Origin of the sequence: Streptomyces sp. NPDC001848 (assembly GCF_042891915.1) — a bacterium.
Taxonomy (GTDB): Bacteria; Actinomycetota; Actinomycetes; order Streptomycetales; family Streptomycetaceae; genus Streptomyces.
The window spans coordinates 1-113,739 of record NZ_JBIATP010000023.1; the positions used below are offsets into that span (position 1 = coordinate 1).

Below are 113,739 nucleotides of genomic sequence, written 5' to 3' on the forward strand. Positions count from 1 at the left end.
CGCCTCCAACTCACCTCTCGAACCCCTAAAAATCGGCAACCCCGCGCAGGTTCCGCACTCGTCCGCATCCAGGAATCTGCGAACCCGCGCGCTTCGCTGGGCGGCGGACTCGACGTACTCCTCGGCGGAGAGACCACGGAAGGACTGCGCTGGCCGGCGTTCGCCGCCTCCCGGGGACGGGTGGGAAGCGGCGCCCTGGAGGAGTCCCTGCCCCAGGTGCACGCGCTGCGGGTGCTGAGCTGGGACCGTGGCGACACCGTCGCCGTCCCGCCCCAGGCGGTCCGCGCGGTCCTCGCCGCGGCACGGCGGCGCGGCGGCGCGGTCGTCGTCGATCTCCCGCGCCGTGTCGACGAGGGGGTCGCCGAGGTCCTCGCGCAGCTGGACCTCGGCATCCTGGTGGTCCCCGGAGAACTGCGGGGGGTCGCGGCCGCGCGGCGGGTGGCGTCCGCGGTCGGCATGGTCCTCGGTGACCTGCGGATCGTGGTGCGGGGGCCGTACCCGCCCGGCATGGACGACCGCGAGGTGGCGCGCCTGCTGGAGCTGCCGCTGGTCGGCGAGGTGCCGTACGAGACACCACCGGAAGACGGTTCGGTACCGCCCGGGGGAGCGGCGCGGGGGCCGCTCGCCCGGTTCTGCTCGGTCTTCTGGGAGCGGGCGCTGGCCGAGGCGGGTGACCCCGTATGAGCACGGGCTGGGGCGCGACGGCAGGTACGGCGGGGCCCGGTGCCCGGGCGGACGCGGGTTCCGGCGGCGCGGAGGGGCCCGGCGAGCGGTCGCGGCTGCTGGACGGAGTGCGGCAGTGGCTGGCCGAGAGCGGGGCCGAGCCAACCCCCGCGCGCGTGGCGCAGGCGCTGCGGGAGCAGGGGCGGGTGCTCGGGGATGCGGAAGTGCTCGGCGCTGCCCGGCAGCTGCGGTCCGAACTGGTCGGCAGCGGCCCTCTGGAACCGTTGCTCGCGGACCCGTCCGTGACTGACGTCCTGGTGTCCGCGCCGGACCGGGTGTGGGTGGACCGGGGGACCGGACTGGAGTTGACGCAGGTGTCCTTCCCGGACGCGGCGGCCGTACGCCGTCTCGCGCAGAGGCTGGCGGCCGTGGCCGGGCGGCGGCTTGACGACGCCCGACCGTGGGTGGACGCCCGCATGCCGGACGGCACCCGTCTGCACGCGGTGCTGCCGCCGGTCGCGGTCGGCTCGACATGCCTGTCCCTGCGGGTCGTGCGGCCCCGGGCCTTCACCCTGGACGAACTCGTGGCGGCGGGCACGGTGCCGCCGGACGGGGACCGGCTGCTGCGGGCGCTGATCGCCTCCCGGCTCTCCTACGTGATCAGCGGCGGAACCGGTTCGGGCAAGACCACGCTGCTGAGCGCGCTCCTGGGCGTGGTGGGGCCGACCGAGCGGATCGTGCTCGCCGAGGACTCGGCCGAGCTGCGCCCGGACCACCCGCATGTGGTGCGCCTGGAGGGCCGGCCAGCGAACCAGGAGGGGGTGGGGCTCGTCGAGCTCCAGGACCTGGTGCGGCAGGCACTGCGGATGAGACCCGACCGGCTCGTCGTCGGCGAGGTGCGCGGCCCCGAGGTGGTGTCCCTGCTGGCCGCGCTGAACACGGGCCATGAGGGCGGCTGCGGCACGCTCCACGCGAACGCGGCGGCCCAGGTGCCCGCCCGGCTGGAAGCGCTCGGTACGGCTGCGGGTCTGGACCGGGCCGCGCTGCACAGCCAGCTGGCGGCCGCGCTGTCGGTGGTCCTGCACCTCGTGCGCGACCGGACCGGGCGGCGCCGGATCGCGGAGGTGCATGTGCTGGAGCGGGCCGCGTCGGGGCTCGTGGTGACGGTGCCCGCCCTGCGGTGGGGACCGGAGGCCTTCGTGCGCGAGCGGGGGTGGGAGCGGCTGCGGGAGCTGCTCCGCGGCGGAAGCGAGGGGAGTGAGGTGGAGGTGCTGTGAGCGCAGTCGGTCGGGTGGCGGTCGATGGGACGGGGCTCGGGCAGATGACGGCTGGGGGTGTGCCGGGGTCCGGTCATCTGGCGGTCGGCGTGGCCCTGGTGTGTGCCGGGACGGCGGCCTGGATGGTGAGCGGCTCGAACACGGCGGCCCGCCGTGCCCGGTTGCTGTTCGCGGGCGGTGGCGCCGCGGCGCGGGGCGGGCCGCCGCCCTGGGAGCGGTTCGTGCTGCGGGTGCGGCGGTTGCCGGTGGAGTGGTGGTCGGTGGCCGTGGGCGCGGTGATCGCGCTGCTCGGGACGTCTCTCCTGCCCCTGGCGGCCGGAGCCGTCGGTGTACCGGTGGTTCGGCGGGTGCGTCGGGCGCGCGAGGCGGCGCGGGCACGGGAAGCGCGTGGCGAGGCGGTGATCGCGCTGTGCGGGGCGCTCGCCGGGGAGGTGCGGGCCGGGCGCCAGCCGGGCGAGGCCCTGCTGCGGGCGGCTCGTGACTCCGGCGGGCTCGGCGAGGCCCAGGCGGCGGTGCTGGCGGCTGCGCGGTTCGGCGGGGACGTCCCGGGTTCGCTCGCGGACGCGGCACGGCAGCCGGGGGCCGACGGGTTGTCCGGGCTGGCCGCGTGCTGGCGGGTGGCCGTGGACCGGGGTGCGGGACTGGCGGCCGGGCTGGACCGGCTGGAAGCGGCGCTGCGCGCCGAGCGCGACCAACGCGCCGATCTGCGGGCGCAGTTGGCGGGCGCTCGATCGACGGCGGTCCTGCTCGCCGGGCTGCCGGTCCTCGGACTGCTGCTGGGCACCGCGCTCGGCGCCCACCCGCTGCACGTGCTGCTGCACACCGGGGCGGGGCTGGCGTGTCTGGTGGTCGGTGGCGTGCTGGAGGGGGCCGGGCTGTGGTGGGCGCTGCGGATCGTGCGAGGGGCGGAGGCGGCGTGAGTGCGAGCGTTGTCCACAGGCTGGGGATGCTGTGCGCGGTGCTGGCGCTGTGGTGGCCGACGCGCACGCTCATCGTCGCGCGGCGGACGCGGAGGGTGCGGCGGCGGGTGGCCGCCGTTCTGGCGGGGGCGGGTGCGGCAAGACAGCGGTCACGCGAACGTGTGCCCGGTGGGGTGCGACGGACCGAGGTGCGGGACGCCGTGCGGCGCTGGCTGCCGGTCACCGGGGCGCTGTGTGCCGGCTGGGTCGTGATCGGAGGGTTCGCCGGGCTGGGGGTCGGACTGGTCACCGGGATCGGCGTGGCGCGGTGGCGGGCGCGGCAGCAGCGTGACCGTCGCACGGAGGAGTACGACCCGGCCGTGGCCGCCCGTCAGCTGCCGCTGGCCGCCGACCTGCTCGCGGCGTGCATCGCGGCGGGCGCGAGCCCGGTGTCGGCCGCTCAGGCGGTGGGCGAGGCCTTGGCGGGACCGGTCGGTGAGCGGCTGGCGCGGGGCGCGGCCGAGGTGCGGCTCGGGGGCGAACCGGCCGATGCGTGGCGACGGCTCGCCGCGCTCCCGGGCGCCGCAGCTCTGGTGCGGCTCCTTGAACGGGCGGGCGATTCCGGGGCCCCGGCGGCCGCACCGGTCGGGCGCCTCGCGGCTCAGGCGCGGGCCGAGTGGGCCCGAGGAGCGACGGCACGGGCGCGCCGCGCGGGCGTCCTGGTCACCGCCCCGGTGGGGCTGTGCTTCCTGCCCGCGTTCATCGCGGTCGGGGTGCTGCCCGTCGTGATCGGGCTGGCGGGAGGGCTGCTGGGAGGGGGTGGGAGATGACGGGGCACGGCATGTGGTGACGGGTGACGAACCGGACAGAGGGTCCGGAAGACGGCCACGGCCGGACAGCAAACAACCGGACAAACAGCTGTTCAAATAACAAAGCACAACGAGAACCTCACGGGGGTTGATATGAGCAAGGTGGTACGAGTACGAGCCCGGGTGCGTGCGCTGGTGCGCCGGCTGAGGGCGGCGGGGCGCGGGGACGCGGGGATGGTCACCTCCGAGTACGCGGTGGGGATCATCGCCGCGGTGGCCTTCGCGGCGCTCCTCTACAAGGTGCTGACGAGCGGACAGGTCAGTGCGGAACTGCAGGCGATCGTGAAACGGGCGCTCAGTGTCCGGATGTGACGGCGTGCGAGCGCACCGGGGACCGGGCCGTGCCCGGGACCATGGCTTCGTGACGGCGGAGACCGCGGTCGTGCTGCCCGCCCTGGTGCTCTTCGCGATGGCCCTCGTGTGGGCCCTGTTGGCCGCGTCCGCGCAGATCCGGTGCGTGGACGCGGCCCGCGCGGGGGCCCGGGCGGCGGCCCGGCAGGAGCCGCCGGGTGTGGTGCGGGACATGGCCCGGCAGGCGGCTCCGGACGGCGCGAGGATCACGGTGAGCCGACAGGGCGATCTGGTACGCGTGCTGGTCGTGGCCCATCCCCCCGGCCCGGATGTGTTCCCTCTCGAACTGCGACACGAGGCGGTGGCGTTGGCGGAGGAGACGGTGGGGGTGAAGCAGTGAGGGGATGTGAACGCGGCGCATTCCGAAGGCGCTTGGACGCCCTCAAGGCCCGTGTGATGGTGGCGCGTTCGGATCGCGGCTCCGCCACCGTCTGGGTCGTGTGCCTGCTCGGTGCGATGTGTGCCGTGTTCGGCGTCCTGCTGGCCCAGGGCGAGGTCGTGCTGGCCCGGCACCGTGCGGCCGGTGCGGCCGACCTCGCCGCACTGGCGGCCGCGGATCACTGGACGGACGGAGGCGGCAAGGCGTGCGCCACGGCGGGGCGGGTCGCCCGGGCCCAGGGAAGCAGGCTCGTGCGGTGCGCCCTCGTGGGGGCGGTCTCCGACGTCACGGCGGCGTCGGCCGCGGGGCCGTTCACCACCGAGGTCAGGGCGAGGGCGGGGCCGCCGGAGCCGAGGGCGCCGGAGCCGCCGGACCGCTCGCCGCCTCCTCGGGCGCCCCGCGCAGCAGCACCGTGAGGAGGCGTACGGCTCCCCTCTTGTGCAGCGGGTCGTTGCCGTTGCCGCACTTGGGGGACTGGATGCAGGACGGACAGCCCGCCTCGCACTCGCAGGACGCGATGGCCTGGTGGGTGGCGGAGAGCCAGGCGCGGGCCGTGTGGAAGGCGCGCTCGGCGAAGCCCGCGCCGCCCGGGTGGCCGTCGTACACGAAGACCGTGGGCAGGAGCGTGTCCGGGTGCAGTGGCACGGAGACGCCTCCGATGTCCCAGCGGTCGCAGGTGGCGAAGAGCGGAAGCATGCCGATCGAGGCGTGTTCGGCCGCGTGCAGCGCGCCACCGAGGATCTCCGGGCCGATGCGGGCCTCGTCCAGCTGGTCCTCGGTGACGGTCCACCACACGGCGCGGGTGCGCAACGTCCGAGGAGGGAGGTCGAGTTTCGTCTCGCCCAGCACCTCACCGGTGATCAGACGCCGACGCAGAAAGGAGACGACCTGGTTGGTGACCTCGACGGAGCCGTAGCACAACCGGCCCTCACCCCAGGGGATTTCGACGTCCGTCTCCAGGACGGAGATGGAGGTGGTGTCGCGGGCGACCGTCGTGTACGGCGGGTTGGCCTCCTCGACCAGGGCGACGGAGTCCTCCAGGTCGAGGGAGCGCACCAGGTACGTACGGCCCTGGTGCAGGTGGACCGCGCCCTCGTGGACCGTCGTGTGGGCGGCGCCCGCGTCGACCGTGCCGAGCAGTCGCCCGGTGCCGGCCTCGACGACCTGGACCGGGCGCCCGCCCGCCCCGCGGATGTCCGTGAGGTCGGCGGCCCGCTCCCGGCGCGTCCAGTGCCACGCCTTCGTGCGGCGGCGCAGCAGCTTCGCGGCCTCCAGCTGCGGCAGCACGTCGTCGCACGCGGGACCGAACAGCTCCAGGTCCTCCTCCGTCAGCGGCAGTTCGGCCGCCGCCGCGCACAGGTGCGGGGCGAGGACGTAGGGGTTGTCCGGGTCGAGGACCGTGGACTCGACCGGCTGGTCGAACAGGGCCTCGGGGTGGTGGACGAGGAACGTGTCCAGCGGGTCGTCACGGGCGACCAGCACTGCGAGGGCGCCCTGCCCGGCGCGGCCCGCGCGGCCCGCCTGCTGCCACAGCGAGGCACGGGTCCCCGGGTACCCGGCGATCAGCACGGCGTCGAGCCCGGACACGTCCACGCCGAGCTCCAGGGCCGTCGTCGCGGCGAGGCCGATGAGTTCGCCGGAGTGCAGGGCCCGCTCCAGGGCGCGGCGCTCCTCGGGAAGGTAGCCGCCGCGGTAGGCGGCCACGCGGCGGGCCAGGGAGCGGTCGACCTCGGCCAGACGTTCCTGGGCGATCACCGAGATCAGCTCGGCGCCGCGGCGGGAGCGGATGAAGGCGACCGAGCGCACGCCCTGCACGGTCAGATCGGTCAGCAGGTCGGCGGTCTCGGCGGTGGCCGTGCGGCGGACGGGCGCGCCCCGCTCGCCGTGCAGCTCGGTGAGCGGCGGCTCCCACAGGGCGAAGACCAGCTCGCCGCGCGGGGAGGCGTCGTCCGCGACCTCGACGACCGGCAGGCCGGTGAGGCGGCGGGCGGCCACCGAGGGCTCGGCGGCGGTCGCGGAGGCCAGCAGGAAGACGGGGGCGGAGCCGTAGCGGGCGCACAGGCGGCGCAGCCGGCGCAGGACCTGGGCGACGTGGGAGCCGAAGACACCTCGGTAAGTGTGGCACTCGTCGATGACGACGTACTTCAGGGCGCGCAGGAAGGAGGACCAGCGCGGATGGGAGGGCAATATGCCGCGATGCAGCATGTCCGGGTTGGTGAGGACGTAGTTGGCGTACTGGCGTACCCATTCACGTTCCTCGGGCGGTGTGTCGCCGTCGTAGACGGCGGCCCGGATCGCCGTGCCGAGAGGCTGTGAAAGTTCCTTCACCGATCGGCACTGATCCGCCGCGAGGGCCTTGGTGGGGGCCAGGTAGAGGGCGGTGGCGCCCCGGCCGTTCGGGGCCTCGGCGCCGTCCAGCAGCCGGGACAGCACCGGCACCAGATAGGCGAGCGACTTGCCCGAGGCCGTGCCCGTGGCGACGACCACCGAGTCGCCGTCCAGGGCGTGCTCGGCGGCGAGCGCCTGGTGGGCCCAGGGGTGCTCGATGCCCGCGCGGCGCACGGCGGCGACGACCTCGGCACGGATCCGGTCCGGCCAGACGGCATGGCGGCCCTCTCGCGGGGGCAAGTGCTCCGTATGAGTGATGCGCGCAGCCCGGCTCGGGCCCGAGGCGAGCCGGTCCAGGACCGTGCCAGGCGCAAGGCGGGACACGGGGCCCGTCGTGGGTCGATCGGATCGGTGATTCTTGGCCATCGGCACCGAGTGTGTCACTGGCGTGACGGACAATGGGTCCAAGGCGTCGTGCACGCCTGCCGGTAAGTGATTGAATGCCATCGCGGCTGGCGAACCGTCCCGGGGGCTGAAGCCGAGGTGCCCGAGGGGCGACCGCTCGATAGCAAGGTGCTGGAGGATCCGTGGACCTGTCCCTGTCGACCCGTACCGTCGGCGATCGTACGGTCGTCGAGGTCGGTGGCGAAATCGACGTATATACCGCGCCCAAGCTGCGCGAGCAGCTGGTCGAGCTGGTGAACGACGGGAATTTCCACCTCGTCGTCGACATGGAGGGCGTGGACTTCCTCGACTCCACCGGGCTCGGCGTGCTGGTGGGCGGCTTGAAGCGCGTTCGGGCCCATGAGGGCTCCCTGCGCCTGGTGTGCAACCAGGAGCGCATTCTCAAGATCTTCCGCATCACCGGCCTCACCAAGGTGTTCCCGATTCACACCTCGGTCGAGGAAGCGGTGGCGGCCACCGACTGACCCCGCTTCCGGGCCGTGGGGCCCGGACGGAAGAAGCAAGAGCGGGGGGTTCGGGCCAGTACGGCCCGGCCCCCCGACCGCACGCCCGAAGTTTCTGAGGGGGATGCATGGCCACCGTTGAACTCCGCTTCAGCGCGCTGCCCGAACACGTCAGGACCGCCCGGCTCGTGGCGGCGGCGGTGGCGCGTCGGGCCGGAGTGGAGGAGGCCGCACTCGACGAGGTCAGGCTCGCCGTCGGGGAGGCCTGCACCCGCGCCGTCGGACTGCACCAGAGCAACGGGATCTCGGCGCCGGTGCGGGTGGTGCTGACCGAGGAGGAGAAACAGTTCTCCATCGAGGTCGGCGACGAGGCACCGCACATCGTGCCCGGTGACGAGCCGGCGGGCGTCGGTGTCGTCGAGACGGAGGCGGAGGCCGAGGAGGACGAGATGGGCCTCGCGGTGATCAGCGGCCTCGTCGACGACGTGGAGGTCACCACCGGGGAGAACGGCGGACTGATCAGGATGAGCTGGCCGACCACACCGCCCGGCGCCGCTCCCACCAGCCCGCCCGGCGCCGCTCAGTTCCCGGCCTGACGACACATCTCTCCCTCAAGCCCCAACGGTTTTCGTAAGAAGGGTCCTGCCTGTGCAGGGCCCTTCTCTTTGTAAAGTCGTATGGTAATTCGTGAACGCCTTCACGTGAATATCTTCACGATCAATCAGGCGATAATTCGATCAAGAGAATTTGATCAAGAGTCTTCTGCGTCAATGGTTTTGAAGCGTTACCACTTTCGGGTTCTGTGGCTGATGTGCGATCTTTTGCTGAAGAGCAAGTGACGTCTCATTCGGTTTACCGCGCACTGTTTTGATCAGGTTCCGGTACCTACAATCCGTCCACATCTTGAGCTCAGCCCAAGCGTCAAGGAGGACGAATGGCGGGGCTTTCTACCCCTCAACAGTTTGACCACCCCACAGCCCTCGCGGCCGCGGTCCTGACCCATGACAACCGCATGATCGTGGTGGTCATCGCGGCCGTCGCGCTCGCGGCCCTCGTGGTGGCCGGGATTCTGGTGCGCGAGGTCCTCGCGGCCGGCGAGGGCACCGACAGCATGAAGAAGATCGCAGCCGCGGTCCAGGAAGGCGCGAACGCCTATCTGGCCCGGCAGTTGCGCACGCTCGGCGTATTCGCCGTCGTCGTCTTCTTCCTGCTCATGCTGCTGCCCGCGGACGACTGGAATCAGCGCGCCGGACGGTCGGTGTTCTTCCTGATCGGTGCGGCGTTCTCGGCGGCCACCGGCTATATCGGTATGTGGCTCGCCGTGCGCAGCAATGTCCGCGTCGCCGCTGCGGCGCGCGAGGCGACCCCGGCGGAGGGTGAACCACAAAAGGATCTCACCGCCGTCTCGCACCGGGCGATGAAGATCGCTTTCCGCACCGGCGGTGTCGTCGGCATGTTCACGGTGGGGCTCGGTCTGCTGGGCGCCTCCTGTGTGGTGCTGGTCTACGCGGCGAACGCGCCGAAGGTCCTCGAGGGCTTCGGTCTGGGCGCGGCGCTGATCGCCATGTTCATGCGTGTCGGCGGCGGCATCTTCACCAAGGCCGCCGACGTCGGCGCCGACCTGGTCGGCAAGGTCGAGCAGGGCATTCCGGAGGACGATCCGCGCAATGCCGCGACCATCGCCGACAACGTGGGCGACAACGTCGGCGACTGCGCGGGGATGGCTGCCGACCTCTTCGAGTCGTACGCCGTCACGCTCGTCGCCGCGCTGATCCTGGGCAAGGCCGCGTTCGGCGACTCGGGGCTGGCGTTCCCGCTGATCGTGCCCGCGATCGGGGTCGTGACCGCGATGATCGGCATCTTCGCGGTGGCGCCGCGCCGGGCCGACCGCAGCGGCATGTCCGCGATCAACCGGGGATTCTTCATCTCCGCGGTGATCTCCCTGGCGCTGGTCACGGCGGCCGTCTTCGCCTATCTGCCGTCGTCGTACGCCGGCCTCAAGGGCGTCACCGACGCGGCGATCCGCGCCAAGAGCGGCGATCCGCGGATCCTCGCGCTCGTCGCGGTCGCCATCGGCATCCTGCTCGCCGCCCTGATCCAGCAGCTGACCGGCTACTTCACCGAGACCAGCCGCCGTCCCGTGCGGGACATCGGCAAGACCTCGCTGACCGGCCCGGCCACCGTCGTCCTCGCCGGTATCTCCGTCGGTCTGGAATCGGCCGTGTACACGGCGCTGCTGATCGGCCTCGGTGTCTACGGGGCGTTCCTGCTCGGCGGTACGTCGATCATGCTCGCGCTGTTCGCGGTGGCGCTGGCCGGCACGGGCCTGCTCACCACGGTCGGCGTGATCGTCGCCATGGACACCTTCGGCCCGGTCTCCGACAACGCACAGGGCATCGCCGAGATGTCCGGCGACGTCCAGGGCTCGGGCGCGCAGGTGCTCACCGACCTGGACGCCGTCGGCAACACCACCAAGGCGATCACCAAGGGCATCGCCATCGCCACCGCGGTCCTGGCGGCCTCGGCGCTGTTCGGCTCGTACCGCGACGCGATCACCACGGCCGCGCAGGACGTGGGTGAGAAGGTCGGCGACGGCGGGCCGATGAGCCTGGTGATGGACATCTCCCAGCCCAACAACCTGGTCGGCCTCATCGCCGGCGCGGCAGTCGTCTTCCTCTTCTCGGGGCTGGCGATCAACGCGGTGTCGCGGGCGGCCGGTGCGGTGGTCTTCGAGGTGCGGCGGCAGTTCCGCGAACGGCCCGGGATCATGAACTACACGGAGAAACCCGAGTACGGCAAGGTCGTCGACATCTGCACCAAGGACGCCCTCCGGGAGCTGGCCACGCCCGGCCTGCTCGCCGTCATGGCGCCCATCGCTCTCGGGTTCACGTTCGGCGTCGGAGCGCTCGGCGCGTACCTCGCCGGCGCGATCGGCACCGGCACGCTGATGGCGGTCTTCCTGGCCAACTCCGGCGGAGCCTGGGACAACGCCAAGAAGCTCGTCGAGGACGGCCACCACGGCGGCAAGGGAAGCGAGGCGCACGCCGCGACGGTGATCGGCGACACGGTCGGCGACCCGTTCAAGGACACCGCGGGCCCGGCGATCAACCCGCTGCTCAAGGTCATGAACCTGGTGTCGCTGCTGATCGCGCCCGCGGTCATCAAGTTCTCCTATGGCAGCGACAAGAACATCGGCGTGCGGATCGCCATCGCGGTGCTCTCGCTCGTCGTGATCGTGCTCGCGGTGTACGTGTCCAAGCGGCGCGGGATCGCCGTGGGTGACGAAGACAACGCGGAGAAGGTGTCCAAGCCCGCCGATCCGGCGGTGGTGTCGTAGCCCGGCTCCACGGCACCCGCTCTTACGCCTGGTCACATACGGGCACATGGGCGGGCGTACGGCGCTCATCGAGAGGCCGTACGCCCGCCCTTGTCCGTGTCTGGGGCCCTCCCGTGAGCCTTCTCTCGCGTGGTGCAAAAGGCTGCAAAAGCGCCTGGAGGGGATATTCAGCCCGCGGGCGTCGCCCGGTCGGCGTGTATGTTCCGGGCCGAGAGAGCCATGGAAGGGACCAATCCGGTGAACAAGAAGCTCGCGGCCACAGTGTCCGGCGGTGCGGTACTGGTACTGGCGCTGTCGGCCTGCACCAGCGCAGGCAAGAGCCAGACCGACGACAAGCTGGCCTCCTGGGCCAAGCAGGTCTGCGACGCCGTGCCGGCCCAGAACGCGAAGATCAAGGCCGCCAACGACGCGATCACAAAGGCGGCCTCGGACACCACGAACCCGCCGCAGACCATCCAGAAGACCGACTCCCAGGCCTTCCAGGACATGTCCGACGGCTACAAGGCGCTTGCGACCGCCCTGAACAACGCCGGAGCGCCCCCTGGCGTCGACGGCGGTGCACAGCGGCAGCAGGACGCCGTCAAGACCCTCAACAGCCTCTCCGCGTCCTACGCCGACCTGAAGAAGAAGGTGGACGCGCTCAACACCAAGGACCAGGGCAAGTTCGCGTCCGGGCTGCACGACATCGCGGCCCAGATGACGGAGCTGGAGAAGCAGAACCAGAGCGGGACCGCGGCGCTGAAGAACCTTGAGCAGGGTGACGTGAAGAAGGCGATCGCCGACCAGGCGAGCTGCAAGAAGGCGGCGGCCACGGCCTCGGCGACCGCGGGCTGAGTCCGCCGGCACGTCACAATGGGGGCGTGAGTACCCGCAGTCGCACCCTGCCCTCCCTGGACCGCACCGATGTCACCGCACGGTTGCGGGACGCCCTGCTCGGCGCCTCCTTCACCGCCGATGGGCTGCTCGACCTGCTCGGAGCGCCCGCGTACGCGGCGCTCGCGCGGAGCGAGACCGTGCCCGCACTCCGGGCGACGCGCGGGGACACGCCGCTGGAGACGCTCGTACGGCTGTTCCTGCTGCAACAGCCCGTGCCGCACGCGCGCGTGGCCGGCGTCCTGCCCCTGGAGGCGTGCCTGGAGGCCGGCTGGCTGGTGCGCACCGGCGGGGACGAGGTCGCCGCGACCGTGGACGTGCGGCCGTACGGCGGACCGGACGGCGAGGACTGGTTCATCGTCTCCGACCTCGGGTGCGCCGTCGGCGGGGCGGGAGGCATCGGCAGCCGGGACGAGAGCGTCGTCCTCGGGGTCGGCGGCGCCTCCACCACCCTCGCCGGCATCACCGTACGGACCCCCGTCGGCTCCGCCCTCGACCTCGGCACCGGCTCCGGGATCCAGGCGCTGCACGCGGCCCGGCACGCCACGCGCGTGACCGCGACCGACGTCAATCCGCGCGCCCTGCACATCGCCGCGCTCACCCTCGCGCTGTCCGGCGCCCCGGCCGCCGACCTGCGTCGGGGATCGCTCTTCGAGCCGGTCCGGGACGACGAGACGTTCGACCTGATCGTCTCGAACCCGCCCTTCGTGATCTCCCCCGGCGCCCGGCTCACCTACCGCGACGGCGGAATGGGCGGGGACGATCTGTGCCGCACGCTGGTTCAGCGCTCGGGGGAGCGGCTGAACGCGGGCGGGTTCGCGCAGTTCCTCGCCAACTGGCAGCACGTGGAGGGGGAGGACTGGCAGGACAGGCTCAGGTCGTGGGTGCCGCGCGGCTGCGACGCGTGGATCGTGCAGCGTGAGGTGCAGGACGTCACGCAGTACGCCGAGCTGTGGCTCAGGGACGCCGGGGACCACCGCGGCGATACGGCCGAGTACCAGGCGCGGTACGACGCGTGGCTGGACGAGTTCGAGGCGCGCAAGGTGCAGGCGGTCGGATTCGGCTGGATCGCGCTGCGCAGGAGCGACGCGGCCGAGCCCTCGATCACGGTCGAGGAGTGGCCGCATCCGGTCGAACAGCCGCTCGGAGACACGGTGCGCGCGCACTTCGACCGCGTCGACTACCTGCGGGCGCACGACGACGCGGCCCTGCTCGCCGGGCACTTCAGGCTCGCCGCCGAGGTGGTCCAGGAGCAGGTCGGGCTGCCCGGCGCCGAGGACCCGGAGCACGTGGTGCTGCGCCAGAACCGAGGGATGCGCCGCGCCACCAAGGTGGACACGGTCGGCGCGGGCTTCGCGGGCGTCTGCGACGGCACGCTGAGCGCGGGGCGGATCCTGGACGCCATCGCGCAGCTGGTCGGCGAGGACCCCGTGCTGCTGCGCGACCGCACGCCCGCGCAGATCCGGCTGCTGGTCGAACAGGGGTTCCTGGAGCCCGCGCGCTGACGGCTCACGGCTGATGGCTGACGGGGGCGTAGGGGCGGCAGGGCGGCGAGGGCGGCGCCGAGACCGCACCATCAAGTTCGCGTCGAGTTCGTTCCGGCCACCGGCCCCCGCCCGCACGCTGTCGAGCCGGGGGCGCACACGGCGTGCGGGGGCGGATCGTCCGCCGCACGTTCACCTCAGGTTCGCGTGTCGGCTTCCCCGGCGTGTCAGCCTCCCGTCGCCTGGGCGGGGCGGCGGCAGGATGCCGGTCCCGCCGTGCGGGAGGGAAACGACATGGAGAGCGCACCGGCGATCATCACGGGGGCGGTGTTCGTCCTGTTCGGCGGCGGTCTGCTGACCTGGACCGCGACTCGGTTGTACCGTGGTGAGCCGGTAACGGACGGTGTGAGCCGTATCGCATCCGCCGCGCTCGCCGGCCTCGCCGCAGTGGCCGCGCTCACGGCCGGCACATGGTGCTTCTTCCGCCTCTGACATCACTGTTCCCGGTCACCGGGCGACCTGAGCCGAAGTAACTGGGAGATCACCCTCCGGACAGGCCCGAAAAGGCCGCTGAGTACTCCGGGCGGCAGGAATGCCGGTAGTCGGGTTACCGTTCGAGTGGCCGTTGTGGGCTTTTCCCGTTTGACACGGGGGCGGGATGTACCGTCACACTCCGCAGCGTCACCAGAGAGTCAGAAAGCGACCTCACCCCGGGATCAAGGCCTGGGGAGGCCCCAGCGTCGACCGGAGAGAAGAGCGAAGTTGTCCCCGACCAGCGAGACCGCACAGGGCGGCCGCCGACTCGTCATCGTCGAGTCGCCTGCCAAGGCGAAGACGATCAAGGGCTATCTCGGCCCGGGCTACACCGTCGAGGCGAGCGTCGGGCACATCCGCGACCTTCCGAACGGCGCCGCGGAGGTGCCCGAGAAGTACACCGGCGAGGTGCGCCGCCTCGGCGTCGACGTCGAACACGACTTCCAGCCGATCTACGTCGTCAACGCCGACAAGAAGGCGCAGGTCAAAAAGCTCAAGGACCTGCTGCGTGAATCCGACGAACTCTTCCTCGCCACCGATGAGGACCGTGAGGGCGAGGCCATCGCGTGGCACCTCCAGGAGGTGCTGAAGCCCAAGGTTCCGGTCAAGCGGATGGTGTTCCACGAGATCACCAAGGACGCCATCCAGCAGGCCGTGCGCAATCCTCGCGAGCTGAACCAGAAGCTCGTCGACGCCCAGGAGACGCGCCGCATCCTCGACCGCCTCTACGGCTACGAGGTCTCGCCGGTGCTGTGGAAGAAGGTCATGCCGCGCCTGTCGGCCGGCCGTGTCCAGTCCGTCGCCACCCGGCTCGTGGTCGAGCGGGAGCGCGAGCGCATCGCGTTCCGTTCCGCCGAGTACTGGGACCTGACGGGCACCTTCGCGACCGGCCGCGCGGGAGACCTCTCGGACCCCTCGTCGCTGGTCGCCCGCCTGCAGAGCGTCGACGGCAGGAGGGTCGCACAGGGGCGCGACTTCGACTCCCTGGGACAACTCAAGAGCGACCAGGTCCTGCACCTCGACGAGGCGAACGCCCGCGCCCTCGCCGCCGCCCTGGAGAACACCCGCTTCTCGGTCAGGTCCGTCGAGTCCAAGCCGTACCGCCGCTCGCCGTACGCTCCGTTCCGTACGACGACGCTGCAGCAGGAGGCGAGCCGCAAGCTCGGCTTCGGCGCGAAGGCCACCATGCAGATCGCGCAGAAGCTGTACGAGAACGGCTACATCACGTACATGCGTACGGACTCCACGACGCTGAGCGACACGGCGATCGCCGCCGCTCGTGCCCAGGTCACGCATCTGTACGGCGCCGAGTACCTGCCCGACGCGCCGCGTACCTACGCCGCCAAGGTCAAGAACGCGCAGGAGGCGCACGAGGCGATCCGGCCCTCGGGTGATCGTTTCCGCACCCCGGCGGAGACCGGACTGACCGGCGACCAGTTCAAGCTCTACGAACTGATCTGGAAGCGGACCGTCGCCTCCCAGATGAAGGACGCGACCGGCAACTCGGTCACGGTCCGGATCGGTGGCACCGCCGCCGACGGCCGGGACGCCGAGTTCACCGCCTCCGGCAAGACGATCACCTTCCACGGCTTCCTCAAGGCCTACGTGGAGGGCGCCGACGACCCGAACGCCGAGCTCGACGACCGCGAGCGCCGGCTGCCGCAGGTCGCCGAGGGCGACGCGCTGAGCGCCGAGGAGATCACCGCCGACGGCCACGCGACCAAGGCCCCGGCCCGCTACACCGAGGCGTCGCTGGTCAAGGAGCTCGAAGAGCGCGAGATCGGCCGCCCGTCGACGTACGCGTCGATCATCGGCACGATCCTGGACCGCGGCTACGTGTTCAAGAAGGGCACGGCCCTCGTGCCGTCCTTCCTGTCCTTCGCCGTGGTAAACCTCCTGGAGAAGCACTTCGGTCGGCTCGTCGACTACGACTTCACCGCCAAGATGGAGGACGACCTCGACCGCATCGCGCGCGGTGAGGCGCAGGCCGTGCCGTGGTTGAAGCGGTTCTACTTCGGCGAGACGGCAGCCGACGGCGGCTTCGCCGCGGGCGCCAACGGCACCGCGGCCGACGCGGGCAACGGCGACGGGGACCACCTCGGCGGCCTCAAGGAGCTGGTGACCGACCTGGGCGCGATCGACGCGCGCGAGGTGTCGTCGTTCCCCGTCGGCAACGACATCGTGCTGCGGGTCGGCCGCTACGGCCCGTACATCGAGCGCGGCGAGAAGGACACCGAGCAGCACCAGCGCGCCGACATCCCGGCCGATCTCGCCCCCGACGAGCTGACCGCCGAGCTGGCGGAGGAACTGCTGGCCAAGCCGAGCGGCGAGCGCCCGCTGGGCACGGACCCGGAGACGGGCCGCCCGATCGTCGCCAAGGACGGCCGCTACGGCCCGTACGTCACGGAGATCCTCCCCGAGGGCACCCCGAAGACCGGCAAGAACGCGATCAAGCCGCGCACCGCCTCGCTGTTCAAGTCGATGTCCCTGGACACAGTGACCCTCGACGACGCGCTGAGGCTGATGTCCCTGCCGCGTGTGGTGGGCACCGACGCCGACGGGCAGGAGATCACCGCGCAGAACGGCCGCTACGGCCCGTACCTGAAGAAGGGCACGGACTCGCGCTCGCTGCAGTCCGAGGACCAGATCTTCACGATCACGCTGGAGGAGGCCCAGGCGATCTACGCCCAGCCCAAGCAGCGTGGCCGGGCGGCCGCCAAGCCGCCGCTGAAGGAGCTGGGCGAGGACCCGGTCAGCGGGAAGCCGGTCGTCGTCAAGGACGGCCGCTTCGGCCCGTACGTCACCGACGGCGAGACCAACGCGACCCTGCGCTCCGGCGACAGCGTGGAGACGATCACCCCGGAGCGCGGCTTCGAGCTGCTCGCGGAGAAGCGTGCCAAGGCGCCCGCGAAGAAGACGGCGAAGAAGGCCGCCGCCAAGAAGGCACCGGCCAAGAAGGCGACGTCGACCGCGGCGAAGAAGACGGCGGCCAAGACCGCTGCGAAGACGACGGCGAAGAAGACGACGGCGAAGAAGACGGCGGCGAAGAAGACGGCGGCCAAGAAGACCGCTGCCGCCAAGACGGCGGCGTCGAGGAGCACCGCGGAGGACTGACGCGGCCAAGGACCGGGCCCGAAGGGGCACCGGTTCCTCACACCGCCTTCGCGAAACGCACGGTCCGGCATCAGTTCGGTGTCGGGCCGTGCGTACGTCATCAGTGGCCGCGCCGGGCTGTCGGTGGCTGCCGATAGTCTGAATGCATGACGCGAGCCGAGCAGCCAACGGCCCCCCAAGCAGCCCCAGACGACGCCCTGGTCGCAGATTCCCGCGAGCGCGCCGTCCGCGCCCTGCTGCGCGAGCCGCAGCTCAAGCGGCTGTGGAGTGCCCAGCTCGTGGGCGGCATCGGGGACTCCCTCGCCGTGCTCGTCCTGGTCCTGCTCGTCCTCCAGGCAGCCATCGCCCAGGGCTCGTTCGGCCCCGGCTACCGGGGTGTGGCGTTCGCGATCGCGACCGTCTTCGGCGCGCGGGTTCTCTCCACCGTGCTCTTCGGGGCCGTCCTCCTCGGCCCGCTCAGCGCGCTGACGTCCAAGGAGGGCCCGCTCGACCGCCGCTGGACCATGGTCGGCGCGGACGGGCTGAGGGCCGCGCTGCTGATCGTCGCCCCCCTCTGGATCGACTGGACCCCGGGCAGCGCGCTCGCGCTCCTGCTCGTCACCGCCTTCGTCACCGGCGTCGCCGAGCGCTTCTGGACGGTGTGCCGGCAGAGCGCGGCACCCGCCCTGCTGCCCGCGCCGCCCCTGGAGGGCGCGACGGTGCGTCCGCTGCCCGACCACATGGACGCCCTGCGCCGTCTGTCGCTGCGGACGGGATTCGTGGCGGTGCCGCTGGCCGCCGCCGGGCTCGTCGTGGTGGCGCTGGTGAACAACCTGCTGGGCGCGGGCATCGCCTGGTTCGCCCAGCACCAGGCGGCCCTCGCGTCGTACGTGGCGGCCGGGCTGTTCGCCGCCTCCCTGTCGGTGGCCACCTCGCTCGAGCTGCCCGACACCCGCACCCCCCGCGCGCGGTCCCCGCTGGAGGGCCTGCGCCGCCCCCGGACGGACGCGGGCGTCGAGAAGGGCCGCACAGGCGCGCTCCCGCTCCTGGTGCCGGCCTGCGCCGCCGTCGCCGGGACGGTCGCGGCCGCCGTCGCCGTCGCCGTGCTGCAGGCCAAGGACCTGGGCGGCGGCCCGGTGCTGTACGGCCTGCTGGTCCTGGCGCTGACCGGCGGCACGGTCGTCGGCATCCGCACGGCGCCCCATGTGCTGCCGTCGCTGTCGCGGCGCCGGCTGTTCGCGCTGGCGATCGCCTTCACCGGGGTGGCGCTGCTCGCCGCCGGTCTCGACCCGGACGTGACCAGCGTGCTGCTGATCGCGCTGCTCGCGGGTATCGGCGCGGGTGTGGCCGCGAACACCGGGCACGCGCTGCTCGACCAGGAGGTCGAGGAGTACCGCCGGGCGCGGACGACCGAGCATCTGCACGCGGTCGTCCGGGTGTGCGTCGCGCTGTGCGCGCTCGTGGCGCCGCTGGTGGCGGGGGCCATCGGGCCGCACCGGATGGAGAACGGCAGGTTCGTGTTCGCGCACGGCGGCGCCGCCTTCACGCTGATGCTGGTCGGCGCGCTGTTGCTGCCCGTGGCGGCGCTGGTGCTCGCCAAGGTCGACGACCGCTCCGGAGTACCGCTGCGGCAGGACCTGCTCGATGCGCTGCGCGGCGGCGACGATCCGGAGCACGTCCCCGCGGCGAACGGGTTCTTCATCGCCCTGGAGGGCGGCGACGGCGCCGGGAAGTCCACCCAGGCCGAGGCGCTCGCCGAGTGGATCCGCGCCAAGGGCCACGAGGTGGTGCTGACCCGTGAGCCGGGCGCCACCCCGGTCGGCAAGCGGTTGCGGTCGATCCTGCTGGACGTCTCCAGCGCCGGTCTGTCGCACCGCGCGGAGGCGCTGCTGTACGCGGCGGACCGCGCGGAACACGTGGACACGGTCGTGCGTCCGGCCCTGGAGCGGGGCGCCGTCGTGATCTCGGACCGGTACATCGACTCGTCCGTGGCCTACCAGGGCGCGGGCCGTGACCTGTCCCCGACCGAGATCGCCCGTATCAACCGCTGGGCGACCGACGGCCTCGTACCGCACCTCACGGTCCTGCTGGACGTCGCTCCGGAGACCGCGCGGGAGCGGTTCACCGAGGCACCGGACCGGCTGGAGTCGGAGCCGGCCGAGTTCCACGCCCGCGTGCGGTCCGGTTTCCTCACCCTGGCCGCCGCCGACCCCGCGCGGTATCTGGTCGTCGACGCCGGACAGGAGTCCGAGGCGGTCACGACCGTGATCCGGGCCCGGCTCGACCAGATGCTGCCGCTGTCCGAGGCCGAGCTGAAGGCGCAGGAGGAGGCGCGCCGCAAGGCCGAGGAGGAGGCCCGGCGCAAGGCCGAGGAAGAGGCGGCACGCAAGGCCGAGGAGGAGCGGCTCGAGCGGGAGCGCCAGGAGCAGCTGGCCAAGCTGCGCGCCGAGGAGGAGGAGCGCAAGCGGCGCGAGTTGGAGGAGGCGCAGCGCCGCGAGGCCGAGCGGCAGGCGGAGGAGGCCCGGCGGCGGGCCGAGGAAGCCCGTCGGCGCGCCGAGGAGGAGAAGGCACGGCTGCTGGCCGAGGAGAAGGCCCGGGCCGAGGAGGAGGCGCGGCGCAGGGCCGAGGAGGAACGGCGGCGCCGGCAGGCCGAGGAGGAGGCCCGGCTGCGGGCGGAGGCCGAGGAGCGCCGACTGGAGAAGCAGCGGAAGGCCGAGGAGGCGCTGCTGCGGGCCGAGGAGGCGCGCAGGGCCGCTGCGGAGGCGGCGGCCTCCGCAGCGGCGGCGGCATCGGCCGCCTCGGCCGCATCGTCCCCGCCGGCCACGGAGGTCGCCGGATCCGGTGCGCCCGCGCGGGGTACGTCGCCGGACAACGAGACGACGGTCCCCACACCGCTGGTGACGCCGACGAACGCGTCGGGCGGGCCGGTGGACGAGACCGCCGTCCTGCCGCCGGTGCGGTCGCGCGACGCGGACGCCGAGACCACGGCGGAGCTGCCGGCGCCGCACGAGCCGCAGGGAGCGGCCGACGAGACGGCGGTGCTGCCCCCGGTGGTGCCGGGAGCGGCCGACGAGACGGCCGTCCTGCCGCCCGTACGGGACGAGGGTGCCGGTGATCCGGTGGACAGGGTGCCGCCCGGCTTCTTCCGGGACGAGCGCCCGGCACCGCGACCGGACGGCGCCGAGGAGCGTACGCGCGAGCTGCCGCAGCTGGACGCCGACGGCCGCCCCCGCCGCCCGCGCCCGGACTGGGCGGAGGAGACGCCGCTGGACGACCTCCCGACCCTGGCGGACGAACTGCTCGGCCCCCGGGAGGACGAGGACTGGGACGACGACCGGGACGGACGGGGCGGGCGGGGACGCGGCAGGCGCCGCTGAGCGGACCTGCGCCGGCTGTCCGGCCCGCCGCCGTTGTCAGTGGTGACCCGCACAATGGAGCGCGGTAGGGCGCGGTACGACGGAAGGGCGGTGTCCCCGTGAGCGTGTGGGACGACCTGGTGGGCCAGGAGAAGGTGTGCGAGCAGCTCGCTGCGGCTGCCCGGGACGCCGACGCCCTGGTCACCGCGGCCGCCGCGGACACCCCGCCGCCCGAGGCGTCCAAGATGACGCACGCCTGGCTGTTCACGGGGCCGCCGGGGGCCGGACGTACGCAGGCGGCGCGGGCCTTCGCCGCGGCCCTGCAGTGCGTGAGCCCCGACCGCGCACTCGGCGGAGCCCCCGGTTGCGGCTTCTGCGACGGCTGCCACACCGCCCTGATCGGCACCCATGCGGACGTCACCACGGTCGCCGCCGTGGGCACGCAGATCCTCGCCGACGACATGCGCGACACCGTCCGCAAGTCGTTCACCTCGCCGGCGAACGGCCGCTGGCAGGTGATCCTCGTCGAGGACGCCGAGCGGCTGAACGAGAAGTCGGCCAACGCGGTACTGAAGGCGGTGGAGGAGCCCGCCCCCCGCACGGTGTGGCTGCTGTGCGCGCCGTCCCTGGAGGACGTCCTGCCGACGATCCGCTCCCGCTGCCGTCACCTGAACCTGCGCACACCCTCCGTGGAGGCGGTCGCGGACATGCTCATGCGGCGCGACGGCATCGAGCCGGAGATCGCCGCCGCCGCCGCCCGCGCCACCCAGGGCCACGTCGACCGTGCCCGCAGGCTGGCCACGGACGAGCAGGCCCGCGCCCGCCGCGCCGCCGTCCTGAAGCTCCCGCTGCGGCTCGACGACATCGGCGGCTGCCTCCGAGCCGCCCAGGAGCTGGTCGACGCGGCCACGGAGGACTCCAAGCAGCTCGCCGAGGAGATCGACGCCAAGGAGACCGAGGAGCTGAAGGCCGCGCTCGGCGCGGCGCAGGGCGGCCGGATGCCGCGCGGCACCGCGGGCGTCATCAAGGAGCTGGAGGACAAGCAGAAGCGCCGTAGAACGCGCACCCAGCGGGACAGCCTGGACCAGGCCCTCACCGACCTCACGGGCTTCTACCGTGACGTCCTCGCCCTCCAGCTCGGCTCCCGCGTCGCCCTCGCCAACACGGACGCGGAGGACGCCCTGGAGCGGCTGGCCCGCGGCAGCACGCCCGAGGCCACCCTCCGCCGCATCGAGGCGATCGCCGCGTGCCGGGACGCCCTGGACCGCAATGTGGCCCCGCTGCTGGCGGTGGAGGCGATGACGATGGCGCTCAGAGCGGGATGAGCAACGAAGCGGGGTGAGGAGCGAAGCGGGGTGAGGAGCGAAGCGGGATGAGCAACGAAGCGGGATGAGTAACTAAGCAAGGTGAGGAGCGAAGCGGCGCACACCTGGGGCGCGCCCTTTCCCCCTTCGGTGGCTGGGCTCGACGGTCGATTGACGATGTCACTCGTAAGAGGCGCCCGAGTCGCTGACAGGCATCAATTCGTTGCGCACGGTTACGCTCACGAAATGCACACCAGGCGCATTCCCGGACCGTCCCGCCTTCTGCACCCCCTCCGCCGTCCCCGAGCCTCCCGTCGTTCTCTCCCCACGACTCGCATGACCCGCATGACACGGACGGGCGGCACACTGCTCGCCGCCGCCGCGCTGCTCGTCTCGGCCTGCTCCACCGGCGGCTCGACGACGGCGACCGCGCAGGCGGCCCTGGCCGCGCTGCCCGGGTCGACCCCGTCGGCGCTGGCCCCGTACTACACCCAGCGGCTGAGCTGGCACGGCTGCGGCGTCGCCGGCTTCCAGTGCGCCACCATGAAGGCGCCGCGCGACTACGCCGACCCGGGCGCGGGCGACGTACGGCTCGCCGTGGCCCGTAAGAGGGCCACCGGCCAGGGCAAGCCCCTCGGCTCGCTGCTCGTCAACCCGGGCGGGCCGGGCGGCTCGGCGATCGGCTATCTGGAACAGTACGCGGGCGTCGGCTACCCGGCGGAGATCCGCGCCCGCTACGACCTGGTGGCCGTCGACCCGCGCGGCGTGGCCCACAGCGAACCGGTGGAATGCCTCGACGGCCCCCAGATGGACGCGTTCACGCAGACCGACATCACTCCCGACGACCAGAAGGAGACGCGCCGCCTGGTCGACGCGTACAAGCGTTTCGCGGAGGGCTGCGGGCGGCGCTCGGCGGCCCTGCTGCGCCATGTCTCGACGGTCGAGGCCGCCCGTGACATGGACATCCTGCGCGGAGCGCTGGGCGACCGGAGGCTGGCCTACGTGGGGGCGTCGTACGGGACGTTCCTCGGGGCGACGTACGCGGGACTGTTCCCCGAGCGGGTGGGCCGGATGGTGCTGGACGGCGCCATGGACCCGTCCCTGTCCGCGCGCCGGCTGAACGAGGAGCAGACGGCGGGGTTCGAGACGGCGTTCCGGTCCTTCGCCAAGGACTGCGTCCGGCGGCCGGACTGCCCGCTGGGCGGCCCGGGCACGCCTCCGGCGAAGGTCGGCGACAAGCTGAAGGCGTTCTTCAAGAAGCTCGACACGTCGCCCATCCCGACGGGCGACGCGGACGGCCGCAGGCTCGGCGAGGCGCTGGCCACGACCGGGGTGATCGCGGCGATGTACGACGAGGCGGCCTGGCCGCGGCTGCGCCAGGCGCTGACCTCGGCGATGAGACGCCGTGACGGCGCCGGGCTGCTCATGCTGTCGGACAGCTACTACGAGCGGGACGCGGACGGCCGGTACTCGAACCTGATGTTCGCGAACGCGGCCGTGAACTGCCTGGACCTGCCGCCCGCGTTCTCGGGCCCGGAGGACGTGGAGAAGGCGCTCCCGGCGTTCGAGAAGGCGTCCCCGGTGTTCGGGCGGGGCCTGGCCTGGACCTCGCTGAGCTGCGCGTACTGGCCGGTGCGCGCGACCGGACGACCGCACCGGATCCAGGCGAAGGGGGCGGCGCCGATCGTGGTGGTCGGCACGATCCGCGACCCGGCGACCCCCTACGGCTGGGCGCGCTCCCTCGCCTCCCAGCTCTCCTCCGCCCGGCTCCTGACCTACGACGGCGACGGCCACACGGCATACGGCCGCGGCAGCAGGTGCGTGGACTCGACGATCGACGCCTACCTGCTGCGCGGCACTCCGCCGGCGAAGGGGAAGCGCTGCCGGTAGGCGTGGGGGCGCCCCGTGGAGTCGGGTGGAGCCCTGTAAAGACGCCGCCACCAGGGCGTGGTCAAAGCACCCCGGGAAACTGTGTAGACTTACCGTCGTTGCTGATCGCACCATAGTGCGGACAGCAGGCCGCTTTAGCTCAGATGGCCAGAGCAACGCACTCGTAATGCGTAGGTCTCGGGTTCGAATCCCGAAAGCGGCTCCATCCGAACCCCAGCCCAGACAGTGTCTGAGCTGGGGTTTTTGCGTTGAGCGGATGCGGCGACGGCGGCGGGCGCGTGCCGCGCGGCTGTCCGCGGTCCCAGCTGTGGTCCCAGCTCTGGTCTCAGCTGCGGGTTCCGGGCGGGCATGAAGGCCCGGGACCCCTTCGTGATCAGCGCCGCCCCGACGCCATTCGCTGGCGTACCGCCTCATACGTGAACAGCGCCGCCGACACACCGACGTTGAGCGAGTCCACCTGGCCGAACATCGGGATCTTGGCCTTGGTGTGGCTGCCCTTCAGCCACCGGTCCGAGAGGCCGTACTTCTCGCTGCCGACGAGGATCGCCGTGGGTCCCGTCATGTCGACGTCCGCCATCAGGACATCGGTGTCGGGGGTGGTGGCGACGACGTTCACCTCGTGGTCGGCCAACCAGCGCATGACCTGTTCGGAGTCGGCGGAGGCGATCGGGACGGCGAACACCGTGCCCTTGCTGGCCCGGATCACGTTCGGGTTGCCCCAGTCGGTCACCGGGTTCGCGGAGATGACCGCGGTCACCCCGGCCGCGTCGGCCGTGCGGAGCATGGAGCCCAGGTTGCCGGGCTTCTCGACGCTCTCGCAGACCAGGAAGAGGGCGTGGTCGTCGACCTCGATGCGGGAGAGATCGGTCTCGATGTCCGGGACGACGGCGAGCCAGCCGTCCGGGCCCTCGCGGTACGCGGCCTTGTCGAACGCCTGTCGGCTGAGGCTGAACAGGGCGGCACCGCGCTCGGCCGCACGGGCCACCACGTCGCGCGGGTCCGAGCCGCCGGTGAGCGCGGGGCAGAAGCACAGCTCACGGGGGCGTACGCCGGCCCGCAGCGCGAGGTCCAGTTCCTCGTACCCCTCCACGAGGGTCACTCCGGCGGCCTGCCTGCTGCGCCGGCGGCGGAGGGCGGCGAGTTCCTTGACGTGGGGGTTGCTCGGGCTGGAGATCTCCTTGGGCGACCCGGCCCGGGGGTTGGACGGCATGGGCGGTGGGAGTCACGGTCCGCGGCGGGCTCCGATCCTCCGTCCCCTTTCTCGTGGTCTCGCTCGTACTGCTGGGCGCGCTGCGCGCGGTCCCGGCCAGCGTACATGCGGGCCCGGGGAGGGGCGCCGCGTGCCCGCCCGCCCCGGCCACCGCTCTGGCCGCCGAGTTGCCGGTCCGCCCCGGCGTGGCGTGCCTGCTCGTCCCGTCCCGTCCCGCCCCCAGGGCCGCCCCGCCGCGTGCGCCCCCGGCGTGGCGTGCCTGCTCGTCCCGCCGGTCCCGCCCGCCGCGCCGCGCGCGCCCCGGCGTGGCGTGCCTGCTCGTTCCGTCCCGTCCCGCCCCCACGGCCGCCCCGCCGCGTGCGCCCCGGCGTGGCGTGCCCGCTCGTTCCGCCCGCCCCGCCGCCCGCCCCGTCGCGTGCGCCCCGGCGCCGAGTGCCCGCCGGCCCCGCCGCCCGCCCCGCCGCGCGGGCCATCGCGTGCGCCCCGGCGCCGAGTGCCCGCTCGCCTGTCCCTCCCCCTACGCCGAGAAAATCATCGGCACGGGGCAGAACCAGCGGACAGGGGCCGTCATCTTGGTGAACGGCTAGCATCGCGTGGTCAGTCGTCGGCCGGGATGGGGTGGGTGTCGTGTCGCAGGCGCAGCCGCAGCAGCGGGAGCCGGGGCCCCGGATCGCCGTCGCGGTCGTGACCATGGGCAACCGGCCCGCCGAGGTCGACGCCCTCCTCAGGTCCGTCGCCAAGCAGGACCTCGCCCCGTCCCGCATCGTGATCGTCGGCAACGGCTGCCCCCTGCCCGAGTTCGCCGAGCGCCTGGACCTTCCCGGCGAGGTCACCTGCGTCGAGACCGACGAGAACCTCGGCTGCCCCGGCGGCCGCAACGTGGCCCTCGCCCGGCTGCGGGAGTTCGGGGACGTCGACGTCGTGGTGGACCTCGACGACGACGGGCTGCTCGTGGACCCCGATGTGCTGCGCCGCGTACGGGACTTGTACGCCGCGGATCCCCGGCTCGGCATCGTCGGGTTCCGGATCGCCGACGAGCATGGCGAGACCCAGCGACGGCACGTGCCGCGGGTCGGGGCCGCCGACCCGATGCGCGGAGGGGAGGTGACCGGCTTCCTCGGCGGCGGGCACGCGCTGTCCATGGCCATGCTCGCCGAGACCGGCGACTGGCCCGCGGAGTTCTTCTTCGCGCACGAGGAGACCGATCTGGCCTGGCGGGCCGCCGATGCCGGGTGGACCATCCTGTACGTGCCGGAGCTGCTGCTCCAGCACCCCCGGACGTCGCCCGCCCGGCACGCCATCTACCACCGCGTCACGGCCCGCAACCGCGTCTGGCTCGTACGGCGGCGGCTGCCGCTTCCCCTCATCCCGGTCCACCTCGGGGTGTGGATCGCCGTCACCCTTCTGCGCACCCGCTCGGTCGGCGGGCTGAAGGCCTGGTTCGGCGGTTTCGTCGAGGGGCTGCGGACCTCCGGTGGCGCACGGCGTCCCATGCGCTGGCGCACGGTGTGGCGGCTCACGAAGCTCGGTAGGCCGCCGGTCATCTGAGGTCATGTGCCCCAGGAGCCCCACGAGGTTAGGTGCCCCAGGAGCCCCGCGAGCCCAGGTACGCCCCAGGTGCCCCAAGAGCCCCAAGATGAGCCGCACGAGCCCAGGTACGCCCCAGGAGCCCCACGAGGCCAGGTGCCCCAGGAGCCCCAAGACCCATGCCCCAGGAGTCCAGGTATGCCCCAGGAGCCCCACGAGCTCAGATAAGCCCCATGCCCCAGGAGCCCAGGTATGCCCCAGGAGCCCCACGAGCTCAGATAAGCCCCCTGCCCCACGAGCCCAGATACGCCCAGGAGCCCCACGAGCTCAGATAAGCCCCATGCCCCAGGAGTCCAGGTATGCCCCAGGTGCCCCACGAGCTCAGATAAGCCCCATGCCCCAGGAGCCCAGGTACGCCCCAGGTGCCCCATGAGCCCAGGAGCCCCAGTCAGCCGCCCCAGTCAGCCGCCCCAGCCAGCCCCAGGAGCCCCATTGAGCCCTGGAGTGACGGAACGTCAGGGGAGTAGCCGGCCGTGGTGTCGGGCAGGCGCACTCCATGAAGGCGGCCCTCACGTCGGCGGAGACGACGAGGGACCCGGTCGTTCACCTCCACCGACCGGGTCCTCGTGCTATCCCGGATCCGGCCACGGCGGCGACACTCCCCCGAGCTACGCGTGAACGCGCGCGCCGTCGGGCCAGATCCGATGAAGGGATCACATCAGGCCACGCCAACAGATCGCTAACATGGGGCCAACGGTCGGCGAGGAGGCCGTGATCAGGCCCGTTTCACGAGGAGTCGTGGGCCGGGCCGACGGAAACGGGCCGTCCGTCGACGCGATCCGACGGCGTGGCGCGGCGGCAGGACAGCGTGATCAGGCGTTATGCGGCGGTCGTGCCGCACGATAAGGCGAGGCGCGGCGAACGTGCCGTGTGAGTCCCTGCTCCGGCGAAGCCGAGAGCTCGGGGGAGAAAGGGCAACGGGGCGGCGATGCCGGACGGGCTGCGGTTCGGACTGCTGGGGCCGCTCGTCGTCTACGGCGCCGACGGCGAGGTGCGCACGATCGGCAGCGGCAAGGTGCGCGCCCTGTTGGTCGCGCTGCTGCTGGAGCCCGGCCGGGTCGTCTCGGTCGAGGCCCTCAAGGACGCGCTGTGGGCCGGCGCGCCGCCGGCCTCCGCGCAGGCGTCGCTGCAGAACCACGTCACCCGGCTGCGCCGCCTGCTCGGCGACGACGGCCCCGAGCGGCTGCGCGCCGTGCCGCCCGGGTATCTGCTGCGCGTCGACGAGGGCGAGCTGGACGTCCGCGTCTTCGAGGAGCACCTGATCGCGGCCCGCGCCGCGCACGCCGCCCGGGACTGGGAGCGCGCCCGGCGCGAGGCCTCCGCCGCGCTCGCGCTGTGGCGCGGCACCCCGCTGGGCGGGCTGCCTCCCGAGACCGGAGCGCACGCGCTGGTGCAGCGACTTCAGGAGGCGCGGCTGCTCGTCCTGGAGTGGCGGTACGACGCGGAACTGCAGCTCGGCGGGGCGCGGCTCGGGGGCCTCGTGCCCGAGCTGGCGGCGCTGGTCGCCGAGCATCCGCTGCGGGAGGGGTTCCACCGGCTGCTGATGCTGGCCCTGCACCGCACCGGCCGCCCGGCGGAAGCGCTGGCCGTCCACCGCGACCTGAGGGTCCGTCTCATCGAGGAACTCGGCGTCGAGCCCGGCGCGGCGGTGCGCGAGGCGCATCTGGAGATCCTCCGGGAGGGGCGGTCCGAAAGCGGCGAGGGGACGGCAGCGGACGGTACGCGGGCCGACGACCAGCACTCCGGCCACCCGGATCCGGGCCGGGCGAACACGCCCAGGCCCGCCCAGCTCCCGCCCGCTCCGGCGCACTTCACCGGCCGCGAAGCCGTCCGTGAGGATCTGCTGCGGTTCCTGGCCGCCGAACGCGAGGCGCCCGGCGTCGCCGTGGTCACCGGTATGGCCGGGGTCGGCAAGAGCGCGCTCGCGCTGCACGTGGCACATGGACTGCGGGAACGTTTCCCCGACGGTCAGCTCTACATCAATCTGCACGGCGCCACCCCCGGCATGACCCCGCTCACCCCCGAACAGGCACTCGCCGCACTGCTTCGCGACCTCGGCGCCGAGTCTCCTCGTCTCCCCGAGCACCCCGACGCCGCGGCCTCGTTGCTCCGCTCGCTGCTCGCCCCCACCCGCACCCTGATGGTGCTGGACGACGCCGCGCACGCCGCCCAGGTGCGTCCGCTGCTGCCCGGCGGCCCGGGCTGCGCGGTGATCGTGACCAGCCGCTCCCCGCTCACCGCGCTCGACGGCGCGCACCGGGTCGCGCTCGCGCCGCTCACCGACGAGGACAGTGCGGCCCTGCTGCGCGCGGTCTCCGGCCGGGACGGGCTGCACGCCGGGCACCCGCTCGTCGAACTCGCCGGCCGGCTCCCGCTCGCCCTGCGCATCGTCGCGGCGCGCCTCGCCGCCCGGCGTGCGCTCACCCCGGACGTCCTGGCCCGGCAACTCGCCGCGACCGAGGGCCGGCTGCACCATCTGGAGTACGACGACCTGAGCGTCCGCCGGTCGCTCGCCGTCGCGCACGACGCGCTGCGTGCCTCCGACCGCGAGGCGGACCGGGATGCGGCACGCGCCCTCGCCCGGATCGGCGCGCTCGACCTGCCCGGCTACGGCGCGCCCCTCCTCGCCCGCCTCCTGGGCACCGACGAGCGCCGCGCCGAGGCCGCCCTCGACCGCCTGGTCGACGTCGCCCTGCTGGAGGAGACCGCCTACGGCCGGTACGCTCCGCACGACCTCGTCCGGGACTTCGCCCACGAGACCGCGGCCGGTGAACAGACCGCGGAGCAGGAGCACTCCGGCGCCGAGATCGCCCTGCGCTGGTACGCCGCGATGGCCGCGCGCGCCCTGGAGGCGCTGGTCGAGCCGGGCGCCGAGCGCACGGGCCGGCTGCGGGCGACGCCCTCACAGCCCCGGACGCACACCGCGGACGTGGCGTCCGTGCCCGCCTTCTGCTCCGCCGGGGACGCCGCCGACTGGGTCGTCCTCGAACTGGAGAACATCGTCGCGCTCGTGGAGCGGCACGCGGAGACCTCCGCCCATGTGCCGTTGCTCGTCCGGTTGATCGCCTCCCCACTGCAGCGCCGTGGTCGCGTCGCCGAGACAGAGGTGCTCGTCCGTGCCGCCCTGCGCGGTGCGCGGAGGCTCGCGGACGCACCGGCGGAGGCCTATGCGCTGCTGGACCTGGCCGGGGTGCAGTTCCTCAAGGGCCGGGGCAACGACGCGCTCGCGCTGTTGGACGGCGCGCTGGAGATCTGGCGGCGGCTCGGCGATCTTTCCTGTCTCTGCCGTGGCCTGAACAACCGGGGGTTGCTGCTGGGGCTCCTCGGGCGGTACGAGGAGTCCGGTGCGGCGCTCAGGCAGTGCCTCGAGTACACACGCGTGCTCGACGACCCGATGCAGGAGGCCATCACCTACAGCAACCTCGGCAACCTCTACGAGCACACGGACCCGCGGGCCGCCATCGGCCACCACCGCCGCAGCCTGGAGATCGGCGAGCGGCTCGGCCATGTGATCGTCCGTCACTCCGCGCACTGCAACATCGGCTTCGCCCATCTCACGCTCGGCGAACCGGACGCCGCGTTACCGCACTTCGAGGAGAGCCTGCGCATCCTCGGTGGGCACGGCCACTGGCAGGGTGAGTCCCAGACCCGGCTCGGACTGGTGCGGGCGCTGCGGGAACGGGGGGACGCCGAGCGGGCCGCGCAGGAGTGCGACGTGCTGCTGGGCCTGGCCGCCCGGCGCGGCGACCGCTACACCGAAGGGCTCGCCCGCCACCAGCGGAGCCTGCTGCACCGCGCCGAGGGCGACGCCGAGGAGGCCCGCCGGCAGTGGGAGGCGGCTCTTTCGGCCCTGGACGGGACGGACAGTCCGGTGGCGGAGAGGCTGGGGGAGCTGCTGGCGGAGGGGTGAGCCGGACGGGCGGCGCGGTCACCAGGGGTGTCTCACTTGGCGTCCGCGTAGCACTCCACCACGGCCGTCGTGAACGGGATCCGTACCGGTGTCTCGCCGAACGTCAGCCGCATCGCCAGGTCCGACGCCTCCTGGATGGCCGCGGCGACCGTCTCCGCCTCCTCGGCCGGGCAGTGCACGATCACCTCGTCGTGCTGGAAGAAGACCAGCTCGGCGGCGAGGTCGGCGCAGGCGCGGCGGAGCGCGGCGAGCATCAGCAGCGCCCAGTCGGCGGCGCTGCCCTGCACCACGAAGTTGCGTGCGAAGCGGCCCCGGGCGCGGGCGTCCGTGGAGGCGTACCCCGGCATCCACGGGTGGGGTGGCCCGGCCGGGGCAGAGGCCGTGTCCTCCTGCGGAATGCCCGCCTCCTCCGCCGCGTCGTCGGACGCCACGGCCGCCGGCGGCGACGTACGCCCGAGCCAGGTGCGCACCAGCCGGCCCTCCTCACCGGCGCGGGCCGCGTCGTCGACGTAGGCGACGGCCTTCGGGAAGCGGCGGCGCAGCGCGGCGAGGTTCTTCAGGCCGTCGCCGGACGTCTGGCCGTAGATCGCGCCGAGCACGGCGAGCTTGGCCTGGGCGCGGTCGCCGGAGAACGCCCGGTCCGACACGGACTGGTAGAGGTCGGTGTCGCGGCCGGCGACCTCCATGAACGCCGGGTCGCGGGAGATCGCGGCCAGGACGCGCGGCTCCATCTGGGCGGCGTCTGCGACGACCAGCCGCCGGCCGGGGTCGGCGACCACCGCGCGCCGGATGACCTTGGGGATCTGCAGGGCACCGCCGCCGTTCGTGACCCAGCGTCCGGTGACCGTGCCGCCCGGCAGGTACTCGGGGCGGAACCGGCCGTCGCGGACCCAGTCCTGGAGCCAGGACCAGCCGTGGGCGACCCAGATGCGGTACAGCTTCTTGTATTCCAGGAGCGGCTTCACCGCGGGGTGGTCGACGGACTCGATCTCCCAGCGGCGGGTGGAGCCCACCTTGATCCCGGCCTGGGCGAACGCCTTGACGACGTCCGCGGGCAGGTCGGGGCGGACACGGCGGCCGAAGGCGGCCGACACCTCGTCGGCCAGCTCGGCCAGGCGCCGGGGCTCGCCCCCGCCCGCGTACCGCTCGCCGAGCAGGTCGTGCAGCAGCCGGCGGTGGACGTCCGCGCGCCACGGCAGGCCGGCGTGGTGCATCTCGGCGGCCACCAGCATGCCGGCCGACTCGGCGGCGGTGAGCAGCCGCATGCGGTCCGGATGCGTGGTGGCCCCGTGTCGCCGCTGCTGGTCCGCGTAGACCTCGACGAGGTCCTTCAGGGGGACGTGGACGGGACTCGGCTCGAACAGGGAGGACTGAGCGCCGGGCTCCGCGGAGCGCGGCGGCGGATCGGGCGGTACGGGGCCGCCGCGCAGCCGGGCCAGCGCGGCGGCGGCCGACCGGGGCTCGCCGAGGCGTCCCTCGTGGCCGAGGAGGAGGGCCTCGGCGGCCTCGACGTCGTAGCACCGGTCGGTTCGCACCCCCGTGGCGAGCAGACGCGGCTGGACGTCGGCGGTGGACCGCCACACCCACCGGGTGACCTCGGGCCGCTTCCGTACGGCCTGAGCGAGGTCCTCCTCCCTGACCACCGGCCCGGCGAGCAGCCCGTCCGGACCGAGGGCGGCGACCTCGAAGCCACCGTCCCCGGCCGGAGCGAGAGCCCAGCGTCCGGTCATGCTGCGAGTGTGGCAGGGGGGTCTGACAATCGGCGCTGACCTGCCGGAACGTCCGCTCAGTCGTTCTGGTCGAAGGTCACGCGGACCTTGTCGAGCATCTCCGCGAGCTGCTCCTCGGTCGTCGTCTTGGCGATGCCGAGACCGCTGAGCACGCCCTCGCCGTTCTCCAGTTCGAGGAGCGCGAGCAGGATGTGCTCGGTCCCGATGTAGTTGTGGCCCAGGCGAAGTGCCTCCCGGAAGGTGAGTTCGAGGGCCTTCTTCGCGCTGGGGGCGTACGGGATGAGGTCCGGGACTTCCTCGGCGCGGGGCGGAAGGGCCGTGGTGGCCGCCTCGCGCACCGCGTCCAGGGAGATGCCCTGCGCGACGATCGCCTTGGCCGCGAGCCCCTCCGGCTCGGCGAGCAGCCCCAGGACGAGGTGCTCCGGGATGGTCTCGGAGTTGCCGGCGTCCTTCGCCGCGTTGTGCGCGGCCACGACCACGTTCCGCGCGCGCGGGGTGTAGCGGCTGAAGCCCTGGCTGGGGTCGAGGTCCGCGGACTCCTTGGGCACGAAGCGTTTCTGGGCTGCCTGCCGGGTGACGCCCATGCTCTTGCCGATCTCGCTCCAGGAGGCGCCCGAGCGCCGGGCCTGGTCCACGAAGTGGCCGATCAGATGGTCGGCCACGTCTCCGAGGTGCTCCCCGGCGATCACGGCGTCCTGGAGCTGCTCCAGGGCGTCGCTGTGGACCTTCTTGATGGCGTCGATGAGGTCGTCGAGACGCAGGTTCGCTGAGATGTAGGGATTCACCGTCATGTGTCAACCGTAAGTTGACAAATGCGGGGTGTCAACCATCGGTTGACGATTGACGAGGTTCCCGCCCGCGCTCCTGATCGACGAGGTTTCCGCCCGCGCTCCTACTTCGGCGTCGCCGCCAGGCGCACCGCGAGCCCCGCGAACACGGTCCCGCTGAAGACGTTCAGCGCCCGCCCGACGCGTTCGCTGCGCCGCAGCAGCGCGGAGAGCCGACCGGAGAGCAGCCCGACCGTGCCGTCGACGGTGAGGCCCATGACCGTGAGGGTGACGCCCAGCACCAGGAACTGTCCGGCCACGTGCCCCAGGTGGGGGTTCACGAACTGCGGGAGGAAGGCGATGTCGAAGAGGATCACCTTGGGGTTGAGCAGATTGGTGACCGCGCCCTGCCAGAAGGCCCGTCGCAGTCCGGGCCCCGCCGGACGGCCGTCCACCGCGAGCGGCGAGCGGTCCCGGAACGCCTTGACCGCGAGGTACAGCAGATACCCGGCGCCGGCCCAGCGCAGCAGGTGGTAGAGCAGCGGCAGGGTGGCGAACAGCGCGGACAGTCCCAGCGCCGCCGCGACCGTGTGCACGAGCATGGCGCAGGCCACCCCGCACGCCGCCCGCACCCCGGCCGCCGACCCTCCCCTCCCTCCCATCGCCACGATGAACATCATGTCCGGACCAGGAGTGACGCAGAGCACGAAGGCGGCGACGAGGAACGCCGCGTAGAGCGATGTGTCGACCATGGCGGCCATGCTCGGCGCCGCCCCCAGCGGCGTCGACCGAGTTTCGGCGGCTGAGACGCCCACCGGCCCCGCCGCAGCCCGTGTCACGATCGACCGTGTGAGTACGACGACCACCGTGGACCGCGCCCTGCGGGCAGCCCTGTACGACGACACCGACGCCGCCCTCGACACCGGTGCCTCGCTGCTCGCCGCCGACCCCGCCGCCGACGGGGAACTCGCGCGGCGCGGGCGGGAGTTCGTCGCGGCGGCCTGGCGGCGCGGCTGGCAGCCCGCCGATGTCGTCCGCTTCGTGCGCCGGGAGCTGGGCGAGGCGCACGTACGGCTCGTGTCGCAGCTGATCCTCGCCGAGGCGGGGGAGCGGCCCGCCCCCTCGCCGCGCTGGGCCGTGCAGTTGAAGGAACTGGAGGCACTCGACGGCGCACCCCCGCGCACCCCCGACCGTTTCTCCCACGCCACCGCCGCCCTGGAGCTGTACCGCCTGCTGCTCCGCCTGCCCGCCCTCGAACCCCTCGACGAGCCCCGGCCCTCCGCCGCCCCGCGGCAGCCGGAGTCCCGCATGCTCACCCGTATCCGCGCGCTGCTCGCCAAGGCGGAGGCGACCGGTTACCCGGAGGAGGCCGAGGCGCTCAGCGCCAAGGCGCAGGAGCTGATGGCGCGGCACAGCATCGACGAGGCGCTGCTCGCGGCCCGTACGCACACCGGCGACGCGCCGGGCGCCTGCCGCATAGGCGTCGATCCGCCGTACGAGACGGCCAAGGCGGTGCTCCTGGACGCCGTGGCCGCCGCGAACCGCTGCCGGGCCGTGTGGCACGACGCCCTCGGCTTCTCCACGGTCATCGGATTCGAAGCCGACCTCGAAGCCGTCGAACTCCTCTACACCTCGCTGCTGGTGCAGGCCGGCACCGCGATGACGAAGGCGGAGGCGGCGCAGCGCAAGGGCGGCCGGAAGCGCACGAAGACGTTCCGGCAGTCGTTCCTGGCCGCGTACGCGCACCGCATCGGCGACCGCCTCCGCGCCGCCGCCGAGGGAGCCGAGGGAGAGGTGACCGGCGGCGAGGGCGGGTTGCTGCCGGTCCTCGCCGCCCGGGACGTCGCCGTCGCGGACCGCGTGGAGCAGATGTTCCCCGACACGGTCACCACCCGGCTGCGCGGCGTCAGCGACGCGGCCGGATGGGAGCAGGGGGCCGCGGCCGCCGACCGTGCCCAGGTCACGGGGCGGCCCCGGCTCCCCTGAACGGTCGCGTCAGTCGCCCGCGACCTGGATCGGACTCACCGTGGCGTCCGGGGTCTTGCCGCCCTTCAGCGCGACCTCCCCGTACGACCACGGGTAGCTGCGTGCGGCACCGGCGCCGGGGACGGTGATCTTGACGTTCTTCGCCGCGGCGCTGTCCGTGCCGCCGGCCTTCCCGCGTACGTACGTGATCGTGAAGGTCGCCGTGTCGCCCTTCTGCAGCGTCACCTTCTCCGGGTTCGCGCCCTCCTGGTCGGGCACCTTCCAGCCGGTGTCGCCGTCGGCCAGCTCGATGCCCGGGAAGCCGTCGAAGGCGCAGGGACGGCTGCCGTCGTTGGTGAGGGTGACGGGGACGTTGCCGGTGTCGCCGGCGGTGGTGGCGGCGTTGGCGGGGCCGACCTTGATGCCGAGGGTGCACTCGGCGGTGTTCTTGCTCTTGCCGTTGTCGCCGCTGCTGCCGGCGCTGCCGCTCTTGCTGTTGCTGTCACAGGCGGTCAGTGCCAGGGCCGCCACGAGAGCGGTGACGGCGAGACGGACGGGAAGGGCGCGCATCGGGCTCCTCTGGTTCGTGATGGTGCTCATGGATCATCACGCAGGCGTGCGGTCACCCGTTGCGCGCCCTCCGCTTACCGCGGGCGCGGTTGGCCACGGTTGTCGCGATTCACCCGGTATGCCCCCGCGCCTCCGGCGCGAGGGCTCATGCTCGTCGGCCCGGTCGGTGAGGCAGTGGACGGCGGGTCGTCAGGACCCCAGGCTCGCCGTCGGGAACCCGGTCGGCAGCTTGCCGCCTTCCGCCTTGGTGTAGGTCTCCGTGCCGACGCCGCCCTGCCACGTCACCTTCATGGTCCTGGAGTTGACCGAGTCGACCATGCCGGTGCCGCGGTCCTTGCTGCCGCCGGTGCACTTGAGGTGGATCATCTGCATGCCCGCCTCCTCGCCGGCCGTCCCGCTGCACACGGTCCCGCCCGTCGCGAAGAGCCCGGCCTGCCTGCCGTTGATCACCAGGGCCACGGCCTTCCCGCCGGTCGTGGCCAGCCAGCTCCCCTCCAGCTTCCCGGCCTTCCCGCCCGGGGAGGCGGAGCTGCCGCCGTTGTCCGCCGAAGCCGCCGACGAGGACGGGCCGGGCGCGGCGGACGCGCCGCCGCCCGAGCCGCCGGAGTCGCTGCTGCAGCCGGTCAGCACGAGCGCGGCCGCACAGCCCGCGGCCGCGAGTGCGATGCGGGCCTGCCGGCGGGTGACATGGGTCGCCGTGGTCACTGAAGCCTCCCAGGGGCCGATGACGTCATGGGGACGGCCGCAGGCAAGCTACCAGGACGCCCTGCGCCCTCCCGGCGGATGTCCGGCGTGCGCTTGCTCACGCGGCCCGACAGGTAGGGGATCTCCTACGTTTGACTAGTAGGAGATCTCCTACCTATTGTTCGTCCATGACCATCACGCACGCTTCCTTCGTCACCCTCCCCGTCGCCGACCAGGACCGCGCCCTGCGCTTCTACACCGACGTCCTCGGCTTCGAGGTCACCGCGGACCTGGACCTGCCGCAGGGGCGCTGGCTCCAGGTCGCTCCCGGGGGCGCCCAGACCGTCTTCACGCTCTCCGGGCCGGGAATGGGTGGTTTCGAGCCCGGCACCGCCCGGGGGATCATGTTGGTCACGACCGATGTCGACGCCGACTGCGCACGCCTGGCCGAGGCGGGGGTCTCCGTGCAGGGCCCGGACGACCTCCCCTGGGGCCGGATGGCGTCCTTCCGGGACCCCGACGGCAACGGTCTGATGCTGCTGACGGAGGCTCACGGATAGGAAGACCGGTATGACCACGACCGGGGTCGGGACGGACACCGCCGCCGCGGACCGCGTCTTCGCCGCGCTCGCGAACGCCACGCGCCGCGAGGTGCTGCGCCTGCTGCGGGAGAAGGGGCCGCAGCCCGTCCAGGCCCTGGCCGAGCACTTCGCCATGCGCCGCCCGAGTCTTTCGGAGCATCTGAAGGTGCTGCGCGAGGCGGGTCTCGTCGCCGAGCAGCGCTCCGGCCGGCAGCGCATCTACCGCCTGCGGGCCGCTCCGCTCGCCGAGGTGCAGGACTGGCTCCATCCGTACGAGCGGTTCTGGCGCGAGGCGCTGAAGGACCTCGGCGAACTCCTCGACCGGATGCCCGACGATGATCGGCCATGAGCACCGCAGACGACGATCTCACCACCGTCCGTGTCGAGCAGTTCCTGCCGCACCCGCCCGCAAAGGTCTGGCGGGCGCTCACCGAGCCCGCCCTGCTCGCCCAGTGGCAGATGCCCGGCAGTGAGAACTTCCGCCTGGAAGTCGGCCACCGCTACACGATGACCTCGGTGCCGCGGCCCAACGCGCGCTTCTCCGGCACCGTTGAGGTGCGGGTTCTCGCCTACGAACCCGAACGGATGCTGCGCGTCCGCTGGGCCGACGCCGACCCGGCCAATCCCTCGGACTGGACCATCACCTGGACACTGGAACAGGAAGGCCGCGGAACGCGTCTCTTCCTAGTGCACGAAGGGTTCGACCCGGACGACCCGGCACAGATGATGGCGCGGAAGATCATGCACGGGGGCTGGAGTTCGCATGTGATGCGGGCTCTGGGGCAGACGCTTGACCGACTGTAACCACACCGCAGTCGCGGCGTAGTCAAGGAACTGTAAAAGCTGTAACCGCAGGACCACCCCGCGTGCACGTGCATCTGCTCCTGCATCTGCACGTGAACGGGGCTATGATCCGGGGCAGTTGACCACTGCATCAATGGCCATACCAGCCACTGCACCACCCGGGGAGCGACCTGTGGACCACGACGTGTGCGACGTGGACGACGTGTACAACGGCATGGCTGCGACGGAACTGCAGGGAGTGGCCTGGCAGAAGAGCCGGCACAGCAACTCCCAGGGGTCGTGCGTGGAGTTCGCCCGGCTGCCCGGGGGAGAGGTGGCGGTGCGCAACTCGCGCTTCCCCGACGGGCCCGCGCTGGTCTACACCCGCGCGGAGATCGAGGCGATGCTGCTCGGCATCAAGGACGGCGAGTTCGACCATCTGATCGCGTGACGCGCCGCACCGGCGTGCGCCACCGGTGGATCACGGGAGTGATGGACGTCTTCCGGCGCGACGGGGCTCGATCGGTGGCGCGCTGAAACAGGGCCGGATCGGTGGCGCGTTGAAACGCGCTGGATCAGTGGCGCGTTGAAACCCGCGCGCACGCAACGAGCGCGCACGCAACGAGCGCAGGCCTGCGGCGCGCTGGGGCGCCACAGGCTGTAACACGCGTAGAACTCGGGCACCCGAAAGTGCCGCGGGACATCACTCAGGACACGCCTGTGCCGGTGGCAGCCGGAACAGCGCCCAGACCACCTTGCCGCTCAGCGTGCCCGCCAGCGGGTGCCAGCCCCAGCTGTCGGCGAACGACTCGACGAGGAACAGCCCGCGGCCCGACTCGGCCGAGAAGTCCTCGGAGTCGCCGGCGACCGGACTGTCGTGACTGGGGTCGCGCACGGCGCACACCAGACGCGTGGTCCAGCGCATCAGGTGCAGCCGCACCGGCGGGTCCTGCTCACAAGGGCGCTGGTGGGCGACGGGCAGGCCGTGGCGCAGTGCGTTGGTCACGAGTTCGGAGACCACGAGGCAGATGTCGTCGAAGCGCTCGCCCACATCCCACTGCCCGAGCGTGCTCCGGGCGAACCGCCGTGCCTCGCGCACCGCTTCGAGGCGGGCGGGCAGGGCACAGGAGGCGGCGCTGGACACGGCCGCGGGATCGAGCGGCGGAAGTCCCTGCCGTAAGGGCTCGAGCATGGTCGATCCATTCGTCCCCATGCGAGGCACTCCCGGGTGTTCGCGGTCGTGGCGATGCAGCGGTGGCGCGGAACCATGGTTTCGGATGAGCCAAGCAGATGCAAGGGCAGATGCACGTGCACGCGCCGGAATTGGACGCTCCCGTACCCTTTCCCCTTATTTCTTCAGCCACTTTCTTCCCTCTTGCTTGCCCTCCCTCATCTCTCCCTGCGCCTCATCTTTGACTCCTTTCCATTTCTGTAACCGCACGAGTACAGCTCGGAGTGTTTTAGTGGCAGACTGCGCGATCTGAAGGACGTTGGGGAGGCTGACGAAGTGAGCGCTGGGGACTCGAGCGGTTCGGTGGTGCGGCGCATTCTGCTGGGATCCCACCTCCGGCGCCTGCGGGAGGCGCGCGGCATCACCAGGGAGCAGGCCGGCTACTCGATCCGCGCCTCCGAGTCGAAGATCAGCCGCATGGAGTTGGGACGGGTGAGCTTCAAGACGCGGGATGTCGAGGACCTGTTGACGTTGTACGGGATCACCGACGAGGCCGAGCGCACGTCCCTGCTCTCCCTGGCGAAGGAGGCCAACGTCGCGGGCTGGTGGCACAGTTACTCGGACGTGCTGCCGAACTGGTTCCCGACCTACGTCGGTCTGGAGGGCGCGGCCCATCTGATCCGCTCCTACGAGGTCCAGTTCGTGCACGGCCTGCTGCAGACCGAGGCGTACGCGCACGCGGTGGTCTCCCGGGGCATGAAAGGCGCGAGCGCCGAGGACATCGACCGCCGGGTGGCGCTGCGTCTGGAGCGGCAGAAGTACCTCGTGTCCGAGAACGCCCCGCAGTTCCACGTCGTCCTCGACGAGGCCGCCCTGCGCCGCCCCTACGGCGACCGGCAGGTCATGCGCGGCCAGTTGCAGCATCTGATCGACATCTCCGAGCGCCCCAACGTACGGCTGCAGGTCATGCCGTTCAGCTTCGGCGGTCACTCCGGCGAGAGCGGCTCCTTCACGATCCTCAGTTTCTCCGAGTCCGACCTGTCCGACGTGGTGTACCTGGAGCAGCTCACCAGCGCGCTCTACCTGGACAAACGCGAGGACGTCGCCCAGTACGAGGCTGCGATGAAGGAGCTGCAGCAGGACAGCCCCGGCCCGGACGAGAGCCGTGATCTGCTGCGGGGGCTGCTCCAGCTTTCCTGAGAGTCTCACCGGGAGTATCCCCAGGAGCCCTCCAACTCCCAGCTGTCGCAAGTACGATGACGCGCATTCAGCCGTGACGTGAGCGCGGGTGCGGAAACGGGTGTCTGCTTCGGCTGCAAAGGGATTGAGGGATCACATGTCGTCGTCCTACTTCACCGATCTGGCTCGGCAGTACATCGGCGGTGAGTGGCGCCCGGGCACCGGCTCCTGGGACATCATCGACTTCAACCCGTACGACGGCGAGAAGCTGGCGTCGATCACGATAGCCACGGTCGAGGAGGTCGACGAGGCCTACCGGGCCGCCGCGGCCGCGCAGAAGGAGTGGGCCGCCACCAGCCCCTACGCGCGCCGCGCGGTGTTCGAGAAGGCGCTCGGGCTGCTGGGGGAACGCGAGGCGGAGATCACCGAGGCGATCATCGCCGAGCTGGGCGGGACACGGCTGAAGGCCGCTTTCGAGCTGCACCTCGCCAAGGAGTTCCTGCGGGAGTCGATGCAGCTGGCGCTGCGCCCCGAGGGCAAGATCCTTCCCTCGCCCGCCGACACCAAGGAGAACCGCCTCTACCGCGTGCCCGTCGGCGTCGTCGGCGTGATCAGTCCCTTCAACTTCCCGTTCCTGCTGGCGATCAAGTCCGTCGCCCCGGCGCTCGCGCTCGGCAACGGCGTCGTCCTCAAGCCGCACCAGGACACGCCGGTCGTCGGCGGCTCCCTGGTCGCCAGGATCTTCGAGGACGCGGGGCTCCCGGGCGGACTGCTCAACGTGGTGATCACCGACATAGCGGAGATAGGCGACGCGTTCCTCGAGCACCCGATCCCGAAGGTCATCTCCTTCACCGGCTCCGACAAGGTCGGCCGCCATGTCGCCACCGTCTGCGCCGCCCACTTCAAGCGCTCGGTCCTGGAACTCGGCGGCAACAGCGCGCTGGTGGTCCTGGACGACGCGGACGTCGACTACGCGGTGGACGCGGCCGTCTTCAGCCGGTACGTGCACCAGGGCCAGGTCTGCATGGCCGCCAACCGCGTCCTGGTGGACCGCTCGCTGCTGACGGAGTTCACCGAGAAGTTCGTCGCCAAGGTGAAGTCCCTGAAGGCGGGCGACCCGCGCGACGCGGAGACCGTCATCGGCCCGGTCATCAACTCCTCGCAGGCGGAGGCGATCACGGGCGTGGTGCGGCAGGCGATCACCGAGGGCGCCACGGCGCTGGTGCACGGCGCGACCACCGACAACCTGGTCGAGCCGACCGTCCTCACGGACCTCCCCGCCGGCTCGCCCATCCTGCGACAGGAGATCTTCGGCCCGGTCGCGCTCCTCATCCCCTTCGACGGCGAGGAGGAGGCCGTCCGCCTCGTCAACGACACCCCGTACGGCCTCAGCGGCGCCGTCCACACCGCCGACGTCGAGCGCGGTGTGGCCTTCGCCCAGCAGATCGACACGGGCATGTTCCACGTGAACGACGGCACGGTCCACGACGAGCCGCTGGTCCCGTTCGGCGGCGAGAAGAACTCGGGCATCGGCCGACTGAACGGTGAGACGACCCTGGACGCCTTCACCACGCTGAAGTGGATCTCCATCCAGCACGGGCGCAGCGCGTTCCCCTTCTGAATCCTGGCCGAACCCGCCGGGCCCTTGCGGACAGAACCTGACCGCAAGGGCTCGTAGCGTCTTCGGTGTCAGGGAGAACCGGACCGACGAGAGGCGGCGGCCATGGTCACGCACGTACGAGCCGAGGCGCAGGGGGACGAGCGAGGGGCGCTGCTGTCCTTCCTGGAAGAGCAGCGCGGTGGGATCCGCCGGGCGGTGCTGGGGCTGACGGAGGAGCAGGCCAGGACCCGCCCCAGCGCCAGTGAGCTGTCCCTGGGCGGCCTGCTGAAGCACGTCGCCGAGACCGAACAGACCTGGGTCGCCCGGGCCAAGGGAGAGCCGCCCGCGGTCAAGCGGGACCAGTCGAACTGGCACGAGTGCTTCCAGCTCCTCGACGGCGAGAGTGTCGCCTCGCAGCTCGCGTACTGGGAGAAGGTCGCGGCCGAGACGGAGGCGTTCGTCCGCGCGGTGCCGAGCCTAGACGACACCTTCCCGCTGCCGAACGACCCCTGGTTCCCGCCGGACGAGCGGGTCTCGATGCGCTGGCTGATGCTCCACCTGATCCGCGAGACGGCCCGGCACGCGGGGCACGCCGACATCATCCGGGAGTCCCTCGACGGGAAGACGGCGTTCGAACTGGTGGCCATGGCACAGGCGGGGTGAGCCCGGCCCGGCAGTGCTCGTGGGTGCCCCGGCCGGGATCCGGCGGGGCACCACGGCGAGCGACGGGCTCAGTGGTGGAAGCTCGTGGCCGCCTCCTTGTCGCGGGTCAGCGGGTGGGGCTGGCGCCTGAGTTCGGGCAGCAGGCGGGTCAGGTCCTCGAGGAACAGGTCGGCCAGGTCCGTCGAGAAGCCGTTGCGGCACACGACGCGCAGCACGGACAGGTCCTGCCGGTTGGCGGGGAAGGTGTACGCGGGCACCAGCCAGCCGTACTCGCGCAGCCGCCGCGAGACGTCGAAGACGTCGTACGCCGCCACGTCCGGCGCCGTCGTGAAGGCGAACACCGGCAGCTCGTCGCCGCGGGTGAGCAGCCGGAAGTCGCCGAGCGACGCCACCCGCTCGGCCAGCCCTCTGGCAACGTCCCGCGTTGTCTGCTGCACCGCCCGGTATCCCTCCCGGCCCAGCCGCAGGAACGTGTAGTACTGCGCGGCCACCTGTGCCCCGGGCCGGGAGAAGTTGAGCGCGAAGGTCGGCATGTCGCCGCCCAGGTAGTTGACGCGGAAGACGAGTTCCTCGGGCAGGGCCTCCTCGTCCCGCCACAGCGCCCAGCCCACGCCCGGGTAGACCAGCCCGTACTTGTGCCCGGAGGTGTTGATCGACGCGACCCTCGGCAGCCGGAAGTCCCATACCAGGTCCTCGTCGAGGAACGGCGCGACCATGGCCCCGGAGGCGCCGTCCACGTGCACGGGGATGTCCAGACCGGTGCGCTCCTGGAGGGCGTCCAGCGCCGCGCACAGCTCCGCGATCGGCTCGTAGGACCCGTCGAAGGTGGAGCCGAGGATGCCGACGACCCCGATCGTGTTCTCGTCGCACAGGTCCGCCGCGGCCTGCGGATCGATGTGGAACCGGTCGCCCTCCATGGGTACCTGGCGCGCCTCGACCTCCCAGAAGTTGCAGAACTTCTCCCAGCAGACCTGCACGTTCACGCCCATCACCAGGTTCGGACGGGCGTCCCTGGACGGGTAGCGGTCCGCGTTGCGCTGCGCCCAGCGCCGCTTCAGCGCCATCCCGGCGAGCATGCAGGCCTCACTCGACCCGGTCGTCGAACAGCCCACGGCCGCCTCCGGGTCCGGTGCGTTCCACAGATGGGCGAGCATCGCCACGCAGCGGCGTTCCAACTCGGCGGTGCGCGGGTACTCGTCCTTGTCGATCATGTTCTTGTCGCGGCACTCGTTCATCAGCACGCCGGCCTGGGGCTCCATCCAGGTGGTGACGAAGGTGGCCAGGTTCAGCCGGGAGTTGCCGTCCAGCATCAGCTCGTCGTGGACCAGCTGGTAGGCGGTCGTGGGCAGCATCGGCCCCTCGGGCAGCCGGTGCCTGGGCGGCGCCTCGGTCATCTCGACGACCGGATTGGCCTCCCCGTAGAAGGGGTTCATCGACCTCGGGCGCTCGTCGGGCCTTCCCGGACCTTTGTGGAGCGGCATGGCGTTGCGTCTCCCATCGCGTAGACGGAGCCGGTGACGCGTCGGTTTCCCTGTCCCCGGTCTCGCTGGTTCAACGAATCATGGTTCCGTCCGCGCTGAGGCGCATTCGCTTGCACCTCACGCGACGTGAGGGCCGAGGCTGGGGCGCGTACCCAGAAGGGAGCGGAAGTGAGCTACTCGGTGGGCCAGGTGGCCGGTTTCGCCGGCGTCACCGTGCGCACGCTGCACCACTACGACGAGATCGGCCTGCTCACCCCCGGTGAGCGCACCTACGCCGGTCATCGGCGCTACAGCGACGCCGACCTCGACCGGCTGCAACAGATCCTGTTCTACCGAGAGCTCGGCTTCCCGCTCGACGAGGTCGCCGCTCTGCTCGACGACCCGGACGCGGACCCGCGGGACCACCTGCGGCGCCAGCACGAACTGCTGACCGCCCGGATCGAGAAGCTGCAGAAGATGGCGGCGGCCGTGGAACACGCCATGGAGGCACGCAAGATGGGCATCAATCTCACGCCCGAGGAGAGGTTCGAGGTCTTCGGGGACAAGGACCCCTTCGACGAAAGATACGCCGAGGAGGTGCACCAGCGCTGGGGCACCACGGAGGCGTGGGCCGAGTCCCAGCGCCGCGCCGTCCGCTACACCAAGGAGGACTGGAAGCGCATCAAGGCCGAGGTCGATGACTGGCAGGAGCGGTACACCTCCCTGGTGGCCGCCGGTGTGCCGGCGTCCGGCGAGGCGGCCATGGACCTGGCCGAGGAGCACCGGCAGCACATGAGCAGGTGGTTCTTCGAGGTCCCGTACGAGATGCACCGGTGTCTCGCGGAGATGTACATCTCCGACGAGCGCTTCAAGGCCTACTACGACGCCATGCGCCCAGGCCTCGCGGAACACCTCAGGGACGCGATCGTGGCGAACGCGGCCCGCCACGAGGGGTAGGCGGCCAAGGGGGAGGGGACGCACAGCCGTGACCGAGTTCCCGCACAGTGCACCGCGGGGACACCGGGGGAACCTGCCGGGGACACTGTGCGTTGATAACTTTGTCCGGCCAGTGCCTGCGTGTCGGCCGCCCCAGGACGCCGTACGTCCCCTCACCCCTCAGGAGCCCGGAACCGTGACGACGCTTGCCCTCGGACCGAGCTGGCTGGATCCGAACAACCTGCTCAACTCGTTCGGGATCTGGGGTCTGCTCCTGGTGGTCTTCGCCGAGTCCGGCCTGCTCATCGGCTTCTTCCTGCCGGGTGACTCGCTGCTGTTCACCTGCGGTCTGCTGATCACCGCGGGCACGATGAAGTTCCCGCTGTGGGGGGCGATCGCCCTGATCTGCCTCGCCGCGATCCTGGGCGACCAGGCGGGCTACATGTTCGGCAGGAAGGTCGGCCCCTCGCTCTTCAGGCGCCCGGACTCCCGCCTCTTCAAGCAGGAGAACGTCACCAAGGCGCACGAGTTCTTCGAGAAGCACGGCCCGAAGTCCCTGGTGCTGGCCCGCTTCGTGCCCATCGTGCGCACGTTCACGCCGATCATCGCCGGCGTCAGCGGCATGAAGTACCGCTCGTTCCTGGTGTTCAACGTCATCGGCGGCGTCCTGTGGGGCGCGGGCGTCACGCTGCTGGGCTCCTGGCTGGGCAACGTGGAGTTCGTCCACAAGAACATCGAGCTGATCCTGATCCTGATCGTCCTCGTCTCGGTGATCCCGATCGTCATCGAGTTCCTGCGGGCGCGTTCCCAGTCGAAGAGGAACCCGCCGGAGCCCCAGCCCGAGCCCCAGCCCCAGGACCGGAACCAGCCCCAGCCCCCGGTCATGGACGACGCGACGACCCAGCTGCGCCGCATCCCCGCGGACCACCAGTACCCGCAGCAGTACGGCAACCAGAACCAGGGCTACGACTACCAGCAGTACCCGCAGCAGCAGTACGCCCAGGACCAGTACCCGCAGCAGCAGTACACCCAGGGCCAGTACCCCCAGGACCAGTACCCCCAGCAGTACGGACAGCAGGCCCCGCAGGAGTACCAGCAGCCCCAGCAGCAGTACCCGTACAACCAGGGCTACTAGGGCCGCTCGCGGTCTCCGACGCTCACCACCCGGCGGTGCTCCTCAGAACCCTCGAGTCCGCTTCGCCGCCCTGCGCCCCCCGGCGGACCCGAACCGCAGGAACAGCCGGGAGATCTCCGAACCCAGGTTCACCCCGATCGCGATGGCCATCGCCAGGGACACCGCGTTGGCCAGCGACACGAGGCCCTTGTCGACGTTGTTCTGGGCGATCGACAACAGCCCGAAGTAGGTGGCGGAGCCCGGCAGCAGCGGCCCGATCGCCGCGGTCGTGTACGGCAGCGCGGACGCGAACCGGTAGCGCGACAGCAGCTGCCCGAACAGGCCCACCAGCCCGGCCGCGACGGCCGTGGAGGCGACCGGCGACAGCCCGCCCGGGTAGTGCAGCGCGCCGTACACGCTCCATGCGACGCCGCCGTTGAGGGTCACCCACAGCACGGTGGACCGTTCCTGCTGGAGCAGTACCGCGAAGGTCAGCGACAGCAGCATCGACGCCATGATCTGCACGACCGGCCGCTCGGCCAGGTGCAGAGCCGCGTTCGGGTCGAGTTCGGCGCCCAGCTTCACTCCGAAGTAGAGGACCACCAGGACCCCGGCGACGATCCCGACGAAGAAGTACATGACCTCGAGCAGGCGCGCCGCGGCGGTGATGTAGAAGCCGGTCAGCCCGTCCTGCACGCCCGCCACCAGGGCCCGTCCGGGCAGCAGCGCGAACAGCCCACCGGTGATCACCGCGGAGGCGGCCACGGGGACATGCGCCAGCGTGAGCGCGACCCCGATCGCGGCCGGCGGCATCGCCGCCACCGTGAACTGGTAGAACTCCGGCAGCCCGCGCCCCGCGCACAGCCACGCCAGCCGGTCGCCGAGCATCGCGCCCAGCGCGGCCGCGACGAACACGATCAGATCACCGCCGACCAGCACGGACGCCGCACCGGCGAGCAGCCCGCTCGCCCCGGTCAGCGCCCAGCCGGGGTAGGGATGCCGGTTGCGGCGGATCTCGGCGAGCCGCCGGTAGGCGTCCTCCAGGGAGATCGACGTCTCCGGGTCGGTCAGGTCGTCCACGAGCCGGAACACGGCCTGCAGGCGGGTGTAGTCGGTGCCGCGGCGGCGTACCGTCCGCGAGGCCGACACGGGGTCGTCCACCAGGGACGGCTGGTAGGAGATCGACAGCAGCGTGAAGGTGACGTTCGGCTCGCAGCGGTCGAGGCCGTAGGACCGGCAGACCGCGAACATCGCCGCCTCCACGTCCTCGGCGCCCTCGCCGCCCGCCAGCAGCAGTTCGCCGATGCGCAGGGTCAGGTCGAGCACGCGCGGCACGGCGGGGCCCGACTCGCCGACCTTCTGCACGGGCTCCGGCGCCGGCCGCTCGGTCACCGGCATGCGCAGCATCGCGCGCATCCGGTCCTGCCAGGGCGCCTCCTTGGTGAGCCGCACCGCGGGTATCCCGGAGGGCGGTGTGAAGGCGGGCGGGGCGCTGCGGGCGCTGTACGTGCTCGGCGGGCTGAACGCCGACCCCTCCGGTTCGGCGACGGGCGGCTGCGGGACCTGGAGGCCCTGCGGCAGGGCGAATTCCGACGTCGTCTCGGAGTCGGCACCGGCCGCCGGCACCTCCAGGCCCTCGGGCACGGCGAACTCGGACGTCGTGGACGACTCCCCGCCGACCGCCGCCGGCGCGCCCACGCCCGCGGGCACGCTCGCGGGGACGGCGAAGTCCCGGGCCGTGGCGGACCCGCTGCCGCCTCGCCCGTCGGGCGCGAACACGCCCCTCGCCTCGTCCGACCGCGGCTTGCGGTCCTCCGCGTCCGGCTCCGCCACCTGCTTCTGCCTGCCCTTTCCTGCGCGCGTGTCCCGTAGGTACCTCCTGTGCGCCTCAGTATGCGCACGTACGCGAGCGGGCCGCGTCACCCGGAAGGGTCACGCGGCCCGCTGGAGGTCGGGAGCTGTCAGTGACCGCCGTGGTCCTTGAAGCGCTTGAGCGAACGCTCGATCTCGGCCTCGGCGTCCGCGCGGCCCACCCAGTCGGCGCCCTCGACGGACTTGCCGGGCTCCAGGTCCTTGTAGACCTCGAAGAAGTGCTGGATCTCCAGGCGGTCGAACTCCGAGACGTGGTGGATGTCCCGCAGGTGCTCCACGCGCGGGTCGGACGCCGGCACGCACAGCACCTTGTCGTCACCGCCCGCCTCGTCGGTCATCCGGAACATGCCGATGGCGCGGCACTTGATGAGGCAGCCGGGGAAGGTCGGCTCCTCCAGGATGACCAGTGCGTCCAGCGGGTCGCCGTCCTCACCCAGGGTGTTCTCCACGAAGCCGTAGTCGGCCGGGTAGCTGGTCGAGGTGAAGAGTCGACGGTCGAGGCGGATACGACCGGTCTCGTGGTCCACCTCGTACTTGTTCCGCGAACCCTTCGGGATCTCGATCGTGACGTCGAACTCCACCGGTGGCTCCTCCATGATCAACACATAGTTCTGGTGGTTAAGTGTCCCTCACGCAGGAGTGTGATCGCGAAAGGGGCTGGTGGTCGTGCCGGAGCTGGGGCCTTGGCGGGCCGCGGGACCACGTCTCGTACGGGTCGCGCAGGCCGTGAAACCGCACCTCAGGCGCCTGGCCCGGACCATGGAACCCCGCGCTCGGAGCATCACCGAAGCCACCCGACCCGGTGTGACACGAATCACGGGGGTGGTGAAACCGCACGTCGCACGGATCGCGCGCGCCGTACGCCCGCCCTCCGGGAGGCTGACCACCCCACAGCTGGCGGCCGTCGCCGCCACCGTGGGTCTCGCGCTCGCGGCCGGGGCCGTGACCGCCGCCGGTCCCTGGGACTCCTCCGGCCAGCGTACGGCCGAGCGCGACCTCGCCGCAGCGTGGGACCGTGAGGGTGGCACAGATCACGGGGCCGGTACGACGGCGGACGCACCCGCTCCCGCCCCGAGCGCAGCCGCCGTGCTCATCGCCCTCGGCGGCGCCACCACCAAATCCGCCCCCGGCGACAAGCCCCTCGCCGCGGTACTCGACCCGCTCCTGCGCGATCCCTCCCTCGGCACCCGGCGCAGCGCCGCCGTCGTCGACGTGACCGGCGGCAAGCGCCTGTACGCCAAGGGCCCGGACGACGCGCTGACCCCCGCCTCCACCACGAAGATCGCCACCGCCGTCGCCGCACTCTCCGCGGCGGGCGCCGACCACCGCTTCACCACGCGCGCGGCGCTGGAGCCCGGCGGCGACCACCTGGTGCTGGTCGGCGGCGGCGACCCGACGCTGACCGCCCGGAAGGAGGCCGGGGGCTGGGCGAGCCTGCGCACCCTGGCCGACGGCACCGCCGCCGCCCTCAAGAGGCGCCACCTGACCTCGGTGACCCTCTCGTACGACACCTCCCTGTTCACTGGCCCGGACCTGCACTCCATCGGCGTCAACGACAACCTCGCTCCGGTCACCGCCCTGATGGTCGACGAGGGCCGCACGGACGACACCTCCAGCGGGCCGGCCCCGCGCGGTACGGACCCGGCGGCCGACGCGGCCCGCACGTTCGCCCGGCTGCTCCAGGGCCACGGCATCAAGACCTCACAGCCCGGCCCGGCGAAGGCCACGGCCCGCGCCGAGGCGCTGGCCTCCGTGCAGTCGCCGCCCCTGTCCGCGGTCGTCGAGCGGATGCTCACCAACAGCGACAACGACATCGCCGAGGCCCTCGCCCGCCAGACCGCCCTCGCCACCGGTGGTGCGCCGAGTTTCGACGGGGGCGCGGCCGCGATCACCGGCCGGTTGAAGAAGCTGGGCCTCCCGGTCGACGGCGCGCAGTTCCACGACGGCAGTGGCCTCGACCGCGACGACAAGCTGACCGCTGACCTGCTGACGGCCCTGCTGGCGACCGCCGCCGCCCCGTCGCACCCCGAGCTGCGCGCCGTCCTGACGGGCCTGCCGGTGGCGGGCTTCACGGGCACCCTCAGCGACCGCTACGCGGACGCCGCCGAGCGCTCGGGAGTCGGCCTCGTGCGCGCCAAGACGGGCTCCCTGACCGGCGTCAACACCCTCGCCGGAACGGTGGTGGACGCGGACGGTCACCTTTTGGCGTTCGCGTTCCTCACGGAAGGCTCGATGGACCAGACGACGGCGAGAACGGCCCTGGACCACACGGCGGCGGCCCTGGCGTCCTGCGGCTGCAGCTGACCGCTGCGCCCACCCCACCGGGCACTGCCCGACCACGGCTCGGCCCAGGCCAACCTCGGTCGACCCTGCCCCCAGCGGCGGCGCTCACGTACCGTTGACACATGACGAGCATCGGTGGTGCCGGATCTCCTGGGATGGTCGACTGGAATCTCGCGGTGGCGACCGCGACCCGGCTCGTGCGGCCGGGCCCCGAAGTGAGCCGCGACGAGGCCCGGGCCGTCGTCGCCGAGCTGCGCCGCCACGCGAAGGCCTCGGAGGAACATGTCCGGGGCTTTACTCGTATGGGCGAAGAGGGCGTGCACGACACCCCCGTCCTCGTCGTCGACCGCCCCGGCTGGGTCCGGGCGAACGTCGCCGGGTTCCGGGAGCTCCTCAAGCCCCTCCTCGACAAGTTGTCGCAGCGCCGTGGCAACACGCCCGGCGGGGCCGTCCTCGGCGCCGTCGGCGGCAAGGTCACCGGCGTGGAAGTGGGCATGCTGCTGTCGTTCCTGTCCAGCCGGGTGCTCGGCCAGTACGAGACGTTCGCCCCGCCCACCCGCGAGCTGCCCGCGGGCGAGAACGGCGGTGGCCGCCTGCTGCTGGTCGCGCCGAACATCGTGCACGTCGAGCGCGAGCTGGACGTGGAGCCGCACGACTTCCGCCTCTGGGTCTGTCTGCACGAGGAGACGCACCGCACGCAGTTCACCGCGGTGCCCTGGCTGCGCGACCACCTGGAGGGCGAGATCCAGTCGTTCCTGGGGGAGACCGACATCGATCCCATGACCGTCCTGGAGCGCATCAGGGAGGCCGTCCAGTCGCTCGCCGGGGGCCGACCGGAGGGCGAGGAGGGTGACGAGGGGCGCTCCCTCGTGGAGCTCGTGCAGACGCCCGCCCAGCGGGAGATCCTCGGCCGGCTCACCGCGGTGATGTCGCTCCTGGAGGGTCATGCCGACTTCGTGATGGACGGCGTCGGGCCGGAGGTCGTCCCGAGCGTCGCCGAGATCCGCGAGAAGTTCCAGCAGCGCCGCGCGAGGGGCGCCTCCCGCCTGGACCTCGCCCTGCGCAAGCTGCTGGGTCTGGACGCCAAGCTCAGGCAGTACCGTGACGGCGAGCGGTTCGTGCGCGCGGTCGTCGAGCAGGTCGGCATGGACGGCTTCAACCGTGTGTGGACCTCCCCGAACACGCTCCCGACGAAGGCGGAGATCGCCAAACCGGCGGACTGGGTCGCACGGGTGCACCGGAGGGCGGAATCGTGAACCCGGAGTGCGGAGTCAGGTATCCGGAGTGAAGTAATCCGGCCGTAGGCAGGTGAACGCTCCGCCAATCACCCGTCCGAGGGACCGTGAGGCTGGGACAGGCGTGCAATGCTCGGGGAACCGCCCGTTTCTGTCACCATCTACATACTCTGAGTGACCGGCTTCGGGCTCACCCCCCGACACAACTTCATGAAGGGAACCGGACATGGGTCCCCATCCCGCGGTCGCGGCGATACGCCTGGCGGTCCGCCGCGTCCTCCACGACATCCTCACCGAGCAGACCGCCGAGCGGCCGAGAGAGCACACGGCCACCGGCCGCCCGCCCCACGAGCGCCCGTCCGCGCCGCTCGTGCTCGTGGCGTGCTCGGGCGGCGCCGACTCCATGGCGCTCGCCTCCGCCCTCGCCTTCGAAGCCCCCAAGCTGGGCATCGCCGCCGGCGGCATCACCGTCGACCACGGGCTGCAGCCCGGCTCCGACCTGCGCGCCGCCGATGTCGTCCTGCGCCTGCGCGAGCTGGGCCTCGACCCCGTCGAGTCCGTCGCCGTCACCGTCGGCCGTGACGGAGGACCCGAGGCCGCCGCCCGCGACGCGCGCTACGCCGCCCTGGACGCCGCCGCCGACCGCCTCGGCGCCACCGCGATCCTCCTCGGGCACACCCGGGACGACCAGGCCGAGACCGTCCTGCTGGGCCTCGCCCGCGGCTCCGGCATCCGCTCCCTGTCCGGGATGGCCGCGGTCTCGGGGACCGGCGGCCGCTACCGCCGCCCCTTCCTCCACATCGACCGGCAGACCGCCCGCAAGGCCTGCATGGCCCAGTCCCTGCCCGTCTGGGACGACCCGCACAACACCGACCCCGCCTACACCCGCTCCCGGCTCCGCCACGAGGGTCTGCCCGCCCTGGAGAAGGCGCTCGGCAAAGGCGTCGTCGAAGCCCTCGCCCGTACGGCGCAGCTCTCCCGCGACGACGCCGACGCCCTCGACGCCTGGGCCGGCCAGGCGGAGGCCTCCGTCCGCGACGCCTCCGGGCTCCTGGAGTGCGCCAAGCTCTACGCCCTGCCGCCGGCCGTCCGCCGCCGCATCCTGCGCCGCGCCGCCATCGAGGCCGGAGCCCCGGCCGGCTCCCTCTTCGCCCGGCACATCGAGGAGGTCGACCGGCTGATCACCGGCTGGCGGGGCCAGGGAGCCATCAATCTCCCGGGCAAAGTCGTCGCCCAGCGGCAGGGTGGCAGACTGGTGATTCGGCAAGGCTGAGAACACGCCCCCTGCGGGAGGCGCCCGGCCGCCCCTCGGGGGGCCGGTCAGCCACGCGAGCGGGCCAAGGGGCGCGCCGCTGTCGCGAGGAAGAGTGCGGGCACGCCGCGAGGGCTGTAGTCGTCATGCGGCTGCGCGGCGCGGGTGACCGGCCGCGGTCGGCCTCGCCTCGACGGCGGCACGGCGCCCTGGACGCGTGCGAGCAATCGAAGCGGCGGGACGACCGAAAGTGATGCGGGTGGACGCGAAAGACATGGGTGCCGACCTCAAGCAGGTGCTCATCACCAAGGAAGAGATCGACACGAAGCTGGCCGAGCTGGCCGCGAAGATCGACGCGGAGTACGCGGGCAAGGACCTGCTGATCGTCGGTGTTCTCAAGGGCGCGGTGATGGTCATGGCCGACCTCGCCCGGGCGCTGTCCACCCCCGTCACCATGGACTGGATGGCCGTGTCCTCCTACGGCGCGGGAACGCAGTCCTCCGGAGTCGTACGGATCCTCAAGGACCTCGACACCGACATCAAGGGCAAGCACGTCCTGATCGTCGAGGACATCATCGACTCCGGGCTGACCCTGTCCTGGCTGATCAACAACCTCGGCTCCCGCGAGCCCGCCTCCCTGAAGGTGTGCACGCTGCTGCGCAAGCCGGACGCCGCCAAGGTCGCCATCGACGTGGAGTGGGTCGGGTTCGACATCCCGAACGAATTCGTCGTGGGCTACGGCCTCGACTACGCGGAGAAGTACCGCAACCTCCCGTTCGTCGGTACTCTCGCGCCCCACGTCTACGGCGGCTGAACCCTCCCGCGAACCGGCGCTCCCGGCCGCCCGCGCGGCGGCCGGTTCCCGGATTCGGGGTCTTTGTAAGACGTTCGGGAACCACAACGGGTTTCACGCCGTTGGAGATGCGAGGGCGGTATTGCCGGCAGTCCCCTGCGGCTGAGGGTGGCGATCCTGGGGTACCGTCGGAAGAACTGTTTTTATCAAACTCACTATGGCAGGAGGGACGGGGCGGCACCGCTCCGTATGGATGGACGTGAAGCGATACTTCCGTGGGCCGGTCATGTGGATCGTGCTGGCCGTCCTTGCCGTGGTCGTGTTGATGCAGGTCGTCGGCTCCTCGGGCGGCTACAAAACGGTGGACACCGGCAAGGTCGTCCAGGCGATCGACAACAACCAGGTCGAGTCCGCCAAGCTGACCACCGGCGACGAGCAGGTCATCAAGGTCTCGCTCAAGGACGGCGTCAAGGTCGACGGCAGCGACAAGATCCAGGCGAGCTACATCGGCGACCAGGGCACGAGCCTGGCCACCACTCTGCAGAACAAGTACGAGAACAAGCAGATCCCGAAGGGCTACACGGTCTCGCCGTCCAAGCAGAACCCCTTCGTCGGCATCCTGCTCTCCCTGCTGCCCTTCGTCCTGATCGTGGTTGTCTTCCTGTTCCTGATGAACCAGATGCAGGGCGGCGGCTCCCGGGTGATGAACTTCGGCAAGTCGAAGGCGAAGCTCATCACCAAGGACACCCCGAAGACGACGTTCTCGGACGTCGCGGGTGCGGACGAGGCGGTCGAGGAGCTCCAGGAGATCAAGGAGTTCCTGCAGGAGCCGGCCAAGTTCCAGGCCGTCGGTGCGAAGATCCCCAAGGGTGTGCTGCTCTACGGCCCGCCCGGTACCGGTAAGACGCTGCTCGCGCGTGCCGTCGCCGGTGAGGCGGGGGTCCCGTTCTACTCGATCTCGGGTTCGGACTTCGTCGAGATGTTCGTCGGTGTCGGTGCCTCCCGGGTCCGGGACCTGTTCGAGCAGGCCAAGGCGAACGCACCGGCGATCGTCTTCGTCGACGAGATCGACGCGGTCGGCCGCCACCGCGGCGCCGGCCTCGGCGGTGGCCACGACGAGCGCGAGCAGACGCTGAACCAGCTGCTCGTCGAGATGGACGGCTTCGACGTCAAGGGCGGCGTGATCCTCATCGCGGCCACGAACCGCCCCGACATCCTCGACCCGGCCCTCCTGCGTCCCGGCCGCTTCGACCGTCAGATCGCGGTCGACCGCCCGGACATGCAGGGCCGTCTGGAGATCCTCAAGGTCCACCAGAAGGGCAAGCCGGTCGCCCCGGACGTCGACCTGTCGGCCGTCGCCCGCCGCACCCCCGGCATGACCGGTGCCGACCTCGCCAACGTCCTGAACGAGGCCGCGCTGCTGACGGCCCGCAGCGACAAGAAGCTGATCGACAACCGGATGCTGGACGAGGCGATCGACCGCGTGGTCGCGGGCCCGCAGAAGCGGACCCGGATCATGTCCGACAAGGAGAAGAAGATCACCGCGTACCACGAGGGCGGCCACGCCCTGGTCGCGGCGGCCTCACCGAACTCCGACCCGGTCCACAAGATCACGATCCTGTCCCGCGGTCGCGCCCTCGGCTACACGATGGTCCTCCCGGACGAGGACAAGTACTCCACGACCCGCAACGAGATGCTGGACCAGCTGGCCTACATGCTGGGCGGCCGTGCGGCCGAGGAGCTCGTCTTCCACGACCCGACCACCGGTGCCGCGAACGACATCGAGAAGGCCACCAACCTGGCCCGCGCGATGGTCACGCAGTACGGCATGACCGAGCGCCTCGGTGCGATCAAGTTCGGCAGCGACGGCAGCGAGCCGTTCCTCGGCCGTGAGATGTCTCACCAGCGCGACTACTCGGAAGAGGTCGCCGCTCTGGTGGACGAGGAAGTCAAGAAGCTCATCGAGACGGCGCACAACGAGGCCTGGGAGATCCTGGTCGAGAACCGCGACGTCCTCGACAACCTCGTCCTGGCCCTGCTGGAGAAGGAGACCCTGGGCAAGGAGGAGATCGCCGAGATCTTCGCCCCCGTGGTCAAGCGGCCGCCGCGGCCCGCCTGGACCGGTTCCTCGCGCCGCACGCCGTCCACCCGCCCGCCGGTGCTCTCCCCGAAGGAACTCGCACTGACGAACGGCGCCAACGGCGCCACCCCGGCGATCGCGAACGCCACGGAGTCCGTCCAGACGGAAAAGGCTCCCGAGGACCGTCGCGACAGCTGACCAAGGGGTCCCAGGCTCCGGAATTTCGGCCGCGCTCCCCAGGGTTCTAGCCTTGGGGGGCGCGGCCGGTTTTCGTGCGGCCATGGATGAGACGCGCGACCCGTGCGCGTCACACGCGTAGGAACGAGGCACCACATGACCGACCCGGTGACGCTGAACGGCGAGAGCACGATCGGCGAGTTCGACGAGAAGCGTGCGGAGAACGCCGTAAGGGAGCTGCTCATCGCGGTCGGGGAGGACCCGGACCGAGAGGGGCTGCGCGAGACCCCGGGCAGGGTGGCCCGGGCGTACCGGGAGCTTCTGGCGGGGCTCACGCAGCGGCCGGAGGACGTGCTGACGACGACGTTCGATCTCGGCCACGACGAGATGGTCCTGGTCAAGGACATCGAGATCGTGAGCCTGTGCGAGCACCACCTGCTGCCGTTCCACGGTGTGGCCCATGTCGGCTACATCCCGGCCGAGAGCGGAAAGATCACCGGCCTGTCGAAGCTGGCGCGTCTCGTCGAGGTGTTCGCACGTCGGCCGCAGGTGCAGGAACGACTCACCACGCAGATCGCCGACTCGCTCATGCGCATCCTCGAGGCACGTGGCGCCATCGTGGTCATCGAGGCCGAGCACATGTGCATGTCCGTGCGCGGCATCCGCAAGCCGGGCGCCAAGACGACGACGTCGGCCGTACGCGGCCAGCTGCGGGACGCCACGACGCGCGCCGAGGCGATGAGCCTGATACTGGCGCGCTGACCGCAGGCAGCGCCTTCGGCGGCCGTCAGGAGACGGGTGCCGCGTCGCCGTCGTGGTTGTCGTCGTCCTCCGGGAGCTTGCAGACCCGCTCCAGGAACAGGGCGGCCGCTATGACCGCGATGCCCGCGACGACCGAGAAACCGGCGTAGATGGCCTGGTCGCGGCGGGAGGGCATGTCCAGCGAGCCCAGCAGGAAGACGCCCGTGCCTCCGTACATCCCGGCGACCAGGGCCGCGACCAGGGCGCTGGCCTGGCCGAAGACGACCGCACGGGCCGCCATCAGCGGATCGACACCCTTCGCGTCCTGGCGGCGCTCGCGCTGGGCCTTGAGGCGGGAGCGCAGGGAGAGCGCCGTGGCCAGCAGGACCACGGCGATCAGGGCGAGGACGACGGGCGCGGCCAGCGGGACCCGCGGCAGTGTGCCCACGGCGTCCCACAGACGGGCGCCCGCCCAGGACAGCACTCCGGCCACCACGAACACCGCCGCCAACGTCCTGATCCGCAGCTCTTTCACGATGTCCCTTCGTCGGCCCGGCCGTCGGTTGCACGGGGCTGTGATCCGTCAGGCCCCGGCCCGGTAGACCTTAACGACTACTCGGGCAGCCGGAGTTCCAGGTCGGCGCGGGGCGTGACCCCCTGGCGGGTGACGGTGTCGAGCAGGTGTGCCACCGGGCCGCGGCCGGGCAGCTGGGCCTCAGGGTCGAGGTCGTGCCAGGGCGCGAGGACGAAGGCCCGCTCGTGAGCGCGCGGGTGGGGCAGCGTGAGCACCGGGTCGTCGGAGACCACCTCGGCGTACGCGACGATATCCACATCGAGCGTGCGCGCCCCCCAGCGCTCGTCGCGCACCCGGTGGAAGGCCTCCTCCACGGCGTGCGCCCGCTCCAGCAGGGAGGACGGCGGCAGGGTGGTCTTCACGACGACCACCGCGTTGAAGTACGTGGGCTGGCTGCCGGGGGCCACGCCCCACGGCTCGGTCTCGTACACCGGCGAGACCGCCTTGACGCGTACGCCCGGCGTGTCCTCCAGCGCGTCTATCGCGCCCTGGAGGTTCTCCAGGCGATTGCCCAGGTTGGAGCCGATGGAGATCACGGCCCGTTTCGGGTTCTGCAGGGTGGTGTCGGCGGCGTCCACTTGCTCCACGACGGAGGTGGGCACCGGCTGGACGGTCGGGTCGCTCTGACCCCCGGCGAAGAAGGCGGTCATACTCGGCTCCGGGTGATGGTGACGGTCACGTCGTCGAAGGGGACAGTGATCGGCGCGTCCGGCTTGTGGACGCAGACCTCGACCTCCTGGACCGGGGCGTGCTTGAGGCAGGAGTGGGCGATGCGCTCCGCGAGCGTCTCGATGAGGTTCACGGGCTCCCCCTCGACCAGGGCGACGACCTCCTCGGCCACGACGCCGTAGTGCACGGTCTTCGACAGGTCGTCGTCGGCCGCGGCCGGCCGGGTGTCCACGCCCAGGACGAGATCGACGATGAAGGTCTGGCCCTCCTCGCGCTCCCTGGGGAACACGCCATGGTGCCCGCGGGCCTTCAGGCCGCGCAGCGCGACACGATCCACGCGAATCACTCCTGCAATCGTCGGTAGCGGCCGGTACTCACCGGGTGCGGTCGGTACACCGGCCCGGAACGAATCTACCTGCGGCCACTGACATCGTCGGTCCACGGCGGCGCGCGCCGAGGCGCGGGCAGGAGGGTTCATCGGGCGTTTCCCCTGGGGAACACGGTGACTCACGGGTTGGTAGCCGCCCATACCCAGGAGTAGGTGATTCCAACCACTTCCGCCGCCTACCCACTCGCGCGGGCCGTCCACCCCCTCGGTAGGAGCCGTCCCGGACGGAGTCGTCCCGGACGTTGTCGTCCCGGACGTTGTCGTCCCGGACGGAGTCGTCCAGACAGACTCACGCAGAGGGAGTCGTTTCGGAGAGAGTCTTCTCAGGCGGAGTCGTCGTCCTCGTCGTCACTGGTTTCGGTCAGCACCGGCGAGGCGTGGTGCGACCAGAGTTTCCAGCCGTCGGATGTGCGACGGAACACGTTCGTGGCGACCACCAGCTGGCCGACGAGCGGGCCCGGCTCATCACCGCCGTCGGGGGACGGGCCGCCGCTGAGGATGTTCTCCGTGCAGGTCACGAGGGCGGTGTCGCCGGTTACGGAGACATGGACGTCGGTGAGGAAGAACTGGATGTAGTCGGTGTTCGCCATGATCAGCGCGTACGACCTCAGGACCTCACCGCGTCCGGTCAGCACCGGCCAGCCGGGGTGGACGCAGGAGACCACCCCGGTGTCGGCCGGGTCGTGGTACTCCTCGTCGACGCCCAGGTCGGATGGGGCGAGCCAGAGCGAGGACAGCTCCTCGAAGTCACCCCGCTCCATCGCCTCGTAGAAGGCCGTGTTGGCCAGTTCGACCTGTTCGACGTCGGTGTGGGCGGTGCTCACCGGGCTCCTTCGGGGGTTCCGGTCGTACGCGCGTTCTCCAGGGCGCGGGCGACGCGCACCGCGTCCGCCGTCGCGCGCACCTCGTGCACCCGCACGGCCCACGCGCCCGCCTGCGCGGCGAGTGCGGAGACGGCGGCCGTGGCGGCGTCGCGCTCCCGCGCGGGCGGGGGTGCGCCCTCCGGGCCGGCCAGGACACGGCCGAGGAAGCGTTTGCGGGAGGCGGCCACCAGCAGGGGGTGGCCGAGGCCGAGCAGACGGTCGAGGTGGGCGAGCAGGGCCAGGTCGTGCTCGGCGTCCTTGGAGAAGCCCAGACCGGGGTCGACGACGATGCGGTCCGGGGCGATGCCGCCCTCGAGGACGGCCTCCACGCGCGCGTGCAGCTCGTCCGTCACTTCGGTGACGACGTCCTCGTAGACCCCCCTGACGTTGCCGCCCTGCAGGAAGCCGCGCCAGTGCATGACCACGAAGGGAGCGCCCGAGGCTGCGACGACCGGGATCATCGCGGGGTCGGCGAGGCCGCCGCTGACGTCGTTGACAAGTGCGGCGCCCGCGGCGAGGGCCTGCTCGGCGACACTGGCACGCATGGTGTCGACGGAGACCGTGACGCCCTCGGAGGCGAGGCCGCGCACGACGGGGATGACACGCCTGAGTTCCTCGGCCTCGTCCACCCGGGTGGCACCGGGACGGGTGGACTCCCCGCCGACGTCGACGAGGTCGGCGCCCTCGGAGACCAGGTCGAGGCCGTGCTTGACGGCGGCGGTGGTGTCGAACCAGCGGCCGCCGTCGGAGAAGGAGTCGGGGGTGACGTTGACGACCCCCATGACCGCACAGCGGTTCCACACCGGAAGACCGGCCACGCGGCCCCGCCCACTCTTCGTGCTCATACGTTCAGCGTAGGCCCCTGGGGCCTGTCTTTCGGACCGGCTCGGCCTCGCGGGGCGTGGCATGCGCGTCCGCGCCGTTCGGGATGGCCCGGTGAGGCCCCCGGCGGGGGGATTCGGGGCCTCCACCGGGCCTGTCAGGGGGGTCAGGCGGCGCGTACCCCGCGCTCCGCCATGTTGTGCGCGCACGGGCGCGGGGCCGGCGACGTGCGGGCCAGGAAGCGGGGAAGGGGCAGGTTCACGAAGCCCTCGGCCTGCATGACCGCGAAGCCGATGCGCGGGAGGTCGCGGGTGGAGGCGTACACCATGAAGCGCGGCTCCCAGCGCGGCTGGAACTTGGCGTTGAACTTGTACAGGGACTCGATCTGGAACCACCGGGAGAGGAAGACCAGCAGCCCCCGCCACGCCCGCAGCACGGGACCCGCGCCGATCTTCTCGCCGCGGGCCAGCGCCGAGCGGAACATCGCGAAGTTGAGCGACACCCGCTCGATGCCGAACTTCGGGGCGGCCTGCAGCGCGGCCACGATCAGCAGTTCGTTCATGCCCGGGTCGGCCGAGCGGTCGCGGCGCATCAGGTCGAGCGAGGCACCGTCCGTGCCCCAGGGCACGAAGTGCAGGATCGCCTTCAGGTCGCCGTACGGTCCCGCCTCCGTGTCGGCCTTGTGAGCCGTGGCGATCAGGCAGTCACCGTCGGCCGGGTCCCCGACGCGGCCGAGCGCCATGGAGAAGCCGCGCTCGGTGTCCGTACCACGCCAGTCCGCAGCCGCCCGCCGTATGCGCTCCAGCTCGCCGTCGCCGAGGTCACGGATGCGCCGTACCCGGGTCTCGTAACCGGCCCGCTCGATGCGCTTCACCATCTGGCGCACGTTGCGCATCGCGCGCCCGGAGAGGGAGAAATCCTTGACGTCCACCACCGCCTCGTCACCCAGCTCGAGGGCGTCCAGGCCGGTCTCGCGGGTCCACACCTCGCCGCCCGTCTCCGAGCAGCCCACGACCGCGGGCGTCCAGGAGTGCGCCTTGGCCTCGTCCATGAACCGCTCGATGGCGCCCGGCCAGGCCTCCACGTCGCCGATCGGGTCGCCGCTCGCCAGCATCACGCCCGACACGACGCGGTACGTGACCGCCGCCTTGCCGCTCGGCGAGAAGACGACCGCCTTGTCGCGGCGGAGCGCGAAGTGGCCGAGGGAGTCGCGGCCGCCGTGCTTCTCCAGCAGGGCGCGCAGCCGTGCCTCGTCCTCCTCGGTGAGCCGGGCGGCCGGGTGTTCGGGTCGGAACGCCAGGTAGATCGTGGTGATGGCGGTGATCAGACCGAGCGCGCCGAGCGAGAAGCCCACCGTCCAGGAGGTGTTGCCGGTGTAGTCGACCGGGCCCTCGAAGCCGAAGAGCCCGTACAGGACGTGCTCCAGGCGGTCGGACAGGCTCGGGTCGCCGACCATGCGGTGCGGGTGGACGCTGACGATGACCAGGCCCAGACACACGGAGCCGGCCCCCATGAGGATGAAGTTGGCGAGCGCCCGCCACCGGCTGCGCGGGTCGGGCAGGGCCGCGAACTCGCCTCGGTGGCGCAGCAGCGGCACCAGCAGTACCACCGCGATGAGCACGCCGACGAGTGAGTGGCGGTAGACGTACTCCGACACGGCGCCCGCCGGAAGCAGCAGCACCGCGGCGCGCCATGCCCGGCGCTTGCGTCGGCGCAGCCCGTGGGCGAGGAGCAGCAGCAGGACGCCCGCGCTCAGGGACAGGGCCGCGGCGAAGGGTCCGAACGAGCCGGGCAGCACCTCGGCCATGCGGTGCACACGGCTGTGCCGGAAGCGCGGGAACACGCCGGCGGCGATGTCCAGGACTCCCACGAGGGTGCAGGCCCTGGCGATCAGTGCGGGGACGGCCTCCGGACGCGGGCCGCGGAGTATGCGACGCACCACACGTGATCGCTCCGGAACCTCACCCGACTTTTCCCCATCTATCCTGACAGACATCGCATCCCGTAGTTCTGCGAGAGACCTTGAGCCCGGTGCCGATCGGGGCATCCGGCAACATTGCGCCCTCTAGGACGGTGTCTCGGGGAGAGAGGTTCACTCCCCATTACAAAGCCGGTTCAAAGCCGACGGAAAGTCCGGGGCAAGGGTCGGTGAAACCGCGGGGGCGGGCCCCGCAGTCGTACGGAAAGCGCAGGCAGGAAAGAGCCCATGGGTCTCACGAGCAACAAGGTGCTGGCGCTGGCGATCGTGTTCGCCGTGCTGCTGTTCGTCGGCACGGTGTGGTATTGGCCACGACTGGCGCGACGGAACTGGCGGGCCGTCAGTGGGCGGGTCGGTCTGCTGTTCGCCACCCAGTTGTCGATCTTCGCATCCCTCGGGCTCCTCGCCAACCAGACCTTCGGCTTCTACGCAAGCTGGTCCGATCTGTTCGGCCAGGACACCGGACAGGGCGTGGTCGTCGACAACGGTGCCGACGGATCGAGCAGCGGGCCGCTCCAGGTGGTCGGCACCCAGACGGTGAACGTGTCGGGTGGTGCGAACCCGCAGATCGGCGGCCAGATCCAGAGAGTGAACATATTTGGATCGAAGACGCATATCGCCACACCCGCCTTCGTCTACCTGCCTCCGGAGTACTTCCAGCCGCAGTTCCGTACGCGGTCGTTCCCCGTGGGGGTCGTCCTCACCGGCTACCCGGGTACGGCAGCCGCGCTCATCAAGGGGCTGAAGTACCCGCAGACGGCCCACGACCTGGCCAAGAGCGGCAAGATGCAGCCGATGATCCTGGTGATGCTGCGGCCGACCGTGGCGCCGCCGCGGGACACGGAGTGCGTGGACATCCCGGGCGGACCGCAGGTCGAGACGTTCTTCGCCAAGGACCTTCCCGCAGCGGTCCGGGCCCACTACAAGAGGGTGGGCGTGACGCCCAACGGCTGGGGTGTCATCGGCGACTCCACGGGCGGCTACTGCGCGCTGAAGTTCGCGATGCACCACCCGGACGTCTATGCCGCCGCGGTGGGTCTGTCGCCGTACTTCAAGGCGCCGATCGACCCGACCACGGGCGATCTCTTCCACGGGGACAAGACGCTGCAGAACCGGGCCGACCTGATGTGGTACCTCAAGCACATGCCGGCGCCCAACACCTCACTGCTCGTCACGAGCAGCAAGCACGGCGAGTTCCATTACAAGGCGACGCTCAAGTTCATTCAGCAGGTGCGGGCCAACAAGGTGACCCGGATCTCGTCGCTCATCCTCGACAGCGGCGGCCACAACTTCAACACGTGGCTGCGGGAGATCCCGGGCTCGCTGCAGTGGCTGAGCGGGCGGCTCAGCGACCGCTGAGCGGGTGAATGGATGGTTACTCCACGGGAATTCGCGCAATCCGGAGGCGGTCGGCTCCCAGTTCCCTTTCGGGACGGGGAGTCGGGCCGCGGTATCGAGCTTCCGGCCGCGCGATAAACGATCTTGAACGCCGGTGCCGCCGTTCCGGAAGAGTCCGGCGGAGTACCGAAACGGGCTGGCAGAGCGGCCGATCCGCCCTTCGGGCGGAGGGGGGCGATCCGCGTCCGATCCGCGTCCGAAGGGAATCTCCCGGATTCGGCAGGGCGTTGTTCCCCATTCCGGTGCCCGTGGGGGTGTGGGAACGTTGCGGTGTGGCCGTGTTTTTACCGGGTGGGGCACCATCATTCGCCTACGCGCGGTAAGTTTCTGGCCATGCCACGTGGACGTCACCGTCATTCCCCACCCTTGCACAGGCTGTTGCCTCCTTCGGTGATCGCAGGCGTCTCGGTCGTCTGCGCCGTGGGGCCCTGGCTGTTCACGGAGCCGCTGGTGCTCCGTGGGCTGGCCGCGGGTGCCGCGGTCACGACGATCGTCGGCTCGGTCGTCATGCGCCGCTGGGACGTGGCCGCGGGCAAACGCGTCGCCGACCTCACGCGCGCGCGGGCGAGCGACGAGTGGCGCCACGAGGAGCGGGTCGCCGAACTGGAGACCGACCTCGAGGAGTCGCGCGAACTCCGCGCCAAGCTGGAGCAGAGGCTGCGCGCCAAGCGCACGGAACTGGCCAATCTGCGCAACGAACACGCCGCCCTGCTGCGGCGGTACGCGACCGCGGAGACGGAACGCGCGAGCGCCCTGGAGGGTCGCCGCCTGCTGGCCATCGAGGCCGCGCCCGCTTCCCCGGAGCTGTCCGCGTCGGTCGCGGAGGCCCCTGCCACCGAGCCGGAGAAGGACGCCGGGCCGGCGCTGTCCGCCCCCCGGGCGTTCTCCCCGGAGGGCTCGGCGCTCTTCGCGGCGGCCCAGGAGGCGCTGGCACGGCTCGCCCGGGGAGAGGACCTGGGCGCGGCCGGAGAGCCGGCCGCCGACGCCGGGGCGGCCAGCGAGAAGGACACCCCCACGAGGGGCGGCCCGGACGACGGCGGCGGCGAGCGCGCCTCCGCCGACCCCGACGCCTCCGACGCCCCCGAGGGCCCGGAGACCTTGGAGACTTTGGAGACCGCCACCCCCGAGGTCGGGGCGGAGGCCGAGCCGGCCCGCGAGCAGGAGCCCCCGGCCGCCTCGAAGGGACAGCAGCCCCAGCCTCCCGCCGCGATGCCGCCCCACACCACCGGCCACTTCACCGTGCCGACCGCCGTGGCCGTCGTACCGTCGGCCCCGCGTCCGCGCCCGGCCGTCGAAGGCGGCTTCGACTTCTTCGGCACCAAGTCGCGGCAGAGCCTGGAGTCCGTGCAGAACGAGGACCTCGCGGACGTCGTCGGCCAGGAGGCGCTCGCGGTGCACAAGGCGGAGTCCGAGTCCGGCTTCAAGTCGGCCGGACCCGAGGAGCGCGCCGTCGGCCAGGTCATCGACCTGACGGCGCACGACGAGACCGAGCGGATCGACGTCCAGGGGCTGCGCACCGCGGCCTACTGAACGGGGCAGGACGTGGATGAGGGGCGGCGGCACGCCAGGTGCCGCCGCCCCTCACGTCGTCACGTGGTCGTCTACGAGGCCATCCACCGGTCCGGCCGCGCGTCCCGGCGCCCCGTGCGCGACCGGTCCGCCTGCGCGTACAGCAGCGCCACCGCCTCCTCGGCGTCCCGCAGGCGCGCCGTGACCGTCTTGTTCGCGCCGGTGTCCAGATGCACGTCGGCGACCCCCCACAGCCGCTGCCACGGCCCCTGCGTCCGCCGTGCGCTCTGCACCTTGGCGTGCGGGACGAGGGACAGGGTGCGGCGCAGCAGGCCGTGCCGGGAGGCGAACACCGCCTCGGTGACGGCGAGCCCCTGGCCGCGCCACCACACCGGCAGGCACCGGGCCGCGCGCCGCGGCGGCCGGGACGGGGACGTCGGCACGGTCACCTCGGGCAGCACCCGGGCGATCACCGACTCGGCGGCGGCACGCGGGGCGACCGGTACCAGCACCGAGTTGGACGAGCCGGCGACGTCGAGTTCCACCCGCACCCACCCTCGCCGCCGCCACAGCAGCGGCTCCACGATCCGTACGCTCTGCACGCGCCCCGGCGGCACCGTCTCGTGCGCCCGGTCCAGCAGCCCGTGGTCGATACGGAGCCCGTCCGGCGACTCGCCCACCGTCCAGTCGTACGCGCGCACGAAACGCCCCGCCGACCTGGTGGCCGCGCCGCCGAGCAGCGGCACCCCGGCGGCCAGCACCGCACCCACGCTGTGCGTGCCGAGCCACACCAGCGTCGGCACGACCAGGGCGCCGAGCAGCGAGCCCCAGGTGGCGCCGATGAGGAGGAGCGAGACGGCCAGGTCGCCCGGCGGCACGTGCAGCAGCCGCCGTACCGGTGCCTCGCCGACCTCGTGCGCCGTCTCGGGGGCGAAACCGGCCGCGCGGGCGAGGAGTTCGGCCCGCAGGGCCCGCGCCTCCGCTTGGCCGAGATAGGCCAGTTCGTCCTTCTTGTCGGTGCCGATGACGTCCAGCTTCAGCTTGGCGACGCCCGCGAGGCGGGCCAGCAGCGGCTGGGTGACGTCGACGGCCTGCAGCCGGTCCAGACGGATGTGTGCGGTACGGCGGAACAACAGGCCCGTGCGGATGCGCAGTTCGGAGTCGGTCACCGAGAAGTGCGTGAACCACCAGCTGAGGAAGCCGTACAGGGCGGCGGTCGGCACCAGGACCGCCAGGCCGATGAGGAGCGCGGCAGTGGTCAGCTTCGTCAGCTGCTCCTGGGCCTGGTTCGGGTCGTGCACGGCCCAGCCGACGACCACGGCGACCGGCGCCCAGGCGCGCCGCAGCGGGGTGAGCGGATGCAGCCGCCGCTCGGCACCCCGCTGCCCCCGAGGTATGCCCGGCTGTGCTCCGGTGTCGCTCACAGCCCCGCCGATCGGGCCTCGCCCAGCTCGGTCAGCCGGTCCCGCAGCCGCTCCGCCTCGGCCGGATGCAGCCCGGGGATCCGGGCGTCGGTCGCGGCGGCGGCCGTGTGCAGCTGGACGCTCGCCAGCCCGAAGTGCCGTTCGACGGGCCCGGAGGTCACCTCCACGAGCTGCATGCGGCCGTACGGCACCACGGTCTCCTCCCGCCACAGCACGCCCCGGCTGATCAGCAGGTCGTCGGCGCGCTCGGCGTACCGCCAGGAGCGCCAGTTGCGGCCGAGCAGCACCCACCCCCAGGCGAGCCCGGCGGGCGGCAGCAGGGCGAACAGCGCCCACACCGGCCCGGCCAGCAGCCCCGGCAGGAGCGCCGCCAAGAGCGTCCCCAGCCCGGCCCACACCAGCAGCAGCATCCGCCGCATCCTCAGCAGCCCTGGCGGCAGCCCCGTCCAGACGGGCTCCGGGCCCGCCTTCACCGTCCCCGTTTCCATGGCGCAAGCGTACGTACGAGAGACTGGGTCCATGACTCCTACGACGGAGACCATGGTCGGGATCGGCGGCGCCGCGGAGAGCACCGACATGGTGCTCAACATCGGGCCCCAGCACCCGTCCACGCACGGTGTGCTGCGGCTGAAGCTGGTGCTGGACGGCGAGCGGATCAGGCGCGCGGAGCCGGTCATCGGCTACATGCACCGGGGCGCGGAGAAGCTGTTCGAGGCGCGCGACTACCGCCAGATCATCATGCTGGCCAACCGCCACGACTGGCTCTCCGCCTTCTCCAACGAGCTGGGCGTGGTCCTCGCCGTCGAACGGATGCTCGGCATGGAGGTGCCCGAGCGCGCCGTGTGGATGCGCACGCTCCTCGCGGAGCTGAACCGGGTCCTGAACCACCTGATGTTCCTCGGCTCCTACCCGCTGGAGCTGGGCGGCATCACCCCGGTGTTCTACGCGTTCCAGGAGCGCGAGGAGCTGCAGAACGTCATGGAGGAGATCTCCGGCGGCCGCATGCACTACATGTTCAACCGGGTCGGCGGGCTCAAGGAGGACCTGCCGGCCGGGTGGACCGCACGCGCGCGTACCGCCGTCCGTGACGTGCGCTCCCGTATGGACCGGTTCGACGACCTGGTGCTCGGCAACGAGATCTTCCGGGGGCGTACCCGGGGTGTGGGCGTCCTCGCCCCGGAGACGGTGCACGCGTACGGCGTGAGCGGGCCGATCGCGCGCGCCTCCGGCGTGGACTTCGACCTGCGCCGGGACGAGCCGTACCTGGCCTACGGGGAACTCCAGGACACCCTCAGGGTCGTCACCCGGCAGGAAGGCGACTGCCTGGCCCGCTTCGAGTGCCTGCTGGAGCAGACGCACAACGCGCTGGACCTGGCCGACGCGTGCCTGGACCGGCTGGCGGAGCTGCCGCCCGGGCCGGTCAACCAGCGCCTGCCCAAGGTGCTCAAGGCGCCCGAGGGCCACACCTACGCCTGGACCGAGAACCCGCTCGGCATCAACGGCTACTACCTGGTCAGCAAGGGCGACAAGACGCCGTACCGGCTCAAGCTGCGCTCGGCCTCGTACAACAACATCCAGGCACTGACCGAGCTGCTGCCGGGGACGCTGGTCGCGGACATGGTGGCGATTCTCGGGTCAATGTTCTTCGTGGTCGGGGACATCGACAAATAGCTCCTCGAAGAGCTCTTCGCGGGCGGCGTCGGGGATGCCCACCGGCTGGAGCAGCCAGCCGAAGTCGCCGAGTCCGCCGGGAGCGGTGAGTTCGGCGGCGGCTCCCGCGTGCGCGAGGGCGCGTACGTATGCGGTGGGGTCGGTGGAGGCGAGCGTGAGCGGGGGGCGTGCGCCGGTGATCCCGAGTGCGTGCAGCGCGGTGCGCTGGGTCAGCAGGCGTGCCCCCGGCAGGGCGCACGCGTCCAGCGCCACATGCGCCGTGATGTCGCAGGAGCCGTCCGGCACGGGAGCGCACTCCCGGCCCGCGCGGAACCCGGTGAGCGTGCCGAAGGGCGGCCGGGCGCCCGCGCGGTGCGCGTAGTCGACGGCGACGGCCAGCCCACGCTCGACGGTGGCGACGGCGGCGGCCCACGCGGTGTCCCGGGGCAGGCCGATCTCGGCCCGGCACCCGTCTGCGGACAGCGGCCACCAGCGCTCCAGCCACGCGGCCTCCGCTCCCGTGACCGGCTCCCCGAGCCGCTCGGTCCCGTCCCGATCGACCAGGACCAGCCGGGGCACCGCGTCGGCGTCCGCCTCCGCCACCTCGACCGGCACGTTGTCCAGCCACTCGTTCGCGAAGAGCAGCCCGGTGGTTCCCTCCGGGGGCTCGCCCAGCCACTCGATCCGGCCGTCCAGGCCAGGGGGCGGGCCGGTGATCTCCACGGCGTACGCGCGCGTGCGGGCGGCGACGTCGTCGGGCAGCGCGTCCAGGACCCCGGCCACCAGTTCGCCCCGCCCCGCTGCCATGTCCACGAACGCCAGCTCGGCCGGCCGCCCCAGCGCCCCGTCGACCAGGCACAGCAGCCGGGCCACGGCAACGGCGAACAGCGGTGAGGCGTGCACGGACGTACGGAAGTGCGCCGCGGGCCCCTCGGGCCGCCGGTAGAACCCGTCCGCCCCGTACAGCGCCTCCTGGGCCGCCGCCCGCCATCCCCGCCACTCACCGCTCAGCCGCTGGTCCACGGGGTCAGGCTAGGCGCATCCCCGCCTCCGGGGTCTCGGCGAGCATCCACCTTGCGGAGTACGTGTGTCCGTCACGGATCGGCCCTCCGGTTGACCCCCGCACCCTGCGCGTTTCCCTACTCTGGGTTACGTGCAGCGCCTCTATGACTTCCTTCGCAGGCATCCCACCTGGGTCGACAGTTTCTGGGCCGTCGTCCTGTTCGGGCTCTCCTGCGTGAGTCTGACGAACCTCAACGGGGCGCCGGACCACCACGGATCGCTCCCGGTCGGGCTCGCCGTCTCCGCCGTGCTCTGCCTGGTCGTCGCGCTGCGCCGCCGCATGCCCGAGAAGATGCTGATCGTCGCCGGCGGCATGGGGCTGGCCCAGCTGGTCCTGGACGAAGAGGCGATGATCGCCGACTTCGCCATGCTGGTGATCATCTTCACGGTCGCCGCCCTGGGCGCCCGCTGGGCCTCCCGCATCGGCCTGATCGCCGGTCTGAGCGCGGGCACCCTGTCCACGATCCGCTGGCCGGACCACCACTCCGGTGCCCTCGGCAACATCGCGATAGCCGTCTTCCAGACCGTGCCCTTCGCGCTCGCCTGGGTCCTCGGCGACTCCCTGCGCACCCGGCGCGCCTACTTCGCCCAGCTGGAGGAGCGCGCGGCCCGGCTGGAGAAGGAGCGCGAGGCGCAGGCCAAGGTGGCGGTGGCCGCCGAGCGCGCACGTATCGCCCGCGAGCTGCACGACGTGGTGGCGCACAACGTCTCGGTGATGGTGGTGCAGGCCGACGGCGCCGCCTACGTCCTCGACACCGCCCCCGACCAGGCGAGGAAGGCCCTGGAGACGATCTCCACCACCGGCCGCCAGGCCCTCGCCGAGATGCGCCGGCTGCTCGGTGTGCTGCGCACCGGTGAGCACAAGGAGGAGGGGGAGTACGTCCCGCAGCCCGACGTCGAACAGATCGACGAGCTGGTCGAGCAGTGCCGCAGCGCGGGCCTGCCCGTCGACTTCAAGGTGGAGGGCACCCCGCGTCCGCTGCCCAGCGGCGTGGAGCTGACCGCGTACCGCATCGTGCAGGAGGCGCTCACCAACACCCGCAAGCACGGGGGGCCGGGCGCGGGCGCCAGCGTGCGGCTGGTGTACTTCGACGACGGCCTCGGACTGCTCGTCGAGGACGACGGCAAGGGTGCCCCGCACGAGCTGTACGAGGAGGGCGGCCTCGACGGCCGGGGCCACGGCCTGATCGGCATGCGGGAGCGCGTCGGCATGGTCGGCGGAACCCTGGACGCGGGCCCCCGCCCCGGAGGAGGCTTCCGCATCAGTGCCCTGCTGCCGCTGAAACCGGCCCACTGACACGCCCGTGAAACCGGCCCACCGAGACGCCCCTGCAACCGGCCCACCGAGACGCCTCTGCAACCGGCCCACTGACACGCGCCCGCCCGGGCCCGCCCGACACCCACCGACCGGAGGACCCCGCCATGCCGATCCGCGTGATGCTCGTCGACGACCAGGTGCTGCTGCGCACCGGGTTCCGGATGGTGCTGGCCGCCCAGCCGGACATGGAGGTCGTCGCCGAGGCGGGTGACGGCGTCGAGGCCCTTCAGGTGCTGCGGTCGACCGAGGTCGACGTGGTGTTGATGGACGTGCGCATGCCGAAGTTGGACGGCGTGGAGGCGACCCGCCGCATCTGCGCGGACCCCAACCCGCCCAAGGTGCTGATCCTGACCACCTTCGACCTCGACGAGTACGCGTTCTCCGGGCTGAAGGCGGGCGCCTCCGGCTTCATGCTGAAGGACGTGCCGCCCGGCGAGCTGCTCGCCGCCATCCGTGCCGTGCACAGCGGCGACGCCGTGGTCGCGCCGTCCACGACCCGCCGGCTGCTCGACCGGTTCGCACCGATGCTGCCGGGCGGCAGCACCGGGCCCCGGCACAAGGAGCTGGACCGGCTCACCGACCGCGAGCGCGAGGTCATGGTCCTGGTCGCCCAGGGTCTGTCCAACGGCGAGATCGCGGCCCGGCTGGTGCTGTCCGAGGCCACCGTGAAGACCCATGTGGGCCGCATCCTGACCAAGCTGGGGCTCAGGGACCGGGTGCAGGTGGTCGTCCTCGCCTACGAGACGGGGCTCGTCCGGGCGGGCGGGCACGGCTGACCTTCGGCGCGGTCGGCCCGCGCCCATGCGCGCCTACCTGAGGATGCCCTCCAGGAAGTCGCTGCCGAGCCGGGCCACCGCCGGTACGTCCATCTGGTGCAGGACGTACCGGCCGCGGCGGCGGGTGGTGATCAGACCGGCCTTCTTCAGGGTGCTCAGGTGCCGGGATATCTCCGGCGGACTCATGCCGTGGATCTGCGCCAGCTCGCTCGTGGTGAACGTACTGCGGGCCAGACTGCGGCAGATCTGCATCCGCGCCGGGTGGGACAGCGCGGCCAGTCGAAGGGACAGCTCTTCGACGGAGAGCGGGGAGGCCGGGCCCGGGGAGGCGATGGGGTAGTGCAGCAGGGGCTGCCAGCCGTACCGGTGCAGCACCATGAGGTGGGGCCAGCCGAGACTGGTCGGCACCAGCAGCAGACTCCTGCCCGCCGTGGTGGTGCGTCCCCGGCCCAGCTTGTCCACGGTGATCCGGTCGGCCTCCTCGTCGAGGACGACCGCGGGCGACACCGCGGCCAGCGCCTCGGCCAGGCCCTTGTGCCGCAGGAGGTCGGTCTTGTGGCGGGCGTCCGCCGTGAGCTGATGGCGCAGCCGGGACCAGGTCTCGGCGAAGAAGGCCGCGTCACAGTCCTCCAGGAACTGCCGCAGCCAGGCCCGCACCCTCGGCGGGTCCTCGAACAGCCGCTGGGTGAACAGCAGCTGTCGCGGCCCTCGGGCGGCGGCCAGCTCGAGGGCGCGCTGCCGCAGCGCAGGGTCGGCGAGCACAGGGGGTCCGGGCATGCCGTAGGGCAGCGCGCAGGAGAACTCCAGTGCCGCGTCCACGAACTGTTCATCCGTGAGCTTGTCCAGCAGGTCGAGCTCCTCGGCCAGGGTGGCTGCGGGGAGCGTCGTCCCGCCGGGGATCCCGGCGTACGGATGGAAGAGGTCCGAGTGCGAGGTACGCCACAGGAAGTCGGCCTCGCACATCCGGTCGGCGAGGTGCGAGTCGAGACCGGCGGTGACGGTGGTCACCCATCCCTGCAGGCCGGGGTGGTGGCCCGGCTCGGACAGCGCATGCAGGGCCATCCCGAGTTCCGACAGCGGTGAAGGCAGCACGGAGACCCTCTCCGGCCGTAGCCCGCTGATGTCGATGTCCACGCTCATGGCCTCATGGTGCACCCCGCCACTGACACGGACGCCCTCGTTTGACGGCAGCCGTCAATCGGCAGGACACCGCTCGCCGTACCGGCGCAGCCTGGGACGGCCGGGGCAGCCGCGGAGCCCACGGAATCCTGTCTCCACGTCCCGAAGAGGCGAGCCGTATGAGCATCACTCAGGAGTACCTCCTCGACGCCTACCGCGCCCGGCGTCTCGGTGAACCCTCCCCGCCCGCGCCCGGCGCCCATGACTGGCAGGTCGTGCGCGAGCTGCGCGACCGCCGGGAGTTCCGCGCGGTCCTCGCGGGCCGCCCGGCCCGGGGACGGCTGCGGGCGGCCCTGTCCCGCTGGTTCCACGGCCCGGCGTCCCGACGGCTTGACGCTCCGGTGTCCCGGAAGGCCTGACTGAAAGCCCCGAACAAAATGGGAGCCCGGCTCCGTCTTCGGGGCTCTAAGTCCCGTTGACCCCGGGCAGCCGCTCCACGAACTCCGCCGCCGCCTTCCTCACGTCGTCCGCCGTCCACTCCAGGGCGGCGGCGCGTACGTTGACCTCGGTGAAGGCCAGTCCCGGGCCGCCGCGGTCCCAGGCGTCGGCGAACAGGAGTGTCCCCGTCTCCTCGCCCTGCCGGACGGCGGCCTGAGCGAGGACGTCCGCGTCGTACGGCAGCCAGACCTGGAACTCGTGGGTGTGCGGCGGGTCGGGGTGCACCCGCGCCCACGGCAGCCCCGCCGCCGCCGCCGTGAAACCCTCGCGCAGCGCGGCGGCCACCACGCGCGCGTGGCGCACGTACTCCGGTAGCCGGGGAAGCTCCCGCTCCAGCCCGGCCAGGGCCGAGAGCACCGTCGGGAACTGCTGGAAGACCGTGCCGCCATAGCGGTGACGCCAGGCCTTCGCCTCGTCCACAAGGGTCCTGGGGCCCGCGAGCGCCGCGCCGCCGTACCCGTCGAGCGACTTGTAGAACGACACGTAGACGCTGTCCACGAGGCCCGCGATGTCCTCCAGCGGCCGGCCGAAGTGGACCGTGGTCTCCCACAGGCGCGCGCCGTCGAAGTGCACCACCGCGTCGCGCTCGTGCGCCGCCTCGACGACCTCGGTGAGCTCCTCGAAGGAGGGCAGGACGAAACCGGCGTCCCTGAGGGGCAGTTCGAGCATCAGCGCCCCGAAGGGCTCCTCGAAGTCGCGCACCTCCTCGGCGGTGGGCAGCCGGGGCTCGCTCGTCACGCGCACCGGGCGCAATCCGCTGACCTCGCTGAACGCCTTCCGCTCGTGCACCTCGGGGTGGGCCAGCGCCTGCAGGGCCACCGTGGGGTTCCCCGTGCGGCCCGCCCAGCAGCGCAGCGCCACCTGCTGGGCCATGGTCCCGGTCGGGAAGAAGGCGGCGGCCTCCTTGCCCAGCAGCCCGGCGACCCGCTCCTCCAGCGCCTCGACGATCCCCGTGCCGTACATGTCCCCGGACTCGTCCAGGTCGTACAGGCCCCCCGCGCCGTCCAGCAGCGCCAGCCGCTCCCGGAGCGTCCCCAGGAACCCCGGACGCGCCAGCACGCGCTCCGCGCCGCGGTGGGCGGCGATCCGGCGCTCCCGCAGCCCGCGCCGCAGCTCCTCGGCTGCCTCCGCCGGGCCTTCCCCGCCCTCCCGAGCCGGCTCTCCGGCACCCACTTCCGCCGTTCGCGCCATGTCCCCCTCCGCCCTCGTTCCCACCCCGGGATCATCCCCCGCGGCACCCTGGTTTCCTTACCGGCCGCGACCTGCGGGAACCCACAGCCTGTGGACAACCGACCGCCCCACCCCCCAATCGCGTTAACATGACGAGAAATCGTCCGGTACCCAGAGCGGACTGGAACGGGAAGGCCACCGTCGAGTGAGTACAGCCAAGCAGCCAGACCCCAGGGACCGCCCCGCGCGGCTCACCGTGGGCGTGGTCGGAGCCGGCCGGGTCGGGCCCGCGCTCGCCGCGTCGCTCCAGCTCGCCGGGCACCGCCCGGTCGCCGTCTCCGGGGTCTCCGACGCCTCCAGACGGCGCGCCGAGCAGATGCTCCCGGACGTGCCGCTGGTACCGCCCTCCGAGGTGATGGGGCGCGCCGAGCTGGTCCTGCTGACCGTCCCGGACGACACCCTTCCGGGCCTCGTGGAGGGTCTCGCCGAGACCGGTGCCGTACGCCCGGGCCAGCTGCTCGTGCACACCTCCGGGCGGTACGGCACGCGCGTGCTCGACCCCGCCCTGCGCGCCGGGGCGCTGCCGCTCGCCCTGCACCCGGCGATGACCTTCACCGGCACCCCTGTGGACGTCCAGCGCCTGGCCGGGTGCTCCTTCGGGGTCACCGCGCCCGAGGAGCTGCGGCTGGCCGCCGAGGCCCTGGTGATCGAGATGGGTGGCGAGCCGGAGTGGATCGCCGAGGAGATGCGCCCGCTCTACCACGCGGCCCTCGCCCTCGGCGCCAACCACCTGGTCACCCTGGTCGCCCAGTCCATGGAGCTGCTGCGCCGGGCGGGCGTCGAGGCCCCCGACCGCATGCTCGGCCCGCTGCTCGGCGCCGCCCTGGACAACGCGCTGCGCTCCGGCGACGCGGCGCTGACCGGCCCCGTCGCGCGCGGAGACGCGGGCACGGTCGCCGCGCACGTCTCCGAGCTGCGCAGACACTCCCCGGCGGCCGTCGCCGGCTACCTGGCGATGGCCCGCGCCACCGCCGACCGGGCACTGGCCCACGGACTGCTCAAGCCGGAACTGGCCGAGGACCTGCTCGGAGTCCTCGCCGACGGCACCGAAGGGGATGCCCGATGACCACCACCCTGCTGCGCACCGCCGAGGAACTGCAGGCGCGCGCGAGGCGCGGCCGCCGCGCCGTCGTGATGACCATGGGCGCGCTGCACGAGGGCCACGCGACCCTGATCCGCACCGCGCGCAGGATCGCCGGGGGCGACGGTGAGGTCGTCGTCACCGTCTTCGTCAACCCGCTGCAGTTCGGCAAGGGTGAAGACCTCGACCGCTACCCGCGCACCCTGGACGCCGACCTGAAGATCGCCGAGCAGGCCGGCGCCGACGTGGTGTTCGCCCCGTCCGTGGACGAGGTCTACCCGGGCGGCGAGCCCCAGGTGCGGATCTCCGCCGGCCCCATGGGCGAGCGCCTGGAGGGCGCGTTCCGCCCCGGCCACTTCGACGGCATGCTCACCGTCGTCGCCAAGCTGCTCCACCTCACCCGTCCCGACGTGGCCCTGTACGGGCAGAAGGACGCCCAGCAGCTCGCCCTGATCCGCCGGATGGTGCGCGACCTGAACTTCGGTGTGGAGATCGTCGGCGTGCCCACCGTCCGCGAGGAGGACGGGCTCGCCCTCTCCAGCCGCAACCGCTACCTCTCGCCCCAGGAGCGGCACACGGCGCTCGCCCTGTCCCGCGCCCTGTTCGCGGGCCGCGACCGGCACGCCGCCCAGGAGGCGCTGCGCGCGCGTGCCCTGGAGGTGCCCGCCACGCGCGCGCGTGCCGAGGCCCTGAGCGCGATAGGCGAGTCGCGCGCCGCCGCCGACGCGCACGCGGTCGCCAAGGCCGCGCCCGGCGGTCCCGCCGCCGTCCGCGCCGCCGCGAAACTCGTCCTGGACGAGGCCGGCCAGCTGGACCCGCCGCTGGTCCTGGACTACCTGGCCCTGGTCGACCCGTCGGACTTCACCGAGGTCCCCGACGACTTCACCGGCGAGGCGATCCTCGCCGTCGCCGCCCGGGTCGGGACGACCCGGCTGATCGACAACATCCCGCTCTCCTTCGGAGCCCCCGAACCCGTCGACCCTCACGGAGCCGCCTCGTGACCGGCACAGGCATACGACTGCACGCACCCGCCCCGGGCTGGTCCATCCCCGCCGACGTCGTGGTCGTCGGCTCCGGCGTGGCCGGCCTCACCGCGGCCCTGCGCTGCGACGACGCCGGCCTGAACACGGTCGTCGTGACCAAGGCGCGCCTCGACGACGGCTCCACCCGCTGGGCGCAGGGCGGCATCGCGGCGGCCCTCGGCGAGGGCGACAGCCCGGAGCAGCACCTGGACGACACCCTGGTCGCGGGCGCGGGCCTGTGCGACGAGGAGGCCGTCCGCATCCTCGTCACCGAGGGCCCCGACGCCGTACGCCGGCTGATCTCCACCGGCGCGCACTTCGACACCGACGACGAGGGCGGCATCCAGCTCACCCGCGAGGGCGGGCACCACCGCCGCCGCATCGTGCACGCGGGCGGCGACGCGACCGGCGCCGAGGTCTCCCGGGCGCTCGTCGAGGCGGTACACGCGCGTGGCCTGCGCACGATCGAGAACGCGCTGGTCCTGGACCTGCTCACGGACGCCGACGGCCGCACCGCGGGTGTCACCCTGCACGTCATGGGCGAGGGCCGGCACGACGGCGTGGGCGCCGTGCACGCGCCCGCCGTGGTCCTCGCCACCGGCGGCATGGGCCAGGTCTTCTCCGCGACCACCAACCCGTCGGTGTCCACCGGTGACGGCGTGGCGCTCGCCCTGCGCGCCGGCGCCGAGGTCAGCGACCTGGAGTTCGTCCAGTTCCACCCGACCGTGCTGTTCCTGGGCGCGGACGCGGAGGGCCAGCAGCCCCTGGTCTCCGAGGCCGTGCGCGGTGAGGGTGCCCACCTGGTGGACGCGCACGGGGTGCGCTTCATGGTCGGTCAGCACGAGCTGTCCGAGCTGGCGCCCCGGGACATCGTCGCCAAGGGGATCACGCGGCGCATGCAGGAGCAGGACGCCGAGCACATGTTCCTCGACGCCCGGCACTTCGGCGCCGACATGTGGGAGCACCGCTTCCCGACGATCCTGGCCGCCTGCCGCGCCAACGGCATCGACCCGGTCACCGAGCCCATCCCCGTGGCCCCGGCCGCGCACTACGCCTCCGGCGGCGTCCGCACCGACTCCCACGGCCGGACCACCGTGCCGGGCCTGTACGCGTGCGGCGAGGTCGCCTGCACGGGCGTCCACGGCGCCAACCGGCTCGCCTCCAACTCCCTCCTGGAGGGCCTGGTCTACGCGGAGCGCATCGCCGCCGACATCGCGCGGGACCAGTCGGAGAACAGCCTCCACGCGCGCGTGCCGCAGCCCGTTGCGTACGCGGAGAACCCCGCGCACCCGCTGCTCGCCCCCGAGTCCCGCTTCGCCATCCAGCGGATCATGACCGAGGGCGCGGGCGTCCTGCGCTCCGCCGAATCCCTGGCCAAGGCCGCCGACCAGCTCCAGCGGCTGCACACCGAGGCCCGTGACGCCCTCGTGGAGAACGGCAAGACCGCCGAGCCCGGCGTCGACACCTGGGAGACCACCAACCTCCTGTGCGTCGCCCGGGCCCTGGTCGCCGCCGCCCTCCGGCGCGAGGAGACCCGCGGCTGCCACTGGCGCGAGGACCGGGCCGACCGCGACGACGCGAACTGGCGCCGCCACGTCGTCGTACGGCTGAATCCGGACCGATCGCTGTCCGTACGCACCACGGACACCCCAAACTTCCCCCCGACCCGCCCCGAGGCCCCGCGCCTCAGCGTCCCCAGGAGCAGTGACCGAAGTGAGTGACACCGACCTCCCCCTCGCCTCGACCGGCGGCTGCGGCGACGGCTGCGCCTGCGGCGCGGACGGCGACGAGGAATACCTGGAGTGCGGGCTCGACCCCGCGCTCGCCCAGCTCCTGGCCGACGCCGGGCTCGACCCGGTGGAGGTCGAGGACATCGCCAACGTCGCCATCCAGGAGGACCTGGACCACGGCGTGGACGTGACGACGGTCGCGACCATCCCCGAGGACGCGGTCGCCACCGGCGACTTCACGGCCCGTGAGGCGGGCGTCGTGGCGGGCCTGAGGGTCGCGGAAGCCGTGATCTCGATCGTCTGCACCGACGAGTTCGAGGTCGAGCGCCATGTGGAGGACGGCGACCGGGTGGAGGCCGGCCAGAAGCTGCTGACCGTCACCACCCGCACCCGCGACCTGCTGACCGCCGAGCGCAGCGCGCTGAACATCCTGTGCCGCCTGTCCGGCATCGCGACGGCCACGCGCGCGTGGGCGGACGCCCTGGAGGGCACCAAGACGCGCGTGCGGGACACCCGCAAGACGACGCCGGGCCTGCGCTCCCTGGAGAAGTTCGCGGTCCGCTGCGGCGGCGGCGTCAACCACCGCATGTCCCTGTCGGACGCGGCCCTGGTGAAGGACAACCACGTCGTGGCGGCCGGAGGTGTGGCCGAGGCCTTCCGGGCGGTCCGGGAGATGTTCCCGGACGTGCCGATCGAGGTCGAGGTCGACACCCTGCACCAGCTGCGTGAGGTCGTCGACGCGGGAGCGGACCTGATCCTGCTGGACAACTTCACGCCCGGCGAGTGCGAGGAGGCGGTGGCGATCGTCGGCGGCCGCGCCCTGCTGGAGGCCTCGGGCCGCCTGACCCTTCAGAACGCCAAGGCGTACGCCGACACGGGCGTCGACTTCCTGGCGGTCGGGGCGCTCACGCACTCCTCCCCGATCCTGGACATCGGCCTGGACCTGCGAGCGGCGGAGTAGGTGGAGCCACCATGCTGCTGACCATCGACGTAGGCAACACGCACACGGTCCTCGGCCTGTTCGACGGCGAGGAGATCATCGAACACTGGCGCATCTCCACCGACGCGCGCCGCACGGCCGACGAACTGGCGGTCCTCCTCCAGGGCCTGATGGGCATGCACCCGCTGCTCGGCGAAGACCTGGGCGACGGCATCGACGGCATCGCCATCTGCGCCACCGTGCCGTCCGTGCTGCACGAGCTGCGCGACGTCACCCGTCGCTACTACGGAGACGTGCCCGCCGTCCTCGTCGAGCCCGGCGTCAAGACGGGTGTGCCGATCCTGACCGACAACCCGAAGGAGGTCGGCGCGGACCGCATCATCAACGCGGTCGCCGCCGTCGATCTCTACGGCGGCCCGGCGATCGTCGTGGACTTCGGCACGGCCACGACGTTCGACGCCGTCAGCGCACGAGGGGAGTACGTCGGCGGTGTCATCGCACCCGGCATCGAGATCTCGGTGGAGGCGCTGGGCGTCAGGGGCGCGCAGCTGCGCAAGATCGAGGTGGCGCGGCCGCGCAGCGTGATCGGCAAGAACACCGTCGAGGCGATGCAGGCGGGCATCGTCTACGGCTTCGCGGGCCAGGTGGACGGTGTGGTCAGCCGCATGGCGAGAGAACTGGCGGACGACCCGGACGACGTCACGGTCATCGCGACGGGCGGCCTGGCTCCCATGGTCCTCGGCGAGTCAGCGGTGATCGACGAGCACGAACCATGGCTGACCCTGATCGGACTGCGGTTGGTCTACGAACGGAACGTCTCACGTATGGCCGGCTGAGGCACCCCTGAAAGGGGCGCGGGGCTGTGCCGTATGCGGCTCCGCCGCCTGGGCGCGACCAGCCACGACCGCGCGGCACCCGCCGTCATGGCAATGCACCCGAGGCGAAACAGGCGCACCGCGGCCCCCACCTGGGGGAACCCCACAGCGACACGGCTCCCCTAACGTGCCCCTTTTGTCCGATTAGCGGTAGCGTCCCCGCATGCCCACGCCACACGGATCCCGAGGCGCCCTGGCCTTCGGCGCGGAGGAGCTGCGCGTGCTCCGCCGCGCCCTCGCCCTCGCCCTGAACCCCCGCACCGCTTCCGCCGAGGACGTCCAGGACTGCCTCCGCCTCGCCGAGTCCGTCGACGCGGCGGTGCGCGAGGGGGACCGTCTGAGGGCCTTCCTGCTGGCCGACCTCGCCCGCTACCGCGCCGCCCTGCCCGGTGCCGCCGGCGGCTACCTCACCCTCCTCCAGGACGCCCTCCGCGCCGGCTACCGCCCGGTCCCGGACGACCTCGCCGCACTGCGGGCCCTGCGCGGCACCCCCCTGGCCGCCGTCCTGCTGGACCGCTGCCGGGCCCTCGCCGAGCCCGGCGTACGCGCGCACCTCACTCCCCGCAGGGCCGCGGTCCCCGTCTGCCGTGCGCATCTGACGGCGCTTCCCGGCGGCCGTGCGAGCGAGGAGGAGCGGCCCGAGGAGCCGGCCCGCAAACCCGAGCGGAAGCCCGAGCCCAAGCCGGAGAAGCCCGCTCCCGGCCGCGAGCCGCAGGCTCCGCGCCCGGCGCGCCGCCCGATCCCGACCCCCGGCGAGGTCTTCCCGCCGAAGCGGAAGCCGGGCCCTCCGGCCCACTCCCACGGGCGGCTCGCGGCGGGCTAGACACGGCGACTCACGGCGGGCTAGACACGGCGGCTCGCGGCCGGCCGGACCCGGCGCAATCCGGTAAGGCCCACCCGAGCGGGATCCATCGGACACCTCCTGGCTACTCTTGGGGCATGGACTACGTCTCCGCGCTCGTGCCCCCGGTCGTCATGGCCGTGTTCTTCATCGGGCTCATCCGGGTGATCGTGAAGACCCAGGGCGGTGCCAACAAGGCCAAGGAGGACGCCGCCGTCGACGCGGCCCTCGCCCACGCGGAAGGCGCCCTCCAGCAGTCCCGGGACGCCGACGCCTGACCCGGCTCCTGCGCCCCCGGAGGCCCGCCGGACGGCACTCCGTGCCTCCCCGGCGTACGACTCACGCCTTCGGTGCCTTTAGGAGCCGTACGCCCTTTTTGTTGTGGTTTGCTACGTAAACGCACGTCCCGCAAGCCATTGGCGACTTCTCCCACTATTGTGCTGAACGTGCCTCGGCCATTGGGAGAACTCGAAGACGCGGTCATGACGCGGGTGTGGAAGTGGAACCGCCCGGTGACCGTTCGAGAAGTCCTGGAAGACCTTCAGCAGGAACGGTCCATCGCCTACACCACGGTGATGACCGTTTTGGACAATCTCCATCAGAAGGGCTGGGTGCGCCGGGAAGCGGAAGGCCGGGCCTATCGATATGAGGCGGTCTCCACCCGCGCCGCCTACGCGGCCGCCCTGATGAACGACGCCTGGTCCCAGAGCGACAACCCGGCCGCCGCGCTCGTCGCCTTCTTCGGCATGATGAGCGAGGAACAGAGACAGGCACTCCGTGACGCGGTACGCATCGTCCAGGGCCCGGAGAGCGCCCAGGAGTCCCCGAGTGTCGAAACGGGCCCCGAGAACCCGGCCGGGACGCCCGAGGAGAACAACCCCGCCGCGGCGGAGGACGACACCGGGCGATAGCGTCCGCTCATGCCAGCGAAGAGCCCCGAAGCCACCGCAAAAGCCATCACTGTCCGACGGGCCAGGACGAGCGATGTCCCGGCGGTGCGCCGCCTCCTCGACTCCTACGTCCGCCGCGGCATCCTGCTCGACAAAGCGACCGTCACGCTTTACGAGGACATCCAGGAGTTCTGGGTCGCGGAACGCGACGACAACGGCGAGGTCGTGGGCTGCGGTGCGCTGCACGTGATGTGGGAGGACCTGGCGGAAGTCCGCACTCTCGCGGTGATGCCCGAGGCCAGGGGCCTGGGCGTGGGTCACCAGTTGCTGGAGAAGTTGCTGCAGACCGCTCGGTGGCTCGGCGTTCGCCGCGTTTTCTGTCTCACCTTCGAAGTCGACTTCTTCGGGAAGCACGGCTTCGTGGAGATCGGCGAGACGCCCGTGGACCGGGATGTCTACGCCGAGCTGTTGCGTTCCTATGACGAGGGCGTGGCGGAGTTCCTCGGTCTCGAACGAGTGAAACCGAACACCTTGGGCAACAGCCGGATGCTTCTGCATCTGTGATCGCCGGGCGATCACCGGGGACTATTCTGCCGCGCTTGAGCCGGACGACCTTGCCCGGGTTCCCTATGTCCGAAACGCGTATGTTTCCGGTCTCCCGGCCGCCCGTCGGTCTCTCCCGGGGGGTTTGTGTTTTTCCGGCAAAAGCGGTTTGCTTTCCGACGTACTGCAGTACTGCATATAACAGGGGACGCGAAACGGGCGGCACCGGCCGCAGACCCTCGGCCCTGAAGTTATCGATGAAAGGAAATCCGGTGGCACAGAAGGTTCAGGTCCTTCTTGTCGACGACCTCGACGGTGGCGAGGCGGACGAGACCGTCACGTTCGCACTGGACGGCAAGACGTACGAGATCGATCTCACGACCGCCAACGCCGACAAGCTGCGCAGCCTTCTCGACCCCTATGTGAAGGGCGGCCGTCGTACCGGAGGCCGTGCTTCGGGCGGGCGTGGAAAGGCGCGTGCCGCTTCCGCCGGCAGCCAGGACACCGCGCAGATCCGCGCCTGGGCGAAGGAGAACGGTTACGAGGTCAACGACCGTGGCCGTGTTCCGGCGACCATCCGCGAGGCCTACGAGAAGGCGATGGGCTGAGCGCACGCGCGCCGCAGCCGGACCCGGTGGCACTGCGTTGCCATCGTGTCGACCAGCCGCACCAGATCGGGGGCGCCCCCACCGCCCCCCACGGCCGACAGTGTCGGCAGCACCTGTTCGACCTTGCACCCCGGCTCGGGGGGCCGCAGCCAGACGGCGGCCCCCTGTGCAACGGCCCGGCTCAGGGGAAGCGGCCGGGATCCCGGGGTGCCGGCCGGACCCGGGGGCACCCGACCCGGCCCGCATCCCGGCGGCAGCGGTGCCTCCGTCTGCCCGCCCGCGCCGGTGGCCGTGAGGTCGAGGTCCAGCGCTCCCCACTCCAGCCAGTCGAGCAGCCCGGGCAGCTCCTCCGCGCTGCCCGCCGCCACCAGCAGCCGCATCCGCTCGGCGCACAGTGCGACCGGGGACGCGGGCCCCAGATGCCTGAGCGCGGCGAAACCCGCCTCGGCGGGCACCTCCAGCACGTCGAAGCGCACTCCCGTGACCAGCCGCACCGGCTCTCCGGGCGCCGTCGCCCAGCCCAGCTCGTTCTCGTACCACTGACGCACCGTGCCGCTCGTGCCGGGATCGAGCGGCCTTCGCGGAAGGGGCACCGGGTGGACCATGTGGACCATGTACGGAGCAACCGCCCAAGACGACGGAGAGTTACGCTGGGTGGCCGGGTGATTGCGCCAGGTGCCGAAGAAAAGGGGCGTACGGGGTGTTCGGCAGCGCAAGGATGTTCGCCCGTAGCGGAGGGAAACGGTGCGCGCGGCATGGACTGTCGGTGCGGACGGGTAAGACATCCCTAGTGGGAGGGGGCGTTGCGCGGGAGAGGCTGTCTCACGTTCGCCATGGGCGTACTGGCGACTGGGGTATCTGCCTGGCCTGCGGGAACATCGTCTCGCACCATCGGGTTGGAGCAGATGTCGGCGTTCGGGGTCAGGAGGCCAAGGACGGTGTCGGCAGTTGGAATGAGCGGTCCCCGCTTGCGGGACTAAGCTGCGGAAGGACAGGGAGGGGAAGTTCCCCCCACTGCCTGACCGCTCTGAGGAGCGATTAACGATGTTCGAGAGGTTCACCGACCGCGCGCGGCGGGTTGTCGTCCTGGCTCAGGAAGAAGCCCGGATGCTCAACCACAACTACATCGGCACCGAGCACATCCTCCTGGGCCTGATCCACGAGGGTGAGGGTGTCGCCGCTAAGGCCCTGGAGAGCCTCGGGATTTCGCTCGAGGCGGTCCGCCAGCAGGTGGAGGAGATCATCGGCCAGGGCCAGCAGGCCCCGTCCGGGCACATCCCCTTCACCCCCCGTGCCAAGAAGGTCCTGGAGCTGTCGCTCCGCGAGGCCCTTCAGCTGGGCCACAACTACATCGGCACGGAGCACATCCTGCTCGGCCTGATCCGCGAGGGCGAGGGCGTCGCCGCCCAGGTCCTGGTCAAGCTCGGAGCAGACCTCAACCGTGTCCGCCAGCAGGTCATCCAGCTGCTGTCGGGCTACCAGGGCAAGGAGACCGCCACCGCGGGCGGCCCGGCCGAGGGCACCCCCTCGACCTCTCTCGTCCTGGACCAGTTCGGCCGGAACCTCACCCAGGCCGCTCGTGAGTCCAAGCTCGACCCGGTCATCGGGCGCGAGAAGGAGATCGAGCGGGTCATGCAGGTGCTGTCCCGCCGTACCAAGAACAACCCGGTGCTCATCGGCGAGCCCGGCGTCGGCAAGACCGCCGTCGTCGAGGGCCTGGCGCAGGCCATCGTCAAGGGCGAGGTGCCCGAGACCCTCAAGGACAAGCACCTCTACACCCTGGACCTGGGCGCGCTGGTCGCCGGCTCCCGCTACCGCGGTGACTTCGAGGAGCGCCTGAAGAAGGTGCTCAAGGAGATCCGCACCCGCGGCGACATCATCCTGTTCATCGACGAGCTGCACACGCTGGTCGGTGCGGGTGCCGCCGAGGGCGCCATCGACGCGGCCTCCATCCTGAAGCCGATGCTGGCCCGCGGTGAGCTGCAGACGATCGGTGCGACCACGCTCGACGAGTACCGCAAGCACCTGGAGAAGGACGCGGCCCTGGAGCGCCGCTTCCAGCCCATCCAGGTCGCGGAGCCGTCCCTGCCGCACACCATCGAGATCCTCAAGGGCCTGCGCGACCGTTACGAGGCGCACCACCGCGTCTCCATCACGGACGAGGCCCTGGTCCAGGCCGCCACCCTGGCCGACCGCTACATCTCGGACCGCTTCCTGCCGGACAAGGCGATCGACCTGATCGACGAGGCCGGCTCCCGGATGCGCATCCGCCGGATGACCGCTCCGCCGGACCTCCGTGAGTTCGACGAGAAGATCGCGGCCGTCCGCCGGGACAAGGAGTCCGCGATCGACTCCCAGGACTTCGAGAAGGCGGCTTCTCTCCGCGACAAGGAGAAGCAGCTGCTCGCCGCGAAGGCCAAGCGGGAGAAGGAGTGGAAGGCCGGCGACATGGACGTCGTCGCCGAGGTCGACGGCGAGCTGATCGCCGAGGTGCTGGCCACGGCCACGGGCATCCCGGTCTTCAAGCTGACCGAGGAGGAGTCCAGCCGCCTGCTCCGCATGGAGGAGGAGCTGCACAAGCGGGTCATCGGCCAGAACGACGCCGTCAAGGCGCTGTCGAAGGCGATCCGCCGCACGCGTGCGGGTCTGAAGGACCCGAAGCGCCCGGGTGGCTCGTTCATCTTCGCCGGCCCGTCCGGCGTCGGTAAGACCGAGCTGTCCAAGGCGCTCGCCGAGTTCCTGTTCGGCGACGAGGACGCGCTGATCTCCCTCGACATGTCGGAGTTCAGCGAGAAGCACACGGTGTCGCGCCTCTTCGGTTCGCCCCCCGGCTACGTGGGCTACGAGGAGGGTGGCCAGCTGACGGAGAAGGTGCGCCGCAAGCCGTTCTCGGTCGTCCTGTTCGACGAGGTCGAGAAGGCCCACCCGGACATCTTCAACTCGCTGCTGCAGATCCTGGAGGACGGTCGCCTGACCGACTCCCAGGGCCGGGTCGTGGACTTCAAGAACACGGTCATCATCATGACGACCAACCTCGGCACCCGGGACATCTCCAAGGGCTTCAACCTCGGCTTCGCCGCCGCGGGTGACACGAAGACCAACTACGAGCGCATGAAGAACAAGGTGTCGGACGAGCTCAAGCAGCACTTCCGGCCCGAGTTCCTCAACCGCGTCGACGACGTGGTCGTCTTCCCGCAGCTGACGCAGCAGGACATCCTGCGGATCGTCGACCTGATGATCAGCAAGGTGGACGAGCGCCTGAAGGACCGGGACATGGGCATCGAGCTCGCCCAGTCCGCGAAGGAGCTGCTGGCGAAGAAGGGCTACGACCCCGTGCTGGGCGCCCGGCCGCTGCGCCGCACGATCCAGCGGGAGATCGAGGACACGCTGTCCGAGAAGATCCTCTTCGGGGAGCTGCGTCCGGGCCACATCGTGGTCGTCGACACGGAGGGCGAGGGCGACGCCCAGACGTTCACCTTCCGTGGCGAGGAGAAGTCGGCTCTGCCGGACGTTCCGCCGATCGAGCAGGCGGCCGGTGGCGCCGGGCCGAACCTGAGCAAGGACTGACCCCTGCAGGGGTGAGCCGAAGGGGCTGCCCCGGGACTTCGGTCCCGGGGCAGCCCCTTTTCTCATCCGTGGACGTCAGAGCACACCGTCCACCTTTTCGATGACCGGCGGGCACGGCAGGAGATCGAGGACGTGTTCCCGGACGTCCGCCACGTCCGGGGCGAGACGAAGGGTGAGGCTGCGCACTCCGGGAAAGAGCGTGCCGAGTCGTGAGAGGTCCTCGGTCCCGGTGACCATGTTCAGCCGCAGCCCGGTGACCCGGGGCAGGACGGGGCCGCGACGCCCGGCACGCTCCCCCAAGCTCTTCGAGCAGGGGGGACCCCCCACTCGCTGCACCGGCCGAAACCCCAAGTACGTCCAGGACGAGGGCTTCCGGTCGGCAGTCCCCCAAGCTCTTCGAGCAGGGGGTACCCCAGAGCACGCACCGGACGCCGCCCCTTGACGGGCAAACGTTGCCTGCCGCGGCACTGGTACGGCGCGGGGGCCGTATGCCCGGACCGGGGCCCGCCCGGGGCCGTCCCTACGATGCCCCGTCGCCCGAGTGGGCCTGGGTGACCAGGCCGATCGCGACCTCCAGGACCGCCTTGCGCTTGTCCTCCTGGTCGGCCTCGACCTCCTGGAGGACGAACATTCCCGCGTGCATCGTGAACAGCGCGCTGATGCAGCGGACCTGGTCGGTCAGTGAGGCGTCCGGGTCCCGGATGATGTCGCGCATCTGCAGCATGCGGTCCTTGAACTCGTTGCCGATGCTCAGCTCGCGGATCGTGGCCTGGTTCTCCTGCATGAAGCGGAAGAGCGGGGCCGCGCCGGCCAGCGCCTCGCTGTAGCGGCGCAGCACCTCCTGCTTGGTCTGGAGGGTGTGCGGCTGCGCCTTGCCCCAGGCGATCAGTTCGTCGATCGGGCGGGTCAGGTCCTCGAAGATGCTGACGAGGATCTCTTCCTTGGTCTTGAAGTGGTAGTAGAGCGCGGCCTTGGTGACGTCCAGGCGCTCGGCGATCTCTCGCAGCGAGGTCTTCTCGTAGCCCTGCTCGGCGAAGAGGTCGAGCGCCACGTCCTGGATGCGCTGACGGGTGTCCCCGCGCCGCTGCCGCTTGGTGCCGTCCATGGTGGTGCCGCCCATCCTCGTACTCCTCGCACTCCCGGAGAACCTGTGTGCAGGCCTCCTGGCCGAGCCTACGAAACTTACTTGACGCCCGGCTAGTTACGGGGCTACCTTCCCCAGTGTAGTGAACTAGCCGGGCGGCAAGTAAGTAGCCGGACGGCCGGCAGTACCAAGGGGAGTTGGGGACCATGGCGGAGAGTGCGGCACCGGCCGCTGACGGCGAGAAGAGCGAGAAACAACCTCGGAGCATACGGGTCGTCCTGCTCGCGCTCATGATCACCATGATGCTCGCCATGCTCGACAACTTGATCGTGGGCACGGCGATGCCGACCATCGTGGGCGAGCTGGGCGGCCTCGAACACCTGTCGTGGGTGGTGACCGCGTACACCCTCGCCACCGCCGCCGCCACTCCGCTGTGGGGCAAGCTGGGCGACATGTACGGGCGCAAGGGCTCGTTCATGACCTCGATCGTGATCTTCCTGGCGGGATCGGCGCTGAGCGGCATGGCCCAGAACATGGGCCAGCTCATCGGCTTCCGCGCCGTCCAGGGCCTCGGCGCCGGTGGTCTCATGGTCGGGGTGATGGCCATCATCGGTGACCTGATCCCGCCGCGGGAGCGCGGCAAGTACCAGGGCATGATGGCCGGCGTCATGGCGCTCGCGATGATCGGCGGTCCGCTGGTCGGCGGCACCATCACCGACAACTGGGGCTGGCGCTGGGCCTTCTACATCAACCTGCCGCTCGGTGTCGTGGCGCTCGTCGCCATCAGCGCCGTGCTGCACCTGCCGAAGAAGCGTTCCCAGGCCCGTGTCGACTACCTCGGGGCCGCGCTGCTGACCGTCGGCATCACCTCGATCGTGCTGGTCACCACCTGGGGCGGAAGCCAGTACGCGTGGACGTCCGCGCGGATCATGGAGCTGATCGGGATCGGTGTCGCCGCGCTCGTCGGGTTCGTGTTCTGGCAGACCAAGGCCGCCGAGCCGGTCGTTCCGCTGCACATCTTCCGCAGCCGGAACTTCTCGCTGATGTCCACGATCGGCTTCATCACCGGGTTCGTGATGTTCGGTGCGACGCTGTTCCTGCCGCTGTACCAGCAGGCCGTGCAGGGCGCGTCCGCCACCAACTCCGGGCTGCTGCTGCTGCCGATGCTCGGCGCCATGCTCGTGGTGTCGATGATCGCGGGACGGGTCACCACCAACAGCGGGCGGTACAAGGTCTTTCCATTGGCCGGCAGCGTGCTGATGATCCTGGGCCTCTTCCTGCTGTCGCGGATGGACACGGGGACCAGCCGGTTCACCTCCGGTGTGTACATGGCCGTGCTGGGCGCCGGGATGGGCTGCCTGATGCAGATCACCATGCTGGTGGCGCAGAACAGCGTGGAGATGCGGGACATGGGCGTCGCGTCGTCCTCCACCACCCTCTTCCGTACGCTCGGCTCCTCCTTCGGCGTCGCGATCATGGGCGCGCTGTTCAACAACCGGGTCCAGCACGTGATGGCCGAGCGGGCCGGTGCGCTGGGGTCGAAGATCACCGAGAAGTCGGCGTCGCTGGACGCGAAGAGCCTTCAGAAGCTGCCGGCGGTGGCGCGGGAGGCGTACCAGTACGCGGTGTCCGCGGGCACGCACTCGGCGTTCCTGCTCGGTGCGGTGGTGGCCGTGCTGGCGCTGGCGGCGGCGGTGTTCGTGAAGGAGGTCCCGCTGCGCGGGGCGGGGCCCGACAAGCAGGCCGGGGGCGCGGCTGGGGACGCCGCGGAGGTGCCGTCGGCGGTTGCAGAGGCCGTCTGACCGGCACGGGCTCGGCCCGAGGCCCCCGGGTGCGCCCGGGGGCCTTTTGCTGCGTGGGTGGGTGCGGCAGGGGCTTTCGGCTGCGTTACCGGCGGGCCATCGAGTGCCACGACGGGTGTGGTCCCTGTCCCGGAGCCCCGCCCCAAGGCCCCCTCTCCTTGTCGGTGCCGCGTGGCAGCATCGGGGGCGTGGACAAGATGCGGCAGTTGCGGCGGGCCAAGGATCTGATGGATCGGGACTGGGCCGACCCGGCGCTCGATCTCCGGGTCGTGGCCGACCGGGCCGGGTACTCGCGGTATCACTTCCTCAGGGCCTTCAAGGAGGCGTACGGCGAGACGCCCGGACAGTATCTGACGCACCGGCGCATCGAGCGCGCCCAGGACCTGCTGCGTACCGCCGATCTGTCCGTGACCGAGATCTGCCATCTGGTCGGGTTCAGCAGCCTGGGGACCTTCTCCGCGCGGTTCAAGGCAGGGACCGGGCTGACGCCCAGCGAGTACCGCGCCAAGCACGTCGGGCGCGGCGCCGCCCTCATACCCGGGTGTTACGCGATGCTCTGGGCGGGCGGATTCCCCAGGGGCGAGCAGAGCAATTCCGAAGAAGCGGGGTGAAGGGTCCGCTGCTTACCTTGGCAGCGCAGACCGCACCTCCCTCTCCTGCCAGGAGCGCACCATGATCAAGGGGCTTGCCATCACCACCGTCTGGGTCCTCGACCAGGACCGGGCCAAGGAGTTCTACACACAGAAGCTCGGTCTCGAGGTCCGTACGGACATGACCATGGGGGAGGGTGGGATGCGCTGGCTCACCGTAGGCGCCCCCGACCAGCCCGACGTCGAGCTCACGCTCATGGTGCCCGGGCCGCCGGCCATGGACCCCGAGTCCGCCGAGATGATGAAGAAGCTCATCGCCAAGGGGGCCCTCGGCGCCGGTGTGCTGGCCACCGACGACATCCACGGCGACTACAAGCGGCTCAAGGACCGTGGCGTGGAGTTCCTCCAGGAGCCGCAGGAGCGCCCGTACGGTACCGAGGCGCTCTTCCGCGACGACTCCGGCAACTGGTTCTCCTTCACCCAGCGCCGCGAGGGCGGTCTGGACTTCGACAAGGAATGGTCGTCCCAGCCCTGAGGTCAGCCGCCCGACAGCGGCAGCATCGGGAAGCTGCCCGTGTCCGTCGGGGCGTGTTCCGGCAGCCACAGCACGGCCACGGCCCCTTCGGCCGGCACATGCTCCGGTACGCCGGGCGCCCGGATGTTGCGGAACGTCAGCCGGGCGCCCAGCACCCGCGCCTGCCCCGCCGCGATCGTCAGACCCAGGCCATGGCCCTGGCCCGAGCGGTCCGAGCTGCCCGTACGGAACCGGCTCGGGCCCTCGGCCAGCAGCTCCTCGGGGAAACCGGGCCCGTGGTCCCGTATCCGGATCACCCGGCCCTCGACGGACACCTCGACGGGCGGCTTGCCGTGCCGTGCCGCGTTCGCCAGCAGATTGAACAGCACCCGCTCCAGACGGCGCGGATCCGTGGTGACCGCCGACTCGTGGATCACCCTGACCTCGACGTCCGGCTCCTTCGCGGCCACCCGCCGGGTCACGAACTCGCCCAGCATGATGTCCTGCAGCTCGGCCCGCTCGGACGCGCCGTCCAGACGGGCCACCTCCAGGACGTCCTCCACGAGCGTGCGCATGGCCTTCGCGCGGTCCAACACCAGTTCGGTGGGACGGCCCGGCGGCAGCAGCTCCGCCGCGGTGAGCAGGCCGGTGACCGGCGTACGCAGCTCGTGCGCGATGTCCGCCGTCACCCGGCGCTCCGCCTCCAGCCGCTGCTGCAACGCGTCCGCCATCGCGTCCACCGCCCGCGCCAGATCGTCCGTCTCGTCGCGTACGACACCGCCGATCGCGTCCCGTACGCGCACGTCCGTCTCGCCCTTGGCGACCCGGTTCGCCGCGGCGGCCGCCTTGCGCAGCCGGCCCGACAGCTGTCCGCCGATCAGCACGCCGAGCGCGGAGCCGCCGAGGACGACCGCGATCGAACCGATGATCAGGGCCTGGTCGAGGTCTTTGATCACCGCCACGCTGCGGTCCGTGCGGGTGTGCAGGGACAGCACCCGGCCGTCCTTGAGCGGTACGGCGGCCCAGGTGTCCGGCACCCCGTTGCGGTCCCAGGACGCGAAGGTGGCCCGCCTGCCCTGCATGACCTTCTCCAGCAGGTCCCGCGGGATGGCCGGATCGTCGATCTTGGTTCCGAAGGTCTGGGTGCGCCCGGACTCGTACATCCGCTGGGCGACCTGGATGCGCTCGTCGGCCAGGTCGCGTGCGCTGTTCAGCATGGACACCTGCGCCGCGTTGTGCACGACCAGGCTGAGGGCGATCGCGACGAGCGCCCCGACCAGGGCGATCGCCGCGCTGAGCTTCCATCTCAGGCCGGTGCGTATGGCCGCGTCCTCGGGGACGAGGCGGCCGATGATCCCCCGCATGTTCCTGTTCCCGCTCACGCCTTCAACTTGTAGCCGAAGCCGCGGACCGTCTCGATCCGGTCTTGGCCGATCTTGGTGCGCAGCCGCTGCACATGGACGTCGACGACGCGGGTGTCTCCGCCCCAGCCGTAGTCCCACACGCGCTCCAGCAGCTTGTCGCGCGACAGTACGGTGCCGGGCGCCGAGGAGAACTCGAGCAGCAGCCGCATCTCGGTCGGCGTGAGGGCCACCGGCTGCCCGGCCCGCCGGACCTCCATGCCCTCGGTGTCGACCTCCAGGTCGCCGAAGGTGAGCACCCCGTCCTGCCCGGAGGAGGTGTCCTCGGCCGCCCGGCCGGCGCCGCTCGCGTGCCCGAAGCGACGCAGCACCGCACGGATGCGCGCCACCAGCACGGCGCCGTCGAACGGCTTGGTCACGTAGTCGTCGGCGCCCGCCTCCAGGCCGAGCACCACGTCGATCGAGTCGGCACGCGCGGACAGCATGATCACCGGCACGGTCGACTCGTCACGGATGCGCCGGCACAGGCTGACCCCGTCCAGGCCGGGAACCATCACGTCCAGCAGGGCGATGTCGGGACGGCGGGCGCGGAACGCCTCCAGTCCCGACAGGCCGTCGGGCATGGCGGTCACCGCGAAGCCGTCCCGCTCCAGCGCGAGCTGGGTGGCCTCGCGGATGACGTCGTCGTCCTCGACGAACAGGACGTGTGTCTGCTCTGCCATCCGCTGCTCTCAGTAGGGTCGCTGTCAGTTCTTGGTGGGGGCGGCGGTGCCGCTGTTGCCCACCGCGTTGCTGTACTCGTTCCGCGTACGGGACACCTCGGTGAAGCGGCTGGTCCGCCAGCTGTAGGTGATCACTTCCTCGCTGGAGGGGTACGACACCGGGTCGCCCTTCTGGTACATCTGCTGGGTCACCACCAGGTCGCCACGGTCGATCTCCGCGTAGACCGGCGGCTCCTCGGCCTTGAACACATTCTGGTACCTGTGGTTCTTCATCCGGTACACGTAGGAGCCGACCCCGACGGCGTCCCCGCATGTCATCACGTTGACCACGATGTCGTCGACGTCGCCGCCGGTGAGGTCGCCGTAGGACACGTCCACCGGGTACTCGTCGGCCACGCAGGGCTTCAGGTCCTCCTTGACCGCCCTGGCGACCTGCGGGTCATCCTTGACGATCTTCACCACCTCGGCACGCGTGGGCTCCTTGGCGGTGGGCGAGGGCGACGGCGTGGCGGCACTCGTGATCAACGGGTCGCTGCCCGCGGGGCCCTCGTCCCTGGCGCCCGTGCCGCCGGTGGCGCAGGCGGCGACGAAAAGCCCGAGGGCGGCGACCGCGGCCACCGCCGCCGTCACCGCCTTCAGGGCTCCGCTGGGCTGTATGGCCCTGGTGCCTAGGCCGCGCAACGCTCCCGCTCCTCACGCTCCAGCGCGCGTGCGTCCAGGTCGCGGGCCTCCAGCTCCTCCCGGAGCCGGGCGAGCGCCCGGTGCAGCGTGCTCTTGACCGTACCGGCCGACATGCCGAGGGCGGCGGCCGTCTCCTCCGTGGACATCTGCTCCCAGTGTCGCAGCACGACGACACTGCGCTGCTTGGGAGCGAGCACCTTCAGGACGTCCATCAGCAGGGCACGGTCCGCGTGCTGCTCGGTGGAGTCGTCCACCGACGCGTCCGGGAGCTGCTCGGTGGGGACCTCCTCCAGTTTGCGCGCACGCCACCACTCGGTCCGCGTGTTGATCATGACGCGGCGCAGGTAGGCGTCGGCCAGGCGCTTGTCCGCGATGCCCTCCCAGCGGCCGTACGTGCGCACCAACGCGGTCTGCAACAGGTCCTGGGCGTCGGTCGGGTCGGGGACCAGCCGGCGCGCGCTGCGCAGCAGCGCGTCCTGCCGGGTGCGTACGTACTCCTCGAATTCGAGCACCTCGCCGTGCGCCATTCCAACCGCCTCCATTCCCCGTTTCCGACCTGTGGTCCGGCTGCGTCCCGCAGCCCGGCCGGTTCCTCACACCTGGAGCGGGCTCGTCCCGAGCCCGGGTGCCGCACCCTCGGCGGCACGCATATGAAGTTACGGACGAGTTGTCACGGCGTTGTCCGTTCCAGGCGTCGGAGAGCACTCGGCTGTCCGTCGGTTGTGTAACAGATATAGGAACGGGGTAAAGGGGTACGGCAGTTGGGGCGAGTATGCGGTGATTTGTCAGGCAGGTTGGGGGCGTGAGGCTGTGATGTGGCAGGGGCGAGGCTGTGACAGCGCCAAGCGTTGGCTGTGAAGTCGCCGAGCGAGATGCTCAGCAGGGTCAGGTGAGGGGCAGGCGGTAGAGGCGGCCCGGGAGGGGTTCCACCAGGCCGTCGGAGACCAGACCGTCCAGGGCGCGGGCGCGCTGGACCGGGTCGTCCCACACGCGGTCGAGCACCGACTGCGGTACCGGGCCCACGGCCTCCCGCAGCACGGCCAGCAGTCGGCCGCGCACCTGACGATCGGTGCCCGCGTACGTCTGGCCGCGGCGCGGCGGACCGTCGTGCTCGGGCTTTCCGGCCAGCCGCCAGGCGCACTGCGTGGCGATCGGGCAGCGGTGGCAGTTCTCGTTCTTCGCCGTGCAGATCAGCGCGCCCAGTTCCATGGAGGCGGCGGCCCAGCGCGAGGCGGTGCGCTCGTCGTCCGGCAGCAGTTCGCGGGCGAGCCGGCGCTCGGCGGCGGTGGTGGCGTTGGGCGGGTACTGCACGCCGGTGACCGCGCGGGCCAGGACCCGGCGCACGTTGGTGTCGAGCACCGGGTGCCGCTGGCCGTACGCGAACGACGCGACGGCCGCGGCCGTGTACTCGCCGATGCCGGGCAGGGCGAGCAGTTGGGCGTGGTCGGTGGGGACGTCGCCGCCGTGCCGTTCCGTTATGGCGACCGCGGCGCCGTGCAGGCGCAGGGCACGGCGGGGGTAGCCGAGGCGGCCCCAGGCGCGGACGGCTTCACCGGGGGGTTCCTTGGCCAGGTCGGCGGGGCGGGGCCAGCGGGTGAGCCACTGTTCGTAGACGGGCAGGACGCGGTTGACCGGCGTCTGCTGCAGCATGAACTCACTGACCATCACCCCCCAGGGCCCGGCCTCCGGGCGCCGCCACGGGAGATCACGGGCGTGCTGCTCGAACCAGGCGATGACCGGGCCGTGCAGGACCGTGCCGGGGGCTCGGCCGGTGGCGGTGGAGCCGGGGGTGTCGTCGGTCTGGGTGGGGGCGGTGGCGGTGGCGGGGGTGGTGGGTGCAGTCATGGCGTAGTCGATCCTGCCATGCCGGGGGTGGTCGGGTGGGGGATCGGCTCGGGGTGGATTTGTCCGGGATGACCTCGGATGGCCTGTGGCGGCCGGCCGGGCGTCGTGGGATTCCCCGCCGCGGCGGATGCCGATCGGCCGGAAGATCCGCGCCGGGCGCGTGCCTCCCCGCCCTCGTCGGGCGTGTGCCTCCCCGCACTCGTCCCTGCGTCCGGCGGCGGATGCCGGCACCGCCCGGAGGGCCGTCGGCTCGGCCGACGCGGTTCTTCGAGATGATGATCGGGAAAAGTTGTGGCCCTGGCGGCGGGTGGGGCCAGGTGTGCGCGAGATCTCTCGTACAGTTTGCGCCGTGGGATCTCTGCGCAATCCGGTTGGGCCGCTTCCCTCCTCCATCTACTGGCGACGGAGGGCCGTAGTGCTGTCCGTGGTCGCCGTGTTGGTGCTGCTCGTCGTGTGGGCGGTCACCTCATCCGGCGGCGGCGGGAAGAACAAGGCGGACGGCTCGAACGGCAAGCATCCCACGTCCTCGATCACGCCGGGCCCGTCCGGTACGGGGCCCGCGATCAGTCAACGCCCGGGCGGACGCGACGAGTCGGGCGGTGGTGACGGTTCCGGGTCGTCCGGGGGGGCCGGATCGTCGGGCTCGGGCGCGTCCGGTGGCGCGGGCGACACCGGATCCGGCGGCACGGACGGCCAGGCCAACGGCAGCGGCGGCTCTTCCGGCCGGCTCCCCGCCGGCGGCGGTGCGTCCCTGCCCGACTGCGCCTCCGGATCGGTGCAGTTGACCCTGCGCAGCCTGCACAACACCTACGGGCCCGGGGACACTCCCACCTTCGAGCTGATCGCCAAGAACACCTCCGGCAGCGACTGCAAGGTCGACCTCGGCCCCAAGTACGCGGTGCTGACGATCACTCAGGCAGGGAGCAACAGCGCCTTCTGGTCCTCGGCGGACTGCCCCAGCGGCTCGGGCGGCGCGCTGTTCCGGGTGCCCGCGAACGAGCAGGTCACCTACACCGTGAAGTGGGACCGCAAGCACAGCGCGCCCAACTGCGCGACACCACCGGCGGGTTCCGCGGCGGCGGGCACCTACCTGGTCGAGGCGAGGGTCCCCGGCTTCCCGAAGACACAGACGTCGTTCGTGCTGTCGAAGGACTGAGAGCCCCGAAAACAGAATGTTTGAGTGCGGGCCGGGCGCCTGTCCAGGCTCGGTCGTCGGTCAGACGTACCGTTCGAGGATCGAGGACTCGGCCAGCCGCGACAGCCCCTCGCGTACGCTCCGCGCCCGGGCCTCGCCCACGCCGTCCACCGTCTGGAGGTCGTCCACGCTGGCCGCGAGCAGTTTCTGGAGGCCGCCGAAGTGCTCCACCAGGCGGTCGATGATCGCTCCGGGCAGCCGCGGGACCTTCGCCAGCAGGCGGAAGCCGCGCGGGGACACCCCCGAGTCGAGCGCCTCCGGGGAGCCGGTGTACCCCAGCGCCTTGGCGACGGTGGACATCTCCAGGAGCTCCGCGTGGCTCAGGGCGTCCAGCTCGGCCAGCGCCTCCTCGACCGTGCGGGAACGCTTCGCGGTCGGTTCCGGCACGTAGTCGCGGACCACCAGTTCGCGCTCGGGCTCGACGCCCGCGATCAACTCGTCGAGCTGGAGGGCGAGCAGACGGCCGTCGGTGCCCAGTTCGACCACGTACTCCGCGATCTCGGTGGCGATGCGGCGCACCATCTCCAGCCGCTGCGCCACCGCGGAGACGTCCCGGACCGTGACCAGGTCCTCGATCTCCAGCGCGGACAGCGTCCCGGCCACCTCGTCCAGGCGGAGCTTGTACCGCTCCAGGGTGGCCAGGGCCTGGTTGGCGCGGGACAGGATCGCCGCCGAGTCCTCCAGGACGCGGCGCTGCCCGTCGACGTACAGGGCGATCAGCCGCATCGACTGCGAGACGGAGACCACCGGGAAGCCGACCTGCTTGCTCACCCGGTCCGCGGTGCGGTGCCGCGTGCCGGTCTCCTCGGTCGGGATCGTCGGGTCCGGGACGAACTGCACGCCGGCTCTCAGGATCTTCGACAGGTCCGAGGAGAGCACGAGGCCGCCGTCCAGCTTGCACAGCTCCCGCAGCCGGGTGGCCGTGAACTCCACGTCCAGGACGAAACCGCCCGTGCACATCGCCTCGACGGTCTTGTCCGAGCCGAGCACGATGAGACCGCCGGTGTTGCCGCGGAGCACGCGCTCCAGGCCGTCACGCAGGGGCGTGCCGGGTGCCACGGCGCTCAGCGAGGCGCGCATCAGGCCATCGGAACCGGCACTCCCACCGGACTTTCCGGGAGCTGCTGCCCGGTCGTTGGCTGCCACTGCACTCCTCCGGTCGCAGGTTCTGGGGCGCTCCCGTGTCGCACACTCGGTTCGTACGGACGGGCGAGACCAGGGCAAAGTCTACCGGCGGTCCTCCTCCTCCCGTGGGGCCTCTCGGCGACGGGAGCGGGGGAGGACCCGCAGCGCGTCCCCCACGTCCGCCACTTCCAGCACCTTCATCCCGGGCGGGGTCTTCCCGGGATCGGCCGGTACGAGGGCGTGCGTGAAGCCCAGGCGGTGGGCCTCGGCCAGGCGGCGCTGGACGCCGGTGACCCGTCTCACCTCCCCGGCGAGGCCGACCTCGCCGATCGCGACCAGGTTCTTGGGCAGCGGGGTGTCGCTGGCGGCGCTGGCCAGCGCGAGCGCGACCGCCAGGTCGGCGGCCGGCTCGGACAGCTTCACCCCGCCGACGGTCGCGGAGTAGATGTCCCGTTTGCCCAGGGCGCTGATCCGCCCGCGCTGCTCCAGCACGGCGAGCATCATCGAGACCCGGGAGGTCTCCAGGCCGGACGTCGTACGCCGCGGGGACGGGATCTGCGAGTCGACGGTCAGGGCCTGCACCTCGGCCACCAGGGGGCGGCGGCCCTCCAGGGTGACGGTGAGGCAGGTGCCGGGGACCGGCTCGTCGCGGCGGGTCAGGAACAGTCCGCTGGGGTCGGCGAGGCCCATGATGCCCTCGTCGTGCAGCTCGAAGCAGCCGACCTCGTCCGTGGCGCCGTAGCGGTTCTTGACGCCCCGGACGAGGCGCAGGCGCGCGTGTCGGTCGCCCTCGAAGTGCAGGACCACGTCCACGAGGTGTTCGAGCAGGCGGGGGCCCGCGATGGCGCCGTCCTTGGTGACGTGGCCGACCAGGAGGGTGGCCATGCCGCGCTCCTTGGAGGCGCGGATCAGGGCCCCGGCGACCTCGCGGACCTGGGCCATGCCGCCGGGCGCGCCGTCGATCTCCGGGGAGGCGACGGTCTGCACCGAGTCGAGGACGAGGAGGGACGGCTTGACCGCGTCGAGGTGGCCGAGAACGGCCGAGAGGTCCGTCTCCGCCGCCAGGTAGAGGTGGTCGTGGATGGCTCCGATGCGGTCGGCGCGCAGCCGCACCTGGCTGGCGGACTCCTCGCCGGTCACATACAGCGTGCGGTGCTCCTCGCTCGCCGCCTTGGCCGCGACGTCGAGCAGCAGCGTGGACTTGCCGACGCCGGGTTCACCCGCCAGCAGCACGACCGCGCCCGGTACCAGTCCGCCGCCGAGGACGCGGTCCAACTCGGGCACGCCGGTGGAGCGGGCGGTGGCCTGCCGTCCGTCGACCTGGCCGATCGGCAGGGCGGAGGTGGTCACCCGCCCCGGTGTCGTCGTACGCACGGCGGGCGCGCCGTACTCCTCGATCGTCCCCCAGGCCTGGCACTCGGGGCAGCGGCCGAGCCACTTGGCCGTCTGCCAGCCGCACTCGGTGCAGCGATAGGACGGCCGGTCCTTGGAGGTCTTGGTACGGGCAGCCATGCACGAAACCGTAGCGGGGGCCACTGACAGCAGGGGTGGCGCCCGCGACGGAAGGCGCTTCTCCGCCCGCACCTACAATCCGGCCGCCCTCCCTGCGGAATCACCCCGGTGGCGCGGAATACATCGTTCCTGTCCCCTTATGAGGGATCGTTTCACCCGTACGGAGTAAAAGTGCTCAAGGGGGAAGAAGGTGCCGGTCATCGCCGCCTACGGTCGCACGGGTGATGAGCAGCAGGCCGGAGATCTCGACGCACGCCACCGGCGCACACCCGGCGCGCAACGACGCGCGGCAGCGGGGAAGCGCGCCTCGTGGCGCGACCCCTCGCACCCTGGCGCAGCGCCTGCCCGCGCGCTACGACCCCTATGTGGACGGGCTGTTCACCTACTGCCTGTCCCTGCTGTGTGATCACGAGGCGGCGACCGAGGCCCTCGGGGACGCCCTCGCGCTCGCCGAGCGTCGCGGCACCCGCGGCCCGCGGTCCCGGGACGACCACCGCGCCTGGCTGTACGCCCTCGCCCGCTGGTCCTGTCTGCGCCGCCTCGCCGAGGCACGGCGCCACCGCCGGGCCGGGCGCGACCGTGACGTCCGGCCGACCGCGGAGGCCGCCGACCGGCGCGCCGCCAGGGCTGTCGGCGCCACCGCCGAGCCGGCCGAGGAGACCGAGGAGCTGCGCCGCCGCGAGCTCGCCCAGCTCGCCTGGCCGGAGGCCGCCGGCACCACCCCCGAGCAGCGCGAGGCGCTCGAACTCGCGGTACGCCACCAGCTCCCGGCCCGCGAGATCGCCGCCGTGCTCGGCCTGGACCCCACCGCCGCCCGGGACCTGCTGGCCTCCGCCGCCTGCGAGGTGGAGCGCACCCGCGCCGCCGTCGCCGTCGTCGAGACCGGCACCTGTCCGGGCGTCGCCCGCCTCACCGGCGACCACCGGCTCGTCCTCAGCGCCGCCCTGCGCCGCGAACTCGTGCGCCACGTCGACGACTGTCCGCGCTGCCGTCGTACCGCCGAGCGCGCCGTTCCCGGCACCTGGCCCGGCACCAGCGTCACCCCCGCCGCGCTGCCCGTCCTCCAGGCACCTCGCGCGGCCCTGCACACGGCGATGACGCGGGCCGCACGCGCGCGTGGCGGCGCCCCCCGCTTCGACCGGCGCGGCTTCCCCATGGACCCGAAGGACCACGCCGCTCGCCGCGACCGCCTCCGCGCGCGTGCCGTCACCACGACCGTCGTCGCCACCGTGGTCGCCGCCCCGGTGCTCGCCCTGTGGGCCGCCTACCGCGGCCCCCTCACCGGCGAGGCCGCCGACGGCCGCCCCGCCACCGCGCGCGAGGTGCAGGACACCGCGTCACTCGGCGGCGTGGGCGCGGGCGGCTACGAGAACGCGGGCAACGCCAGTGCCGGACCCGGCGCCCGCCTCCCCGGCAAGGACGGCCGCGCACCCGACGTCTCCGTCGAGGTCGTCGGCGTGGCGACGGCCGCCCCGGGGGAGGGTCACCTGGCGGTGACGGCCCGCAACGACGGCACCACCACCCTCATCACCCTCACCGCGTCCGGCAGTTCACCCGTCCACTGGTCCGCGGCCACGGGCGCCTCCTGGCTCCACATGAACCAGTCCTCGGGCACGCTCGACCCCGGCGCGTCCGTCACGATCCGGGTCTACGTCGACCACCTCCACGAGCCCTCCGGCCCCTGGCACGCGCAGGTGGCGGTGGCCCCGGCGGGCGCCGTCGTCACGATCGACGGCTACGGCGCGGCGGGCCCGTCCGACCCGCACCCCACCGCCACCCCCACCCGCACCGTCCCGTCCGACCCCACGCCGACCGGTCCACCGCCCGGCTCGGACCCCAGCCACGGCGACCCGACCCCGACCGTACCGCCGGCCTCCAGCCCGCCGCCCACCGACCCGCCGCCCTCCACGCCGCCGCCCACCGACAGCGGCGCGCCGAGCCCGACCCCGTAGGCCGCCTTGTCCCTACCGTCAGGCCACGGGATCCGCGGGATGCGGTGCCACCAGCGGCAGCTGCGACGCCAGGCGCTGCTCGCACAGCTCGGCCAGGCGGTCGTACCCCGCCTTGCCCATCAGCTCGGTCAGCTCCGCCCGGTAGGAGACGTACACCGGCTCGCCCGCGCCGTGCGCCGACGTCGCCGACGTGCACCACCAGTGCAGGTCGTGGCCGCCCGGACCCCAGCCCCGGCGGTCGTACTCACCGATCGACACCTGCAGCACCCGGGTGTCGTCGGGCCGGTCGATCCACTCGTACGTGCGCCGGATCGGCAGCTGCCAGCACACGTCCGGCTTGGTCTCCAGCGGCTCCCGGCCCTCCCTGAGCGCCAGGATGTGCAGCGAGCAGCCCGCGCCGCCCGCGAACCCGGGCCGGTTCTGGAAGATGCACGAGCCCTGGTACGGGCGGGTCTGCCGGGACCCCTCGTCGTCCTCCACGACCCAGCCCGTCTTCATGCCCACGTCATGGTGCTGCCAGATCTCCGGAGTGAGCCGTGCCACGTGCCCGGCCACCCGCTTCTCGTCGTCCTCGTCCGAGAAGTGCGCCCCCAGCGTGCAGCACCCGTCGTCCGCGCGGCCCGCCTGGATTCCCTGGCAGCCGCTCCCGAAGATGCAGTTCCAGCGGGAGGTCAGCCATGTCAGATCGCACCGGAAGACCTGCTCGTCGTCGGCCGGATCCGGAAACTCCACCCACGCGCGCGCGAAGTCCAGCCCCTTCTCGTCGTTCACCTCAGGGGCTTTCTTCGCCATCTTCAGGGCCTTCTCGGACGGGGACGCCTTCGCCTGCGAAGAATCCTTCGATCCCTTGGAGGATTTGTCGGTCTTCGCCTTTTTCGTCTTTGGCACGCCTCCAGGGTAAGTGGACCGGGACCGCTGCGGGGACGGCACATCGCCGCACTGGCAGTAGCGTTCCGTACATGAGACTCGGTGTCCTCGACGTGGGTTCGAACACGGTGCATCTGCTGGTGGTGGACGCCCACCCCGGCGCGCGCCCGCTGCCCGCGCACTCGCACAAGGCGGAGCTGCGGCTCGCCGAACTGCTCGACGGCAACGGAGCCATCGGCCCCGACGGCATCGACAAACTGATCGCCGTGATCCAGGACGCCCTCCAGGCGGCCGAGGACAAGGGCGTCGAGGACCTGCTGCCGTTCGCCACGTCCGCGGTGCGCGAGGCCGGCAACGCCGACGACGTCCTCGCCCGGGTCGAGGACGCCACCGGCGTCGGGCTGCAGGTGCTGACCGGCGAGGAGGAGGCCCGGCTGACCTTCCTCGCCGCCCGGCGCTGGTTCGGCTGGTCGGCGGGCAAACTCCTCGTCCTCGACATCGGCGGCGGCTCCCTGGAGATCGCCTACGGCATGGACGAGGAGCCCGACGCCGCGGTGTCCCTGCCGCTCGGCGCCGGCCGGCTCACCGCGGCCTGGCTGCCCGGCGACCCGCCCGACCCCGAGGACGTCAGGGCGCTGCGCCGCCACGTACGGACGGAGATCGCCCGCACGGTCGGCGAGTTCAGCCGCTTCGGGGCGCCCGACCACGTCGTCGCCACCTCCAAGACGTTCAAGCAGCTCGCCCGCCTCGCCGGCGCGGCCCGCTCCGCCGAGGGCCTGTACGTGCAGCGCGAGCTGAAGCGGGAGTCGCTGGAGGGCTGGGTGCCCCAGCTCGCCGGGATGACGGCCGCCCAGCGCACGGAGCTTCCCGGCGTCTCCGACGGCCGCGCGGGCCAGCTGTTGGCCGGGGCGCTGGTCGCGGAGGCGGCGATGGACCTGTTCGGCGTGGAGGCGCTGGAGATATGCCCCTGGGCCCTGCGGGAGGGCGTGATCCTGCGGCGGCTGGATCACATGGGCTCGGCGTGAGCCTCCGGGTGAGTTCCGCGGCCCACCCCCAAGCCGCGGGGCTGTCGCATCCGCGGCTCCGCCGCGTGGGCGCGGGCAACCACGACGCATCCGCACCCGGCGACGGCGAACCGCGCAACGGCGAACCGGCGGCGCCCGCCCCACGTGACGTCGGCCACCCCCACCCGCCACTCCCGGCCCAAGGGCCGGAGGCACCCCGTACCCTGTCCCTCGTGGCAGAACCAGCGGTGCGCATCCCGGATGCGAAGGTCGCGCTCTCGACGGCCTCCGTCTACCCGGAGTCGACGGCGACGGCCTTCGAGATCGCCGCGCGCCTCGGGTACGACGGGGTCGAGGTCATGGTGTGGACCGACCCGGTCAGCCAGGACATCGAGGCGCTGCGCCGGCTCAGCGACTACCACCAGATCCCCGTTCTCGCGGTCCACGCCCCCTGTCTGCTGATCACACAGCGCGTGTGGTCCACCGACCCCTGGGTCAAACTCCAGCGGGCCCGCGCCGCCGCCGAGAAGCTCGGTGCCGGCACCGTCGTGGTCCATCCGCCCTTCCGCTGGCAGCGGCAGTACGCGCGTGACTTCGTCGACGGCATATGGCGCATGGCGAACGAGACGGATGTGCGGTTCGCCGTCGAAAACATGTACCCGTGGCGCTACCGGGACCGCGAGATGCTCGCGTACGCCCCCGACTGGGACGTCACGAAGGACGACTACCGGCACTTCACGATCGACCTCAGTCACGCCGCGACGGCCCGCACCGACGCCCTGCAGATGCTCGACCGCATGGGCGACCGCCTCGGCCACGTCCACCTCGCCGACGGCAACGGCTCCAACAAGGACGAGCACCTCGTGCCCGGCCGCGGTATGCAGCCCTGCGCCGCCGTCCTGGAGCGGCTGGCGCTGGGCGGCTTCGACGGGTACGTCGTCATCGAGGTCAACACCCGCCGTGCCATGTCCGGCGCCGAGCGCGAGGCCGATCTCGCCGAGGCCCTCGCCTTCACCCGGCTGCACCTGGCGTCGGCGGTGAAGGTGCCCCGCCGGTGAGCGAGCCTTCCGCCCGTCGCGGCAGGGGACGCCCCAGCCGTACCGAGACGGCGGCGGCCCCCGCCACCCGCGACCGTATCCTTCAGGCGGCCCGCGAGGAGTTCTCCGCGCGCGGCTACGAGAAGACGTCCGTGCGCGGCATCGCCAAGGCCGCCGGGGTGGACTCCGCGCTCGTCCACCACTACTTCGGCACCAAGGAGCAGGTCTTCGAGGCGGCCATCGAAGTTGCCTTCGCGCCCGCCCTGAGCGCGCCGGAGGCCATCGCCCAGGGGCCCCGGGAAGCCATCGGGGAGCGCCTGACCCGCTTCGTCCTCGGCATCTGGGAGAACCCCACGACCCGTACGCCGCTGCTGGCGATCGTCCGCTCCGCCGTGAACAACGACACCGCGGCCGCGGTCTTCCGCCGCCTGGTCGCCGCACAGCTGCTGCGCCGTATGGCGGACCGGCTGGACCTGCCGGACCCGGAGCTGCGCGCCGAGCTGGCGGCGGCGCAGCTGGTCGGTGTCGCGATGCTGCGGTACGTGGTCAAGGTGGAGCCGCTGGCGTCGGCGGACCTGGAACAGCTCGTGGCGCGGCTGGCCCCGGTGGTACAGAGTCACCTGACGAATCCCGGGTCGAGCGCCCGGACCGATCCCGCGACGAATCCCCGGGCCAATTTGGAGACGAGTCCCCGGACCGATCCCGGGACGAGTCCCGGAACGAATCCCTGAAACATGCATCCCGTATTCCGGACAGACGCGTCCGTCCCTTGGAGCACGGGCGTACGCTCAACGTGAGTCAGAACTCTCCGAAGGAGCGAGCGACGATGCCCGAGCTGAGGTCCCGTACAGTCACCCACGGCCGCAACATGGCGGGCGCCCGCGCCCTGATGCGCGCCTCCGGGGTACCCGGCGCGGACATCGGACGGAAGCCGATCATCGCCGTCGCCAACTCCTTCACCGAGTTCGTCCCGGGCCACACCCACCTCCAGCCGGTCGGCCGGATCGTCAGCGAGGCGATCAGGGAGGCCGGTGGCATCCCGCGCGAGTTCAACACCATCGCGGTCGACGACGGCATCGCCATGGGCCACGGCGGCATGCTCTACAGCCTGCCCTCCCGCGACCTGATCGCGGACAGCGTGGAGTACATGGTCGAGGCCCACTGCGCCGACGCCCTGGTCTGCATCTCCAACTGCGACAAGATCACCCCGGGCATGCTGATGGCGGCCCTGCGCCTGAACATCCCGACGGTGTTCGTCTCCGGCGGTCCCATGGAGTCCGGCCGCGCCACCCTGGTCGACGGCACCGTCCGCACGCTCGACCTGGTCGACGCGATCTCCGACGCCGTGAACGACAAGATCTCGGACGAGGACATCCTCCGCATCGAGGAGAACGCCTGTCCGACCTGCGGCTCCTGTTCCGGCATGTTCACCGCCAACTCGATGAACTGCCTGACCGAGGCGATCGGCCTCTCCCTCCCGGGCAACGGCTCGGTCCTCGCCACCCACACCGCCCGCAAGCAGCTGTACGTGGACGCGGCCCGCACGGTCATGGACCTCACCCGCCGCTACTACGAGCAGGACGACGACACGGTCCTGCCCCGCAACATCGCCACCTTCTCCGCCTTCGAGAACGCGATGGCCCTCGACATCGCGATGGGCGGCTCCACCAACACGATCCTGCACCTGCTGGCGGCGGCCCAGGAGGCGGGCGTCCCCTTCGGCCTGGAGGAGATCGACCAGGTCTCGCGGCGCGTCCCGTGCCTGGCGAAGGTCGCCCCGAACGTCGCCAAGAACCGCACGTACTACATGGAGGACGTGCACCGCGCCGGCGGCATCCCCGCCCTCCTCGGCGAGCTGCACCGCGCGGGCCTGCTGAACGAGGACGTGCACGCCGTGCACAGCCCGTCCCTCGCGGACTGGCTGAAGACCTGGGACATCCGCGGCGGCTCCCCGTCCCCCGAGGCCGTCGAACTGTGGCACGCGGCCCCCGGCTGCGTCCGCTCGGCGGAGGCCTTCTCCCAGTCGGAGCGCTGGGAGGCCCTCGACGAGGACGCGGAGAACGGCTGCATCCGCTCCGCCGAGCACGCCTACTCCAAGGACGGCGGCCTGGCGGTCCTCAAGGGCAACCTGGCCGTGGACGGCTGCGTGGTGAAGACCGCCGGCGTCGACGAGTCGATCTGGACGTTCGAGGGCCCGGCGGTCGTCTGCGAGTCGCAGGAGGAGGCCGTCCAGAAGATCCTCACCCAGCAGGTCAAGGAGGGCGACGTCGTCGTCATCCGCTACGAGGGCCCGAAGGGCGGCCCGGGCATGCAGGAGATGCTCTACCCGACCTCGTACCTGAAGGGCCGGGGCCTGGGGAAGGCCTGCGCGCTGATCACCGACGGCCGCTTCTCCGGCGGTACCTCGGGCCTGTCGATCGGCCACGCGTCCCCCGAGGCGGCCTCCGGCGGCACGATCGCCCTGGTGCGGGACGGCGACCGCATCCGCATCGACATCCCGAACCGCACGATCGAGCTCCTGGTCTCCGACGAGGAGCTGACCGCCCGCCGCGAGGCACTGAACGGCGTCTACGCCCCCGCGAACCGCGACCGGAAGGTCTCCGCCGCGCTGCGCGCCTACGCCGCGATGGCGACGAGCGCCGACAAGGGCGCGGTGCGGGATGTGACCAAGCTGGGCTGAGGCTCCGCTTCGAAAGGGCCGCCCGGTCGGGCGGCCCTTTTCCGTGCTACCAGCGGGCCGGGTCGCGTCCGTCCACGGCGAAGACGGTGCCGTCGGGGGCGGCGGCGTAGACATGGCCGTCGGCGAGCACGGGCGGGGGAAGCGAGGCCGCGACCGAGTCGGCGTTCGTACCGAGCCGCGCCCGGGTCTGCCCGACCAGCGTTCCCCTGCGCGCGTCCACGGCGAGGAGTCGGCCGTCGGCCGCGGTGACGTACACATGGCTGCCGTCGGTGACGGGTGCCGAGCCGCGGCTCAGGGACAATTCGACAGACCACAGCTGCCGTCCCGTCGCGGTGTCGACGGCTTTGAGCGTGCCGCCGGCCGCCAACAGGTAGACCACGCTGCCGTACACCGTCGCGTGGGCGCTCTGGAGCGGCACCGGAAGCGCCACTCGGTCCGTCGCCCCCGACCCGGGGACGTAGCGGACCACCGCCCGTGTGTCGCCGTAGACGCTGTCGACGGCGCGGAAGAAGACGGACCCACCACTGGCGCCGCACGGCTCCAGCGATCCCTTCAGCCGCACGTCCCACCGCACGCCCCCGGTACGCGGATCGACGGCGGTGACCTTCGTGCTCGACCCGTCGTCCGAGGTGCTCGTCGCGTACGCCAGGCGGTCACCGGGGAACGTGGCGAAGTACGGTGCCGCCTGGTCCGCGATACGCCGAGTCCACTTCGTGACGCCCGTCGCGCTGTCCACGCCGCTGACGCTGCCGTCGGCACCCGTGAGCAGAAGCATCCCGTCGACGAGCCGCATCACCCTGTACTCGGGCACGTTCCGCTGCCAACGCACCGTGCCCGAAGCGGCATCCAGTGCTTCCAGGCGCCGGCCTCCGTTCGTCGGAGGGTGCACCAGAGCACCCGACACCAGCGGAGGAGCACTCGTGGGCGCCTTGGTGACGGAATGCCGCCACAGCACGCTGCCGTGGGAAGGATCGAGGGCGAAGACCAGTCCGGGCCGTGCGCACACCAAAGCCCCGCCCGCATGGGAACACTGGGGCGCGCCGCCGCCCTTGAAGACCGACTTCGCCTCCCAGGGACCGAACCCCGCGGACCTGGTCGCCGGCGCGGCGGCCTTCGGCGCCGTCTCGCTTCCACGTCCGGGCAACTCGGCCGAGGCGAGCGCACCACCGGCGATGAGCACGAGGGCGCCTGCGGCGACCGTCAGGTGCCTGCGCAGCCGCCTCCAGGACCGCCGCTCCGGGCCCACCACGCGGGACTCGGGAGGCGGTGCGTCCCCCGTCCGCTGCGCCGGTATGAACGTCTGCGTGTCGTACGACGCGGCCACCGACCGCAGTTCCCGCATCAGCTCGTCCGGCGTGGGCCGGTCCTCGGGCTCCTTGGCGAGGCACCGCAGCACCAGCGGCCCCAACTCCTTCGGCACGCCGGTCAGGTCCGGCTCATCGTGCACGACCTGGTAGGCGACGACGTACGGGCTGTCCGAGTCGAACGGCCCCCGCCCGGTCGCCGCGTGGACCATGACGGACCCCAGCGCGAAGATGTCGGCGGCGGGACCGACCTCCCTCGGCCGCCGGAACTGCTCGGGCGCCATGAAGGGCGGGGTGCCGATCAACTTGCCGGTCTCGGTGCGCAGTTCGCTGTCCTTCGGCCGGGAGATGCCGAAGTCGATGACCTTCGGGCCGTCCTCGGCGAGCAGCACATTGCTGGGCTTCAGATCCCGGTGCACGACCCCGACCCGGTGGATGTCGCGCAGGGCCTCCGCGAGCCCGGCCATCAGCCGGCGCAACTGGGCCGGGCCCATCGGGCCATTCCGCTTCACCTGTTCGGAGAGGGTGGGTCCGGGAATGAACAACGTGGCCATCCAGGGCCGTTCGGCCTCCGGGTCGGCGTCCACCACGGGTGCGGTGAAGGCGCCGCTCACCCTCCGGGCCGCGGCCACCTCCTGCCGGAAACGGCCCCTGAACTCGGGATCCCTGGCGAACTCGGCGTGCACGACCTTCACCGCGAGCTTCATCCCGGAGGTACTGCGAGCCAGGTGCACGACGCCCATGCCGCCCGAGCCGAGACACGACTCCAGGCGGTAGTGACCGGCGTACTCGGGAAGTTCCGCTTCCGCGCCCGCTCCGGTGTTGCGCTGTGGCGTCATGGACCACCCCCGTGCTGTTCGTCCGCGCGCGCGACGCACGGAGCCTAGTCGATGACTCGTACGAGACCGAGGCGGCTTGCTAGCCTCCGCGTGCGAGTCGCGCACGGGTGTTTCATTGCGTGACGCGAGGGAATCAACGGGACCCCATGGCAGTCATGGGGCTCAACGGGGGAGGTATTCCATGTCGGTCGACCGCGCAGAAGTGAAGCCCGAGGGTGGCGACGAGGCGCAGGCCCTCACCACCGAGGCCGCGACCGCGTCCCTGCGGTACTACTCGGTCGCGCCGGGCGTGCGTCTCAACGTCCGCAGCGGCCCCGGCACCGGTTATGCGATCGTCCGGGTCCTGGCCGAGGGCGCCAAGGTGCCGATCTTCTGCCAGACGCCGGGTTCGACGGTCACGGGCCCGTACGGCACCACGAACATCTGGGACAACATCGACGACGGCGAGTACGTCTCGGACGCGTATGTCCACACCGGCGCCGACGGCTACGTCGCCCCGCGCTGCGGCTGACCCCACCACGGCGGGGGCCCCTCGCCCTCCGGAGCGATAATCGACCCGTGAGCGACGACAACGGCACTCCGGACACCCCCAAGGGCCCCCGCCCCGAACCGATCCGCTTCTTCGGCACCACCTGGGTGGACCACGACGGCGGCTACACGGCCCGCCGCATCGCCGTGTCCGTCGGCTCCCTCGCCGCCGCCGCGGTCTCCTGCCTCGTCCTGCGCCTCGCCTACCAGGGCCTGAACATCGCCGACGTCGGCACACCGGTGACCTTCCTGGTCGTGGTGATGTTCGCCGTGTGCAGCGCACTCGCGTTCGGCCACACCTGGGAAGCCTTCACCAAGCGCCCCGACCCCGAGCGCCGGTCCTCCCTCCGCGGCCTCCTCACCATCGGCTTCGTCGGCTCGCTCCTCGCCTACTTCTTCCGCTCGCTGACCGAGGCCCCCGGCGAGAAGCTCCACCGCGAGGAGTACGACAAGGCCCGCGCCGCCCACGAGAAGCGAACCACCCGCCGCACGGGCAACCCCTCCCGCCGACGCCGCTCCTGACCCGCCCCCCAGACCCCGCGCCCGCACCGCAAAAACCCGCTGCCCCGGCCCCCGCCACCGGCCACCATGGGGACATGACCGCGCCCTCCCGAACGGCCCGCGCCCACTCCTTCAACGCCGCCGCCGCCCAGTACGCCGCGAACCGCCCCTCCTACCCGCCCGCCCTCCTCGACGCCGTCGAGGACCTCGCCGGCCGCCCGCTCGCCGGCGCCCGCGTCGCCGACATCGGTGCCGGTACCGGTATCGCCACCGCCCTGCTCACGGCCCGCGGCGCGCACGTCCTCGCCGTGGAGCCCGGCGCCGGCATGGCAGCCCAGTTCCGCCGCACCCTCCCCGACGTCCCCCTGCTGCGCGGCGACGGCAACGCCCTCCCCCTCGCCACCGCCTCCGCCGACGTCCTCACCTACGCCCAGTCCTGGCACTGGACCGACCCCGCCCGCTCGGTACCGGAGGCCCTGCGCGTCCTGCGGCCGGGGGGCTCACTCGCGCTGTGGTGGAACATGGACGCCCAGGACGTGCCCTGGATCACCGAGCAGGCGGACCGCATCAAGCGTTTCTTCGGCACTGAGACGGCCACCAAGAACGGCGCCGGCGGCACCCGTCCCGAACTCGCCTTCGAAGGCGCCCCCGAGGTCCCCGCCCACACCCACCGCGTCGTCCGCTGGAGCCGCACGGTCCCCGTCGACACCCACCTCGCCAACATCGGCAGCCACTCCCTCTTCCTCGTCGCCGGCCCGGAGCGCGGGGAAGCCTTCCTCGCCGAGGAGCGCAAGCACCTCCTCGAAGCCTTCCCGGAGGGGCGCGTCGAGGAGGTCTACGACGTCCTGCTGATCGTGGCCAGGCGGCCGTAGGACCAGCGAGGTGATGCCGGAGACCGCCGGGTCGGCGACGTGCGCCGGGCAGGCGCCGACCCGGTCCGCCGGCGCCCCCGTGAGCGCGGCCGGCCCGGTGGGCGGCGCAAGGTCCTTTGCCGCGCATCCGGTCACACCCCCTTGACGGCCGTCCTGCTGCGCCCCAATATTCATCACATGATGAATATCAGGCGCCCACAACCGCCCGACCACCGCCGCGAGCCACACTCCACGGCCCCCGCCGTCCACGCCGAGCACCTCACCGTCGTACGCGGCCCCCGCACGGTCCTCCGCAACCTCGACTTCACCGTCCCCCGCGGCCGGATCACCGGCCTGCTCGGCCCCTCCGGCTGCGGCAAGTCCACCCTCATGCGAGCGATCGTCGGCACACAGGCCAAGGTCACCGGCACCCTGGAGGTCCTCGGCCGCCCCGCCGGCCACCCCTCCCTGCGCTCCCGCCTCGGCTACGTCACCCAGGCGCCCTCCGTCTACGCCGACCTCACGGTCCGCCAGAACCTCGACTACTTCGCCGCGATCCTCGACCCCGGCCGGGCTGCCGCCGACCGCCGCCGAGACAACGTCACCCGGGCCATCGCCGACGTCGACCTCACCTCGCACGCCGACGCCCTCACCGGCACCCTCTCCGGTGGCCAGCGCAACCGCGTCTCCCTCGCCGTCGCGCTCCTCGGCACCCCCGAACTCCTGGTCCTCGACGAGCCGACCGTCGGCCTCGATCCGGTCCTGCGCCGCGACCTGTGGTCCCTCTTCCACACCATCGCCGCCGAGCGCGGCGCCACCCTCCTGGTCTCCTCCCACGTCATGGACGAGGCCGAGCGCTGCCACCGCCTCCTGCTGATGCGGGAGGGCGGGATCCTCGCCGACGACACCCCCGACGCCCTGCGCACCCGCACCGGCAGCGAGACCGTCGAGGAGGCCTTCCTGCACCTCGTGGACGAGGCGGCGGCGCAGCGGACGGCCGGAAAGGAGACGGTCCGATGACCACAACAGCCGCCCGGGTCCTGCGCCAGCTCCGCCACGACCCGCGCACGATCGCCCTGATGCTCCTGATCCCCTGCCTGATGCTGTTCCTGCTGCGCTACGTCTTCGACGGCAGCCCACGCACGTTCGACTCCATCGGCGCCTCGCTCCTCGGCGTCTTCCCGCTCATCACCATGTTCCTGGTGACATCGATCGCCACCCTGCGCGAACGCACCTCCGGCACCCTGGAACGCCTCCTCGCCATGCCCCTCGGCAAAGGCGACCTGATCGGGGGCTACGCCCTCGCCTTCGGCGCCGTCGCGGTCATCCAGTCGGCCCTGGCGACCGGCCTGGCGGTCCGGTTCCTGGACCTGGACGTCACGGGCTCCCCCTGGCTCCTGCTCCTGGTGGCCCTCCTGGATGCCCTGCTGGGTACGGCCCTGGGCCTGTTCGTCTCCGCCTTCGCGGTCTCGGAGTTCCAGGCGGTCCAGTTCATGCCGGCGGTGATCTTCCCGCAACTCCTCCTGTGCGGCCTGTTCACACCCCGTGCCGCCATGCACCCGGCTCTGGAGGCCATCTCCGACGCGCTCCCCATGTCCTACGCGGTGGACGCGATGAACGAGGTCCTGCGGCATGCGGACATGACGGCGACGTTCGTGCGAGACATAGCGGTGGTGGCCTGCTGCGCGCTGCTGGTCCTGGGCCTGGGCGCGGCGACGCTTCGCCGGCGCACGGCGTAGCCGCCGCCGTGGCCGTGGGCAGGCGTGCACCGCCGCCCAGCCGCACCACCGGTGCACCCGCAACCCCCGTCCCGCCCACCGGACACCCCACCAACGGCACCCTCCTCAGTGCGAGGATGACCGAAGGACGACGCACCCCGGAGGGCCCCACCACCATGACCCAGAAAGTCGCAGTCCTCGGTACCGGCAAGATCGGCGAAGCCCTGCTCAGCGGAATGATCCGAGCCGGCTGGGCCCCCGCCGATCTCCTGGTGACCGCCCGCCGCCCGGAGCGGGCGGAGGAACTCCGTACCCGCTACGGCGTCACCCCGGTCACCAACCCCGAGGCCGCGAAGAACGCCGACACGCTCATCCTCACGGTCAAGCCGCAGGACATGGGCACGCTCCTCGACGAACTCGCCCCTCACGTCCCCGCCGACCGCCTGGTCATCAGCGGCGCCGCCGGCATCCCCACCTCCTTCTTCGAGGCCCGCCTGGCCGCCGGCACCCCGGTCGTGCGCGTCATGACGAACACCCCCGCCCTCGTCGACGAGGCCATGTCCGTCATCTCCGCCGGCACCCACGCCACCGCCGACCACCTGGCCCACACCGAGGAGATCTTCGGCGCCGTCGGCAAGACCCTCCGCGTCCCCGAGTCCCAGCAGGACGCCTGCACCGCGCTGTCCGGCTCGGGCCCGGCGTACTTCTTCTACCTCGTCGAAGCCATGACCGACGCCGGCATCCTGCTCGGCCTGCCCCGGGACAAGGCCCACGACCTCATCGTCCAGTCCGCCATCGGCGCCGCCGTGATGCTCCGCGACAGCGGCGAGCACCCGGTCAAGCTCCGTGAGAACGTCACGTCCCCCGCGGGCACCACCATCAACGCCATCCGCGAACTCGAGAACCACGGCGTACGGGCCGCCCTCATCGCCGCCCTGGAAGCCGCCCGCGACCGCAGCCGCGAACTGGCCTCCGGCAACAACTGAGGTCCCCCCCAGGGGGGCGGGTTCCGGGTCACTCCGCCGCGCGCGGCCTTATCCGTGGTCACCACGCACGCGAACCCGCCCCTGCAGGGATCCCTCGACCCCGCCGACGCCCGCGCGCCTACCGAGCAGCGTTCACCACGGCCTCCCGCACCCGGGAAGCCGCCGGAAGCAGCCCGATCGCACGATAGGCGGCATCCACGGTCGGCCGGGCCACCGCCCGCGCCCGCTCCGCGCCACCGCGCAGCACGTCGTCCACATACACGGGATCGGCACACAACTCCCTGTGTCGCTCCTGCAGCGGCCGCAACGTCTCGACCACGGCCTCCGCGGTGTCCTTCTTCAGGGCGCCGTACGACGCGTAGGCACCACTCAGCTCCTCGGGATCGCCCCCGGAGCAGGCGGCGAGGATCTCCAGGAGATTGGCCACGCCGGGCCGCGTCCGACGGTCGTACACGACGTCCGCCCCACTGTCGGTCACCGCACGCATGACCTTCTTCCGTACGACGTCCGGCTCGTCGAGCAGATAGACGATCCCCGGCCCCGAGTCGTCGGACTTGCCCATCTTCGAGCTCGGGTCCTGGAGGTTCATGACGCGGGTCGCCACCTGAGGGGGCGTCGCCCGGGGCACGACGAACGTGTACCCGTACCGCTGGTTGAACCGCACCGCCAGATCCCGCGCCAGCTCGACGTGCTGCGTCTGGTCGTCCCCGACCGGCACCTCGTCCGTCCCGTACGCCAGGATGTCCGCCGCCATCAGCGCTGGATACGTCAGCAGGGACAGCCGCACACTCCCGCCCCGCTCCCGCTCGCGCGCGGCCTTCTCCTTGTACTGGATCATCCGCCGCATCTCCCCGTCGGTGGCCACGCACTCCAGCAGGTACGACAGCCGCGCGTGTTCGTCGACGTGGCTCTGCACGAAGAGCGTGCACCGCTCCGGATCGAGCCCCGCAGCCAGCAACAGCGTCGCCGCCTGCCGACTGAGCCTGCGCACCCGCGCCGGATCGTGGTCCACGGTCAGGGCGTGCAGGTCGACGACGCAGAAGAGCGCGTCCGCCTGGTGTTGGTCGACGTTCACCCACCGCTGGACGGCGCCCAGGTAGTTCCCCAACGTCAGGTGCCCGGTCGGCTTGACCCCGCTGAATACCCGTGTCATCTCTTCTCCATCTCCTGGCCGGGGCCGCCGCCTTCGGCCGGCCGCCCCTCGGAGATCCGGAGGGAGATACGAGAACGGCCGCCGAAGCGGCGGCCGTTGAGCGCATACGTGAGTCCGGCCGCCGTCAGGCGGCCCACCACAGCTGGTTGCACGTACGCGAAGTCATGACATCGAGAGTACGCCCACCGAGACGTCCCGCAAGGGGTGCGGACCCGAGTTGACACGTACCGGACGGATCCGTAGTGTTCTCCGGGTTGCCCGACGTGAGCGCCGACTCCGGTCGGTCCCCGGGCAGCCACTCCGCAGGTACCAACCGACAATCGGCGCTATGTCGTCGTGCGTATCGGCATGCGTATTTTCGGAATGTAGGAATGAAGCCCCCGATTAGCTCGGGAGCCGAGAATCCGCTAAAGTCTCACTCGTCGGAACGGCCCAAGGGCCGCGAGGACAAGCCCGGATGACTGGGTATCAGGCCCCGAAGGGAACTGACGGATCTGATAGAGTCGACAAAGCCGGAAGGCCGAAAGGCCGGAAAGCACCGAGGAAATCGGATCGGAAAGATCTGATAGAGTCGGAAACACCGAAGGGAAGCGCCCGGAGGAAAGCCGAGAGAGTGAGTCTCTCC

Annotated in this window: 101 protein-coding genes, 1 tRNA gene and 1 pseudogene; 68 read left to right on the plus strand and 35 right to left on the minus strand. The window is 71.8% G+C overall.

What is annotated here, in order from left to right; translation table 11 throughout:
• The 7 genes from ssd to ACFYZJ_RS34340 form a co-directional block, all read left to right on the plus strand.
• On the plus strand, positions 1-684 hold a 684-nt coding region (ssd, locus tag ACFYZJ_RS34310; protein WP_388574860.1), incomplete at its 5' end, for a septum site-determining protein Ssd.
• Complete coding sequence (locus ACFYZJ_RS34315) at positions 681-1,940, plus strand: TadA family conjugal transfer-associated ATPase (RefSeq protein ID WP_388574863.1); 1,260 nt, start codon at positions 681-683, stop codon at positions 1,938-1,940. The genes ssd and ACFYZJ_RS34315, both read left to right, overlap by 4 nt.
• Positions 1,941-1,984: 44 nt before the next feature.
• Positions 1,985-2,860 carry a type II secretion system F family protein gene (locus ACFYZJ_RS34320; protein WP_388575084.1) on the plus strand — a complete coding sequence of 292 codons (876 nt, stop codon included), beginning with the start codon at positions 1,985-1,987 and terminating at the stop codon, positions 2,858-2,860.
• Complete coding sequence (locus ACFYZJ_RS34325) at positions 2,857-3,669, plus strand: type II secretion system F family protein (RefSeq protein WP_388574865.1); 813 nt, start codon at positions 2,857-2,859, stop codon at positions 3,667-3,669. Before ACFYZJ_RS34320 ends, ACFYZJ_RS34325 begins: the two co-directional genes overlap by 4 nt.
• A gap of 132 nt (positions 3,670-3,801) precedes the next feature.
• Positions 3,802-4,020 carry a DUF4244 domain-containing protein gene (locus ACFYZJ_RS34330; protein ID WP_388574867.1) on the plus strand — a complete coding sequence of 73 codons (219 nt, stop codon included), beginning with the start codon at positions 3,802-3,804 and terminating at the stop codon, positions 4,018-4,020.
• 4 nt (positions 4,021-4,024) lie between these two features.
• Entirely contained in the window at positions 4,025-4,399 is a 375-nt protein-coding gene (locus tag ACFYZJ_RS34335; RefSeq protein ID WP_388574869.1) for a TadE family type IV pilus minor pilin, read from the plus strand.
• A 56-nt stretch (positions 4,400-4,455) separates the two neighbouring features.
• Positions 4,456-4,854 (plus strand): Rv3654c family TadE-like protein, encoded by a 399-nt coding sequence (locus ACFYZJ_RS34340; RefSeq protein ID WP_388575085.1) that lies wholly within the window; start codon positions 4,456-4,458, stop codon positions 4,852-4,854.
• Here ACFYZJ_RS34340 and ACFYZJ_RS34345 read toward each other — a convergent pair.
• Positions 4,763-7,273 carry a DEAD/DEAH box helicase gene (locus ACFYZJ_RS34345; RefSeq protein WP_388574871.1) on the minus strand — a complete coding sequence of 837 codons (2,511 nt, stop codon included), beginning with the start codon at positions 7,271-7,273 and terminating at the stop codon, positions 4,763-4,765. The genes ACFYZJ_RS34340 and ACFYZJ_RS34345 overlap by 92 nt on opposite strands.
• Positions 7,274-7,353: 80 nt before the next feature.
• On the opposite strand from ACFYZJ_RS34345, the gene bldG reads away from it, so the two are divergent.
• From bldG to ACFYZJ_RS34400, 11 genes are all read left to right on the plus strand, one after another.
• Positions 7,354-7,695: an anti-sigma factor antagonist BldG gene (gene bldG, locus ACFYZJ_RS34350; RefSeq protein ID WP_010986038.1), complete on the plus strand. Its 342-nt coding sequence runs from the start codon at positions 7,354-7,356 to the stop codon at positions 7,693-7,695.
• 107 nt (positions 7,696-7,802) lie between these two features.
• Positions 7,803-8,270, plus strand: a complete 468-nt coding sequence (locus ACFYZJ_RS34355; RefSeq protein ID WP_388574874.1) for an ATP-binding protein — start codon at positions 7,803-7,805, stop codon at positions 8,268-8,270.
• Between the two features lie 338 nt (positions 8,271-8,608).
• Positions 8,609-11,011: a sodium-translocating pyrophosphatase gene (locus ACFYZJ_RS34360; RefSeq protein ID WP_388574877.1), complete on the plus strand. Its 2,403-nt coding sequence runs from the start codon at positions 8,609-8,611 to the stop codon at positions 11,009-11,011.
• 219 nt (positions 11,012-11,230) lie between these two features.
• A complete protein-coding gene (locus ACFYZJ_RS34365) occupies positions 11,231-11,845 on the plus strand; it encodes a small secreted protein (protein ID WP_388574880.1) in 615 nt (204 codons plus the stop codon).
• Positions 11,846-11,871: 26 nt separating this feature from the next.
• Positions 11,872-13,389 (plus strand): methyltransferase, encoded by a 1,518-nt coding sequence (locus ACFYZJ_RS34370; protein ID WP_388574882.1) that lies wholly within the window; start codon positions 11,872-11,874, stop codon positions 13,387-13,389.
• A gap of 273 nt (positions 13,390-13,662) precedes the next feature.
• Positions 13,663-13,860, plus strand: a complete 198-nt coding sequence (locus ACFYZJ_RS34375) for a hypothetical protein (protein WP_388574884.1) — start codon at positions 13,663-13,665, stop codon at positions 13,858-13,860.
• 270 nt (positions 13,861-14,130) lie between these two features.
• Positions 14,131-17,016: a type I DNA topoisomerase gene (gene topA / locus ACFYZJ_RS34380; RefSeq protein WP_388574887.1), complete on the plus strand. Its 2,886-nt coding sequence runs from the start codon at positions 14,131-14,133 to the stop codon at positions 17,014-17,016.
• A 146-nt stretch (positions 17,017-17,162) separates the two neighbouring features.
• Complete coding sequence (gene tmk, locus ACFYZJ_RS34385; protein WP_388574890.1) at positions 17,163-20,372, plus strand: dTMP kinase; 3,210 nt, start codon at positions 17,163-17,165, stop codon at positions 20,370-20,372.
• 98 nt (positions 20,373-20,470) lie between these two features.
• Positions 20,471-21,676 carry a DNA polymerase III subunit delta' gene (locus tag ACFYZJ_RS34390; RefSeq protein WP_388574893.1) on the plus strand — a complete coding sequence of 402 codons (1,206 nt, stop codon included), beginning with the start codon at positions 20,471-20,473 and terminating at the stop codon, positions 21,674-21,676.
• 225 nt (positions 21,677-21,901) lie between these two features.
• Positions 21,902-23,545 (plus strand): alpha/beta hydrolase, encoded by a 1,644-nt coding sequence (locus ACFYZJ_RS34395; RefSeq protein WP_388574896.1) that lies wholly within the window; start codon positions 21,902-21,904, stop codon positions 23,543-23,545.
• 128 nt (positions 23,546-23,673) lie between these two features.
• A tRNA-Thr gene (locus ACFYZJ_RS34400) sits at positions 23,674-23,750 on the plus strand.
• Between the two features lie 168 nt (positions 23,751-23,918).
• Here the strand turns inward: ACFYZJ_RS34400 and ACFYZJ_RS34405 are convergent.
• Positions 23,919-24,755, minus strand: a complete 837-nt coding sequence (locus ACFYZJ_RS34405; RefSeq protein WP_388574898.1) for an RNA methyltransferase — start codon at positions 24,753-24,755, stop codon at positions 23,919-23,921.
• Between the two features lie 627 nt (positions 24,756-25,382).
• Between ACFYZJ_RS34405 and ACFYZJ_RS34410 the strand changes: the two genes are divergently transcribed.
• Positions 25,383-26,303 (plus strand): glycosyltransferase family 2 protein, encoded by a 921-nt coding sequence (locus ACFYZJ_RS34410; protein ID WP_388574901.1) that lies wholly within the window; start codon positions 25,383-25,385, stop codon positions 26,301-26,303.
• 967 nt (positions 26,304-27,270) lie between these two features.
• On the plus strand, positions 27,271-30,252 hold the full coding sequence (locus ACFYZJ_RS34415; RefSeq protein ID WP_388574903.1) for a BTAD domain-containing putative transcriptional regulator: 2,982 nt from the start codon (positions 27,271-27,273) through the stop codon (positions 30,250-30,252).
• Between the two features lie 32 nt (positions 30,253-30,284).
• Here the strand turns inward: ACFYZJ_RS34415 and ACFYZJ_RS34420 are convergent, their stop codons facing one another.
• From ACFYZJ_RS34420 to ACFYZJ_RS34430, 3 genes are all read right to left on the minus strand, one after another.
• The gene (locus tag ACFYZJ_RS34420) at positions 30,285-31,982 is read right to left on the minus strand and encodes a bifunctional 3'-5' exonuclease/DNA polymerase (protein WP_388574906.1); all 1,698 of its coding nucleotides are present in this window, start codon (positions 31,980-31,982) and stop codon (positions 30,285-30,287) included.
• A gap of 56 nt (positions 31,983-32,038) precedes the next feature.
• Positions 32,039-32,773 (minus strand): Clp protease N-terminal domain-containing protein, encoded by a 735-nt coding sequence (locus tag ACFYZJ_RS34425; RefSeq protein WP_388574909.1) that lies wholly within the window; start codon positions 32,771-32,773, stop codon positions 32,039-32,041.
• 101 nt (positions 32,774-32,874) lie between these two features.
• Complete coding sequence (locus ACFYZJ_RS34430) at positions 32,875-33,501, minus strand: LysE family translocator (RefSeq protein ID WP_388574911.1); 627 nt, start codon at positions 33,499-33,501, stop codon at positions 32,875-32,877.
• Between the two features lie 97 nt (positions 33,502-33,598).
• Here ACFYZJ_RS34430 and ACFYZJ_RS34435 point away from each other — a divergent pair, with 97 nt between their 5' ends.
• Positions 33,599-34,735: a DUF2786 domain-containing protein gene (locus ACFYZJ_RS34435; RefSeq protein ID WP_388574914.1), complete on the plus strand. Its 1,137-nt coding sequence runs from the start codon at positions 33,599-33,601 to the stop codon at positions 34,733-34,735.
• A 9-nt stretch (positions 34,736-34,744) separates the two neighbouring features.
• On the opposite strand, the gene ACFYZJ_RS34440 is transcribed toward ACFYZJ_RS34435, so the two are convergent.
• Positions 34,745-35,314 carry a DUF4232 domain-containing protein gene (locus ACFYZJ_RS34440; RefSeq protein WP_388574916.1) on the minus strand — a complete coding sequence of 190 codons (570 nt, stop codon included), beginning with the start codon at positions 35,312-35,314 and terminating at the stop codon, positions 34,745-34,747.
• Between the two features lie 159 nt (positions 35,315-35,473).
• Complete coding sequence (locus ACFYZJ_RS34445; protein ID WP_388574919.1) at positions 35,474-35,989, minus strand: hypothetical protein; 516 nt, start codon at positions 35,987-35,989, stop codon at positions 35,474-35,476.
• A 167-nt stretch (positions 35,990-36,156) separates the two neighbouring features.
• On the opposite strand from ACFYZJ_RS34445, the gene ACFYZJ_RS34450 reads away from it, so the two are divergent.
• The 4 genes from ACFYZJ_RS34450 (at position 36,157) to ACFYZJ_RS34465 (ending at position 37,783) form a co-directional block, all read left to right on the plus strand.
• Positions 36,157-36,528 (plus strand): VOC family protein, encoded by a 372-nt coding sequence (locus tag ACFYZJ_RS34450; protein ID WP_388574922.1) that lies wholly within the window; start codon positions 36,157-36,159, stop codon positions 36,526-36,528.
• Positions 36,529-36,538: 10 nt separating this feature from the next.
• The gene (locus tag ACFYZJ_RS34455; RefSeq protein ID WP_388574925.1) at positions 36,539-36,898 is read left to right on the plus strand and encodes an ArsR/SmtB family transcription factor; all 360 of its coding nucleotides are present in this window, start codon (positions 36,539-36,541) and stop codon (positions 36,896-36,898) included.
• A complete protein-coding gene (locus ACFYZJ_RS34460) occupies positions 36,895-37,353 on the plus strand; it encodes an SRPBCC domain-containing protein (RefSeq protein WP_388574928.1) in 459 nt (152 codons plus the stop codon). The genes ACFYZJ_RS34455 and ACFYZJ_RS34460 overlap by 4 nt, the downstream gene beginning before the upstream one ends.
• Before the next feature lie 172 nt (positions 37,354-37,525).
• On the plus strand, positions 37,526-37,783 hold the full coding sequence (locus tag ACFYZJ_RS34465; RefSeq protein WP_388574931.1) for a DUF397 domain-containing protein: 258 nt from the start codon (positions 37,526-37,528) through the stop codon (positions 37,781-37,783).
• A 252-nt stretch (positions 37,784-38,035) separates the two neighbouring features.
• Here ACFYZJ_RS34465 and ACFYZJ_RS34470 read toward each other — a convergent pair whose 3' ends face one another.
• Positions 38,036-38,524 (minus strand): ATP-binding protein, encoded by a 489-nt coding sequence (locus ACFYZJ_RS34470; protein ID WP_388574933.1) that lies wholly within the window; start codon positions 38,522-38,524, stop codon positions 38,036-38,038.
• Between the two features lie 342 nt (positions 38,525-38,866).
• Here ACFYZJ_RS34470 and ACFYZJ_RS34475 point away from each other — a divergent pair, with 342 nt between their 5' ends.
• From ACFYZJ_RS34475 to ACFYZJ_RS34485, 3 genes are all read left to right on the plus strand, one after another.
• A complete protein-coding gene (locus ACFYZJ_RS34475) occupies positions 38,867-39,703 on the plus strand; it encodes a helix-turn-helix domain-containing protein (protein WP_388575087.1) in 837 nt (278 codons plus the stop codon).
• Between the two features lie 136 nt (positions 39,704-39,839).
• Complete coding sequence (locus ACFYZJ_RS34480; RefSeq protein ID WP_388574936.1) at positions 39,840-41,303, plus strand: aldehyde dehydrogenase family protein; 1,464 nt, start codon at positions 39,840-39,842, stop codon at positions 41,301-41,303.
• 102 nt (positions 41,304-41,405) lie between these two features.
• Positions 41,406-41,945: a DinB family protein gene (locus ACFYZJ_RS34485; protein ID WP_388574939.1), complete on the plus strand. Its 540-nt coding sequence runs from the start codon at positions 41,406-41,408 to the stop codon at positions 41,943-41,945.
• Positions 41,946-42,013: 68 nt separating this feature from the next.
• Here ACFYZJ_RS34485 and ACFYZJ_RS34490 read toward each other — a convergent pair whose 3' ends face one another.
• Entirely contained in the window at positions 42,014-43,426 is a 1,413-nt protein-coding gene (locus tag ACFYZJ_RS34490) for a glutamate decarboxylase (protein WP_388574941.1), read from the minus strand.
• Between the two features lie 168 nt (positions 43,427-43,594).
• Here ACFYZJ_RS34490 and ACFYZJ_RS34495 point away from each other — a divergent pair, with 168 nt between their 5' ends.
• Complete coding sequence (locus ACFYZJ_RS34495; RefSeq protein WP_388574943.1) at positions 43,595-44,362, plus strand: MerR family transcriptional regulator; 768 nt, start codon at positions 43,595-43,597, stop codon at positions 44,360-44,362.
• Positions 44,363-44,537: 175 nt separating this feature from the next.
• Positions 44,538-45,476 carry a DedA family protein gene (locus tag ACFYZJ_RS34500; protein WP_388574946.1) on the plus strand — a complete coding sequence of 313 codons (939 nt, stop codon included), beginning with the start codon at positions 44,538-44,540 and terminating at the stop codon, positions 45,474-45,476.
• Between the two features lie 42 nt (positions 45,477-45,518).
• Here ACFYZJ_RS34500 and ACFYZJ_RS34505 read toward each other — a convergent pair whose 3' ends face one another.
• Positions 45,519-47,165, minus strand: coding sequence for a threonine/serine exporter ThrE family protein (locus ACFYZJ_RS34505; RefSeq protein WP_388575090.1), 1,647 nt, complete (start codon positions 47,163-47,165; stop codon positions 45,519-45,521).
• A 251-nt stretch (positions 47,166-47,416) separates the two neighbouring features.
• Positions 47,417-47,908, minus strand: coding sequence for an inorganic diphosphatase (locus tag ACFYZJ_RS34510; RefSeq protein WP_388574948.1), 492 nt, complete (start codon positions 47,906-47,908; stop codon positions 47,417-47,419).
• A 79-nt stretch (positions 47,909-47,987) separates the two neighbouring features.
• Between ACFYZJ_RS34510 and dacB the strand changes: the two genes are divergently transcribed.
• The 6 genes from dacB (at position 47,988) to folE (ending at position 55,909) form a co-directional block, all read left to right on the plus strand.
• Positions 47,988-49,631, plus strand: a complete 1,644-nt coding sequence (gene dacB / locus ACFYZJ_RS34515) for a D-alanyl-D-alanine carboxypeptidase/D-alanyl-D-alanine-endopeptidase (protein WP_388574951.1) — start codon at positions 47,988-47,990, stop codon at positions 49,629-49,631.
• A gap of 101 nt (positions 49,632-49,732) precedes the next feature.
• On the plus strand, positions 49,733-50,866 hold the full coding sequence (locus ACFYZJ_RS34520) for a zinc-dependent metalloprotease (RefSeq protein ID WP_388574954.1): 1,134 nt from the start codon (positions 49,733-49,735) through the stop codon (positions 50,864-50,866).
• A gap of 205 nt (positions 50,867-51,071) precedes the next feature.
• The gene (gene tilS / locus ACFYZJ_RS34525; protein ID WP_388574956.1) at positions 51,072-52,118 is read left to right on the plus strand and encodes a tRNA lysidine(34) synthetase TilS; all 1,047 of its coding nucleotides are present in this window, start codon (positions 51,072-51,074) and stop codon (positions 52,116-52,118) included.
• 232 nt (positions 52,119-52,350) lie between these two features.
• The gene (hpt, locus tag ACFYZJ_RS34530) at positions 52,351-52,911 is read left to right on the plus strand and encodes a hypoxanthine phosphoribosyltransferase (RefSeq protein ID WP_388575093.1); all 561 of its coding nucleotides are present in this window, start codon (positions 52,351-52,353) and stop codon (positions 52,909-52,911) included.
• Between the two features lie 232 nt (positions 52,912-53,143).
• On the plus strand, positions 53,144-55,168 hold the full coding sequence (ftsH, locus tag ACFYZJ_RS34535) for an ATP-dependent zinc metalloprotease FtsH (RefSeq protein ID WP_388574959.1): 2,025 nt from the start codon (positions 53,144-53,146) through the stop codon (positions 55,166-55,168).
• A gap of 135 nt (positions 55,169-55,303) precedes the next feature.
• The gene (folE, locus tag ACFYZJ_RS34540; RefSeq protein WP_388574962.1) at positions 55,304-55,909 is read left to right on the plus strand and encodes a GTP cyclohydrolase I FolE; all 606 of its coding nucleotides are present in this window, start codon (positions 55,304-55,306) and stop codon (positions 55,907-55,909) included.
• A 25-nt stretch (positions 55,910-55,934) separates the two neighbouring features.
• Here folE and ACFYZJ_RS34545 read toward each other — a convergent pair whose 3' ends face one another.
• The 6 genes from ACFYZJ_RS34545 to ACFYZJ_RS34570 form a co-directional block, all read right to left on the minus strand.
• The gene (locus tag ACFYZJ_RS34545) at positions 55,935-56,423 is read right to left on the minus strand and encodes a DUF3180 domain-containing protein (RefSeq protein ID WP_388574965.1); all 489 of its coding nucleotides are present in this window, start codon (positions 56,421-56,423) and stop codon (positions 55,935-55,937) included.
• A gap of 77 nt (positions 56,424-56,500) precedes the next feature.
• Positions 56,501-57,112, minus strand: coding sequence for a 2-amino-4-hydroxy-6-hydroxymethyldihydropteridine diphosphokinase (gene folK, locus ACFYZJ_RS34550; protein WP_388574968.1), 612 nt, complete (start codon positions 57,110-57,112; stop codon positions 56,501-56,503).
• Positions 57,109-57,468 (minus strand): dihydroneopterin aldolase, encoded by a 360-nt coding sequence (gene folB, locus ACFYZJ_RS34555; RefSeq protein WP_388574971.1) that lies wholly within the window; start codon positions 57,466-57,468, stop codon positions 57,109-57,111. Before folB ends, folK begins: the two co-directional genes overlap by 4 nt.
• Positions 57,469-57,842: 374 nt before the next feature.
• A complete protein-coding gene (locus ACFYZJ_RS34560; RefSeq protein ID WP_388574973.1) occupies positions 57,843-58,343 on the minus strand; it encodes a nuclear transport factor 2 family protein in 501 nt (166 codons plus the stop codon).
• A complete protein-coding gene (folP, locus tag ACFYZJ_RS34565; RefSeq protein ID WP_388574975.1) occupies positions 58,340-59,227 on the minus strand; it encodes a dihydropteroate synthase in 888 nt (295 codons plus the stop codon). Before folP ends, ACFYZJ_RS34560 begins: the two co-directional genes overlap by 4 nt.
• Positions 59,228-59,370: 143 nt before the next feature.
• A complete protein-coding gene (locus ACFYZJ_RS34570) occupies positions 59,371-61,200 on the minus strand; it encodes a phosphatidylglycerol lysyltransferase domain-containing protein (RefSeq protein WP_388574978.1) in 1,830 nt (609 codons plus the stop codon).
• Positions 61,201-61,410: 210 nt separating this feature from the next.
• Between ACFYZJ_RS34570 and ACFYZJ_RS34575 the strand changes: the two genes are divergently transcribed.
• Both ACFYZJ_RS34575 and ACFYZJ_RS34580 read left to right on the plus strand, forming a co-directional pair.
• Positions 61,411-62,541: an alpha/beta hydrolase gene (locus ACFYZJ_RS34575; protein WP_388574981.1), complete on the plus strand. Its 1,131-nt coding sequence runs from the start codon at positions 61,411-61,413 to the stop codon at positions 62,539-62,541.
• Positions 62,542-62,913: 372 nt separating this feature from the next.
• The gene (locus ACFYZJ_RS34580) at positions 62,914-64,110 is read left to right on the plus strand and encodes a hypothetical protein (protein ID WP_388574984.1); all 1,197 of its coding nucleotides are present in this window, start codon (positions 62,914-62,916) and stop codon (positions 64,108-64,110) included.
• Between the two features lie 71 nt (positions 64,111-64,181).
• On the opposite strand, the gene ACFYZJ_RS34585 is transcribed toward ACFYZJ_RS34580, so the two are convergent.
• Positions 64,182-65,513 (minus strand): PH domain-containing protein, encoded by a 1,332-nt coding sequence (locus ACFYZJ_RS34585; RefSeq protein ID WP_388574987.1) that lies wholly within the window; start codon positions 65,511-65,513, stop codon positions 64,182-64,184.
• Positions 65,510-66,001: a PH domain-containing protein gene (locus ACFYZJ_RS34590; RefSeq protein ID WP_388574988.1), complete on the minus strand. Its 492-nt coding sequence runs from the start codon at positions 65,999-66,001 to the stop codon at positions 65,510-65,512. The genes ACFYZJ_RS34585 and ACFYZJ_RS34590 overlap by 4 nt, the downstream gene beginning before the upstream one ends.
• Positions 66,002-66,032: 31 nt before the next feature.
• On the opposite strand from ACFYZJ_RS34590, the gene ACFYZJ_RS34595 reads away from it, so the two are divergent.
• Complete coding sequence (locus ACFYZJ_RS34595; RefSeq protein ID WP_388574990.1) at positions 66,033-67,184, plus strand: NADH-quinone oxidoreductase subunit D; 1,152 nt, start codon at positions 66,033-66,035, stop codon at positions 67,182-67,184.
• Here the strand turns inward: ACFYZJ_RS34595 and ACFYZJ_RS34600 are convergent.
• Positions 67,149-68,186 (minus strand): SAM-dependent methyltransferase, encoded by a 1,038-nt coding sequence (locus ACFYZJ_RS34600; RefSeq protein ID WP_388574991.1) that lies wholly within the window; start codon positions 68,184-68,186, stop codon positions 67,149-67,151. The genes ACFYZJ_RS34595 and ACFYZJ_RS34600 overlap by 36 nt on opposite strands.
• Positions 68,187-68,316: 130 nt before the next feature.
• Between ACFYZJ_RS34600 and ACFYZJ_RS34605 the strand changes: the two genes are divergently transcribed.
• Both ACFYZJ_RS34605 and ACFYZJ_RS34610 read left to right on the plus strand, forming a co-directional pair.
• Entirely contained in the window at positions 68,317-69,522 is a 1,206-nt protein-coding gene (locus tag ACFYZJ_RS34605) for a sensor histidine kinase (protein ID WP_388574994.1), read from the plus strand.
• Positions 69,523-69,647: 125 nt separating this feature from the next.
• On the plus strand, positions 69,648-70,319 hold the full coding sequence (locus ACFYZJ_RS34610) for a response regulator (RefSeq protein WP_388574997.1): 672 nt from the start codon (positions 69,648-69,650) through the stop codon (positions 70,317-70,319).
• A 33-nt stretch (positions 70,320-70,352) separates the two neighbouring features.
• Here the strand turns inward: ACFYZJ_RS34610 and ACFYZJ_RS34615 are convergent, their stop codons facing one another.
• Positions 70,353-71,459, minus strand: a complete 1,107-nt coding sequence (locus ACFYZJ_RS34615) for a DUF5937 family protein (RefSeq protein ID WP_388574999.1) — start codon at positions 71,457-71,459, stop codon at positions 70,353-70,355.
• A gap of 158 nt (positions 71,460-71,617) precedes the next feature.
• Here ACFYZJ_RS34615 and ACFYZJ_RS34620 point away from each other — a divergent pair, with 158 nt between their 5' ends.
• Complete coding sequence (locus ACFYZJ_RS34620) at positions 71,618-71,857, plus strand: hypothetical protein (RefSeq protein WP_388575002.1); 240 nt, start codon at positions 71,618-71,620, stop codon at positions 71,855-71,857.
• Between the two features lie 46 nt (positions 71,858-71,903).
• Here ACFYZJ_RS34620 and ACFYZJ_RS34625 read toward each other — a convergent pair whose 3' ends face one another.
• Entirely contained in the window at positions 71,904-73,127 is a 1,224-nt protein-coding gene (locus tag ACFYZJ_RS34625) for a threonine aldolase family protein (protein ID WP_388575004.1), read from the minus strand.
• 184 nt (positions 73,128-73,311) lie between these two features.
• Here ACFYZJ_RS34625 and ACFYZJ_RS34630 point away from each other — a divergent pair, with 184 nt between their 5' ends.
• The 10 genes from ACFYZJ_RS34630 to ACFYZJ_RS34675 all read left to right on the plus strand — a co-directional run bounded on the left by ACFYZJ_RS34630 (position 73,312) and on the right by ACFYZJ_RS34675 (position 81,696).
• Positions 73,312-74,232 carry a Rossmann-like and DUF2520 domain-containing protein gene (locus ACFYZJ_RS34630; RefSeq protein ID WP_388575006.1) on the plus strand — a complete coding sequence of 307 codons (921 nt, stop codon included), beginning with the start codon at positions 73,312-73,314 and terminating at the stop codon, positions 74,230-74,232.
• Positions 74,229-75,248, plus strand: coding sequence for a pantoate--beta-alanine ligase (gene panC, locus ACFYZJ_RS34635; protein ID WP_388575009.1), 1,020 nt, complete (start codon positions 74,229-74,231; stop codon positions 75,246-75,248). The genes ACFYZJ_RS34630 and panC overlap by 4 nt, the downstream gene beginning before the upstream one ends.
• The gene (locus ACFYZJ_RS34640; RefSeq protein ID WP_388575012.1) at positions 75,245-76,990 is read left to right on the plus strand and encodes an L-aspartate oxidase; all 1,746 of its coding nucleotides are present in this window, start codon (positions 75,245-75,247) and stop codon (positions 76,988-76,990) included. The genes panC and ACFYZJ_RS34640 overlap by 4 nt, the downstream gene beginning before the upstream one ends.
• Positions 76,983-77,960, plus strand: coding sequence for a carboxylating nicotinate-nucleotide diphosphorylase (nadC, locus tag ACFYZJ_RS34645; RefSeq protein ID WP_388575014.1), 978 nt, complete (start codon positions 76,983-76,985; stop codon positions 77,958-77,960). The genes ACFYZJ_RS34640 and nadC overlap by 8 nt, the downstream gene beginning before the upstream one ends.
• An 11-nt stretch (positions 77,961-77,971) precedes the next feature.
• Positions 77,972-78,775 carry a type III pantothenate kinase gene (locus tag ACFYZJ_RS34650; RefSeq protein WP_388575017.1) on the plus strand — a complete coding sequence of 268 codons (804 nt, stop codon included), beginning with the start codon at positions 77,972-77,974 and terminating at the stop codon, positions 78,773-78,775.
• Positions 78,776-78,977: 202 nt separating this feature from the next.
• Positions 78,978-79,637 (plus strand): hypothetical protein, encoded by a 660-nt coding sequence (locus ACFYZJ_RS34655; protein WP_388575020.1) that lies wholly within the window; start codon positions 78,978-78,980, stop codon positions 79,635-79,637.
• Positions 79,638-79,753: 116 nt separating this feature from the next.
• A complete protein-coding gene (locus tag ACFYZJ_RS34660) occupies positions 79,754-79,933 on the plus strand; it encodes a hypothetical protein (RefSeq protein ID WP_388575022.1) in 180 nt (59 codons plus the stop codon).
• 204 nt (positions 79,934-80,137) lie between these two features.
• Positions 80,138-80,566 carry a BlaI/MecI/CopY family transcriptional regulator gene (locus ACFYZJ_RS34665; protein ID WP_388575096.1) on the plus strand — a complete coding sequence of 143 codons (429 nt, stop codon included), beginning with the start codon at positions 80,138-80,140 and terminating at the stop codon, positions 80,564-80,566.
• A gap of 9 nt (positions 80,567-80,575) precedes the next feature.
• Positions 80,576-81,109, plus strand: a complete 534-nt coding sequence (locus tag ACFYZJ_RS34670) for an amino-acid N-acetyltransferase (protein WP_388575025.1) — start codon at positions 80,576-80,578, stop codon at positions 81,107-81,109.
• Between the two features lie 251 nt (positions 81,110-81,360).
• The gene (locus tag ACFYZJ_RS34675) at positions 81,361-81,696 is read left to right on the plus strand and encodes an Lsr2 family protein (RefSeq protein ID WP_388575028.1); all 336 of its coding nucleotides are present in this window, start codon (positions 81,361-81,363) and stop codon (positions 81,694-81,696) included.
• On the opposite strand, the gene ACFYZJ_RS34680 is transcribed toward ACFYZJ_RS34675, so the two are convergent.
• Positions 81,675-82,301 carry an SCO3374 family protein gene (locus ACFYZJ_RS34680; protein ID WP_388575098.1) on the minus strand — a complete coding sequence of 209 codons (627 nt, stop codon included), beginning with the start codon at positions 82,299-82,301 and terminating at the stop codon, positions 81,675-81,677. The genes ACFYZJ_RS34675 and ACFYZJ_RS34680 overlap by 22 nt on opposite strands.
• A 439-nt stretch (positions 82,302-82,740) precedes the next feature.
• Between ACFYZJ_RS34680 and ACFYZJ_RS34685 the strand changes: the two genes are divergently transcribed.
• Entirely contained in the window at positions 82,741-85,263 is a 2,523-nt protein-coding gene (locus ACFYZJ_RS34685) for an ATP-dependent Clp protease ATP-binding subunit (RefSeq protein WP_388575030.1), read from the plus strand.
• A gap of 75 nt (positions 85,264-85,338) precedes the next feature.
• Here the strand turns inward: ACFYZJ_RS34685 and ACFYZJ_RS34690 are convergent, their stop codons facing one another.
• The gene (locus ACFYZJ_RS34690) at positions 85,339-85,563 is read right to left on the minus strand and encodes a hypothetical protein (protein ID WP_388575033.1); all 225 of its coding nucleotides are present in this window, start codon (positions 85,561-85,563) and stop codon (positions 85,339-85,341) included.
• Between the two features lie 220 nt (positions 85,564-85,783).
• Complete coding sequence (locus ACFYZJ_RS34695) at positions 85,784-86,368, minus strand: TetR/AcrR family transcriptional regulator (protein ID WP_388575101.1); 585 nt, start codon at positions 86,366-86,368, stop codon at positions 85,784-85,786.
• 185 nt (positions 86,369-86,553) lie between these two features.
• Here ACFYZJ_RS34695 and ACFYZJ_RS34700 point away from each other — a divergent pair, with 185 nt between their 5' ends.
• The 3 genes from ACFYZJ_RS34700 to ACFYZJ_RS34710 all read left to right on the plus strand — a co-directional run bounded on the left by ACFYZJ_RS34700 (position 86,554) and on the right by ACFYZJ_RS34710 (position 89,274).
• A complete protein-coding gene (locus ACFYZJ_RS34700; RefSeq protein WP_388575036.1) occupies positions 86,554-88,149 on the plus strand; it encodes an MDR family MFS transporter in 1,596 nt (531 codons plus the stop codon).
• Between the two features lie 197 nt (positions 88,150-88,346).
• Positions 88,347-88,760 (plus strand): helix-turn-helix transcriptional regulator, encoded by a 414-nt coding sequence (locus ACFYZJ_RS34705; RefSeq protein WP_388575104.1) that lies wholly within the window; start codon positions 88,347-88,349, stop codon positions 88,758-88,760.
• Positions 88,761-88,821: 61 nt separating this feature from the next.
• A complete protein-coding gene (locus ACFYZJ_RS34710) occupies positions 88,822-89,274 on the plus strand; it encodes a VOC family protein (RefSeq protein WP_388575037.1) in 453 nt (150 codons plus the stop codon).
• A gap of 2 nt (positions 89,275-89,276) precedes the next feature.
• On the opposite strand, the gene cseC is transcribed toward ACFYZJ_RS34710, so the two are convergent.
• The 5 genes from cseC to ACFYZJ_RS34735 all read right to left on the minus strand — a co-directional run bounded on the left by cseC (position 89,277) and on the right by ACFYZJ_RS34735 (position 93,862).
• Positions 89,277-90,617: a two-component system sensor histidine kinase CseC gene (cseC, locus tag ACFYZJ_RS34715; protein ID WP_388575107.1), complete on the minus strand. Its 1,341-nt coding sequence runs from the start codon at positions 90,615-90,617 to the stop codon at positions 89,277-89,279.
• A gap of 14 nt (positions 90,618-90,631) precedes the next feature.
• A complete protein-coding gene (gene cseB / locus ACFYZJ_RS34720; protein ID WP_388575040.1) occupies positions 90,632-91,336 on the minus strand; it encodes a two-component system response regulator CseB in 705 nt (234 codons plus the stop codon).
• 24 nt (positions 91,337-91,360) lie between these two features.
• Positions 91,361-92,017 (minus strand): hypothetical protein, encoded by a 657-nt coding sequence (locus ACFYZJ_RS34725; RefSeq protein ID WP_388575042.1) that lies wholly within the window; start codon positions 92,015-92,017, stop codon positions 91,361-91,363.
• The gene (locus ACFYZJ_RS34730; RefSeq protein ID WP_351231307.1) at positions 92,005-92,544 is read right to left on the minus strand and encodes a SigE family RNA polymerase sigma factor; all 540 of its coding nucleotides are present in this window, start codon (positions 92,542-92,544) and stop codon (positions 92,005-92,007) included. Before ACFYZJ_RS34730 ends, ACFYZJ_RS34725 begins: the two co-directional genes overlap by 13 nt.
• Before the next feature lie 358 nt (positions 92,545-92,902).
• Positions 92,903-93,862, minus strand: coding sequence for an A/G-specific adenine glycosylase (locus ACFYZJ_RS34735; RefSeq protein WP_388575044.1), 960 nt, complete (start codon positions 93,860-93,862; stop codon positions 92,903-92,905).
• Between the two features lie 349 nt (positions 93,863-94,211).
• Here ACFYZJ_RS34735 and ACFYZJ_RS34740 point away from each other — a divergent pair, with 349 nt between their 5' ends.
• A complete protein-coding gene (locus tag ACFYZJ_RS34740; protein WP_388575047.1) occupies positions 94,212-95,018 on the plus strand; it encodes a hypothetical protein in 807 nt (268 codons plus the stop codon).
• A 60-nt stretch (positions 95,019-95,078) separates the two neighbouring features.
• Here ACFYZJ_RS34740 and disA read toward each other — a convergent pair whose 3' ends face one another.
• On the minus strand, positions 95,079-96,203 hold the full coding sequence (disA, locus tag ACFYZJ_RS34745) for a DNA integrity scanning diadenylate cyclase DisA (RefSeq protein ID WP_388575049.1): 1,125 nt from the start codon (positions 96,201-96,203) through the stop codon (positions 95,079-95,081).
• Between the two features lie 81 nt (positions 96,204-96,284).
• Positions 96,285-97,694, minus strand: a complete 1,410-nt coding sequence (gene radA / locus ACFYZJ_RS34750) for a DNA repair protein RadA (protein WP_388575051.1) — start codon at positions 97,692-97,694, stop codon at positions 96,285-96,287.
• A gap of 224 nt (positions 97,695-97,918) precedes the next feature.
• On the opposite strand from radA, the gene ACFYZJ_RS34755 reads away from it, so the two are divergent.
• Positions 97,919-99,646 (plus strand): hypothetical protein, encoded by a 1,728-nt coding sequence (locus ACFYZJ_RS34755; RefSeq protein ID WP_388575053.1) that lies wholly within the window; start codon positions 97,919-97,921, stop codon positions 99,644-99,646.
• An 18-nt stretch (positions 99,647-99,664) separates the two neighbouring features.
• Here the strand turns inward: ACFYZJ_RS34755 and ACFYZJ_RS34760 are convergent, their stop codons facing one another.
• A complete protein-coding gene (locus ACFYZJ_RS34760) occupies positions 99,665-100,534 on the minus strand; it encodes a hypothetical protein (RefSeq protein WP_388575055.1) in 870 nt (289 codons plus the stop codon).
• 71 nt (positions 100,535-100,605) lie between these two features.
• Here ACFYZJ_RS34760 and ACFYZJ_RS34765 point away from each other — a divergent pair, with 71 nt between their 5' ends.
• The 4 genes and pseudogenes from ACFYZJ_RS34765 (at position 100,606) to ilvD (ending at position 105,234) form a co-directional block, all read left to right on the plus strand.
• Positions 100,606-101,538, plus strand: coding sequence for a Ppx/GppA family phosphatase (locus ACFYZJ_RS34765; RefSeq protein ID WP_388575057.1), 933 nt, complete (start codon positions 100,606-100,608; stop codon positions 101,536-101,538).
• A 212-nt stretch (positions 101,539-101,750) separates the two neighbouring features.
• Positions 101,751-102,575: a sugar phosphate isomerase/epimerase family protein gene (locus ACFYZJ_RS34770; protein ID WP_388575060.1), complete on the plus strand. Its 825-nt coding sequence runs from the start codon at positions 101,751-101,753 to the stop codon at positions 102,573-102,575.
• Positions 102,572-103,186, plus strand: a pseudogene (locus ACFYZJ_RS34775) (TetR family transcriptional regulator); the annotation flags it as partial. The gene ACFYZJ_RS34770 and the pseudogene ACFYZJ_RS34775, both read left to right, overlap by 4 nt.
• Before the next feature lie 194 nt (positions 103,187-103,380).
• Positions 103,381-105,234, plus strand: a complete 1,854-nt coding sequence (gene ilvD, locus ACFYZJ_RS34780; RefSeq protein ID WP_388575062.1) for a dihydroxy-acid dehydratase — start codon at positions 103,381-103,383, stop codon at positions 105,232-105,234.
• A 46-nt stretch (positions 105,235-105,280) separates the two neighbouring features.
• Here the strand turns inward: ilvD and ACFYZJ_RS34785 are convergent, their stop codons facing one another.
• The gene (locus ACFYZJ_RS34785; protein WP_388575065.1) at positions 105,281-107,377 is read right to left on the minus strand and encodes a PQQ-binding-like beta-propeller repeat protein; all 2,097 of its coding nucleotides are present in this window, start codon (positions 107,375-107,377) and stop codon (positions 105,281-105,283) included.
• 181 nt (positions 107,378-107,558) lie between these two features.
• On the opposite strand from ACFYZJ_RS34785, the gene ACFYZJ_RS34790 reads away from it, so the two are divergent.
• From ACFYZJ_RS34790 to proC, 6 genes are all read left to right on the plus strand, one after another.
• Entirely contained in the window at positions 107,559-107,888 is a 330-nt protein-coding gene (locus ACFYZJ_RS34790; RefSeq protein WP_388575068.1) for an SH3 domain-containing protein, read from the plus strand.
• A gap of 47 nt (positions 107,889-107,935) precedes the next feature.
• Positions 107,936-108,427: an EamA/RhaT family transporter gene (locus ACFYZJ_RS34795; protein WP_388575071.1), complete on the plus strand. Its 492-nt coding sequence runs from the start codon at positions 107,936-107,938 to the stop codon at positions 108,425-108,427.
• Between the two features lie 74 nt (positions 108,428-108,501).
• Positions 108,502-109,278, plus strand: a complete 777-nt coding sequence (locus tag ACFYZJ_RS34800; protein ID WP_388575074.1) for a class I SAM-dependent methyltransferase — start codon at positions 108,502-108,504, stop codon at positions 109,276-109,278.
• A 177-nt stretch (positions 109,279-109,455) separates the two neighbouring features.
• The gene (locus ACFYZJ_RS34805; protein ID WP_388575076.1) at positions 109,456-110,277 is read left to right on the plus strand and encodes an ABC transporter ATP-binding protein; all 822 of its coding nucleotides are present in this window, start codon (positions 109,456-109,458) and stop codon (positions 110,275-110,277) included.
• Entirely contained in the window at positions 110,274-110,996 is a 723-nt protein-coding gene (locus tag ACFYZJ_RS34810; protein WP_388575079.1) for an ABC transporter permease, read from the plus strand. The genes ACFYZJ_RS34805 and ACFYZJ_RS34810 overlap by 4 nt, the downstream gene beginning before the upstream one ends.
• 155 nt (positions 110,997-111,151) lie before the next feature.
• Entirely contained in the window at positions 111,152-111,961 is an 810-nt protein-coding gene (gene proC / locus ACFYZJ_RS34815; RefSeq protein WP_388575109.1) for a pyrroline-5-carboxylate reductase, read from the plus strand.
• A 118-nt stretch (positions 111,962-112,079) separates the two neighbouring features.
• Here proC and trpS read toward each other — a convergent pair whose 3' ends face one another.
• Positions 112,080-113,114: a tryptophan--tRNA ligase gene (trpS, locus tag ACFYZJ_RS34820; RefSeq protein WP_388575082.1), complete on the minus strand. Its 1,035-nt coding sequence runs from the start codon at positions 113,112-113,114 to the stop codon at positions 112,080-112,082.
• Positions 113,115-113,739 lie beyond the last annotated feature (625 nt).

Excerpts from the sequence above, each read along its gene's own strand:
- ACFYZJ_RS34315 (WP_388574863.1), top strand. The coding sequence starts at position 681 with ATGAGCACGGGCTGGGGCGCGACGGCAGGTACGGCGGGGCCCGGTGCC.
- ACFYZJ_RS34320 (WP_388575084.1), top strand. The coding sequence starts at position 1,985 with ATGACGGCTGGGGGTGTGCCGGGGTCCGGTCATCTGGCGGTCGGCGTG.
- ACFYZJ_RS34330 (WP_388574867.1), top strand. The coding sequence starts at position 3,802 with ATGAGCAAGGTGGTACGAGTACGAGCCCGGGTGCGTGCGCTGGTGCGC.
- ACFYZJ_RS34340 (WP_388575085.1), top strand. The coding sequence starts at position 4,456 with ATGGTGGCGCGTTCGGATCGCGGCTCCGCCACCGTCTGGGTCGTGTGC.
- ACFYZJ_RS34345 (WP_388574871.1), bottom strand. The coding sequence starts at position 7,273 with ATGGCATTCAATCACTTACCGGCAGGCGTGCACGACGCCTTGGACCCA.
- ACFYZJ_RS34355 (WP_388574874.1), top strand. The coding sequence starts at position 7,803 with ATGGCCACCGTTGAACTCCGCTTCAGCGCGCTGCCCGAACACGTCAGG.
- ACFYZJ_RS34360 (WP_388574877.1), top strand. The coding sequence starts at position 8,609 with ATGGCGGGGCTTTCTACCCCTCAACAGTTTGACCACCCCACAGCCCTC.
- ACFYZJ_RS34365 (WP_388574880.1), top strand. The coding sequence starts at position 11,231 with ATGGAAGGGACCAATCCGGTGAACAAGAAGCTCGCGGCCACAGTGTCC.
- ACFYZJ_RS34375 (WP_388574884.1), top strand. The coding sequence starts at position 13,663 with ATGGAGAGCGCACCGGCGATCATCACGGGGGCGGTGTTCGTCCTGTTC.
- tmk (WP_388574890.1), top strand. The coding sequence starts at position 17,163 with ATGACGCGAGCCGAGCAGCCAACGGCCCCCCAAGCAGCCCCAGACGAC.
- ACFYZJ_RS34395 (WP_388574896.1), top strand. The coding sequence starts at position 21,902 with ATGCACACCAGGCGCATTCCCGGACCGTCCCGCCTTCTGCACCCCCTC.
- ACFYZJ_RS34405 (WP_388574898.1), bottom strand. The coding sequence starts at position 24,755 with ATGCCGTCCAACCCCCGGGCCGGGTCGCCCAAGGAGATCTCCAGCCCG.
- ACFYZJ_RS34415 (WP_388574903.1), top strand. The coding sequence starts at position 27,271 with ATGCCGGACGGGCTGCGGTTCGGACTGCTGGGGCCGCTCGTCGTCTAC.
- ACFYZJ_RS34420 (WP_388574906.1), bottom strand. The coding sequence starts at position 31,982 with ATGACCGGACGCTGGGCTCTCGCTCCGGCCGGGGACGGTGGCTTCGAG.
- ACFYZJ_RS34425 (WP_388574909.1), bottom strand. The coding sequence starts at position 32,773 with ATGACGGTGAATCCCTACATCTCAGCGAACCTGCGTCTCGACGACCTC.
- ACFYZJ_RS34430 (WP_388574911.1), bottom strand. The coding sequence starts at position 33,501 with ATGGTCGACACATCGCTCTACGCGGCGTTCCTCGTCGCCGCCTTCGTG.
- ACFYZJ_RS34440 (WP_388574916.1), bottom strand. The coding sequence starts at position 35,314 with ATGAGCACCATCACGAACCAGAGGAGCCCGATGCGCGCCCTTCCCGTC.
- ACFYZJ_RS34450 (WP_388574922.1), top strand. The coding sequence starts at position 36,157 with ATGACCATCACGCACGCTTCCTTCGTCACCCTCCCCGTCGCCGACCAG.
- ACFYZJ_RS34455 (WP_388574925.1), top strand. The coding sequence starts at position 36,539 with ATGACCACGACCGGGGTCGGGACGGACACCGCCGCCGCGGACCGCGTC.
- ACFYZJ_RS34460 (WP_388574928.1), top strand. The coding sequence starts at position 36,895 with ATGAGCACCGCAGACGACGATCTCACCACCGTCCGTGTCGAGCAGTTC.
- ACFYZJ_RS34470 (WP_388574933.1), bottom strand. The coding sequence starts at position 38,524 with ATGCTCGAGCCCTTACGGCAGGGACTTCCGCCGCTCGATCCCGCGGCC.
- ACFYZJ_RS34480 (WP_388574936.1), top strand. The coding sequence starts at position 39,840 with ATGTCGTCGTCCTACTTCACCGATCTGGCTCGGCAGTACATCGGCGGT.
- ACFYZJ_RS34485 (WP_388574939.1), top strand. The coding sequence starts at position 41,406 with ATGGTCACGCACGTACGAGCCGAGGCGCAGGGGGACGAGCGAGGGGCG.
- ACFYZJ_RS34490 (WP_388574941.1), bottom strand. The coding sequence starts at position 43,426 with ATGCCGCTCCACAAAGGTCCGGGAAGGCCCGACGAGCGCCCGAGGTCG.
- ACFYZJ_RS34520 (WP_388574954.1), top strand. The coding sequence starts at position 49,733 with ATGACGAGCATCGGTGGTGCCGGATCTCCTGGGATGGTCGACTGGAAT.
- tilS (WP_388574956.1), top strand. The coding sequence starts at position 51,072 with ATGGGTCCCCATCCCGCGGTCGCGGCGATACGCCTGGCGGTCCGCCGC.
- hpt (WP_388575093.1), top strand. The coding sequence starts at position 52,351 with ATGCGGGTGGACGCGAAAGACATGGGTGCCGACCTCAAGCAGGTGCTC.
- ftsH (WP_388574959.1), top strand. The coding sequence starts at position 53,144 with ATGGACGTGAAGCGATACTTCCGTGGGCCGGTCATGTGGATCGTGCTG.
- folE (WP_388574962.1), top strand. The coding sequence starts at position 55,304 with ATGACCGACCCGGTGACGCTGAACGGCGAGAGCACGATCGGCGAGTTC.
- folK (WP_388574968.1), bottom strand. The coding sequence starts at position 57,112 with ATGACCGCCTTCTTCGCCGGGGGTCAGAGCGACCCGACCGTCCAGCCG.
- folP (WP_388574975.1), bottom strand. The coding sequence starts at position 59,227 with ATGAGCACGAAGAGTGGGCGGGGCCGCGTGGCCGGTCTTCCGGTGTGG.
- ACFYZJ_RS34570 (WP_388574978.1), bottom strand. The coding sequence starts at position 61,200 with ATGTCTGTCAGGATAGATGGGGAAAAGTCGGGTGAGGTTCCGGAGCGA.
- ACFYZJ_RS34575 (WP_388574981.1), top strand. The coding sequence starts at position 61,411 with ATGGGTCTCACGAGCAACAAGGTGCTGGCGCTGGCGATCGTGTTCGCC.
- ACFYZJ_RS34580 (WP_388574984.1), top strand. The coding sequence starts at position 62,914 with ATGCCACGTGGACGTCACCGTCATTCCCCACCCTTGCACAGGCTGTTG.
- ACFYZJ_RS34590 (WP_388574988.1), bottom strand. The coding sequence starts at position 66,001 with ATGGAAACGGGGACGGTGAAGGCGGGCCCGGAGCCCGTCTGGACGGGG.
- ACFYZJ_RS34595 (WP_388574990.1), top strand. The coding sequence starts at position 66,033 with ATGACTCCTACGACGGAGACCATGGTCGGGATCGGCGGCGCCGCGGAG.
- ACFYZJ_RS34610 (WP_388574997.1), top strand. The coding sequence starts at position 69,648 with ATGCCGATCCGCGTGATGCTCGTCGACGACCAGGTGCTGCTGCGCACC.
- ACFYZJ_RS34615 (WP_388574999.1), bottom strand. The coding sequence starts at position 71,459 with ATGAGCGTGGACATCGACATCAGCGGGCTACGGCCGGAGAGGGTCTCC.
- ACFYZJ_RS34620 (WP_388575002.1), top strand. The coding sequence starts at position 71,618 with ATGAGCATCACTCAGGAGTACCTCCTCGACGCCTACCGCGCCCGGCGT.
- ACFYZJ_RS34625 (WP_388575004.1), bottom strand. The coding sequence starts at position 73,127 with ATGGCGCGAACGGCGGAAGTGGGTGCCGGAGAGCCGGCTCGGGAGGGC.
- panC (WP_388575009.1), top strand. The coding sequence starts at position 74,229 with ATGACCACCACCCTGCTGCGCACCGCCGAGGAACTGCAGGCGCGCGCG.
- ACFYZJ_RS34650 (WP_388575017.1), top strand. The coding sequence starts at position 77,972 with ATGCTGCTGACCATCGACGTAGGCAACACGCACACGGTCCTCGGCCTG.
- ACFYZJ_RS34655 (WP_388575020.1), top strand. The coding sequence starts at position 78,978 with ATGCCCACGCCACACGGATCCCGAGGCGCCCTGGCCTTCGGCGCGGAG.
- ACFYZJ_RS34660 (WP_388575022.1), top strand. The coding sequence starts at position 79,754 with ATGGACTACGTCTCCGCGCTCGTGCCCCCGGTCGTCATGGCCGTGTTC.
- ACFYZJ_RS34665 (WP_388575096.1), top strand. The coding sequence starts at position 80,138 with ATGACGCGGGTGTGGAAGTGGAACCGCCCGGTGACCGTTCGAGAAGTC.
- ACFYZJ_RS34670 (WP_388575025.1), top strand. The coding sequence starts at position 80,576 with ATGCCAGCGAAGAGCCCCGAAGCCACCGCAAAAGCCATCACTGTCCGA.
- ACFYZJ_RS34680 (WP_388575098.1), bottom strand. The coding sequence starts at position 82,301 with ATGGTCCACCCGGTGCCCCTTCCGCGAAGGCCGCTCGATCCCGGCACG.
- ACFYZJ_RS34685 (WP_388575030.1), top strand. The coding sequence starts at position 82,741 with ATGTTCGAGAGGTTCACCGACCGCGCGCGGCGGGTTGTCGTCCTGGCT.
- ACFYZJ_RS34695 (WP_388575101.1), bottom strand. The coding sequence starts at position 86,368 with ATGGACGGCACCAAGCGGCAGCGGCGCGGGGACACCCGTCAGCGCATC.
- ACFYZJ_RS34700 (WP_388575036.1), top strand. The coding sequence starts at position 86,554 with ATGGCGGAGAGTGCGGCACCGGCCGCTGACGGCGAGAAGAGCGAGAAA.
- ACFYZJ_RS34705 (WP_388575104.1), top strand. The coding sequence starts at position 88,347 with ATGCGGCAGTTGCGGCGGGCCAAGGATCTGATGGATCGGGACTGGGCC.
- ACFYZJ_RS34710 (WP_388575037.1), top strand. The coding sequence starts at position 88,822 with ATGATCAAGGGGCTTGCCATCACCACCGTCTGGGTCCTCGACCAGGAC.
- cseC (WP_388575107.1), bottom strand. The coding sequence starts at position 90,617 with ATGCGGGGGATCATCGGCCGCCTCGTCCCCGAGGACGCGGCCATACGC.
- cseB (WP_388575040.1), bottom strand. The coding sequence starts at position 91,336 with ATGGCAGAGCAGACACACGTCCTGTTCGTCGAGGACGACGACGTCATC.
- ACFYZJ_RS34730 (WP_351231307.1), bottom strand. The coding sequence starts at position 92,544 with ATGGCGCACGGCGAGGTGCTCGAATTCGAGGAGTACGTACGCACCCGG.
- ACFYZJ_RS34735 (WP_388575044.1), bottom strand. The coding sequence starts at position 93,862 with ATGACTGCACCCACCACCCCCGCCACCGCCACCGCCCCCACCCAGACC.
- radA (WP_388575051.1), bottom strand. The coding sequence starts at position 97,694 with ATGGCTGCCCGTACCAAGACCTCCAAGGACCGGCCGTCCTATCGCTGC.
- ACFYZJ_RS34755 (WP_388575053.1), top strand. The coding sequence starts at position 97,919 with ATGAGCAGCAGGCCGGAGATCTCGACGCACGCCACCGGCGCACACCCG.
- ACFYZJ_RS34765 (WP_388575057.1), top strand. The coding sequence starts at position 100,606 with ATGAGACTCGGTGTCCTCGACGTGGGTTCGAACACGGTGCATCTGCTG.
- ilvD (WP_388575062.1), top strand. The coding sequence starts at position 103,381 with ATGCCCGAGCTGAGGTCCCGTACAGTCACCCACGGCCGCAACATGGCG.
- ACFYZJ_RS34785 (WP_388575065.1), bottom strand. The coding sequence starts at position 107,377 with ATGACGCCACAGCGCAACACCGGAGCGGGCGCGGAAGCGGAACTTCCC.
- ACFYZJ_RS34790 (WP_388575068.1), top strand. The coding sequence starts at position 107,559 with ATGTCGGTCGACCGCGCAGAAGTGAAGCCCGAGGGTGGCGACGAGGCG.
- ACFYZJ_RS34800 (WP_388575074.1), top strand. The coding sequence starts at position 108,502 with ATGACCGCGCCCTCCCGAACGGCCCGCGCCCACTCCTTCAACGCCGCC.
- ACFYZJ_RS34805 (WP_388575076.1), top strand. The coding sequence starts at position 109,456 with ATGATGAATATCAGGCGCCCACAACCGCCCGACCACCGCCGCGAGCCA.
- ACFYZJ_RS34810 (WP_388575079.1), top strand. The coding sequence starts at position 110,274 with ATGACCACAACAGCCGCCCGGGTCCTGCGCCAGCTCCGCCACGACCCG.
- proC (WP_388575109.1), top strand. The coding sequence starts at position 111,152 with ATGACCCAGAAAGTCGCAGTCCTCGGTACCGGCAAGATCGGCGAAGCC.
- trpS (WP_388575082.1), bottom strand. The coding sequence starts at position 113,114 with ATGACACGGGTATTCAGCGGGGTCAAGCCGACCGGGCACCTGACGTTG.